Here is a 113,146-nt window from a genome sequence, read left to right as displayed (position 1 = left end):
CAGGAAAGCGCGGCCACCAACCGCTACCTGGCTGGCGATCTGCATATCACCGAATCCTTCCCCAAGGAGCAGTACGACAAGCTGAAGCAGCAGATCCCGAATGAGGTCTACACCCCGGATCAGCTCGGCACCTACTACTACGCCTTCAATACCAAGCAGGCGCCGCTCGACGATGTGCGGGTGCGCAAGGCGCTCTCCTACACCATCGATCGCGCCCTGATCGCCGACAAGGTGCTCGGCACTGGCGAGAAACCGGCTTATCACTTCACTCCGGATGTGACCGCCAGCTTTACCCCAACCGCCAACCTGCTCTCCACCAGCAGCCAGCCGGAGCTGGACAGCAAGGCCAAGGCCCTGCTCAAGGAAGCCGGTTACGGCCCGGACAAGCCGCTCAAGCTGACCCTGCTCTACAACACCGCGGAAATTCACAAGAAGATGGCACTGGCGATTGCCAGCATGTGGAAGCAGAAGCTGGGCGCCGAGGTCGAGCTGACCAATCAGGAGTGGAAAACCTATCTCGACAGCCGCCAGAGCGGTCAGTTCGAGGTGATCCGCTCATCCTGGGTCGCCGATTACAACGACCCTTCAGCGTTCCTCGGCCTGTGGGGCTCCCGTCACAGCGGCAATATGGCAGGCTTTGCCAATGCCCGTTATGACCAGCTGCTGGCAGAGGCTGCCAGCACTCAGGATGCCGCCAGCCGCAGCAAGCTGTTTGGCGAGGCGGAGGCGATCCTGCTGGATCAAGCCCCCATCGCCCCCATCTACCAGTACACCAATGCCCGCCTCATCAAGCCATGGCTCAAGGGCTACCCCATCAACAACCCGGAAGATGTGGCCTACAGCCGCCAACTCTACCTCGTCAAACACTGAGACCGGCCACAACGATGCGAGGCCCTGCGGGGCCTCGCTATTGATACTGTTCACATCCCGATTTCCAGCCTAAAATGCCGCCCCTTCTGTTCAATTAATCTTCAATACCCAGTCAGACATGCGTTATTTGATACTGCTCTCGTTGTTGTGGACCCTGCCTGCGCAGGCCAGTAGCGAATCCCAATGCCAGCAAGAGTTTGTCGGCTGGATGCTGCATCAGCAGCAACAGTTCAGCGATCGCAAGTCTGACAAGATGGAGCGGCGCCGGGCCGAACGGGCCATCGATCTTGCCCGGCAGGAGTACGACAAGCAGGCCAGCTTCTGCAAGACCATGCAGCTTGTTCGTGAATACAAAGATGGCGATCCACGTTTTACTCCGCGCCCCGGAGAGATACACGACTACAGTACGGCTTCTGACAACACATCAGGGTGACCCTGACCAGAAAAACCAAAAGCGCGTCGATTGACGCGCTTTTTGTGGTTCTTGCCCTGACAAAGCGGCTTATTCGGCCGTCTCGCTGCTGGCAAACTCCGGCACCTTGGCCATGGCATCCAGCACCACCTGAATACCGGCGCCCGGTTTGCAGGCGTTCTCGCTCAGGTGACGGCGCCAGGCGCGAGCCCCCTGCATGTTCTGGAACAGCCCCAGCATGTGGCGGGTCATATGGGAGAGGTAGTTGCCCTTGGCCAGCTCCTGCTCGATATAGGGCAGCATCATCCGCACCACCTCGTGGCGGCTCGGCACGGCGTTGTTCTGACCAAACACCAGATTGTCCACCTGCGCCAGAATGTAGGGGTTCTGATAGGCTTCACGCCCCATCATGACGCCATCGACGTGTTGCAGATGCGCGAGGGTCTGCTCCATGGAGGTGACGCCGCCGTTGAGGGCGATGGTGAGATCCGGGTAATCCTGCTTGACCCGATAGACGCGGGGATAATCGAGGGGCGGGATCTCGCGGTTCTCCTTGGGGCTCAGGCCACTCAGCCACGCCTTGCGGGCATGGACGATAAAGGTGTCGCAACCGGCATCGCGCACCTGTTCGATAAAGGTCTGCAGAAATTCGTAGGAGTCCTGATCGTCGATGCCGATACGGGTCTTCACCGTCACCGGAATATCGACCACATCGCGCATCGCCTTGACGCAGTCCGCCACCAGCGCTGGTTCGCCCATCAGGCAGGCGCCAAAGCGACCGTTTTGCACCCGATCGGAGGGGCAGCCGACGTTGATGTTCACCTCGTCATAGCCGCGCTCCTCGGCCAGCTTGGCACAGCGCGCCAGATCGGCCGGATTGCTGCCCCCCAGCTGCAGGGAGATGGGATGCTCCTGCTCGCTGTAACCCAGATAATCCCCCTTGCCGTGGATGATGGCACCGGTGGTCACCATTTCGGTATAGAGCAAGGTCTGGCGACTCATCAGTCGATGAAAGTAACGGCAATGCCGATCAGTCCAGTCCAGCATGGGGGCGATGGAAAAACGCTGCGCCTGCATAAAAATCATCCGGGTTGGCTAAAGAAAGGGGCGGATTTTATCACAACGTGAAGCAGCCCCAGAAAATGAATTTTGTCGCCGCGCCATGCGAGGCCCTGTGATAGTATCCGGCTAATAGAAAGGGTATCTGCGCGATCATGAATCAAGACCAACTTTTACAACGAGCCGAGCGACTCTGTATACAGCGAGGGATCCGCTTCACCCCGACCCGACGTCAGGTATTTCGCCTGCTGGCGGCACACGGCAACGCCATCAGCGCCTATGATTTGTTGGCCCAGCTGCAACAAACCGAAGCCAATGCCAAGCCGCCAACCGTCTATCGGGCACTCGATTTTTTGCTCGAACAGGGCTTTGCTCACAAAGTGGAATCGCTCAACGCGTTTATCTTCTGCTGCCACTTCGATCACGCTCACCCGATGCAGCTGCTGATCTGCGACGAGTGCGGGGATGTGGTCGAACTTCACGATAGTGCAATAGATAGCGCGTTTTCCGAGCAGGCCCACTTGCATGGCTTTACGATTACCAATAAGACAATAGAGGCACATGGCCAATGTGCTCGCTGTACGCCCACTGTAGGAAGTCATCATGAAGGCTGATTTTGTAAATCCGTTCCTGCTATCTCTGCTCAATGTGCTCTCGACCATGGCACAGCTGGAACTAAAACCGGGCAAACCGAAACGCAAGATGGATGAGCTGGCGCGCGGCGACGTCTCCGGTCTGATCGGCATGGTCGGCCCGCAGACCCGCGGCTCCCTCTCCATCAGCTTCGAGAAGGGGCTGGCGCTGGAGATCATGCGTCGCATGCTGGGGGAAGCTCCCGCCTCCATCAATGAAGAGGTGACCGACATGGTCGGTGAAATCACCAACATGGTGACCGGCGGTGCCAAACGGATGCTGGGCGAGAAGGGCTACGAGTTTGACATGGCGACCCCCATCATCGTCTCCGGCCCCAACCACACCATCACCCACAGGGCCGATGGCACCAAGATAATGATGCCATTCGAATCCGATTTCGGTCGCGCCACTATCGAAATTTGCTTCGAGTAATCCTATGTGGAAAGCATTGAAATGGATTTTCATCTGCTGGGCACTACTGTTGATCCTGTCGGACATTCAGATCAGCACCTCCCTCTACAAGTACGAAGATAACCGGGTTCTCATCAACTTCCCGCGCTGGGAAACCAAACAGCCCTGGGGCACCTTCGAGTGGCATGCCGGACGGGTAGAAACCCACTGGTATGGTCTGGATGGCAAACCCAAGCCGGCAGGCCCGCAAATCTGATCCGGTAACGGATCCGGCAGAAACAGAAGAGGCCAGCAGATGCTGGCCTCTTTGCTATCTCGTTGATCCTGAATCAAGCCGCTTCGGCAGCCAGCTTTCCGTTTGGTCGCATCAAGATGCCAACGATGCAGGCCAGCAGAGTTGGCAGCAGCCAGGCAAGTCCCTTGTCGAACAGCGGCAGGAAGGCAAAGCCGTCCATAGCCATACCAGCAGCGCCCAGTCCGTCCAGACAGCCAAACAGGAAGGCGACCAGCAGCACGCCACGAAACGCCAGCCGTGGCTGGGCAAACCACCCTTTGAGGAAGGTCACCAGCACCAGTGCAATGGCAACCGGGTAGATGGCTACCAGCACCGGGATGGAGAGACTGATAAGCTCACTCAGCCCCACATTGGCCACCAGCGCGCAGAGTGCCCCCAGCAGCATCACCCACTTGTGGTAAGCCCAGCCAGTCAAACCTTGGAAATAATCGGCTCCGGCACAGAGTAGGCCTACTGCACTGGTAAAACAGGCCAGAGTGATGATGGCCGCCAAAATAAGCTGCCCAGGCTGACCAAACAGGCTCAGGACGTAGGCATTGACGATGGCACCGCCGTTGCTGATGTCGCTCGCTACTCCGCCGGCACTGTTGCCAAGCTGGAAAAGAGAGAGATAGACCGCCGACAACCCGACCGCCGAGATCAGGCCCGCAATGGTGAGGTATTTGAACTGGCTGCGATAGTCCTCGATCCCCTTCTGGCGCAGCAACCCGATGATCAGTGCGCCAAACATCAGGGATGCCAGGGTATCCATGGTGTTATACCCCTCCAGCATCCCCTTGGTGAGCGGAGCGCTGATGTAGTCACCGCTGGCATCGGGCATGGTACCCTGTGGCGCGATAAAGACCCCGACCGCCAGAATGAGCAGCATCGCCATCAGGGCGGGAGTCAGGTACTTGCCAACCGCATCGAGCAGTTTGCCCCGATCGAGCGCCACCATGATCACCAGCGCAAAGAAACTCAGGGTGTAGATCAGCAGCCCCTCATGACCGGCATCGCCGAGCCAGGGCTTGAGCCCCATCTCGTAGGCGACCAGACCGGTGCGGGGAATGGCAAAGGCGGGCCCCATGATGATATAGATGGCGATGGCCAGCGCCGTCGCCGCCCCGGCGGGCAGATAGCGGGTCATTCCGGTCCAGCCACTCGCGCGGCCCCCCGAACTCCCCTTGGCAACCGCAATCAGGGTGATTAACGGCAGCCCCACCGCCGTCAGTAGAAAACCGCACATGGCGGCCAGCAGATGCTCACCAGCCATAAAACCCGCAAGCGGCGGAAAAATGATATTGCCAGCCCCCAGATAGAAGGCAAACGTCATAAACCCCAGTCCGAATACGTCGGACAACTTCAATGATTTCGTCAAACCCAACCTCATCTGCCTTATCAGCTTGTTATTGATTGCACCCACTGCCTGGCAGATAACCGGTAACAATGTCTCTTGCTTCTCTCTCGTACGGATACCGGACAAGAATTGCGCATTCAGCATAAAGAAAAGGAATCAAATCTCAATCTCAAATTAATATATTGAAACAATTTGAACAAACAGAATTAATCACCAAAAAATTTGCTCCTCTCAAAATGATGCAAAGAGGCGAGAACAGGCAGCAAAAGCGCGGAACAGGCAAGCGTCACCGGCAGTGACCATCACAACCCGGCAAAACACAATGCAGAGTGACGGAAAGCAAAAGAGCCTGCACGGGGCAGGCTCTTGGCAATATCACATCGGGCGTGATCAGGCAGCTTCGGCAGCCATCTGTGTCGGACGCACCATCACGCCAACTACGCAGGCCAGCAGGGTCGGCATCAGCCAGGCGAGGCCCTTGTCGAACAGCGGCAGGAAGGCAAACGCATCCATCTTCATGCCGGCAGCACCCAGACCATCCAGGCACCCGAACAGGAAGGCAACCATCAACACGCCACGGAACACCAGACGGGGACGGCCGAAGTAACCCTTCAGGAAGGTGACCAGCACCAGCGCCACGGCAACCGGATAGATGGCAACCAGCACCGGAATGGAGAGGCTGATCAGCTGGCTCAGGCCCACGTTGGCCACCACGGCACAGATAACGCCCAGCAACACCACCAGCTTCTTGTAAGCCATGCCGGTCAGATTGTGGAAGAAATCGGAACAGGCGGAGATCAGACCGACTGCAGTGGTAAAACACGCCAGAGTGATGATGGCCGCCAGAATGAACTGACCCGGCTGACCAAACAGGCTCAGTACGTAGGCGTTGACGATGGCGCCACCATTGCTGACATCCGTCGCCACACCGGCTGCCGTGTTACCCAGCTGGAACAGGGAGACGTACACCACGCTCAGACCAACGGCAGAGATGAGGCCGGCAATGGCCAGATACTTGAACTGGCTCTTGTAATCGTTGATGCCTTTCTGGCGCAGCAGATCGACGATCAGGGCGCCAAACATCAGGGACGCCAGGGTGTCCATGGTGTTGTAACCTTCCAGGATCCCTTTCACGAAGGGGCTGTTCTGATAGTCACCGGACGCGTCAGGCATGGCGCCTTGCGGCGCTACGAATACCCCGACCGCCAGAGTCAGCAGCAGCAGCATCAGTACCGGAGTCAGGTATTTGCCGATGGCGTCCATCAGCTTGCCCTGGTTCATGGAGACCAGAATGGCCACACCAAAGAAGATCACGGTATAGGCCGCCAGACCCGCTTGCCCCATATCACCGATGAACGGCTTGAGGCCCATTTCGTAGGCAACCAGACCGGTACGGGGCGCGGCAAAGGCCGGGCCTATGATGATATAGATGGCAACGGCCAGCGCAGTCGCAACACCGGCAGGCAGCAGTTTGGTCATGCCAGCCCAACCGTTACCGGCTTTCGCCACGGCCAGAATGGTTACCAGAGGCAGGCCCACGGCAGTGACCAGGAAGCCAAACATCGCCAGGGAGAGGTGCTCACCAGCCATGTAACCGGCCAACGGCGGGAAAATGATGTTACCGGCGCCCAAGTAGAAGGCGAAGGTCATAAACCCTAATCCGAGTACATCGGACAATGTGAGTGATTTCGTCAAGTTCAACCTCGTCTGTCTTGTAAATTATTGCTTGTTATAGTTTTTATCGGTCGCTGACCGGGTGTGTTCAGGGGGTATAAAAAAAGAGCCCCGCATGTTTTTTCATCGCAACCAGTGGTTTTAGCTGGTCTGGAGCGGGCGCTCGATCTGGAACCAGCATAATGGCGTGAAAAAATAGTTCAAGACGAAATTTACATCTTCAAATAGAAGGGGTTGGTCAGTTGGATATATCTGTCGGAATAGGCCCCATCAGCAGAATGGATCACAATTTCACCCCTCTCACACCTGTTTAATCCTCTGCCAAGTAGCAATAAAACACGATTTGCCTCTTTACCCTCTCTGGTGATAACAGCTGTATAACAAATGCCATGCAGATCATAATTCGCCGAAATGCATAAAATTTCATCGGCCATCGCCGTCGGCAGCACCAGCGCCACCTGCCCGTTCGGGCTCAACAAACGATTGCAGGCCGCCAGTAATGCGGGGCTGTCGAGGGCGCCGGTATGGCGGGCCAACGCCCGCGCCGGATCGCTAAATGACTGGCCTGCCACGAAATAGGGAGGGTTGGAGACGACAAGATCGTAAGGGGCGGCCTGATAATCCTGAATGGCACTCTCTATGATGGTCACCCGATCTGCCCAAGGAGAGGACGCCGCATTCTCCCGCGCCTGGCTGGCCGCATTAATATCCAGCTCGACCGCATCAAGACGGCAGTCAGATCTGCTGCGCTGGGCCAGCATCAGGGCGATCAGGCCGCTGCCGGTGCCGATATCGAGCACTCGACGCGCCTGTTCGACCGGCGCCCAGGCACCGAGCAAAATGCCATCGGTACCCACCTTCATGGCGCAGCGATCGTGATTGATATGGAACTGTTTGAAGGTAAATCCGCGACTACGTCCCATCTGGCCCCCGTCATCTGCAAAAATGGTGGGCGATTATAGCGGCTAAGACACACTCACCAATAGGAGCCGACGAGATAATCGCCTATAATCTGCCGTTTCCTTAATGACCGAGTATTGCCATGAGCCAGTCCTTTGATGATTTCGACCTGCACCCAGCCCTCAACCGGGCCTTGGCCGAGATGGGATTCACCCGCCCCACCACCATCCAGCAGATGGTGCTGGAGCCAGCCCTGGACGGCCGCGATATTCTGGCATCCGCTCCGACCGGTACCGGCAAGACAGCCTCCTTCCTGCTGCCGGCACTCCAGCACCTGCTGGACTTCCCGCGCCGCAAGCCGGGCCCCTGCCGCATGCTGATCCTGACCCCGACCCGCGAGCTGGCGCTGCAGGTGACCGCCCACGCCAAGGCGCTGGCGGCCCATACCAACCTCAGCATCGAAACCATCATCGGCGGCGTCAGCCATGAAGAGCAGCTGCCTGCCCTGACCAAGACCACCGACATAGTGGTGGCCACCCCGGGCCGTCTGCTCGAGTACATCGAGAAAGAGGAGTTCGAGAGCCACGACATCGAAGTGCTGGTGCTGGATGAAGCGGACCGCATGCTGGACATGGGCTTTATCAAGGATGTGAACCGCATCGTGGCCGAAGCGCGCTACCGCAAGCACACCATGCTCTTCTCCGCCACCCTGGAAGGGGCCGGCCTTGAGAAGTTCGCCAACGAGATCCTCAAGGATCCGGTGGAGCTGCACGCCGAGCCGCCCCGCAGCGAACGTCGCCCCATCACCCAGTGGATCCATCTGGCCGATGACGCCACCCACAAGCTGGCGCTGCTGACCCATATCCTGAAAGATCCGGAAACCCAGAAAGCCATCATCTTCGTCAAGACTCGCGAGCGTCTGGCGGAGCTCTCCGGCCAGCTGCAGGCTGCAGGTATCTCCTGCGCCTGGATCCGTGGCGAGATGGAGCAGAGCAAGCGTATCGAGTCGATCCGCAAGTTCCACGAAGGGGAAGTGCCCTTCCTGATCGCCACCGACGTCGCCGCCCGTGGCATCGACCTGCCGAACGTCAGCCATGTCATCAACTACGACATGCCCTACGGCGCCGACGTTTACGTTCACCGTATCGGCCGTACCGGCCGCGCCGGCAATCGTGGCTGCGCCATCAGCCTGGTGGAGGCCCACGACATGGCGATGGTCGCCAAGATCGAGCGCTACACCGAAGAGCGCCTCAAGCGCCGGGTGATCGACGAGCTGCGCCCGAAACATAAAGAGGCGCGGGTACCGGTGAAGAAGAAAAAGCCGGTCGACAAGAAGAAGTCCGCCAAGAAGAAAAAGAAGAAGTGATCGCCTGGCGATAAAGAGAAGGGCCATCCCGCGGGATAGCCCTTCTGCATTCTGCATCACTCTGACGAGTGGTTATGCCGCCACTCTGCGCATTCCCATATGGGGGATATCATCTTCGAGATAGCCTTCCCCTTCCGCCACAAAACCGTGCTGGCCATAGAAGCCCTGCAGATGGGCCTGCGCCCCCAGCCAGATGCTGTGGGTCGGCCAGCGTGCCTCACACGCCTTGACCGCCTCGCCGATCAGCTGGTGACCGAGACCACCGCCGCGCGCCTTGGGTGAAGTTACCACCCGACCGATGGCGGCGCCGCTCTCATCGCCGATACCGGGCGCCATGATCCGTGCATAGGCGGCCAGCAGATCGCCCTGATAGCCGAGCAGGTGCCAGACCCCTTCGCGGCGATCGAGCCCGTCCAGATCCTGAAAGGGGCAGGTCTGCTCCACCACGAACACCTCGGCCCGCAGCGCCAACAACTCATACAACTCGTCTGTGGTCAGTTCAGACCAGGGTTTCAGGATCCAGTTCATCGGCAACTCCTTATCAGTTCAGCCTGCCAGCATAATCGTGGCGCCAGCGCCCTGCATTAACCTTTGTTAAGTTCTTTCAGCCGTTTGCGAATGCGGCTCAGGCTGATGGGGGTAATGCCGAGATAGGCGGCGATCTGGTGGTCGGGCACTCTGGCATCGAGCGCGGGAAAACTGTCGAGAAAGTGCTGATAGCGCGCCTGCGGGCTGCCGGTGAGCAGCAACAGCTCCTTCTCCTCCTTGATGCGCAACTGCACCTCCAGCAAGTGCTGATACCAGCGCGGCCAGCCGGGCAGCTGGCGCAGGTCGGCCAGACTGAACAGCTGCAGACGGCAAGACTCCAGCGCCTCCACGCTGTAGCGGGCTGGCTCGCCACTAAGCAGGTGGTGGAAGTCGAGAAACTCGTCCCCCTCCCAGTAGAACTCCTTGATGTACTCGCGGCCATCCTCCAGCACCAGCTTGGCCCGCAGCAGCCCCTGCTCCACCCTGACCAGCAGATCCGGGCTGTCGCCGGCGTGCCAGAGGCAGCTTTTCGGGCGGAGGGTCAGCGGGCGGGCAAAAGAGAGGAGGCGCGCGGCCTCCTCTCTATCTGCGACCTGCGCCCAATCGAAGGGGGGTCTGTCAGTCAGCATGATTAACAGCGACGCTGACGCACGGCTTCAAACAGGCAAACGCCGGTTGCCACCGAGACGTTGAGGCTGGATACCGCCCCCGCCATCGGGATGCTCACCAGCTCGTCGCAATGTTCTCGGGTCAGACGACGCATGCCTTTACCTTCAGCACCCATCACCAGCGCCATCGGGCCGGTCAGTTTGGCCTGATAGAGGTCGTGATCTGCCTCGCCAGCGGTGCCGACGATCCAGACACCGCGCTCCTGCAGCTCGCGCAGGGTACGGGCCAGGTTGGTGACCTGAATCAGCGGCACCACTTCGGCCGCGCCACAGGCGACCTTGCGCACAATCGGGGTGAGACCCGTGGCCTTGTCGCGCGGCACGATCACCGCATGAGCCCCGGCGGCATCGGCGCTGCGCAGGCAGGCGCCGAGGTTGTGCGGATCGGTCACGCCATCCAGCACCAGCAGGAAGGGCTGGCTCTGTTGTGCCGCCAACTCGTCCAGCAGGCTGGCCAGATCGTGCTCGGCCAGCTTCGGCGCCTCTTTCACCCGGGCCATGATGCCCTGGTGATTGTTGCCTTCCGCTTTGTCATCAAGGGTCTTGCGGTTCACGCTCTGCACGCGCAAGCCGAGGGACTCCAGCTCAGCCAGCAGGGGTTGCAGCCGGTCGTCATCCCGCCCCTTGAGGGCCCACACTTCGATAAAGCGCTCGGGAGTGCGCTCCAGCAGCGCGGATACAGCGTGAATGCCGTAGATCAGTTCAGTACTCATTTAGTGCTCTTGGCCTTATCGTGAGCTTTTTTGCCCGGTCGTCTGTTGCTGGGTTTGGCACGGCCACCCTTGGCGGGTTTACCGTGGTCCTTGCCCCCTTTCTCCTTGCGCTTTTCGTGGCGCTCGGCACTCTTGGCCTTCTCTTTCTTGATCTCGGCCATCTTGCGAACAGCCTGCTTGGCGTTCTTGCCGGTGATCTTGAGGGGCTCTTCCACCATCACGAAGTCGATCTTGCGATCGTCCAGATTGACGCCCATCACCTTGACCCGCACCTTGTCGCCCAGACGGTAGCGGCGGCGGAAGTTCTCGCCGATCAGCTGCTGGTGCAGCGGGTCGAACTGGTAGTAGTCGTTGGTGAGGGTGCTGACGTGCACCAGACCGTCGATGTGGATCTCGGCCAGACGCACGAAGAAGCCAAAGCCGGTAACGCTGGCGATGACGCCGTCGAACTCGTCACCCACGTGATCCAGCATGTACTCGCACTTGAGCCAGTCGGCCACATCGCGAGTGGCATCGTCGGCACGGCGCTCGGTCATGGAGCAGTGCTCGCCCATCGGATCCACTTCTTCCAGCTGGTAGTGGTAACCACCGCTCGGAGTCCACTTGTGGCGCAGGTTGGCCTGCTGCTCCTTGGCAGTCTGATACTTGATCGCGCGGTGCAGGATGAGGTCGGGGTAACGACGGATCGGCGAGGTGAAGTGGGCGTAGGACTTCAGAGCCAGACCGAAGTGACCGATGTTGTCGGCCTGATAGATGGCCTGGCGCATGGAGCGCAGCAGCATGGTGGAGAGCAGCTCCGCATCGGGGCGCCCTTCAAACTTGGCAGCCAGCTCGGCGAAATCCTTCGGCTCGGGCTCGAGACCGCCCTTGAGCTCCAGACCCAGTTCGGCCAGGAAGTCGCGGAAACCGGTCAGACGCTCTTCGCCCGGACGGTCGTGTACCCGGAACAGGGCGGCAGCTTCGTTCTTCTCGATGTAGCGAGCAGCAGCCACGTTCGCCTGGATCATGCACTCTTCGATGATCTTGTGGGCGTCGTTGCGCACCAGCGGCACGATGCGGTCGATCTTGCGCTGGGCATTGAAGATGAAGCGGGTCTCCTCGCTCTCGAACTCCACCGCGCCGCGCTGGTGACGGGCATGCTTGAGCGCCTTGTAGAGGTTGTTGAGCTCCTCGATATGGCCGACCAGCGGATCGTACTGCTGGCGCAGCTTGGGATCACCGTCGAGGATCGCCGCCACCTTGGTGTAGGTGAGACGGGCGTGGGAGTTCATTACCGCTTCGTAGAACTTGTAGCCGGACATGCGGCCAGAGGCGGAGATGGTCATCTCGCACACCATGCAGAGGCGGTCAACCTGCGGGTTCAGGGAACAGAGACCGTTGGAGAGCACCTCCGGCAGCATGGGCACCACGAACTCGGGGAAGTAGACCGAGTTGCCACGCTGATAAGCTTCGGTGTCGAGGGCTGTGCCCGGCTTCACGTAGGCGGAAACGTCGGCAATGGCAACCCACAGGCGCCAGCCGCCACCACGCTTAGCTTCACAGAAGACGGCGTCATCGAAGTCGCGGGCATCTTCGCCGTCGATGGTGACCAGCGGCAGGGCACGCAGGTCGATACGGCCCTCTTTGGCCTTCTCCGGCACCTGCTCGCCGAGACCGGCAACCTCTTTGGTCACCTCTTCCGGCCAGGTGTGCGGGATACCGTGGGTACGCAGGGCGATTTCGATCTCCATGCCCGGCGCCATGTTCTCGCCCAGCACTTCCAGTACGGTGCCGACGGCATTGATACGGGAGGTGGCGCGCTGGTTGATGCGCACAACCACGACCTGGCTCTGACGAGCCCCTTTGTTTTCCCCTTCCGGGATGATGATGTCCTGGCCGATACGGCTGTCATCCGGCACCACGAAACCAACGCCATTCTCGACGAAGTAACGGCCGACAATGTCTGCCTCACGGGACTTGAGCAGGCGCACCAGACGCGCTTCCTGACGACCCTTGCGGTCGATCTCGGTCGGCTGCACCAGCACGTAATCGCCATGCATCAGGCGTTGCATCTCTCGGTTGTTCAGATACAGATCCGGACCACCACCTTCCGGACGCAGAAAACCGAAGCCATCCTTGTGGCCGATTACATAACCTTTGACCAGATTCAGGCGATCCGGCAGGGCATAACATTGGTTGCGAGTGAATACCAGTTGTCCATCACGCTCCATGGCGCGCAGACGACGACGCAAGGCTTCCAACGGCTCTTCATCTTTCAGCTTGAGGACCTTGGCCAACTCTTCACGGGACATGGGCTTTTCATGGCCCTTGATGAGTTCCAGGATCAACTCGCGACTGGCGATGGGGTTATCGTATTTTTCGGCCTCGCGTTCGAGGAAAGGATCTTTTTGAGACATAAGCAGGCCTTAGGGTAGGTGGTAACGGTGCCATTATATCGGAGGGGGGGGCGAATGGCATCCATCGGCTGCCTTTTGGCCAATCTCTCTGTCATACTATCTTCAGTTCGCTGGCATGATGAGACACAGAACTCATGAGTAAGGACACATTTGCCCAATCTGCCGCCTATCTCAAACAGGCGGTCCCTTTGATGATCAAGTACCAGATCCCCACGACGCCGGACAATTACCACCTGTGGTACAACTATGTCTCGGCCAGCATGCCCGAGCTCAACCAAGCGATCGATCAGGCAGTCAAAATGCAGGGAACCTGCTCGCTCACCACCTGCGAGCGGCTCTATCACCAGTATCTGGCCGCTCAGGACGAAAAGCAGATGGAGGCGATGAAACTGAGCCTCGCCGCCATGGCCAACGAGCTAGGCCACTCCATGCAGGACGCCATCTCCGATACCGGCATGTTTCAGGAGATGCTCGACAAGAGTTTTGACAAGCTCAGCCGCATTGATGACGAGGGCTTCAGCCTGGAAGACACCATGGGGATCCTGCGGGAGCTGGTGCGCGAATCGAGGGATGTGCGCATGTCCACCATGCACTTTCGCAACCAGCTCAGCAATGCGGAGAAAGAGATCAAGGAGCTGCGGGCCGCGCTCAACGAGACGCGCAAGCTGGCCAACGAGGATGCCCTCACCAACCTGCTCAACCGCCGCGCCTTCGATCTGGAGCTGGAGGGGTTGATCCGCAGCCAGCACCCCTTCTCGCTGATCCTTGCTGATATCGATCGCTTCAAGAACTTCAACGACGAATATGGGCACCTGCTCGGCGATCAGGTGCTGCGCGCCTTCAGCAAACGGCTGCGCGATGCCTGCAAGGAGGGGGTCACCGCCTATCGGCTGGGTGGGGAGGAGTTCGCCATGCTGGTCCCCCATCGCTCGCTGGCGCTGGCCAGACAGATGGCGGAGAGCATGCGCCGCGCCATCGAGCGGATGTCGATTCTGGATCGCAAATCGGGCCGCCGCATCGACCACATCACAGCCTCGTTTGGCGTGGGCGAGTTCAACGGTCAGGAGAGCGCTGACAGCCTGGTCGAACGTACCGACAAGCTGCTCTACAAGGCCAAGGAGCTGGGGCGCAACCGGGTGATGCCACTCCCTTCCTGATTTAGTCCCCTGCCCGACCGCAATGCCAATGTAAAAAGCCAGTCAGATCAACTGACTGGCTTTTTGGTCTCTCTTGCTCCGACAGGGGCTGTTCATTCCAGCCCCATTGGAAACCTGCTCAGTGTGAAGGATTACTCCTGCACCTCGCTGACACCTTCGACTTTCACATCAACACGGCGATCCGGAGCTAGGCAGACGATCAGCTCACGCTTGGACTTGCTGACGCAGCTGTCGCCGGTAACCGGTGAGGATTTACCACGCCCTTCCACATTGATCTTGGCGGCCGGGATCCCTTTACCAACCAGATAGTTGGCGACGGTCTGGGCACGCTGCTCGGAGAGTTTCTGGTTGTAGGCATCGGAACCGATACGGTCGGTGTGACCAATTACGGTTGCCACGCCATCTTTGGGTCGAGCCTCTTCAATCTGGCTGTAGAGGCTATCCAGAGCCTGACTGGCCTCTGGCTTGAGGGTCGCCTTGTTGAAGTCAAACAGCACATCGGAGCTCAGGGTGAACTGCTTCTCGACCATCACAGGCTCGGGAGCCGGGGCTGGTGCCGGAGCGGGTGCCACGGGGGCAACCTGACCAAAGCGATAAACCGCTGCCAGCGAGAGCAGGCCGTTATCCATTCTCAGGCCGGTATCATCACGGCTGCCATACGGGGTGGTGTACTGGTACTCCAGGCGAGCAGCCCAGTCGAGGTTAAACGCATACTCGGCACCCAGAGCACCGACCATGACAAAGCGGCTGTCATCCTTGTAGAGATCGCTCTTGGTATCAGCCCAGCCATAACCGCCACCGACACGGCCATACAGATCCAGATTATCGGTAACCGGGAAACCCAGTTTCAGGGTCAGTTGGGCCAGCTGTGCTTTCACTTCATCACTGAAAGCGCCTGCCGCCGTAGTCGCATCGTATTTGTAATTGCCCAGGTAGTCGTAACCCAGCTCCAGCCCCAGATTTTTGTTGATCTGATAGCCGCCGAACACACCCGCACCCAGGGCATCGTTGGTCTCATTGCCAAGCGTCAGGGCATTGCTTTCATCAATGCCGTAGAAGTTGGACCAACCCAGTTTGGCACCGCCATACCAGGTGTTGTCCTGACCGGCCGCCTGGGCATTGGCCGCCAGCAAGCCGGTAACCAGCAAGGTAATCAATGATTTTTTCATATCTGAGCCTCTGCAACTTTGTGTAGGAGGAGGTTGATTGATATCAACTCGTCTTCTAGGCGCAATCGCCCAAAAGCGATCACTGCAGATAAACGTTAGCCTATTTTCAAGTCCCTGATATCAATTAACAAAAAACACTGTAACGCAAACTTGTTACAAAAACAGCAACAAGCGTCTGTTATTTGAGCGGACAATGTCGCAAAACGAGCGTTCTACCCAGACTGACGGGTGAGAAAAGGGCCAGCCTCCGCCAGCCCTTGCATGTATCAGCGATGGATAAACTCGTAGTGCTGATCGATAAAATCAGCGACTCGCTGGCTCAATACCTTGTGCACCGTCTTGGTCGGATGCACCTGATCCCAGAACATATGCTCATCGCAGTTGAGAGTCGCTGCTCGCCCTTTTGCCTGCCCGCTCACCACCGCCTGCGCCAGGATCGGGTTACCGGCAATAGCCACTCTTTCGGAGACACTTAAAGCCGGGGTCGCAGCCACCTCGGCGGCGCTGCCGGAGAACGGCTTCCAGGTATAGCCGCCACCGTAGCAGGCGTGTTCTGTGTCACTCAGCCCGAACTGCTGAGGATCGCGCATCATCTCGTCCAACTGCTTGTCCACTTCGAACAGCTTCACGATGCCAAGGGGAGCCAGCTCGCGAGTGAGGTTCTGCAACTTCTGGTTGTGGTAGCTGGCCACATGGCGCACCTTCTCCACCACCTTCATGCTGCGGGCTGACGGGGTCTGCCCCAGATCAGGAATGTTGAACAGCAGGATCTGCTGCGCGCCGTTGAGCACCAACCGGTTGGATGCCAGCCGGATGGTATCGATCACCCGATCCGCATCCCGCTCGGTGTTCCAGCCATAGGCCAGATAGTCGTTGGCACCGACCCAGATCACCACCAGATCATCGGGGCGGAACTTGTCCTTTTTCAGGAACTGATCGATCTCGTAATCGAGATTATTGATCACCTGATATTTGGGATCCCAGGACCAGAAACCGAGCCAGCCGTTCAGAGCCCCCAGATGGTTATAGGCCACCGCCGTTGCACCGCCTTCCGCCTCGTTGGCCACGACCAGACCGGGGAAACGCTCGTCACCCAACTGCTCCAGCCACACCGGGCCGTTGCTGAAGCGCCCGTTGAAGTAGGGTGGGCTGGAGGGGAGATACCCCCGCATCTTTTTGTACATCTTGCCGGTGTCGGAGAGGCTGTCACCAAACATCACAACCCGGGAAAAAGGTTGGCGTCCCTCTGCCGCTTGCGCGGTCAATGCCATTAACCCCAATAAACAAACAAGCCATTTTTTCATATTGTTATGCTCTTCGATTAAGCAGGTGAGACCTGCGGACTTCTCCTCGAGTGGCGACAGGCATGGGAAGAGTCTGCTGCCACTGACTTCTGGTGAAGGCGACAGATTACAGTTCCAGATGAAATCACACATGTTCCGCCACCGATGAAATCGCTTGCGCTCACAAAACAGACAATCACACCAGCCTATTTCTTTCACGCTTGTTTCACGCCCCCCCCGGCACAATGCCCTCATACCAACGACAGGAGTATGAAATGAACAAGGCAAGCGCAAGCGTAATCGGACTGTTGACCCTGATGTCTGTCTCCTCTTTTGCCATGGCGGCCTATACCGGCCCGCAGGAGCAGAACAAGGTTTCCGTTGCTCAACTGAAAGATCTGGCCGATGACAGCTGGGCCACCCTGGAAGGGAAACTGGTCAAGCACCTGGGCGGCGAGAATTATCTGTTCCGTGATGCCAGCGGTGAGGTGGAGGTCGAAGTGGATCAGGATGTGTGGCGCGGCACCGAAGTGGGCCCGGATGATCAGATCCGTATCCGTGGTGAAGTGGACCACAGCTGGAACAAAACCGAAGTGGAAGTGAAAACCCTGGAGAAAGTGGGCGCGGCCCCGCAGACCAAGGGCGGCTTTATCGCCAAATAAGGCCACTTCAACGACGAACTGGCCAGACGTTAAAAGGGCGCTTGATATCAAGCGCCCTTTTGCATGGTTAACCCAGCGTCACAGCTTAACCGGCCCGACTAGCAAAGGCTCTCTTGAATCCCCTCTCGGCCTGATTGACCTTGTAGAGATAGCGGCGCGCCTCTGCCTTCGGATGCTGCTCGGTCAGTACCTGATAGACCGCCTCGGGGGAGAGCCGGTTGATCCGGCCCGGCGCCGCCTTGCGATCGCTGGAGAAGGTGTTGAGCACTCCGCCAGCACCGCCGTTATAGGCGGAGATCACCGCATAGCGGCGGGACTGGGGATCCTGGATATCTGCCAGATAGACGGTCTGCAACAGGTGCAGATAGGCGGTACCGACATCGATGTTGTAGGCCGGGTTGAACAGCTCCTCCCGGGTTGGCTGGCCGTTCTTGCCCTTGACCCGCACATAGACATCACGACCCGCGGTGGCCGGGATCACCTGCATCAGGCCATAAGCATTGGCATGGCTCACCGCATAGGGGTTGAAGCTGCTCTCGGTCTTGATCACCGCATAAATCAGGCTTTCAGAGACCCCGTATTTGCGGGAGGCTTCACGGATCAGGCTGGCATACTTGTAGCCCCGCCTGTCTTCGTGGTTGGCCACCATTGGAATATCGACGAAGAAGATGGTGCGAATCCCCAAGGTACGCTTCTTCATCGCCGTGTTGAGCAGATAGTCGGCGTAGCGCTCGGCACGCCAGGATGAACGAATAGGCTGGCGCTGATTGTCCAGCACCTGACCGTAGAGGAAAGGCTCGCCACCGGGCATGATTTCCCGATCGGAGTAAAGATCCACTTCGGCTGGATCGTCCGGCGTCAGCAGGGTCTCGATAATGGCGCGGCGCAGGTGAGCGCGCGGGTCGATGCCGGAGACAGTCTCGACCATGATATGGCCGCTGGAGAAGTCGATATGGGCCCGGCTCTTGTACTGATCCGTGTATTTGACGTAGTCAAACTTGCCCGCAAACAGCGCCTCTCGCCCCCATATTTCGTTCACGTTATGGGAAAGCGCACTGATCATGTGTTCAAAGCCGCGGATGTCCTTGCCGTTGACGAGATCGTCATCCTCATTCCCGCTGGGCTTGGGGGAGGATGAGCAGGCAGAGAGAAACAGCAGGGTGCAGAGCAGCCAGAAAATTCGGCCCATAGGATCCTCAAACCGGGCGGCACTGCCGCCCATCATTCATATGCCGCGAGTAAACAAGGGGAGGCTAGCCACCTTTGGCCCACTCCCCGCTCACAGGTACTACAGTTCAATCGTTTACTGGCTGGGAGGGGTGTAACCTTCGATCTGCACTTCACCTGCATCAAACAGGTAGCTGACCATCTCTTTTTCCAGCAGTTGGCGATGCTCAAGATTCATCATGTTGAGCTTTTTCTCGTTGATCAGCATCACCTGCTTCTTCTGCCACTCGGCCCAGGCTTCCTTGCTGATGTTGTCAAAAATCCGCTTGCCGAGCTCACCGGGATAGAGTTGGAAATCCAGACCCGGGCCCTCTTTTTTCAGGCGTTGGCAAAATACAGTACGGCTCATGTTGACCTCTATGGTTGTAACTCTGGATAGGCGAGCAGACGAGCCGTGGCGGCCGCCAGCCCCACCTCGGCAGGATGGCGTAAGTTATACCAGAGTCGGTTATCTGCTTCCATGAGCCGCAGCGGCTGCGCCTCATCAATGTCAATCAGCAACGGCTGAATATCGAGATGGAAGTGGCTGAAGGTATGGCGAAAACCGGCCAGTTCCCGATAACCGTGATGACTCAGGCCAAGGGACGCCAGCAGACCCTCCACCTCCGCCAGCGAGGCCACCTGCGGGAAGCAGTAGAGCCCGCCCCAGATCCCCTGTGGCGGCCGCTTCTCCAGCAGCAACTCATCGCCGTGACGGATCAGCAGCATGATGCCATCGCGGGCCGGAATGCTCTTCTTGGGCTTGCTGTTGGGATAAGCGGTAGGCTTGCCTTGCGACAGCCCCTGGCAATCGGCCCGCACCGGACAGCGATCACAGGCTGGCTTGCTGCGGGTGCAGATAGTGGCCCCGATATCCATCATTGCCTGATTGTATTGCGCCACCCCCAGTTTGGGAGTCAGCCGGATGGCGATCTCCCACAGCTCGTTCTCCACCTGTTTTTGGCCGGGCCAGCCCGGCAGCGCCAGCCAGCGGGTGAGCACCCGCTTCACGTTGCCATCAAGGATGGCGTGGGGCTGACCCAGAGAGAGCGACAGCACGGCCCCGGCGGTAGAACGACCAATCCCCGGCAGCGCCATCACCTCGTCAAAGCGCTCGGGAAAGAGGCCGTGGTGATGGTCGCGGATCTGCTGGGCCGCCTTGTGCAGGTTGCGGGCCCGGGCATAGTAGCCAAGCCCGGTCCAGTGGTGCAGCACCTCGTCGACGGGGGCATCGGCCAGCGCCGCCACATCGGGGAAGCGCGCCATAAAACGCTGGTAATAGGGGATGACTGTAGCGACCTGAGTCTGCTGCAGCATGATCTCCGAGACCCAGACTCGGTAAGGGGTCTTCTCCTGCTGCCAGGGCAGGGTTTTGCGGCCATGAAGCTCGTACCACTCCAGAACCCGGCTTGCGAAGGTTGATTGATTCACGTTGTTCTCATGTCGTTGATATAAGGGGAACTCTGCGGTTCCTTCGGCTCATCTGGCCTGCGCGGGCATAAAGTCATCCCGCAGCACAGCGCCAGCTGTCTGGTGCGGCAGCGTAAGGCCTCGTCACGGCCAAGTCAAAGCCGCGCTGACTGGCGCTGCGGGCAGGTGGTGGTCAGGCAGCAAAGCGGTAACAAAGACGATATACTCGGCCCCACGATTGATGACGGGAGAGACGGTTTGCAGACTTATCTGGTTGGGGGCGCAGTGCGGGATCGCCTGCTGGGATTGCCGCAGGGCGACAGGGATCATCTGGTGGTCGGTGCCACCGTGGAACAGATGCTGGCGCTGGGTTTTACCCAGGTCGGTCGCGACTTTCCGGTATTTCTTCACCCCAAAACCCAGCAGGAGTATGCGCTCGCCCGTACCGAACGCAAACAGGGTCAGGGCTACACCGGTTTTGTCTGCCACGCCGCCCCCGATGTGACGCTGGAACAGGATCTGCTGCGCCGTGATCTCACCATCAACGCCATCGCCGAAGATGATCAGGGCCAGCTCCACGATCCCTACGGTGGCATCGAGGATTTGGAAAAACGGCTACTGCGCCACGTTTCCCCTGCCTTTGCCGAAGATCCGCTGCGCATCTTGCGGGTCGCCCGCTTCGCCGCCCGCTTCCACTCTCAGGGCTTTACCATAGCGCCGGAGACCCTCGCCCTGATGAGCGAGATGACGGCCGCTGGTGAGCTGGCCCACCTCACGCCGGAGCGAGTCTGGAAGGAGCTGGAAAAAGTGCTGCTGGGGCCAACCCCGCAGATCTTTATCGAGGTGCTGCGCCAGTGCGGCGCCCTGAAGGCGCTGTTCCCAGAGATTGATGCGCTGTTCGGCGTCCCCGCCCCGGCCAAGTGGCACCCGGAGATCGACACCGGCATCCACACCCTGATGGTGCTGGAGCAGGCGTGCCGGATCTCCCCGGAATTGACCGTCCGCTTTGCCGCCCTCTGCCACGACCTTGGCAAGGGAGTAACCCCCAAGGAGTTCTGGCCAAGCCATCACGGTCATGGCCAGAAGGGGCTGCCGCTTATTAGCGCCCTGTGCGAACGGTTCCGGGTACCCAACGAGTGCCGGGATCTGGCGCTGCTGGTGAGCGATCTGCATACCCACATCCACATCGCCTTTGAGCTCAAGCCCGCTACCCTGCTCAAGGTGTTCGACAAGGCGGATGCCTGGCGCCGCCCCGAGCGCTTTGCCCAACTGCTGGATGCCTGCCGCGCCGACTTCCACGGCCGCACAGGTTTCGAGGAGCGGGTCTACGCCGAGCCGGACTATGTGGCCGAAGCGCTGGCTGCCGCCCAGGCGGTGCCGGTGAAAGAGATAGTGGCGGCCGGTTTCAAAGGGGAAGAGATCAAGGAGCAGCTCGCCAAAAAGCGGACTGATGCCATCAGCCGGGTCAAGGATGAGTGGACCTTTATCGAGGAGTAACCTCGGCCCCATAACAGACGGCCGCCCTGATGATGAGCTCCGCAAGGAGAGCATCGCCAGGGCGGCCGTTTTCCATCCAGATTGATATGTGAGGGGCGCTAACCCCTGCTGGTGCCGTTATGCCGGACCAATTCGCTCCATCAGGCTCATATGGGATGAGCCATCGTGGCGCTTGAGGTTCTGACGATACTCAAACTGGCGCTGGCTCTCTTGCTTGAGCCCCAGCATCAGCGAATAGCACATCGCCAACATGATCACCGAGAACGGCAGCGCCGCTATGATGCTGGCCGCCTGCAAGGCTGCCAGGCCGCCAGAGACCAGCAGGATGGCGGCAACCAGCCCCTGCCCCAGACCCCATACGGCGCGGTGCAGTACCGGCGGCTCCTGATCACCGATGGAGAGCAGGGTGGTGATGACCAGCGTGCCCGAGTCACTGGAGGTGATGAAGTAGGTGCAGATAAGCAGGGTCAGCACGGCCTTGGCGATCCAGCCGAAGGTCTCCCAGTGCAGCAGCTCGACCGTCTTGTAGAGCGCCAGCGTCACATCCTGATTGACCGCCGCGACCACACCGCCGCCGCCAAACAGTTCCAGATTCATCGCCGTACCGCCAAACACGGTGAGCCAGAACATGCCGAGCAGCGAAGGCACCAGCAGCACGCCGAGCACGAATTCACGGATGGTACGCCCCTTGGAGATGCGGGCGATAAACATGCCGACAAACGGCGCCCAGGCGATCCACCAGCCCCAGTAAAACGCCGTCCAGCTCGACTGCCAGGCCGAGGTGCCATTGGCTTCGGTGTTGGTCCAGAAGCTCAGTTTGACGATGTTCTGCAGGTAATCACCGATGTTCTGCACATAGGCGTTGAGGATATAGGTGGTCGGCCCCAACACCAGAAAGAGCGCGAGCACGAAGACGCTCAACCAGATATTGAGCTCGGAGAGGATCTTCACCCCGCGCCCGACCCCGGAGACCGCCGAGAGGGTGGCGATCAGGCTGATGCCACCGATAAGCCAGAGCTGGTTGGACTGCGACACCGCCATACCAAACATCTGGTTGAGGCCGGTATTCATCTGGGAGACCCCCAGTCCAAGGGAGGTCGCCACCCCGAACACGGTACCGAATACCGCCAGCACGTCGGCGGCGTGGCCCCAGAAGCCGTAGATGCGATCGCCGAGCAGCGGATAGAGCACGGAACGAATGGCCAGTGGCAGCTTGCGCCGGTAGCTGAAGAAGGCGAGCGACAAGCCGACGATCACATAGATTGCCCATGGATGGAGGCCCCAGTGGAAAAAGGTGAGGCGCATGGCGATCTGGGCCGCCTCCGGGGTCATCCCTTCGGTAATGAAAGGGTTGCCCTGCAGATGGTTCATCGGCTCGGCGATGCTCCAGAACACCAGCCCGATCCCCATGCCCGCGCTAAAGAGCATGGAGAACCAGGCGAAGTAGCCGAACTCCGGTACCTGGTCGTCGTCGCCCAGCCGGATGTTGCCGAAGCGACTGAACATCAGATAGACGGCGAAGAACAGGAACAGGGCGACCACCAGAATGTAGTACCACTTGAACCCGGCAATAATCTGATCCTTGGCCCCGACAAACCAGCTGGCGGCCGTCTCGGGGACAAAGACCCCGAACAGCAGAAACAGGGTGATGACGGTCAACGCCGTCATGGCCATGGTGGGGTTGAGGCCTTTAAATAGCCCTTTGCTTGCTCTCATCCAGCCTCCTTAGTCGTTGTTGAAAAACTCTTCGCCCACGTGATCACCGGCACCACCGATGGCGCGATAGACCAGCTTGCCAGCCGCCTGTTCGCGGTGATCTACCAGCGAAACCGAGGGCTGGCCGTTCACGGCGTGACGCTTGCCGAGAAAGATGGCCATGGGGACGCCCAGATTGGAGATACCGCTGGTGATCCAGAGGCGGTTGAAGTCGTAAGAGCCACCGATGAATTCCAGCTGGGCCAGGCCGGTATCGAGGCCGGTCAGATAGAAGTTCATGGCACTTTCGTCAGGAAAGAGGTGCACCAGCACATAGGCGTAGCGCAATTCGTTCACCAACTCCTTTAGGTTGAAAGTACCTGTCTCACTGCAAGAGAGGGGTAACTCACCATCATAGTGGTGTACTTTAAGGTTGTTGGGGTCTTCATCATAGGCAGGCTGATAGCGCACAAAAGCCGAGGTATCCGGCAGTTCATAGCGCACTCTGACCACACGTAACTCGGCCACCAGAGACTTGATATCCAGCTCGTCATTCATCATTTCGCTCCTCAAATGTCAGGGTGAATTCCGTGAAATGCCCGTCAACCTAACACAAAATTAGTTAGAGCAGAAATTATTACATCAAAAACCATATTGACCTTGTGACGAATTAGGCGGAAAATTTTGCTCCTCTCCATAGCCTTCCAATGACGCACACCCAATGGAAAAACATGATGAAGTGCTGGTCGCCCTGCGCCAGATTATTCGTGCCATCGACATGCACTCCAGGCGCTTGATCAAAGAAGCCGGGCTCACTTCCCCGCAACTATTGCTGCTAAAAGGGATCGACGAGCTGGGACAGATCTCCATGCGTCAGCTGGCCGATCACACCAACATGAGCCAGGCCACCGCCACTACCATCATGGACCGATTGGAGAGCCGTCAACTGGTGCAGCGCGTTCGCAGCAATACCGACAAGCGCAAGGTTCACGCGACACTGACTGACGCAGGCCGCGCCCTGCTGGCCCAGGCCCCGACCCCGCTGCAAGAGCGCTTCATCCAGCGTTTTCAGGCGCTGGAAGCGTGGGAACAGACCCTGCTGCTCTCCTCCCTGCAACGCATCTCCACCATGATGAATGCAGACGAAATCGACGCTGCCCCGGTGCTGAGCGTCAGACCCCTGACCGAAGAGCAAGCTTAAACAGCCACAGAATGACAGACATAAAAAAAGCTCCCGACCGGGAGCTTTTGTCTATCAGGCACCGGAGATAATTACTCTTCCAGGCTGATACCGATATTGGAGACGCCATCCTGAGAGGCGAATGCTCTGATGGCCAGGATACGATCGCTGTCGCGCTCATGGGCAACCCGCTTGAGCAACTCGACCTGAAACTCCAGCTCGGCCTCCATGTACTCGTGCTCGTAGAGCTCCTCTTCTGTCAGATCCCGCTCCTCCAGCAGCTCGATAAAACCGGCCACAGTGCCAACGGAGGCATGGCTGGCATCGTTGGCCTCTTCGCCAACCCGGCAGATCACCGAGTTGTAGGCGCAGCCCAGTGCCACACAGGCATCCAGCGCCGGATAGGCGCCGTAGGATTCAAACTTGCGGGGATCCGGGATATGGGCTTCTAACTCTTCGAGAATGGCTCCCAGATTGACACGTGAGCCCTTGACGGTCAGATAGTTCCACATCTGATCCAGCGCGTGCCGGAAGGCATCTGCATTGCCAAAACCGGAAGCCTGGCTGAACAGGGCATAGTTGGGGTACATGCGCTCTGCCAGCGCCAGGGTGTAGACGGTCTGTTGCCAAGGCTGTAGCTCGGCCAGTCGCTTATAAAACTTGTCACCAAACACTGGAGTCGGATCCTTTGCAAAATGTGGGGCAGATTGTAGCCCACGAGGGGCGTGGCGAAAACGAAAAAGCGCCCTGGTCGGCTATGTTGCGCTGGCAACTCGGGTAAGATGGGACGAGAGCGGCATCTTGTCGCGCCGCAAATTCTGATAAGGAACAAGAGTATGAGCCAACGTACCCTTCTTTTGCTCAGCCAGGATAATGCTCACTACGAACGTCTGCTCAAGGCGGCCAACCTCCCTCATCTGCGCATTCTGCGGGCCGACAACCCGAGCGATGCCGAACAACTTATCGGCGAGGCCCATATTCTGCTGGCAGAGCCAGCCCGCGCCAAGCCACTGCTGCCCAAAGCCAACAAGCTGAGCTGGTTCCAGTCCACCTATGCCGGGGTCGACGTGCTGCTCGATCCGGACAGTCGTCGCAACTATCAGCTCACCAACGTGCGCGGCATCTTCGGCCCGCTGATGAGCGAGTATGTCTTTGGTCATCTGCTCAGTCTGACACGCCAACTTCCTCTCTATCGGGAACAACAAAGACAACGACTCTGGCAGAGTCACCCCTATCAGGGGCTCAAAGGGAAAACCATGCTGATCCTGGGTACCGGCAGCATTGGCCAGCATATCGCCCACACCGGCAAACATTTTGGTATGAAGGTGCTGGGCATCAGCCGCAGTGGTCGGGAGCGTGCCGGGTTTGACCAGGTTTATCAGCTGCCTGCGCTCAACAAGATGCTGGCGCAGGCCGATGTCATCGTCAGCGTGCTGCCTGCCACCCGCGATACCCGTCATCTCTTCAATGCCGCCCGCTTCGAACACTGCAAACCGGGCGCCATCCTGTTCAACGTCGGTCGTGGCAGCGCCGTACACTCGGGCGATCTGCTCACCGCACTGCGTACCGGCAAGCTGGCAATGGCGGTGCTGGATGTATTCGAGCAGGAGCCGCTGCCCGCCGACAGCCCACTGTGGGGACAACCCAACCTCATCGTCACCCCCCACAACAGCGCCTACAGCTTTCCAGAGGATGTGGCCCAGATATTTGTACGCAACTACATTCGCTTTATCGATGGCCAGCCACTGGATGGCAAGATTGACTTCGACAAGGGTTACTGACCAACACTGCGCATGCAAAAAAGCCCCGCCAGTCTGGCGGGGCTTTTTCATTTCAGCTAGTGGCTACAGCGATTAACCGGCGGCCAGCTCCTTGCGGTAGCTCTTCACCTTGGCCAGGAACTGGCGACGCTCCTTGCCACTGAGCGGTTCAGCCATCGGCAGCTTGGCGGTCATGGCATTAACCGGACGGTTGTTGATCCGCAGCTCGTAATGCAAGTGAGCACCAGTCGAGCGACCGGTATTGCCGGAGAGGCCGATCTTGTCGCCCATCTTCACCCGCTGACCGGTTTTGACCAGCAACTTGCTCAGGTGCAGATAACGGGTAGAGAGGGTTCGACCGTGCTTGATGACGATATAGGTACCCGCCAGCGGGTGGCTGGTCGCCTTCTGGACCACACCGTCACCCGTGGCCAGTACCGGGGTACCCACCGGAACGGCAAAGTCGGTCCCCTCGTGGGGACGGATAGCACCAGTCACAGGATGCTTGCGCGCGGGGTTGAAGTTTGAGCTGATCCGGTAACGACTGTGGGTCGGATAACGGCGGAAACCACGCTCCAGGCTGTTGCCCTGACCATCGTAATAGTTGCCATCATCGGAGAGCCAGGCCGACACCGTCTTGCCCTGACTGATCATTTCCACACCCAGCAGCTGGCTGTTACCGGTGCTCTTGCCCTCGACTGTCTCCTGGCGTACCAACACCTTGAATTTATCGCCCTTTTTCAGATCCTGGGCAAAGTTCATCCGCCACTGGAACAGGTTGGCAATCTTCTGGATATGATTGGCCGGAATCCCCGCATTGCGGGCACTGACATAGAAGCTGCCGTTGATCACGCCGTTGTAACGCTGAGGTTGCCACTCGACCTTCTCATTGATCATGGAGGCGGTATAGGCATCATCGCTGCGTGCCATCACCAGAGTCTGCTTGATGTTCAGGCGGATTTTGAGTTGCTGCAGGATGTTGTCCTGATCGATCAGCAGCTCGATATTCTGGCCCGGCTTGAGGCGCGCCAGATAGTTCTTGTTGTCCGCGTCCAGCACCTTGTAGAGGGTGGTGGTGGAGAGACCGAGATTGTTAAAAATGGCGGTCAGGTTTTCGCCGTTGCGGACCCGGTAATCCTGCCACTGGGGGGTGGTGTCGACCGGGATGTCGTCATCCGGCGCACTCTGATCAACCAGTTCGTGATCGGGGATTTCGTTAAAGTCGGTGTTGTTTTCGTTGGTTGCCGTACCGGCGGTATCAATGGGCAACTCAAGACGCAGCGGCCGCTCGAGGATGTCACCCGGAGCTGGCAATAATGCCACTGCTGACAGGGTCATGGCCGTCAGCATCAGCATGGCGTAAAAGTGTTTGCGGGGAACCGGTGGTTCCCAATTGGCAGCCTGTACTACCAAGGGACGGAGACGTTTCATCCGCTATCCTGTATTTAGATCTAAAGAGTGTGAGTTGCGATGTCAGTTGTGACAAAACCGTATAAAACTGTTTGTTGGACACAAATAGTTACAAATAGTTCATCACAATCTGCATGAACCTCACATTTTATGCATAACACGCCCTGATGGGCAGAAATGATCGCCTTTTTTAACTATTTTTTCCTATTTTTAAGAGCCGGGTCGGACTCGATTCGGCATTAAAAATTCAAATGTTGCGATAATTTTTCCATGGAGTGGATATGTCGTTAGCAAAACTGTTAATCAGAATAATTGTCGTCCTGTTCCTGATCGGTGCAGCGCTGCTGTTTGCACTGGAAGTCACGACAGTCCGCCAGTCAATCCTTGATCAGATGTCGGCCAATCTGGAGACCGCCATCACAGCCCTTGGACTGGTACTGCAAGGCACCCTGCTCAATGATGATCAGGTGCTGGCCGAAACCATCGTCAATGCCATGTTCGATGGCGGTTTCGTCAGCTCGGTCATGCTGGTGGATCCGGATGGTCAGGTGCTGTTTCAGAAGGTATTCCACTCTACCCAGCAGAATGTTCCCGGCTGGCTTCCCTCGGTTATCGGCATGCCCCCTGTCAAGATTGAGCAAGAGTTGACCGATGGCTGGCGCATGCTGGGCACTCTGACCCTTGAGGGACATAGCGGCTACGCCTATCAGCATCTGTGGAATGCCATCAGTCGCACCGGTCTGGCTCTGCTGGCGGGCCTCGTCGTATTTACCCTGATCATCTCTCTGGTGTGCAAACGCCTGCTGCATCCCCTGGAGCAGATCAACCTGCAGCTGATCCGTATCCGCAAACACCAGTTCAACAGCACCCTGCCCACCCCCTGGTTGCAAGACCTCAAAGAAGTGGCACTTTCCATCAACCAATTGGTTTCCGAACGCAAACGGGATCTGCTGCAACAACGACTCAAAATCACCCAGCTGGGAAAACAGCTGCCACTGACGCCCCCACAGCCGCTGCAAGGAGTGAGTCCACTGCCGGAAGGCGGGCAACTGCAAAAATTTGTCTCCACACAAGGGGAAATCGCCCTCTATCAGCGTTTCTTGCCCAGTCAGCCCCTCGGAGCCGACAGCGATCTCGCGACCATCCATAGCACCCTGGAGTTATGGCAGCGCTCCCATATAGAGGGGATCTTGCTACCCCTCTCCCTGCTCAATCATCCGCAATGGTCAGAAATCGCCCCTCTGCTAAGCCAGGGCCGCGGCAAAACACTGGATTGGCGCTGGGATGTGGCCACATTCCCTGCCCATGGCCAAGTCACATTGGCTGCGTTGCAGGAAAAGGGGTGTGAGCTCGCCTTCAGCGCCATTCCCCTCAATGCGGATACCTTCAATCAACTTGACCCGCTCAATCCCATCTTTATCAGCTGTCAGCTGACCGATGAACCGCTCTACTGGAATCTGCTCTCCCAGACCATGCATGCCGCCGGTTATACCCTGCTGGCAGAATCGGGAGAGTGTCGCGACATCGACAAACTGCGGACCTGGGGTATCGATGGTTATGCCAAGGAGACGCAATCATGAAGAAGCTCGCCATGCTGTTGCCCCTGCTGTGGCAACCCTGCCTGATGGCTGAAACCGTCACTATAACCACCGGGGGTGAGCAGGGGATTTATCACCAGATAACCAAAGAATTTTGCCGTCTGGCTCATGAGGTCGACGAGCAACTTGCGTGCAAGCTGCAGAGCTCATCGGGTTCAATAGAAAACCTGAAGCGACTGAAGAGTGGCGAGTCCTCCTACGCCATGGTGCAGTCAGACTGGCTGTATCAGGCAAGCAAGGGCTTGGGCCCTTTTGCCACGCAGCCGCAACCTGAGCTGCGCGCACTATTTGCCACCCATGCAGAGCCCTTCACCATAGTGATACGTGCCGATGGAGATATCACGTCACTGGAACAGCTCAAGCTCGCCCCCATCGATATGGGGTTGAAGAACTCGGGTACCCGCCAGACGGCGCTGGCCCTGTTCAACATCTTGGGAGCGAAAGAACAGGATCTCGATCTGAAGAGCATGGCCAACCTGCCGGATGCGCTCTGCAGCAAGCAGATCGATGCATTTGCACTGGTGATGGGACACCCTAACCGGATTGTGCTCGACACCGCCAAACGTTGCGCGGTCACTTTCCTCCCCATCGATGGGGCCACCCGGGATCAGCTACTCAAGGGTGTCAAATATTACCAACGCAGTCAGGTGCCTGCCCGCATCTACCCCGGCAATCTGAAGGCGACGCCCACCTTTGCCATTGCCGCCACCCTGGTTACCAATGCCACCATGCCGGAAGAGTCTGTCTATCGCCTGACCAAGGCCATGCTGACCCAGCAAACCAAATTCAATGAGCAAACTTATGGCTACGCCAATATGTTTCACCGGGCACGCAATAAAACCGGCCCTGTGCTGAGCATTGAACAGCATCCGGGCGCGGCGAAATATTTCGATGAGTTGAAGGCGGCGGGCAAGCTATAGCTGACGACGAGGAGAGCGCAGTTGCTCGCTGGAGAAACGGGTCTTCATCGATGTCCACTGCGCCAGCCGATCGGCACTCCCCGCCAGCGTCCCTTCCCGCCGTGACTTCATGATCCAGATGCTTTTGGCATCGAAACTGTAAACGGGAATGAGATCGGTACGCTTGCTACCCGGCAGGATCCGGCTGTTGATGTTGTCGAGCACCAGTGGATCAGCCTTGGGTGTCGGGAAGTAGAGCGTCACCATGTGGAACTGGTTGTAACGCACCGCCTTGACGTAGGCCAACCGCAGCTTCTTCTCATCCACCCCCAGCTCCATCAGGGTGTAGTACTTGGAGATGCTGTAATCCTCGCAATCCCCACCCCGGGCACCGATGAACTCCAGCGGATTGGCCCAGTAATCCTCATCTCCCCACAGCTTGGGGTCTTCACTGTAGGTGAGATTGTTGAAGTAGTTGTTCACCAGCTCGATCTTCTGCTGGTCGGTTGTACCCGCTCTGGGGGTGAGCAAGCGAGAAAATGCCTCGGCCCGCTGGATGGCCCGGCCACCATACACTTCCTGCAGCTTGGCCCGCAGGTCCGGACTGGCAATATATTCGGAAAGACGCGAAGCCTGCACACTGGCGCAACATAGCGCCAACGTGCAGGCCGGGATCAGCAACCATTTCATACCGGACACTCCATGTCAGATGCTGGAGGTCAGTATAGTCCCTCCGGATGAGAGGCTCAGCTGCTAATCAGCGACACTGGGCGAATGCGTCTGCCAGTTGTTGCATGAATTGGGGATAACCATCTGGGCCGAGCGGTACCTGTTCACCCACCTCATCAAGCAACAGCACCTTGGCGCCGGTATTGCGTGCCACCGATTCGATCACAGCCGGTGAGAATTGCGGCTCGGCATAAATGCAGCTCGCCTGCTTATCTTCCAGTGCCTTGCGAATATCCACTAGCGTCTTGGCGCCCGGGCGACGCTCAGGGCTCACGGTAAAGTGACCCTTTGAACTCATGCCGTAGTGGCGCTCCCAGTAGCCATAAGCCTCGTGGAAGACAAAGTACCCCTTCTCATTCACTGCCTTCATCTGGCCAGCAATCACCTTGTCCTTGGCATCCACCTTGGCATCAAATGCCGCGAGGTTGGCGTCATAGCGAGCCTGATTGGCCGGATCCAGCTTGCCCAATTCACTTGCGATCGCCTTGGCAATCACTTTGGCCTGCGTCGGGCCAAGCCAGATATGGGGATCGACCCCTTCGTGATGATGTCCCTCATGCCCTTCATCATGATCATGGTTACCGTGCTCGTGGGCGGCATGATCGTGATCATCATGGTCATGGGAGTCATGACTATCCTGAGTCGCGTAGTTGAACAGCGGCATTCCCTCAACCTGAGTCAGGGCCAAAGCATGGGGATGATTGGCCAGCGGCTTGGCCATAAACCCTTCCAGCTCGGGGCCAACCCACACCACCAGCCCAGCACTGTTGATGCTGCGAATATCGGAAGGGCGCAGGGAAAAATCGTGGGGAGAGGCGCCGGTCGGCAGCAATACCTTGGACTCGCTCACCCCGTCAGTGATCGCCGCAGCGATGAAGCCAAGGGGCTTGATGGTGGTCAGTACCTCAATGGCACGAACAGGCAAACTCACCGCCAGCAGGGCAGTGAAAAGCGCAATAATTCTCATTGGTGAATCTCGTCAGGGGGTGAGTATGTGATAATATAACAGCCGCTTTTTGTTATATTATAACTCTCACTGGCTGTAAACCCCGGAGTTGTCATGAGCCAACTGGTAGAGCTGAAAGAGGTCTCTCTCTCGTTTGATGGACGCTCTGTGCTCGACAAGGTCTCCTTTACCCTCAATAAAGGCAAAATCACCACGCTAGTCGGCCCCAACGGGGCAGGCAAGAGCACCCTGAGCAAGCTGGTGCTGGGTCTGCTCACCCCGGATTCGGGCAAGATCTCCCGCAGCCGCGACCTGAGAGTCGGCTATGTACCGCAGCGCCTCTATCTGGATCCCACCTTGCCGCTGACGGTGCGTCGCTTCCTGCAACTGGGCAAAAATAGCCGCCTCTCCATCGAGGAAGCTCTGGCCCGGGTGGGCGCAGAGAGATTGCTGGAAAACCGGATGCAAAAACTCTCCGGCGGTGAGATGCAGCGGGTGCTGCTGGCCCGCGCCCTGCTGGTCAAGCCCGAGCTGCTGGTACTGGACGAGCCGGTGCAAGGGGTCGATATCACCGGCCAGATAGAGCTCTATGCCCTGATCGGCCAGCTCGCCGCCGAGTTCAATTGCGCCGTGCTGATGGTCTCCCACGACCTGCATCTGGTGATGGCCAGCACCCACGAGGTGATCTGCCTCAATCGCCACGTCTGCTGCCATGGCGAGCCGGAAAGCGTGGCCCGCCATCCCGAATTTGCCCGCCTGTTCGGGCGCCCGGAGCAGGAGGTGCTGGCGGTCTATACCCACCATCACCACTGCGACGGCGAACACCATCATCATGAACCGCAGGCCCCCGTCATCCGCCTGCCTTCTCGCAACAACGCTCACAGTAAATAGCGCAAGCAACAGGACATTCAAGTGGACAGCTTTCTGTTATACGCCCTCGCGGCCGGTCTCGGCATCGCCCTGCTGGCCGGCCCCCTTGGCAGCTTCGTGGTATGGCGCAAGATGGCCTATTTTGGCGACACCCTCTCCCATGCCTGTCTGTTCGGCATCGCGCTGGGCATTCTGCTGCAGGTCGATCTCACCCTGGCGGTAGTGGTCTGCTGCCTCGCCATGGCAATGCTATTGGTGATCATGAGTCGCAACCAGCAGGTGGCGACCGATACCCTGCTCGGCATTCTGGCCCACAGCGCCCTGTCTCTCGGTCTGGTTACCTTGAGTTTTATGGATAACGTGCGGGTGGATCTGATGGCCTACCTGTTCGGCGACCTGCTCTCGGTACAACCGATGGACCTGCTCTGGATCTACGGCGGTGGCGCGCTGGTGCTGCTCACCCTGTGGCGACTTTGGGATCCCCTGCTCTCCATGACCATCTCGGAAGAGCTGGCGCGGGTCGAGGGGATCCGGGTCGACGTGTTGCGCTGCGTGCTGATGCTGCTGATCGGGCTGGTGATCGCCGTAGCGATGAAGTTTGTCGGGGCGCTGATCATCACCTCCCTGCTGATCATCCCTGCCGCCACCGCCCGCCGCTTTAGCCAGACACCGGAGCAGATGGCCGGCTTTGCCGCGCTGATTGGCTGTCTCGCCGTGCTGGGTGGATTGACCCTCTCCTGGTATCAAGATACTCCGGCAGGCCCCTCTGTCGTCGTCTGCGCCACCAGCCTGTTTGTCCTAAGCCAGTTCAAGAAAGCTTGATGCCGCGCTAGAGCGGCATGCTCTGGCGTGTCTCCATCATCAGCCACTGGCGCAACCGGCTGATGGCGGGCTCATGGGCCCGCGAGCGCTTGCAGGTAAAGTAGAAGGCATCCCCCGTCTCCAGCTGGTGTACCGGCAAGGCCACCAGCTGGGGATCATCGGGCCGCAGCATGTAGTCATTCACAAATGCCACACCCTGATCCCAGGCCGCTGCCTCCATCGCCAGCAGCACATGGCTAAAGTGGTGCATCCGCGCCTCGTCCGGGATCACCAACCCGCCCGCCTTGGCCCAGCGCTGCCAATCCTCCCCCCGCGCCTTGTAAATGGACTGCACCGACAGCAGCGGCAGCTGCCAGATGGCCTCGGGCCACTCCCCGCTAATCTGCTGCAACAGGCGGCGACTGCAGACCGGAAAGAGCCGCTCCTGATAGATAAGATCGTGGCAGTAGCCCCGCCCGTTGGGTGAGACTGTGATAAAGCAGTCAGCCACCCGATCAGATAGCTCGGGATCCTCCGCCACCATCTCCAGACTCAAATCCAGCTCGGGATAGAGCTGGCGCAGTCCGGCCAACCGCGGGATCAACCACTTCACCGCAAACGAGCTGTAGACCGCGAGCCGGACTCGCATCTCGCCGCCCCCGCGCAGTTGCTCGCTGCTCTGGGCAATCTGGCTAAGCCCGGCAGCAATCCCTTCGAAGTAGCTCTCCCCCTGGGTTGTCAGCGAGAGCAACCGCCCCTGACGCAGCAGCAAGCGCTCACCCAGAAAATCCTCCAGCAGACGGATCTGGTGGCTGACCGCACTCTGGCTGACGTTCAGTTCCAGAGCGGCGCGGGAGAAGCTGAGCAGCCGGGCCACCACCTCGAAATATTGCACCGCACGCAGGGGAGGAAGCTTCATTATCTAAATATCTCATGAATGGTCATTTTTTATCATTTTACTGGATATCAACCGGCACGCTACCCTCCCCTCATCTGAAGTGGGAGGTGGTATGAATGCAGTAGGGATCGGCATCCTTTATCTGGTGCTAGGCAATATGGTGGCGGTTTTTTCCGATGCGCTGGTCAAGGTGCTGGAGCCGGATCAGCCCATCTTCCAGTTTGTCTTTTTCCGCCAGCTCTCGGCCGCCATTCTGCTGATGCCCTGGCTGCTCTGGTCATGGCGCCGCAACCCGCCGGTGGCCATCAAGTGGCACCTGCTGCGGGCCCATATCTGGGCGGTCGGCGTCTGCCTGATGGTGGTGGCCCTCACCCGCTTGCCGCTAGCTACCGCCAATGCCCTCTTCTATGCCGCCCCCCTGATGATGGTGCCGCTGGCGGTGTGGATGGCGGGGGAAGCGATCTCGCGCCAGAAGGTGCTGACTGCGGTTATCGGGTTTATCGGGGTATTGATAGTGCTGCGCCCGACCGAGGTGAACTGGGCCGCGCTGGCGGCGCTTGGGGTGGCGCTGTCGATGGCGCTCAACAACCTGCTGATCAAGCGGATCCCGCTCAAGCAGCCCATCGCCCAGACCCTGTTTTTCACCAACGTGCTGAGCATGCCCTTTATCCTGGCGCTGGCATTGTGGGAAGGGGGCGACTGGCAGTGGCAGATGTGGTGGCCCGCCTTCGGCTCCTCGGCGCTGATCATGGTCTATGCGGGATTGTGCGTGGTGGCCTATCGCAAGGCGGAGGCGAGCAAGATCGCCTCGGCGGAGTACACCGGTCTGCTGATGGCGGTGGCCATCGGGGTATGGTTGTTTGACGAGCAGCCCGGTCTGCCGCTGCTGCTGGGCTGTATCTGCATCGTCCTGCCGCTCATCGCCATGGCGCGCAGCAAGCCAAAACCGCTGGCCGAGCCAGCGCTCTAATACTCAGGGTCTCCCCAGAAGCGGGGCGACCCTTTGCTGCAGATGGGGGACGATCTCATCCTCGAACCAAGGATTCTTTTTGAGCCAGAGGGTATTGCGCGGGGAGGGATGCGGCAACGGCAGCCAGCCGGGGCCATAGTCGGCCCAGCTGCGCACCGTCTCGGTCAGCGATCCCCTGGCCGCCTTGCCCAGATAGCGATGCTGGGCATATTGACCGATTAGCAGGGTCAACTCGATATTGGGCAGCAGCATCAACACCTTATCATGCCAAGTGGGCGCACACTCGGGTCTGGGCGGCAGATCGCCCGACTTGCCCTTGCCGGGATAGCAGAGACCCATTGGCATGATGGCGATGCGGGATTCGTCGTAGAAGGTGGTTTTATCGACCCCGAGCCACTGACGCAGCCGGTCACCGGAGGGGTCATCCCACGGGATACCGCTGGCATGCACCCGGGTGCCGGGCGCCTGACCGATGATCAGCAGGCGGGCACTCTCGGCCCCGCGGATCACCGGACGAGGCCCCAGCGGCAGATGAGCCTCACACAGACGGCAGGCCCTGATTTGCTCAAACAACTTATCGATTCGCTGCATGACGTTGATAGTACCAGCATTTCCCTGTTTTCCCTCTTGTGGAAACAGGGCGCGCGCCCTACTATCGCCATGGGCGTTTAATTTAATAAACGGAAAATAATGAAAAACTGGCTAGGTACCGGCACCGCGACCCTCTCATTCATCCTGTGGGGGATGCTGCCGCTCTATTATCAATTCATGCCCGAGGTCAACATGTGGGAGCTCATCTCCCACCGCGTGCTCTGGTCTGTGGTGCTGCTGGGTGCCCTGTTTTTGCTGCTTGGCCACAAGGTGCCTTGGGCACAACTGCGCAGCGAACCGCGCCAGCTCGGCCTCATTCTGCTGGCGGGCCCCGTCATGTCCATCAGCTGGTGCATGTTCACCTGGTGCCTCACTACCGGGCAAGTGCTGACCACCAGCCTCGCCTTCTTTATGACCCCGCTGTTCAATATCGTATTCGCCGTCATCTTCCTCAAAGAGCGACTCACCCCGCAAAAGCATCTGGCTGTCGCCCTGGCGCTGGCGGGTCTCGCCTACATGCTGTTCTGCTACGGCCAGCTCCCCTGGTTCTCCCTCATCATGGGGGCCAACTTCGCCTGCTATGGCCTTATCAAGAAGAAGATCCACTACGACACCGGCACCTGCCTCTATCTGGAAGCCATGGTGCAACTGCCCGTCGCGCTGATCATCATCGGCACGCTGGCGTGGCACGGGGAAGGGGCATTCGTGAATGGGGATCTGGCCGACAAGCTGCTGCTGATGGGCAGTGCGCCCGCCACCCTGCTGCCGGTGGGGCTGTTCTGCTACGCAGTAGCGAGAACCCGGATGAGCACGGTGGGGCTGCTGCAATATATCGAGCCCAGCCTCGCCTTCCTGCTCGCCATCTACTGGTTTGGTGAGGCGCCTGACCCCATCAAGGCGGTCGGTTTCGCCTTTGTCTGGGCAGGTCTGCTGGTGAGCCTGTTGCCGCTGCACCGACTCAAGCGCCGCCCTCAGGGCTTACCGCGATAGGACTCCAGCACCTTGTGCCAGCGGGGATCCTTGTCCATCTGCTCGGCGATGTCGTTGAGGGTGGCATGCAGCTCTGGGCGAGATTTGGGCAGCAGGATATGGCGGGTATAGCTGGATTGGGGGAATGGCGAGATAAACAGCTTGCCCTGATAGTGGTTTGAGTCGATGAAAAAGCCCAGCGCGGAGCCAGGCACCATGGTCACATCGATGCGGCCGCGCACCAGCAGCTCAAGATTGGTCTTCACCTTCTTGGCATCGTGACGCTCCAGCTCTCCCCTTGCTGCCGCATCGTCGATCCCCTGATAGCGGTAGCCCTCCACCCCGCCGAACACCAATCCCTTGAGGGAGTCGGGTCCGCGATAGGTGATCGGCTTGTCGATGTTCGAGATTAGCTCGTTGGTGTCGCGCATCACCGGAAAGGTCCAGAGATAGCGTTCGCGATGGGGATCCCCTACCCAGGCGGGATTGACCCAGACCACCAGGCCATCAAAGTCGGGATCCGCCATCTCCAGCGCCAGCCGGGCGCGATTAACCAGCCAGAGCTCGATTCTGGGTTCCCCCCCCAACTTTTCATTGAGATACTTGACCAGCTCGCGGCTCAGTCCGGCATCCACTCCGGTATTGAAGGGCGGATGCTGATGGTAATCGTAGAGACGGATCGTCTCCCCCAGAGCCGGAACCGACAACAGTAACCACAACCAGAACCAGACTCTCATCGCACCTCCTTGCACTGCTTTTGAGTTTGGCACAGAGAAGTACAAATGATAAAACCTCCTGACGGGATATCCCCGCACGCCTCTCCCCCCTCTTCTCGCTGGTTTATCTATATGGTGCGCACCGCCACCGGCCTGCTCTATACCGGGGTCAGCACGGATCCTCAACGTCGTCTGCGTCAGCACCAGAGCGGCAAGGGGGCTCGCGCCCTGCGCGGCAAGGGCCCCTTGACGCTGGCTTGGCAGCAGGAGGTCGGCGAGAAGGGGGCAGCCCTGCGCCTCGAATATCGCCTCAAGCAGCAGCCAAAATCCTTCAAGGAGCAGCTGATCCACAGCCCGGCACTCTGGCAGAGCTGGAGCCCGCAGTGGTTACCCGAAACGACCCGACCTTAAGGGTTACAGCTAAAAAAAGGCCACTCGATGAGTGGCCGAAAAGGGGAAATCAGGGAGCATTTCATAACTTGTTGCACAACTACAGATAGGTATTGTTGCGCTGACGACGGTGGCTGATGAGCCAACAGACTGCCAGCGCGACCAGCAGCCAGGGGGCCAACTTGACGATCAGGGCAAGCATGCCGCTCAGCAGCCCCAGTAGTACAAACACGCCGCTGACCAGCAGCATGGCCACCAGGGTAAAGCCGGTCAGCGCCATGACCAGCAACACTCCCAGCAAGATGAAAAATTCCAGCATAACTTGCTCCTTACGGGCTCTCTGTGCCGCGGGGCTGCCTTGCGGTCAATCCAGCCAGCGTTTCAATTCATAACGGGGCGGCATCACCAGCACCGCCAGCAGATAGGCAGCCAGTGCCAGCGGTGGCACCAGGATCAGGGCGAGCAGGGCTACCACTCGCACCGTCACTCTGGAGATCCCCAGCCGTTGGGCAATGCCGGCGCAAACGCCAGTCAGCTTGCGATGGACAAGATCCTTGGGCCAGGGAGTCATGGTTATACCTCCACCTTCTGCCCCTTGAGACGGGCCAGCTCGCGCTCTATCTCGTCATTGAGCTCCAGCTCGCGGAACTGGGCCTCCAGCGAGGGATTCTGCCCCAAAATGGCCGCCTCCAGCTGGGCTTCCAGCTGATCGACCCGGCCTTGAAAACCGTCAAAGCGCGCCATCAGCTCATGCATGCGCTGGTTGTCCACCTGAGCGCGAGCACGAATGCGGCTGTGGGCCGTCTGCTCGCGCAGGGTCAGCAGTTTCTGCTTCTCCCGCGCCTCGGTCAGCTTGGCTGCCAGTCGCTCGCTGTCGGCGGTAAGCTGGGCCAGCACCTCGGCCACCCGGGCCTTGTCCTGTTCCAGCTGTTCACATTTCCTGGCCTCCGCCAGCTTCTCGGTGAGGGCGGCACGGGCCAGATCCTCACGGCCTTTCTGGATGGCGAGCTCGGCCTTGGCCGACCACTCCAGGATCTGCGCCTGCAACCCCTGCTGGTGACGCTCCAGCTGTTTCTGTTCAGCAATCACGCGGGTGGCCTGGGTACGCATCTCGACCTGCACCTGCTCCATCTCTTCGATCATCAGGCGCAGCATCTTCTCCGGCTCTTCACTCTTGTCGAGCAGGCTGTGCAGGTTGGCATTTATCACGTCGGTCAGGCGGCTGAATACGCTCATGGTCTGGCTCCTTGTTGATGGGATTGCTATCTCTTCCCATTGCATTACAAGAGCCGTGCCAAGAAAAATTATTGTTGTTTTACATATAGATGGGAATTTACCGAGGAAATTCAAGAAGGGTTTATTGGTGAAAATAGCCAACCAGGTGGTGATTTTTACCAATAAAAAAGGGAGCCTGAGGCTCCCTTGTCGATTCATCTGCGATATCTAGTCAAGCTGCGTGGCTGTGGCCCAGCTTGCTGTCCAATTCGGCCAGCTTGGCCTCCATCCTGGCACGGCACACTTCGGAGAGCTCGCGAATGCCAGCGGCACCGTGCTCCTTGCTGCAGACCGGTGCCATCACTTCCACCAGCACTTCGCCGTTGTCCCAACGATTGAGGTCGATCTGACCGAAGTAGCTGGAGCAGACGATGGGCACCACGGGCACTTCAGCCTGTACCGCAGTGTGGAAAGCGCCCGCCTTGAATGGCAGCAGGCCACGCCCCTTGGAGCGGGTCCCTTCCGGGAACATCCAGATGGAGGTGCCGCGATTCTTGATGCGATCCACCACCTGACCTATGGTGCCGATGGCACGGGAGCGGTTGGAGCGGTCGATCAGCACGTTGCCGGATAGCCAGAAGATAAGGCCGAAGAAGGGGAGCCACAGCAGGCTCTTCTTGCCCACCGCCACCACACCGGGCTGCACCGCACCGGTCACGGTGAAGATGTCGAAGTTGCTCTGGTGGTTGCAGACGTAGACCGCCGGGCCGACCGATTTCACCTCGTCGGCCACCGTCACCTTGACTCGCAACCCGATCAGCGGGCAGACCGCGTGATACATGCGAGCGAAGACATAGACGTTGTTGGGATGGCGCGGACGAACCAGACAGAGCAGCAGGCCGAACAGGAACCAGAAAATGAGCAGCAGACCAAGCAGCAGCACACGGGCAATTTTGAGCATCGAACACCTCGAGTTTTAACTCGGCGCAGTATACTGATCCCCCTTTTAGCGAACAAGCGTTCGCCAAACAGAACCGACCAGACTTACCTGCTCTGTCACCCAGGCGATCAGTCATAACGAGCGCGGTAACTTGCCCCTCCAGACATAGCTCGCTAGGATGGCCCCATCTTGATGGACGGGGCGAACATGATTTTGCAACAACGGATAGCGAAACATCTCCTGCTGCTGGTCTGCCTGCTGCTGCTCAATTGTGCGGCCCAGCCGCTGGCCCGGCTTGCCCTGCTCGATCAGGCGCTCAGCTGTCAGGCGCTACCCGTTCAGAACTCGACAACGGATCTGGGGGATGCCAAACCGGCCAGCCCGCAGCCAGGCAGTTGCCAGCTCAACGGCAAGTGGCTGAGCGCCGCCCCCCTGCTCTGCATCGAACAGCTCTTCTTTGCCGTGGCGGTGCTGATCGCCCTGCTGGCCCCCCTTTGGCGCTACACACCGCCACAACCCCCACCCAGAGTCATCTCGCCGCCCGAACGGCGTCTGCATCTCACCCTCTGCATCTGGCGGGAATGATTCCGGCTCTTTGCCATTGGTCATGACTCATGTTTGCGAGACCATCGCCGCCTTCTTGCACCAACGGGGCACGACTGCGGCGTACTGAAAACAGATTTACGGCATGGCGTTGTTGCAGGGGAATACCTTGCTGCCTCGGCGCAACCACGACGACTGCCGACTAGCTTGCACAAGGCTGGCCACTTCAGGCTGGCACTACCCGATTTTAAGGAGTATCCATGAAACCGACTCTGAGCGCCCTGCCCCTGCTGGCCTCTCTCTGCGCACCCCTGCTGGCTCCGACCCTACACGCGGCCCCCTTCACCCCTGAACAGGAAGCACGCATCAAGGAGCTGATCCGCGAGACTCTGATCGCCAACCCCAAGATCCTCGACGAGGCGGCCGAGTCCTGGGAGAAGCAGAATGCCGCAGCCCAGGAGGCCCAGCTTGGCAACTTCATCAAGGGCAACAAGGATGTGCTGTTCAACAGCGCTACCAGCCCGCGCCTGGGTGCCAAAAACCCCAAGCTGACGCTGGTGCTGTTTACCGACTACAACTGCCCCTACTGCAAGCAGTTCGATCCCCAGCTGACCAGGCTGCTCAAGGCCTATCCGAATGATCTGGGGCTGGTGATCAAGTTGCTGCCGTTCAAGGGGCAGAGCTCCGCCAAGGCAGCCCAGTACAGCCTGACCCTGTGGCAACAGGATCCCGCCCGCTTCTTCGCCCTGCACGACAAGCTGATGAGCAAGCAGGGGATGCTGACCGAGGCGGACATCAACAAGGCGCTGGCGGCCACCGGCAATGTGGCACTCAAACCGGAGGGTAAAGCCACCGAGGAGCTGCGCAACAGCCTGCGCATTGGCACCCTGCTGGGTGTACAGGGCACACCGGCGACCCTGATCGGCAACCAGCTGGTGTCGGGCGCCATCCCCTATGAGGAGCTGGAGCAGCTGGTGAAGGCAGAGCTGGCCAGGCAGAGCTAAGGTCGGGGTCGCCCGCAGGGGCAGGAAGCGCTCGCACTGCGGCAATGGTGAGCCCTCAGGTCACCCCGTCTCCATGCAAAGAGCCCGGTATCACTACCGGGCTCTTTTTTCAGGAAGGAAAGGTGACAAACCAGCTCTATTGGGCGGGCGCCATCATCCCCTGCCCGAGCCGCCCTCTGGCACTGGTACGCTCGGCTTCGTCAAGCACACCATCTCCGTTCTTGTCCATTTGGGTAAAGAGGGCCTCATGATGCGCCATGAACTGTTCCCTGGTCGTGTCCTGCATCGGCCTCATGTTGCCCATATTCCCCATCTTGCCAGGCATGGCCTTGCCTGACTGCTGCATTGCCTCGTGCATCTTGGCCATGGCTGCCTCTCTCTCGGCAATCGAGAGGGTGCCATCCTTGTCACTGTCCTGCCGGGTGAAACGCTGCTCGGCTCTTTCCGTAAACTGTGCCTTGGTAATGTCCCCCTTGATGAACATCAAGGGCTCATCGATGCTCTCATCGGCAGCGATGGCGAAACCGCCAAGCAGCACCATAGGCAGAAGATAAAATTTGAGCATGGCTGTCCATTCCTTAGTAAGGGTCTCGGTACGGCCGAGGCCAACTGACGATCGCCAAGATAATCCCCGGCGCCTCCTGTAGTGTAGTCCCTGGACTATTCCCGACAGGGAGACAGATCCCAAGGTGCCCCGTCAAGCTTTTCTGCCAGTGACCTTGCGTCCTATTCATGGCGATGGCGGGAGGTTTCCGTTAAAATGACGGGTTTTTGCCGTGCCTGATTTGCCAATCCCCACCATCAGGCACTCGCAGCGTGAATCCTATGATGCCAGTGATGCAGGATCTGCCATGAACAACTACTTTCGGGTGCTGGGCGTCAAGTCCAACGCCAGCGAAAACGACATCAAGAAAGCCTATCGTCGGCTGTCGAACCAGTACCACCCCGACAAGCTGCACGGGGCGAGCGAAGAAGAGAAAGAGCAGGCAGCCATCAAGCTGCACCAGGTAAAGCAGGCCTATGAAGTGCTGTCCGATCCGAAACAGCGGGCCGCCTTTATCAAGGATTTCAACAACGTCATCGTGACCGACCCCGCCTCCGCCATGCAGGAGATGTGGGATCAGTTCTACCCCTGAAACAGCAGGCAGAAAGAGCAACTATGCAAAAGAGATGGGACCAGGCGCGGCTCAAGTCGCTGCAAAGCGATGCCAGCGAAAACATCGAATCCTACCGGGATCAGGACGACCCCAAGGGGCTGGAACAGTTCACCGACCAGATGAAGAGCCTGCTGCTGGCCGATATGAGCATGCTGGAGTTTATGCCCGAGTATCTGCCGCTGGCCCTCTATGGCCGGGTGCAGTTCCCGGCCAAGGCCAAGTCGCAGTGGAACAAGTGGCTCACCAGCGGCGAGCAGCCGAGCTGGGACGAGTTCAAGGTGAGCGTCGGCTTCAACAACGCCGCCCTGCCGCTGGTCAAGGCGGTACGGGCCCAGAGCGAAGATCAGCTGATGGAAGCCTGCGCCGTGCTGTTCCTGCTCGACAACCCGCTGCCGCGCGGCAGCTGCCGCGGCGATGACGACTATGAGCTGCGCGACGAAGAAGATGAAGACGGGGAAGATGCCGATGCCGACTACCACGGCGGCAGTGACCGCTATGGTGATGACGACGGCGATCAGGATATGTACGACGAAGTCCGTTTCTAATTGGGGCAAGGCATGAGCAACAGTCTGATAGAAATTACCGCCATCGAGATCAAAGAGCTGGCCGTTATCGAGCCGAAGCAGGCCAGCGAGAAGTTCGAGCTGATCGCCAAGACCATGTCTGACGACCAGCTGGCAGAAGTGATTGAAAACATTGATATCGTTACCCTGACCCAGATTAACGGCCAGCACGATATCTCCTTCCCCTCCATCATCTCCGAGCTGATGACCCCGGAGCGGATCCGCGACATCGTCTGCCAGCAGCCGCTCTACTGGGAAGAGGCGATCAAGAACAACGCCGACGAGCTGCAACAGCACACCTTCGACTTCCTCAACTACCTGATCCGCACCCAGGATAGCGAAGCCAAGCAGCGCGAGATCCTCGAGTGCGTGGCCGAAGACCCGGCCGGTCTCTTCTACCTCGCCATCCCCTTTATCGAGTTCTATCGCGGCGATCGCTATGAAGAGGACGAAGGCTATCGCGACGTGCTGCACGCCGAAGAGGAAGATCTTGAAGAGTCCCAGCGTTACAGCGAACGCCAGCAGAGCGAGGATCTCCACGACTACGCGCTGGATGACCCGAGAAGCCTGTTGATGCTCATTCGCGAGCTGGCCCCCGAGGTGGAGAAAGCCATCAAGGCGCTGCTGCGCAACGAGCACTCCAGCTGGGACGGCATCATCAACAAGTTTGCCGCCGAGCTGGTGATGCAGGCCAAAGAGAAGAACAAGGTCGAGGAAGACGAGTACGGCGACGTCGACGACATGTTCAGCTTTCTGGATTAAGGAGCCCATTCATGCAGTTAGTCATTCGCGATGCCAACCAGGGCCCCTTTCTGACCCAGGTGCTGCGCTTTGGCCGCGACAATGAACGTTTGAGCGAGCAACAGCTGGCCGCCATCAAGGGCAAGGCGGTGCTGATGAGCCTAAAATTCGCCGACAAGTACTACAACAAGTACAAGATGCACCTGCTGGAGCAGGCCGCCCACGACGTCATCGGCGTGGTGAGCCTCGGCCTGCAGGAGCTCTCGGCGCGGGATCCGGCCAAGGCGCTGGCGCTGCTGCAGGCGCCGGAAGGCCCCATCAAGCCGTTCCAGAAGGGCTGGTCGATGCTCATTACCGTCAGCCCCAAGCAGGCTGGCAACAGCCTCTACGGTGACGTGGATGCGCGCCTCTTGGACAAGATCTCGAGCCCGCCCGATGTGGAGGAGTGGCAAGGGTGGCAGGAGTACGAGAAGGCGCTGACCGAGCACAACAAGAGCCGCCTGATGGAGCTCATCGACCAGCACTTCTTCGCCTGCGAGAGCGACCACCCCACCATGGAGGACAAGCTGGCCGAAGCGCTGCTCTACCGCATCCTCTGCGGCAAGGGCAGTGGCGCCGCCCCGCTCAAGGTGAAGCAGGATCTCAAGCGCAAACTGGCGCGGGAGATTGAGCTCGACGAGAGCTGGTACGACACCGACTACCTCGCCGCCCAGCTCGCCCTGATGCTGAGCGCGCTCCCCGCCGACATGGCCGCCGCCCTGCGCCAAGAGCTGAGCCCGGGCTTTGTGCCCAACCTGCTGCACACTCTCGGCTTTGTGCGCCAGTACCAGCTGCTGCAAAAAGAGAACGCCTCGCCGGAGAAGCTCGACAACGTCGAGATGCGCGCCGGTCTCAAGCACCCGCTGCTCGGCTGGCCGCTCTACCACGACTTCTAAGGCCGCTTTCGCCGCCCATCAGTCGCACCACAACGCCCGGCCCGCCGGGCGTTGTTTTATCCTCCCCTCACTCTCTCCCAAGCAGATAGGTAACACGCACAAGTCACCCTGGGGCAGCCCCTTCTCTTCCCGATATTTATTCACTCAATACCCAAGGATGAATAAACAACCTGCAATACAACAACTTGGCGCCAGCTGCGTTTCGGGGCAACAAAGCGGGATGCAGATCCCGCTACAGCGCCATAATCGGCACCAAATAGCCGACTGGATCACATCAACCGTGCCGCAATCACGTGGTAAGCCGAGCTACAACCACGGCTCAATCGCGCATAAAAAGGCGGAATAGATCAATAAAAAGCAATTAATCGCGCCGGATTAAATTTCAGGTATGGCTATTTGCACCGCTTGGCCGCTAAATGACAGACCGGCCTTCAGACCAGCATGGAAGCGCACAAGGCTAGCCGGCAGCAGACCGGTACGCTCTCAGGACGAGTTATGACTTTCTTCTCTCACAGGAGACAGACCGTGAGCGCTTCGAATCAACACCCCACCATTCCCCCCGGCTCCGGGGCGCTGTTCTTTATCCAGACCTTCTCGACCCTGGGGTTTGCCGTGCTCTACTCCACGCTGGTGCTCTACGCCACCAAGCGGCTCGGCTTCAGTGAATCCCAGGCCAACGCCATGATGGGGGTCTTCGGGGCCTTCAACTATGGCCTGCACCTGTTTGGCGGCTATCTCGGCGGGCGCTACCTCAGCAACCGCAACCTGTTCGTGATGGGAATGGTGCTGCAGGTGATCGGCTGCTACTTCATCGCCGAGATGGGGATCACCGGCCTCTACTGGGGGCTCGCCATGTTCCTTACCGGCAGCGGCCTCAACGTCACCTGCCTCAACATGATGCTGACCCAGCGCTTCGCCCCGGATGATCACCGCCGCGAGAGCGCCTTCCTGTGGAACTACGCCGGGATGAATCTGGGCTTCTTTATCGGCTTTACGGTGGCGGGCTACTTCCAGCTCACCGAGGATTACCGCACCCTGTTCCTGTTTGCAACGCTGGGCAACATCATTGCCATCATCGCCACCTTCGCCTGCTGGCCGATTCTGGCGGATATCAGCACCCCGCTGCGCCATGTCAAAGGGAGCAGCTTCTACCGCCGCATGCTGGCCGGGATCGCCATTCTGGCCATGCTGGTGCCGGCGCTGCGCCTGCTGCTGACCCATGCCAGCTTCAGCGGCAGCTTCGTGCTGATCCTGGGCGCCGTGGTGCTGGTGCTGCTCTGCGTGATGACCGCCCGCCATCCGGACGCCGCCGAGCGCAGCCGCATGGTGGCCTACCTGATCCTCGCCCTTGGCTCCCTTATCTTCTGGTCGCTCTACCAGCTGGCGCCCATGGGGCTGATGCTCTTCTCCGAGCACAACATCAACCTCAACGTGTTCGGGCTGCGGGTCGCGCCCCAGTGGATCCAGAACATCAACACCCTCGTCATCGTCATCGGTGGCCCCCTGATGGCGCTGCTGTTCAAGCGGCTGCGCGAGCAGGGGTGGAATATCGACATCCCCTCCCAATTTGCCGCCTCCCTGTTCTGCATGGGGCTCGGCATGCTGGTGCTGCCGCTCGGCATCCATCTGGCGGGGGCCGACGGGCTGGTCGCCTTCAAGTGGATCGCCATCAGCTATGTGCTGCAGAGTTTTGGCGAGCTGCTGATCTCCCCCATCGGCTACGCCATGATTGGCAAGCTGGCCCCCGCCAGCCTGCAAGGCTTGATGATGGGTTGCTGGATGATGGTGACTGGCATCGCCTCGGTGCTGGCGGGCTATGTCTCCAGCGCCATGCCGCAGAATATCGGCAGCTCTCCGGTGGCCACCAACCCGGGCTACAGCTCGGTGTTCAATATGCTCGGCTGGGGCTCGATGGCGGGCGGGATCGTCCTGCTGTTGCTGGTGCCCCGCCTGCGCCTGCTGATCGCCTCGAAAATCACCCCGCCACCGGCGGCGACAGCCATTCCTGTCTAATTGGATTCGGGCCAACCATTTCAGTAGCCCCTGCCAGCGCGAACGGTTGAATCGGCAATGCAGCTGATAATGCGAAGGGCCCCGCCATCATGGATGGCGGGGCCCTCTTTTTTGGCGGGATGGATGACCCTAATCTGGCTGGCGAGCCCCCGTTTAGGCTTCGTCAATCAAGCCTATGTCCCCACAGGTCTCGTTTCTCAAACATCCGATTTTGGGGTTCCCAAACGCAGCAGCTTGAGCAATCGATATAGAAAAAGTGGCTGAATAATCGTCAACACTATGGTTAGCCAAGCCAATAGAGTTATGTTGCCAAGGTGACCATCGACATTTGTTAAAATCATCGAAGAGACGACGGCAGCCGAGCCACTGAATATATGTTGAAAAACATTTTGCAATGACATGAATCCCGCCCTTTCCCAAGGCGCTGCCACTTGACTATTAACAGCAGCAACGGTGATCGTTCGGGTCGATGTAACCACCATGAATAACGTGAAAATCACTATGGTCGGCAACCAAGGCTCATGCAAAAAACCATCCCAAACAACCGCTATCGTCAATGCCCCTATCAAAATCGTCACTTTCATTGCGCCAAAACGGTCAATAAACAATCCGCCAAGCTGCATTGAAAACAGGCTAAATATACCACCCATGACATAGTAATAACTCATATCACCACGAGGGACATCAAGGTTAAATTGAAAATAAGCAGCTATGTTGGGAACAATAAGGAAGGTGCTGAAAATTGCCAACCCAATTGCCATAAACGCATTCAACACCACAGGTCGCTTCAACATTTCAATGGATGAAAAAGCCTTCTGACTCAATCCCAAGTGGGCCGTCATCCCGGGCAGCCTTGTATATACCGCCACGCAGACACATAATCCCAAGCCACCTAAAACATAGAAAGGTGCACTCCATCCTTTTGACATTGCCAGCTCCAATCCCAACGGCACACCGGCAATCGCTGACAACGAAAACGCCCCCATCACGATGGCCATCGCTCGGCCACGTTGCTGTACAGGCGTAGCATCCGCAACGATCGCCAGAGCAATGGATGTTGCAGGACCGGCAAACATACCGGCCAGCAAGCGGGTAAAGAATAAACTTTCCATATCCCATGCCAAAGCGCAGGCCCAAGTGGATAGCGAGATCCCCAACAATGTGATCAGTGCAACATGCTTTCTATCAAATAGGTCGAGATATCTGGCACATAACAACGATGATAGTGCGGCTGCCAGTGCATACCCGCCTCCTAAATATCCTATATAGGTTGGACTTATATTTAGTGCGCGAGATAAATCAGGCCCGAGAGGCATAATCATCATGAAATCAAGCGCACTGACCAATTGAATCAATGCCGCCAACCAGACAACGTTAAAATCCATAACCGAACAATTACTGTGAGTTTTTTCACCCACATTATTTTTATCTAGCATAATAATGTTTACTCTCAATCTTTAGAGATAGAAAGTATACCCACTATCACATTTTAATTTTATTCGTTAAAATGGCATGAATTGTTATCAGATTAGGGATAATCAATGCGTACCGGCATGGAATTGAATGCGCTGAAAATTTTCATTGCAGTGGTTGAAAATAGCAGTTTTGTCGGTGCATCTAAAGCCCTTCAAATCCCCACCTCAAATGTGAGTCGCAGTATTTCTCAATTGGAAGAAGCCTTGAATCTTCAACTGATTGAACGCTCAACCCGCCATATGAAGCTCACACAGTCAGGGCAACTGCTCTATACCCGAGTAAAACCACTGCTGGAATCACTGGAGCAAACCGAGGCTGAATTGACATCACAGCAGATTCAGCTGAAAGGGCCATTACGCATCTGTATCCCCAATGAGGCTGGGCCAAAACTGCTCGGTACTGCCATTGCCGACTTTGCCTGCCAACATCCTGAAATAACGATCAGCTGCATTACCAATCTCTCCGGACTTGAATCATTAAGAGAGGATTTGGACATGGCAATCATCATTCACAGAGGCAAGATGGATGATTGCGATTACATAGCCAGCCATTTGACCACCATTCCCTGTACTGTTGTTGGCTCCCCGTCATTGATTCAGAAGTGGGGGCTTCCCAACCACACATCACAACTCAAAACTCTCCCCTGCATAACAACGGTGAGCGCTCTGAAAGGGATGCCTTGGCAATTTACTCGCACGAGCAGTGAATTTTCCACCATTCAGGTGAATGAACACTACCGGGTCAATAGTGGCGAACTGGCGTTAAAAGCAGCAATAGCCGGTGTAGGTTTTGCCATTCTTGCCAAGGTATCTTGCCAGGAGTTTATTGATGATGGCAGCTTGGTTGAAATTGAACTTGAGCTACCCGCTGCCCCATTACAGTTGTTTGCTGTTTATGCAAACCGCCAATATCTTCCTGCTAAAACACGTGTATTTATTGAGTTCATTCGACAAAACATCATTAGTTATCAGTAGCTAAAGTCCAAAACTAAATGGCCTACGCTAGCGTTTATCGTTTGCGTAGGCCTGATTACGCTTCGTTAATCAGACCTACAGCCTTATAAAGGCCTGTGCAAAACTAACTCACTTTCAACACTTCTTTACCATAGTGAGTTTCACATTGTACATATTCTAATAGCGCATACAGTTTATCAGGTTCATTTCTTATAACCTTCAAACTATCCATTGTCGTTTCCCTTGGTGAAACCTTTGTTAAAAATAGCTCGCCATAAATCTCATTTTGCAAACATGATATGAGATCTCTGGTGAAACACGATATTTCTCTAGATACCCATTCTAACTTACTAAAAAAGTCATTTTTTTCAAGATATGGTTGTTCCCTAGAAAGCTCGTATAATTTTGCTTGAATCATGAAACGAGTTGTTCTAAATAACAAAGGATTTAAAATTTCGTGGCATTCCAATTCTTTGCAAAACAAATACGTGACATGCTCAAGCTGCATTGCGTAATCCATTCTTTTAGGGAGGTCAACCTCATGTCCATCCGCTTTATTAACACGCCATATCAACGCTTTTAAAGATAGTTCATCACAAGTAGATGTCAGTGCATTGGAAACAGAGAGCAATTGTTCAAATATTTTAATTTGATGTTCTTTTTTAAAGTTAGCTCTTCTTTCCCGTTGAGCTTGATAAATTGGGACAAACAATCCAAAAAAAGCTAAAAAGACAGGTGAAAAGTCCTTTATAAAATCGTACATGAAATCACCAAAAAAATTTTATAATAAAAAAGGCGCTTTCGCGCCCTTCTATATTAATTACCCTTCCTGATTTTCCCCGGCTACCGGTTCGGTTCCCGCGGCGGGTTCAATCTCAATACGATCCACCCGCTGCAAACCGCGGGGCAGCTTGGCGCCGCGGCGGCCGCGCTCGCCGCGGTAGTAGTCGAGATCCGAGGGTTTGAGGGTGAGCTTGCGCTTGCCGGCAAACAGGGTGACCGACTGGCCCTGCGGGATCACGGCGGCCATCACCACAAACTCCTCCCGCGCCTTGACCCGAGCCGACGGAATGCTGATCAGCTTGTTACCCTTGCCCTTGCCGAGTACCGGCAGGGTGTTGAGCGGGAACAGCAGCATGCGCCCCTCGTTGGAGATGGCCATGCAGAGATCGGTCTCTGGCGAGCCGATCTTCTGGGGTGCCATCACCTGACCCCCTTCCGGCACGGTGAGCAGCGCCTTGCCGTTCTTGTTCTTGCCGATCAGGTCGTCATAGGTGCAGACAAAACCGTAACCGGCGTCGCTGGCGATCAGGTAGGGCTCGCCTTCGTTGCCCATCACCAGATGACGCACCTCTTCCCCAGCCCCCAGCGCAAAGCGGCCGGTGAGCGGTTCGCCCTGACTGCGCGCGGATGGCAAGGTGTGAGATTCGAGAGCGTAAGTTCTTCCCAACGTGGAGAGGAACACTGCCTGCTGGTTGCTGCGGCCACAGGCGTGGGCCAGATAGCTGTCCCCCGCCTTGTAGGAGAGCCCCGCCACGTCCACGTCGTGGCCCTTGGCGGCGCGTACCCACCCCTTGTCGGAGAGGATGACGGTGACCGGTTCGCTGGGAATGAGCTCTTTCTCGGTCAGCGCCACGGCGGTGGCACGCTCCACCAGCGGGGTGCGGCGATCGTCGCCGTACTTCTCGGCATCGGCCAGCAGCTCTTTCTTGAGCAGGGTGTTGAGACGGCGCTCGGAGCCCAGGATCAGCTCCAGCTTGTCGCGCTCTTCGGCCAGTTCGTTCTGTTCGGCGCGCAGCTTGAACTCTTCGAGCTTGGCCAGATGGCGCAGTTTCAGCTCGAGGATTGCTTCGGCCTGGGTCTCGGTAATGTTGAAGCGCTCCACCATCACCTTGCCCGGCTCATCCTCGGTGCGGATGATCTCGATCACCTCGTCGATGTTGAGATAGGCGATCAGCAAGCCTTCGAGGATGTGCAGGCGAGCCAGCACCTTGTCGAGGCGGAATTGCAGACGGCGACGCACGGTCTCGCGGCGGAACCGAATCCACTCGCTGAGGATGGTCTTGAGGCACTTCACCTGCGGCCGGTTGTCGAGGCCGAGGATGTTGAGGTTGACCCGGTAGTTCTTCTCCAGATCCGTGGTGGCGAACAGGTGGGCCATCAGCCCCTCCACATCCACCCGGTTGGAGCGCGGCACGATCACCAGACGGGTCGGGTTCTCGTGGTCAGATTCATCGCGCAGGTCGGTGACCATCGGCAGCTTTTTCGCCACCATCTGGGCGGCGATCTGCTCCATGATCTTGGCGCCGGAGGCCTGATGGGGCAGCGCCGTGATGACGATATCGCCATCCTCCTCGCTCCAGACCGCCCGCTGCTTGATGGAGCCCTTGCCGGTCTCGTAGATTTTGCGGATATCGTCGCGCGGGGTGATGATCTCGGCATTGGTCGGGTAATCCGGCCCCTGAATGTGCTGCATCAACACATCGAGCCCCGCATTGGGGTTGTCGAGCAGCTCGGCACAGGCGTAAGCCACTTCCCGCGCGTTGTGGGGCGGAATGTCGGTCGCCATCCCCACCGCAATACCGGTCACCCCGTTGAGCAGGATGTGCGGCAGACGGGCAGGCAGCACCACCGGCTCCTTCATGGTGCCGTCGAAGTTCGGCGTCCACTCCACCGTGCCCTGACCCAGCTCGGAGAGCAGCAGCTCGGAGAAGCGCGACAGCCGCGCCTCGGTATAACGCATGGCGGCGAAGGATTTGGGATCATCCGGCGCACCCCAGTTGCCCTGACCGTCCACCAGCGGATAACGGTAGGAGAAGGGCTGGGCCATCAGCACCATGGCTTCATAACAGGCGCTGTCGCCGTGGGGGTGGTACTTACCCAGCACGTCACCCACGGTACGGGCAGACTTCTTGTGCTTGGAGAGCGCCGACAACCCCAGCTCGCTCATGGCGTAGATGATGCGCCGCTGCACCGGTTTGAGGCCGTCGCCGATATGCGGCAGGGCCCGATCCATGATGACGTACATGGAGTAGTTCAAGTAAGCCTGTTCGGTAAAGGTGCGCATTGGCTGGCGCTCTACCCCGTCCAGACTGAGCTCGATAGCATCACTCATGTGATTTTCTCTTTCGGTTCGGGAGCCACCACAAGGCGACTCCGGCTAAATGCTTGCCGGCCCCGACAGGGCCGGCCGACGGCTTAGATGATGGCGAGGTTGCCCTTCTCTTCGAGCCATTCGCGACGATCGCTCGCCCGCTTCTTGGCCAGCAGCATGTCCATCAGTTGCAGAGTCTCATCAGCCGCATCCCCTTCACTCTCCCCTGCCGGATCCATGGTGAGCTGCACCAGACGGCGGGTGTTGGGATCCATGGTGGTTTCCCGCAGCTGTTTCGGGTTCATCTCACCCAGGCCCTTGAATCGGGTCACCATCACCTTGCCCTTCTTCTTCTCGGCTTCGACCCGCTGCAGCACGCCGTTCTTCTCGTCTTCGTCGAGTGCGTAGTAGACCTCTTTACCGATATCGATCCGGTAGAGGGGCGGCATGGCGACATAGACGTGCCCCTTCTCCACCAGCGCGCGGAAGTGCTTCACGAACAGGGCGCAGAGCAGGGTGGCGATGTGCAGACCGTCCGAGTCCGCATCCGCGAGGATGCACACCTTGCCGTAGCGCAGACCGGAGAGGTCGTTGGAGTCGGGGTCGAGACCGATGGCCACCGAGATGTCGTGAACTTCTTGCGAGGCGAGCACCTGACCGGCCTCCACCTCCCAGGTGTTCAGGATCTTGCCGCGCAGCGGCATGATGGCCTGAAACTCGCGATCCCGCGCCTGCTTGGCACTGCCGCCCGCGGAGTCACCCTCCACCAGAAACAGCTCCCCCTGCATGGGGTCGGCGCAGTTACAGTCGGTCAACTTGCCGGGCAGGGCCGGGCCCTGGGTAATCTTCTTGCGCACCACCGTCTTGGCGGCGCGCATCCGGCGCTGGGCGCTGGAGATGCAGATCTCGGCGATCTGCTCCGCCAGCTCGGTGTTGCTGTTCAGATAGAGGCTGAAGGCATCCTTCACCACGCCGGAGACGAACGCCGAGCTCTGACGGGAGGAGAGGCGCTCCTTGGTCTGACCGGCGAACTGCGGATCCTGCATCTTGATGGAGAGGATGTAGGCGCAGCGATCCCAGATATCTTCCGGAGTCAGCTTGACCCCGCGCGGCAGCAGGTTGCGGAACTCGCAGAACTCGCGCATAGCGTCGAGCAGGCCCTGACGCAGGCCGTTGACGTGGGTGCCGCCCTGGGCGGTGGGAATGAGGTTCACATAGGATTCGGCGAGACATTCGCCCCCTTCCGGCAACCAGCAGAGCGCCCAGTCCACCGCCGACTGTTCGGAGCTAAAGGAGCCGATAAAGGGCTGCTCCGGCAGGCAGGTGAACTGCTTGACCGCATCGACCAGATAATCCTTGAGGCCATCTTCGTAGCACCACTCCAGCTTGATGCCGGTGTTCTTGTCGAGGAACTTGATGGTGAGGCCGGGGCAGAGCACGGCCTTGGCTTTGAGCAGGTGCTCCAGCTTGGTGACCGAGAACTTGGGCGAATCGAAGTAACTCGCCTGCGGCCAGAAACGCACCCGGGTGCCGGTGTTGCGACGGCCGCAGGTGCCGGTGATGGTCAGCTCCTGCACCTTCTCGCCACGCTCGAAGGCGATGTCGTAGACCTGACCGTCGCGACGTACCGTCACCTCGACCCGATCGGAGAGGGCGTTTACTACCGAAATACCCACCCCATGCAGACCGCCGGAGAACTGGTAGTTCTTGTTGGAGAACTTGCCACCCGCGTGCAGCTTGCAGAGGATCAGCTCCACCCCGCTGACCCCCTCTTCCGGGTGGATATCGACCGGCATGCCGCGGCCGTCGTCGATCACTTCGAGGGACTGGTCTTCATGCAGGATCACCTCCAGATTGCGGGCGTGACCTGCCAGCGCTTCATCGACGCTGTTGTCGATGACCTCCTGGCCGAGGTGGTTGGGCCGGGTGGTGTCGGTATACATGCCGGGGCGGCGACGCACCGGTTCAAGGCCATTGAGGACCTCAATGGCATCCGCATTGTATTGAGTAGACATGGAGGGCCTTGCGAATTGACGTTTGGGGAGAATCTTACTCGTTGGGAGGGTATTGGACAAACTTGGCTGCGGGAAAGGGTGATCCGGAGGGGATTGCGCCCCCCCCAAGGCTATTTCAGCGCCCCTCGGCAGGGCCAGGCAGCGCCTGTTGCAGCTGGGAGAGCGAACTTTGCAGCCGCCACACCATGCCTGCCAGCTCTCGCGCCGTGCCATCGCCATGGTTGGCCAGCCCCTGACTGATCCGCTGCAGCTCGGCCAGCGTGCGGTCGAGGGAAGCGTGCTGCACCCCCTGCTCGGTGAGGATCCCCTTCAGGCTACGGATACAGTTGTCACGCACCAGATAGAGAGGATGCTCGTCACCGCGCCACTGGCGCAGCTGCCAGACGATATGGCTGCAGTTGAGCAGCACCACGCCCCAGCGCAATACCCACATACGGGCGGTCTGCTCCTGACTCTGACCGAGCTGGCTGATGCAGTGGTAGATCAGCGACTCGAACTGGCTCTCGCTCTGGCGCGGGGCCGGCTCCAGCTGATCCATGAAGTGGCGGCGCAGGGAGCGGATAATGCGGCGGCTCTTGCGCCGATCCGAGCTGGGTCGCAACAGCTGAAACGCCAGCGCGGCGCTCATCACCCCCATCATCTGGGCGAGGCTGCTGTTGATGAACTGCTGATAGTCGTAGCTGGGCGGATTGGTGATGGCGAGAAACGAGCCGAGCAGCACGATCATCTGGCCCCAGAGGCCCGCCTGCCGCACCTGCTGCTGTTTGCAGAGCTGCATGGAGAGCAGCGCCGGAAAGAGCAAGAGGCAGAAGACCCAGAAATCGTCGATGCGGATCATCAGGCCAAACTTGACCGCAAAGCAGATGAGGCTGAGCAGCAGGATCGCCCTGAGCATGGTGTTGGCCCCCTGAGCCGGCGCCGGGGTCGCCGAGTAGAGCACGCAGCAGATGGAGAGCATGGTGAGCGCCGAGCTGCCCGCATCCCACTGACTGTTGATCCAGAAAGTGCAGCCGAGCAGCACGCAGAGGAAGGTGCGCCCGCCGTTGTAGGCGGCCTCCAGCGTGTCGGTATGGCTGGTGAGGGAGGTGTGACGGGGCGGCGCCGGCCACTCCTGATCGTCGTAGCGGGTCAACCGGTCGAGCCAGCGCTGACACTCCAGATAGCTCCAGCAGAAATGGCGCAGCCGCAGCAAAAAGGTGCGCAGCCGGTAATCATGCTCGCTGGTCGGCATCAGGGGAGCCAGCAACCTCGCAACCCGATACTTGTCGCACTCCGGCTTGCCAAGCTCGGCCAGCAGGGTGGCGAGCAGCGCCTGAATGCCTTCCGGTTGTTCCGGCCAGTTGTGCAGCATGCGGCGCTGGCTGGAGATAAGGCTGATGAGCCGCAGCTGGCGATGGAGCAGGAAGTTGAGCAGCCGGTTCTGGCGCCGCAACCGATGATGGCTCCAGACCGCCTGTATGCGCAGCACGTTCATGGTGAGGATCTGGCCGATCAGCCCTTCGTGGGAACTGCGCACCTCGGGCGTCATCTCCCCCAGCCAGAGCAGCTGGGCATGTTCCAGCAGGCGGGTCTGGCTCTTGCGCAGGGAGTCCAGCAGGGTTTCGCTATCCGAGGTGCTGGGCAGGATCATCATCATCAGACCGCCGCAGAGGATACCGATGATCACCTCGCTCACCCGCGCCTGGGCAATATCGAAGATATGGTGGGGATCCGCCACATTGACGCAGGAGAAGGCGATGATGGCGGCAGTGTAACCGCCGAGGGCGAAGGCGTAGGAGACGTTGTTCTGATAGTGGTTGGAGATGTAGGTGCACAAGCCCAGCCAGAGGGCGATGAGGAAGCTGAACAGCCAGGGATCGCTGATGCCAAGACCGGTGATCACCACCGCCGCCATCGCCCCCATCAGGCTGCCAACCACCCGCCCCAGACTCTTGCTGATCACCCCGCCCACAGTGGGAAAACTCACCACGGCGGCCGAACTCATCGCCCAGTAGGGGGAGTCGAGCTGCAGCACGAAGGCCAGCCAGAGCGACAGGCACATGGCCAGCGCGTTGTGCAGGGCATAACGCCACTGCCCCCCTGTCGCCTTCCCCCAGGGGGTACGCAGCCAGAATGACTCGCTCACCCTACTCGCCAATGGTGATGGTGCAGGTGGTGCCGGCGATCAGCGTCACGTCCGCCGGCACATCCAGCAGCTTGATCCGCACCGGCACCCGCTGGGCCAGCCGCACCCAGGGCACGTTGGGTTTGACGTCGATCAGCAGACCGTTGCCGCCATCGACGCTCTGATCGTGGATGGCGCGCCCTATGCTCTCCACCTCGCCGCGCAACCGCTGTTCCCCGCTGTAGAGCACCACTTCGGCCGGTTTGCCCGGCGCTATGTGGCCAAGCTTGGTCTCTTCAAAATAACCCTGCACATAGAAGGAGTGAGTATCCACCAGCGCCACCAGCGGCACGCCGGCACTGGCATAGTTGCCGACCCGGGTCTGCAGGTTGGTGATGTAGCCATCGCTCGCGGCATGCACCCGGGTCTTGGCCAGCGACCACTCCGCCTTCTCCAGATTGGCCTGTGCCACCTGATAGGCCGCCTGCATCGCCTGGGCATTGAGGCGCGCCTCATCCATCGTCTCGGCGGAGATGACGCTGCGCGACAGGCCGCTGCGGCGGTTCGCCTCGTGTTCCGCCTTGTCGAGATCCGATTTCGCCTTGGCCAGCGCCGCCCGGGCATTATCTAGGGCGATCCGGTAGGGCTCGGGGTCGAGCGTAAAGATCTCCTCCCCCGCCTTCACCAGCTGGTTGTCCTTCACCGCGATCTTGATGATCTTGCCCGACACCTCGGGGGTAATGCTGACCAGCTCGGCGCGCACCTTGCCATCCCGGGTCCAGGGCCCCTGCATGTAGTAGTTCCACAGCCACCAGCCCGCCGCCAGCGCCAGCGCGCAGACCAGCAGGGTAGAGAAGTATTTGAGGGTCGCGAGAGGTGATTTAGCCATGTAACAGCATCCATAAAGCGCCGCTGACGGCGAGGATAAAGAGAGAGAGATCCATCAACATGGGGTGCCAGACATCCCCGCCATAGAGCCAGTCACGCAGCAGATGGTGCACCGGCAGCCAGCAGAGCAGGCCGAGCAGCACCGCCTTGAACAGCGGCGGAAAGTAGAGAGAGGCGCCCAGTACCAGATCCGGCAGCGCAGAAGGAGTTGTCACAAACGTGCTCCCTGTTGGCAGTGAAGTTCAGAAGAGTTCGGCCATTCCCTGCCCCGGGCGAGGCAAAGTAAACAGGCCGCTAAAGATTAACACTGCCCCGCAGGGTGCAACAGGAACATATGAGCCCCTTTTGTTCAGACCTGTCGATCCGCTGGATGATGCACGCCATCGCGCGTCGGCACCGCCCCCAGCTCGAACGGGTTGACCCCTTCGAGACAAGCGAGGTTGTAGCCATACTCGGCCGGGTTGGAGCGGCGCTGATGGTGGGTATAGATGCCGCAGATACTGCAGAAGTAGTGTTTGGCGGTGCGGGTATTGAACTGGTAGCAGCGCAGCACCTCCTCCCCTTGCAGAATGCGGATGCCGGACAGCGGCACCGAGGCGACGATAGCGCCCCGACGTCGGCATAACGAGCAGTCACAGCGGCGCGGATCAACCACCCCATCCGGCAGGGTCAGCTCCAGCACCACGGCGCCGCAGTGGCAGCTGGCCTTGTGTTTCTCTTGAATCGGGGTATTGCCGATGCGCTTGATCATCCAGCCTCCTTGCAGACGGGTTCACTTCCTCAGATGTCAATCAAACAGGGTATCGCGCCGCCCCTGCTGCAAGTGCTCATGGAGGGTGCGCAACTGGGAGGCCACCACCCGATGGCGGGAGAGCGGGGGCAAGTCGTCGATGGGGAAGTAACCCGCCCCTTTGGTTTCATCGGTTTCGCCCAGCAGCTGGCCGCCGGCCACCTCGCACAGAAAGAAAGCCTTGTGGGCGTGAGGCAGCTGGGGCGGATGAGGATGTTTTAGCTTGTCGAACAGGGCCAGCAGTTGCACCGCACGGCACTCAAGGCCGGTCTCCTCCACCACTTCACGCACCACGGCATCCGCCGGCGAGTCACCGATATCGCACCAGCCACCGGGCAGAGTCCAGCAGTCGTCGCTGCGCTCCTGTACCAGCAGGATATGGCCCGCATCGTTCTGAATGAAGGCCCGCACATCGAGCTTGGGGGTGGGATAACCACTGTCGAGGGCAATCCAGTCGCTGATGGCTTCCGGCGCCAGCTCGCCCTGGCTGGCGATAAGGGCCACGGTGGCCGCTCGCAGCGCCTCGAAACGGCCGATATCGAAGGGGTCTTTGGAGTAGGTGAGGCCCGCTTGCGCCGTGACCAGTACCTGTTCCAGAAAGGCGGCCAACGGCGGTTGCATGATTAAAGCCCGAGGAAACGGATGATCTGGGCGGGGTAGCGCTCGAACGCCACGAAGGCGTGGTCGCCGCCGCACTCCAGCGAGAGGCGGGCAAAGCGGTATTCGTCCAGCGCCTTACGGTAGTCGAGCACCTCATCCCCCTGCTGTTGCAGCACCCAGAGTCGCTCCGGCGCCGTCACCGGTACCGCCAGTGCCCGCAGCTCGTCCATATGTTGAGGCAGCAGTTCGTACTGCTCACCCGTATAGGGATTGGTCTGGGGGCCAAGGTAGTCGCAAAGCAGCTCGTGCGGGCGCACCGCCGGATTGATCAGCGCCGCGCGGCAGCCGTACTGCTCGCTGACCCGGGTCGCCATAAAGCCGCCGAGGGAGCTACCCACGGCGCCGAGCTTGTAGTCACTACCATAACGACGCTGCAGATCAGCAATGGTCTGCTCGATAGCCGCCCAGGCCGTCGCTGGCGTATTGGGCTGGGCCGGAATGATCACCTCGATGTCGGGCCGGTTGGCGGCCACCCAGGCAGCCATCTGCTGCGCCTTGGCGGAGCCCGGTGAGGAGTTGAAACCGTGCAGATAAAGGAGAACCGACTTCATGCAATGCTCTCCTCAATAACCGGTGGCGTTGGGGTCGGGCACAAACTGTCCCACCGGCAGGCGCCACACCTCGCTGGCCACCCGCCCATCCGGATAGAGGGTGAGATAGCGCCAGCCCGGGCCGGATTCATCCAGCGCAAAGCCATCAGAGAGAGGTTTGAACTGGATGCAGGTCGATGGGCTGGCAATCAGCCGCACCCCGCGGTGCACCTCGTCAAACTCCTGATGGACGTGGCCAAACAGGATGGTCTTCTGCTGCGGATGACGGGCCAGTACAGCGAACAGGTCATCGGCATTCTTGAGATTGTGTTGATCCAGCCAGGCACAGCCCACCGGCACTGCCTGATGGTGCAGGGTGATAAGAGCGTGGCGATCAGGATATTGACACAGGGCACGGTCGAGGGCGGCCAGCTGGTGATCGCCAATCATGCCGTGGGGTTTGCCGCGCACCTGGGTGTCGAGCAGGATCACCTGCCAGTGGTCGCCCACCAGCTGTTTGGATTCACTGATCCCGGCGGCATGGAGATATTCGGTCATCAGCGGGCTGTCATCGTGATTACCCGGCAGCCAGTAGATGGGGCGGCCCAGGGGCGCCATCATGGAGGCGAAACGCTGATAGGATTCCGGGCTGTGATCCTGCGACAGATCGCCGGTCGCCAGAATCACCTCGTAGGGGTGTTCATTGGCCTGCACCTGTTCCAGCACGGCGGCCAGACTCTCTGCGGTGCGCACAGCCAACAGCCGCCCTTCGGCACTCGCGAAGAGGTGGGTGTCGGTAATTTGCAACAGGCGCACACTGCCGTCCTGCGCCTGGGGGAGCTCTGTTTCCAAAATCACGCTTCTTTTTATTTGTTCAACTGGAGATATTGATCGGGCTGGTACCATGTCTGAGACAAAATTTTAGCCATTCGGCCAGAAACAGATTTACCTGCTCCTTTTCGTCCCGCTGGTGCATCTTTTTATTGGGATAATCATAACGTGGTTGCAAACGGGAAATCTGTTGCGCTGCACACACTTCCGCCATCCGCACATCATGATACAAACGAATCTCTATCTGAGCTTGTAAATATTCGGGCAATTCGGGGTTGTGCTGGCTCAGGATCACCTGATTGGTGAAGCGACTCTCGCCAATGATGGTGAGCTGGAACTGCAGATCGTTGCCGACCCGATAGCGGCGCTCGGCGCCGACTTCCCCATCTGGCGGCAGCAGTTTCATCAACGCCATGTAATTGACCTCGCAGGTACGCTGCAAGGACATCAGATCAGGCACATAGCGCCTGCTCTGTTGCAGGGTCAGCGCCACCTCAGCGATCCGCCAGCCAGCGGGCGCGCAGCTCGCCGTGGTTGAGGGCCAGCCACTGCAGGGCAATGACCGAGGCCGCATTGTCGATGCGTCCCTCTTTGAGCCAGGCGTAGGCCTGTTCGCGGCTCACCACGTGCACCCGGATATCCTCGCCTTCATCAGCCAGACCGTGCAGCCCCTCGGCCTTGCTGGCATCCACCTCGCCCACAAAGACCTCGATCCGCTCGGTGCTGCCGCCCGGGCTCACCAGATAGCTGATGGCATGCTCGCAGCGGGCAACCTCGATCCCGGCCTCTTCTACCGCTTCGCGACGCACCACCGCCTCGGCGGTCTCCCCTTCGTCGATGATGCCGGCCACCAGCTCCAGCAGCCAGGGGGTCGGGCTGGTCTCCATGGCGCCGATACGGAACTGCTCCACCAGCACGATCTGGTCGCGTACCGGATCATAGGGCAGCAGCGCGGCAGCATGGCCCCGCTCGAACAGCTCGCGCACGATGGGCTGGTTCCAGCCGCCCGCAAATAACCGATGCTGCAGACGATAGACATTCACCTTGAAGAAGCCGTTATATCCAGCTGATTTTTCAATGATTTTCACATCATCGGCGGCGTAATGCCGATCTTGCGGCAAGGGTTGCTGCGACATCCGGGGCTCCCGTCAGCTTGACTTGTATCAGTTTGACCATAAAATCCGAGGAACATGAATGAACGTTCATTCACTCGGCGTGCCATGGTAATGAGGGGTGGATTTTAGCAGCCACAGACCATTTGGCTAGGCGCGCGGGGAGAAAACTGCGTCCGGTTCTTGACGTTCCCGTCACCGGACCTGAGACTCTTAGCATTAAATTTTGCTTATAGTAGAGTGATTAAGCTGCAATCAAGCTTGGTCGGTGACAATATTTGCCTCTCCAGCAACCAGTTTGGGTTACTACATAAGGTTAAAACGATCTATGAAAAGAACACTTTTGTCAGTCATGGTGTTGCTGGGCGTCAGTGCCGGTGCCCACGCCGAAAACCTGCTCGATATCTATCAACAAGCCCAGCTGAAAGACCCGCAGTTGCTGCAGTCCAAAGCCGTTCGCGACCAAGCCTTCGAGAAGATCAACGAATCCCGAGCCCCTCTGCTGCCCCAGATCGATCTGGGTGCCGGGCTCAATTATCTGCAAAACAAGAACGACACCCAGAGCAATACCAACGCCAAGGGTGAGGTGACGCTGTCGCAATCCCTCTATCGTCGCAGTAACTGGGTCAATCTGGATATCAGCGAGAAGCAGGCCACCCAGTCTGATGTCGCCTACAACCTCGAAATCCAGAACCTGATGGTGCGCACCGCCAAAGCCTACTTTGATGTGCTCAAGGCGATGGATACCCTGGAGTTCGTCCGTGCCAACAAGGTTGCGGTAGAGCGTCAGCTGGAGCAAACCCAGCAGCGTTTCGAAGTGGGCCTGACCGCCATCACCGACGTCCATGAAGCTGAAGCCTCCCGCGACCAGGCGCTGGCTGACGAGATCAATGCCGAAAACTCGCTGGACAACAGCTACGAGACCCTGCGCGAGCTGACCGGTATCGATCACCGCAATCTGGACGTGCTGAACACCGCTCGTTTCAGCCCGCAGAAGACCGCCTTCGGCTCCGACAAGTGGCTGGAGCTGGCGCTGGACAAGAACCTGCAACTGCACAGTGCCCGCATCAGCAAGGACATTGCCAAGGAGCAGATCGATCTGGCCAAAACCGGCCATGAGCCGACGCTGGATCTGGGGGCCGGACTGCAAACCAGCAATACCGATTACAAGCTGGATAGTATTCAGAGCGGCGGCAATGACAATCAGGCCAATATCGGTCTGACCTTCAAACTGCCCATCTACAGTGGTGGCGCCACCAGCTCCAAGGTAAAACAGGCTCAATACAACTACGTTGCGGCCAGTGAACTGCTGGAGAAGAACTTCCGCTCGGTGCAGAGCACAGTGCGCTCCTCCTACAACAACGTGAACGCCAGCATCGGCTCGGTACGTGCCTACAGCCAGTCTGTGGTCTCCGCCGACAGCGCCCTGAAGGCAACCGAAGCCGGTTACGAAGTGGGTACCCGTACCATCGTCGACGTGCTGGACTCTACTCGCAAGCTGTACGAGGCCAAGCAGAAGCTCTCCGAAGCCCGTTACAACTACATTCTCAATATCCTGAGCCTGAAACAGGCTGCCGGTATTCTGGAAGCGCAGGATCTGGTGGAAGTGAACCAGGGTCTGATGCCTGCCACGGCAAAAGCCAAAGGCTGATAGCCGCTATCGGACATGAAAAAGGCGACCGCAAGGTCGCCTTTTTGTTATCCGTATTTCTGCCGGTTTGCTACCACCGATAGTGAGCCCCGCCAGATTGCGGGGCTAGCAGAACGTTAGCCGCGCTCGCGGATCGTCTTGATGATGTCGGTGGTGGAGCAGCCATCCTCGAAGTTGAGGACGCGCACCTCGCCACCATTGGCGGTCACCTCGGCGTAACCGGCGATATCTTCCGGCTTGTAGTCACCGCCCTTGACCAGCAGATCCGGCAGGATCTCGGCGATCAGGCGCTGCGGGGTATCCTCGGAGAAGGGCACCACCCAGTCCACCGCGCCCAGCGCAGCCAGTACGGCCATGCGGCGCTCAGTCGGGTTGACCGGACGACCCGGCCCTTTCAGGCGACGAACCGACTCGTCGGTGTTGACCGCCACGATCAGGCGATCCCCCAGCTTGCAGGCGTTGGCCAGATAGGAGACATGGCCGGCGTGCAGGATGTCGAAGCAACCGTTGGTCATCACCACCTTCTCGCCGCGCAGACGGGCGGCACGAACCGCCACTTTCAGTTGGGCTTCGGACATGACGCCGAAGCCGGTCTCCTGCTCGGTGTAGAGGGCGTTGGCCAGCTCGACCGGACTGACGGTAGAGGTACCCAGCTTGCCGACCACGATACCGGCTGCGGTATTGGCCAGCGCACAGGCTTCGTCCAGGCTCTTGCCTGCCGCCAGCGAGGTGGCGAGGGTCGAGATGACGGTATCACCGGCACCGGTCACATCATAAACCTCGTGGGCCTGAGCTGGCAGATGCAGCTCTGGCTGACCTTCGCGGATCAGGGTCATGCCGTTCTCGGAACGGGTGACCAGCAGGGCATCCAGCTCGAAACGCTTGACCAGATCCAACCCCTTGGCGACCAGCTCCTCTTCGCTCTTCACCTTGCCTACCACAGCCTCGAACTCGGACATGTTGGGGGTCAGCAAGGTAGCGCCGCGGTACTTCTCGAAGTCGGTCCCCTTGGGGTCGACCAACACCGGAATACCGGCGGCACGGGCGCGCTGGATCATGCCGGGCACGTCGTTGAGAGCACCCTTGCCGTAGTCGGAAAGGATCATCACGTCACTATTCGGCAGCGCCTGCTCCACCTTGCTCATCAGCAGGGTGGCATCGACGGAGTGGAAGGGCTCTTCAAAGTCCAGACGCAGCAGCTGCTGGTTGCGGGACAGCACCCGCAGCTTGGTGATAGTCGGGAAGTCGGCCAGACGAACGAAATCACAGGCCACCTTGACGCCAGCCATCTGACCGGCCAGGGCATCGGCCGCTTCATCCTGACCGGTCAGGCCAAGCAGCACGGCGTGAGCGCCAAGGGCGGCGGAGTTGAGGGCCACGTTGGCCGCGCCACCGGGACGCTCCTCAATGTGTTCAACCTTGACCACGGGCACCGGCGCCTCGGGGGAGATCCGACCGGTAGGGCCATGCCAGTAACGGTCCAACATGACATCGCCAACGACCAGAACGCGGGCTTTTTCAAAATCGGGCAGGGTGATCTTCATCTGTATCGACTCTCAAAACCTGAAAAATCAGCGGGGGATTTTATCACACTCTTTTATCCGGTGTAGAAAAAGCCGACCGCAGTTGCCGCCGCTGTCACGCTAACCGGACGCAGGCTACCCCTCTGACCAGCACACAGCCATTCGCCCCCGCCCCCCCTTTTCGGCTAGAATCCCCCGATTGTGTTTGCGAACAAGAGATTAGCCATGGCCCACGACAACGCTCCCCGCCTCGAGCCCCGCCTGTTTCATCCCCGTTACTGGGCCAGCTGGTTCGGCCTCGGCCTGCTCTGGCTGCTGACCCTGCTGCCGTGGCGCAGCCAGATGTGGCTGGGCCGTCAGCTCGGTCGCCTCGCCGCCAGGATATTGAAGTCCCGGGTCAAGATTGCCCGTCGCAATCTGGAGCTGGCCATGCCCGAGCTAACCCGGGATGAGCGGGAGAAACTGCTTAAGGCAAACTTCGAGAGCGTGGGCTGCGCCGTGTTCGAGGTGGGGATCGCCTGGTTCTGGCCAGACTGGCGGATGCGCAACCTGATGAAAGTGGAAGGGGAAGAGCATGTCATCGCTGCCATGGAAAAAGGTCAGGGCATGCTGCTGCTCTCCTGCCACTTCCTAACGCTGGAACTCAACGCCCGCTGTTTCGGGCTGGTGCGCCCCGGGGTCGGCGTCTATCGCCCCAACACCAACCCGGTGCTGGAGTATGCCCAGTACCACGGTCGCTGCGCCTCCAACAAATATCTGGTGGACCGGATGGATGTGAAGGGGATGATCAAGGCGCTGCGCAACGGCGACGCCCTCTGGTATGCACCGGATCACGACTACGGCAGCCACGCCAGCGTGTTCGTGCCCTACTTCGCGGTAGAGCAGGCGGCCACCATCACCGGCACCGCCACCCTGGCTCGGGTTAAAAACACCGTAACCCTGCCCTGCTACAACATCCGTACCAGCGAGGGTTACACCCTGCATATCGGGGCGCCGCTCGCCGACTACCCGAGCGGAGATGACATGATTGATGCCGCCCGCGCCAACCGCGAGATTGAAGCTGCGGTGCGCAAGGCGCCGGAGCAGTACATGTGGCTCCATCGCCGCTTCAAGACCCGCCCCTCTCCCGAGAATGCCGGCTTCTACTGAGCCGCAGCCTCAACAGGGGCCAGATCGCAAAAACTGACAAACCGCCTGCTGGCGGTTTGTTTTTATCTGCAATCTGGCCTGCGCGGCAAACAAGCGCCCCGAACATCTGCCGCTCGATAGCATCCTGCATGTTGGCGCCCATTCCCATCAATCAGCCGCAAAAGAGCCCTCATCACCGACCGTAAAAACTGAAAGCGGGTTACAAATTTATTGATTCATTGGTAAGCAATGGAGTATTTCGATAGATCCATCGCCACTACCCACTGATGAGTAATTGAGTGATTTGTCCCATTCGAATACAAAAACTGAATTTGTGATGTGAATCACCTTTACACGAAGGAGCGGCAAAGCTGAAGTGGTGACCTAAATCACAAAAAATGGTCATTCAAAACAGAAAAGATCGAAATGTAGCCGAATTACAGCTCTCGAACGTGATCAGGATCACTGGTTTGGGAGGGGGTATCGCTGGGTATCTGAGAGCTAGCTCACAAGACACCCCGTTTTCAGCCTAATTTGATATCAAGCTGGTAGATTGAAGTTGCTTAGACGACCGGGATGGCGGTTCGGCAAAACCGGCCATCCCGACTACCACTTTTAATCAAACAGGCTTAAAACGGGGTCCCGACATGTTATCACCGGATACCAAAGTCAAGATACAGAATTTTGGACGCTTCCTGTCCAATATGGTCATGCCCAACATAGGCGCCTTTATCGCCTGGGGCTTTATCACCGCCCTCTTCATTCCCACCGGCTGGCTGCCCAATGAAACCTTGGCCAAGCTGGTCGGCCCCATGATCACCTACCTGCTGCCGCTGCTGATTGGCTACACCGGTGGCAAACTGATGGGCGGTGAGCGTGGCGGCGTGGTCGGTGCCATCACCACCATGGGCGTCATCGTGGGAACCGATATCCCCATGTTCATGGGCGCCATGATGGTCGGCCCGCTCGGTGGCTGGGCCATCAAGCGCTTCGACAAGGCGATGGACGGTCGCGTCAAGAGCGGCTTCGAGATGCTGGTCAACAACTTTTCCGCCGGCCTTATCGGCATGCTGCTGGCAATCCTCGCCTTCTTCGTGATTGGCCCCTTCGTCAAGGTGCTCTCCGGCCTGCTGGCCGGTGGCGTCGGCTTCCTGGTGGAAAACCACATGCTGCCGCTCACCTCCATCTTCGTCGAACCGGCCAAGATCCTGTTCCTCAACAACGCCATCAACCACGGCATCTTCTCGCCGCTGGGGATCCAGCAGGCGACCGAGCACGGCAGCTCCATCTTCTTCCTGATTGAAGCGAACCCGGGCCCGGGCATGGGTGTGCTGCTGGCCTACATGGTGTTCGGTCGTGGTGCGGCCAAGCAGTCCGCGGCTGGCGCCTCAATCATTCACTTCTTCGGCGGCATCCACGAGATCTACTTCCCGTATGTGCTGATGAACCCGCGCCTCATTCTGGCGGTGATCGCCGGTGGCATGACCGGGGTCTTTACCCTGACCCTGTTCAACGCAGGTCTGGTCTCCCCTGCCTCACCGGGTTCCATCTTCGCCGTGTTGTTGATGACGCCGAAAGCCTCCCTGATCGGGGTCGCCCTCTCCATCATCAGCGCCACTCTGGTCTCCTTCCTGGTCGCCGCCGTATTCGTTCGCGCCCAGCAGCCGGAAGCGGACGAGGCCGATGCCCTCGGTGAAGCCACTCGCAAGATGAAAGCCATGAAGGGCGGCAAGCCCGAAACCGCAGCGGCCAAGAAGCCGGGCGGCGAACTGATGGCGGTACGCAATATTGTGGTCGCCTGTGATGCGGGCATGGGCTCCAGCGCCATGGGCGCCGGCATGCTGCGCAAGCGGGTGCAGGCCGCAGGGCTCGATATCAGCGTCACCAACCGCGCCATCGATCAGCTCGACGATCAGGTGGACTGGGTCATCACTCACAAGGATCTGACCGAGCGGGCCCGTCGCCATGCGCCGAATGCTCATCATATTTCCCTCACCAACTTCCTCGACAACGGCCTCTATCAGGAGCTGGTACAGAGCCTGAGCCGCGCTGCCAACGATGACGTCGCCAACCCGCAGCTGCTGGTGGCGGCCAACGACGACAGCTACGAGCCACAGGCCGCCGAAGTCTTTACCCTGAGCCGTCATGACGTGCATCTGGGGCTGAAAGCGGACAACAAGGAGGCCGCCATCCTGACCGCTGGCCGACTGCTGGCCGAGCGGGGCTACGTGGCGCCCGACTACGTCAACGCCATGCTGGAGCGCGAACAGCTGGTCTCCACCTACCTCGGCGAATCCATCGCCGTGCCCCATGGCACCATCGCCGCCAAAGAGTTTGTGAAGCGTACCGGCATCGTCATCTGCCAGTACCCGGCCGGGGTCGCCTTTGGCGAGGCTGCCGATGAGGTAGCACGGCTGGTGATCGGCATCGCCGCCCGCAACGACGAACATATGCAGGTGATAACCCGCCTGACCAATGCACTGGATGAACCCGGTCTCATCGACCGGCTGGCCAGCACCACGGATCCCCAGGCCTTCCTGGATCTGCTGGGTGCCGAACAGGCTGCGTAATCATCTTTCATCGTCTTTGGTTCAAGAGGTTAATATCATGAAAACATTGCATTTTGGTGCTGGTAACATCGGTCGCGGCTTTATCGGTAAAGTGCTGGCGGATGCCAGCCATCAGGTCACCTTCGCCGACGTCAACGACACCCTGATCGACCAGCTCAACCACCGTCAGGAGTACAAGGTCCATGTGGTGGGTGCGGATCAGAAGCTGGATGTGGTGCGCAACGTGGCGGCGGTGAGCTCCGCCGGTCACGAGGTGATCGCCCGTATCATCACTGCCGATCTGGTCACCACGGCAGTGGGCCCCAACATTCTGGACAAGATTGCCAGCACCCTGGCCAAGGGGCTGCAGGCCCGTTTCGATGCCGGCAACCTGACACCGCTCAACGTCATCGCCTGCGAAAACATGGTGCGCGGCACCAGCCACCTCAAGCAGGAGGTACTCAAGTACCTGCCGGTCGCGTATCATGCCACGCTCGAATCCTGCATCGGCTTCGTCGACTCGGCGGTGGATCGCATCGTGCCGCCCGCCGCGGCAGCCAACGATGACCCGCTGGAAGTGACGGTCGAGAGCTTCAGCGAGTGGATCGTCGACCAGACCCAGTTCAAGGGGGAGTTACCACAGGTGGCGGGCATGGAACCCACCGACAACCTGATGGCCTTCGTCGAGCGCAAGCTGTTCACCCTCAACACCGGCCACATCGTCACCGCATACCTCGGCAAGCTGCGGGGCTATCGCACAGTGCGCGAGGCGATCGAAGATCCGGTGATCCGCAGCAAGGTGCGCCGCGCCATGGAGGAGAGCGGTGCCGTGCTGGTGAAACGCTACGGCTTCGACCCGCGTCTGCACGCCGCCTACATCGAGAAGATCCTGGCCCGCTTCGCCAACCCCTATCTGGTGGACGAGATTGACCGGGTCGGTCGTCAGCCACTGCGCAAGCTGGCGGCGGGGGATCGACTGGTGAAGCCGCTGCTGGGCACCCTGGAGTACGGCCTGCCGAGCGATCAGTTGCAGGAAGGGATCGCCGCGGCGCTCCACTATCGCAATGCCGATGACCCGCAGGCAGTGGAGTTGCAAGCCCTGCTGGCGGAGCTTGGCCCGGCCAAAGCGCTGGCCCGCGTTACCGGACTGGATGAAGAGAGCGAGGTGGTTCGCGCCATCGTCGCCCGTTACGAAACCCTGTAATGACCCTGCTTGCGGCGCATTCAGCCATCACTGATAGCGCGCCAAGCGCTTGAATGGCAAGGGAATGTGCCCCATATGATAAAAACCGGGAGAGAGGCTGACTCTCTCCCTGTCAGCTGGACCCAATGCACCTATGACCACACACCAGGAAGATGAAGTACTGGAACGACTGAACGAGCAGGATGGCCCCCGCGGCTTCTTTCTCGAAGCCGTGACCATCCTGGAAGAGGCGGTCGACTCCCTGATGCGACGCGCGTTCCGTCAGGAGGAGTATGCCGTCAAATACGCCATCGAACCCCTGCTCAACCAGAGCGGCCCCCTCGGCCAGCTGGAGGTGCGCCTCAAGCTCATCTTCGCCCTCGGCCTCATCTCACTCGAGCGCTATCAGGATATCGAAGCCTATATCAAGATCCGCGACTTTCTGGTGCGCGACCCCAAGGATTACCGCTTCAGCGACAAGCCGATCCGCGATCTGCTCGACCGCCTGCACGGGGTCAACCAGGGCGGCATGATGAAGCTGGATCCCCCCGCCAGCGAAGAGGATTGGGCCTTCTACCAGATGCAGCTCAACCGGCTCGATCAGATGGTGCGCTCCGCACTGGTACTGGCGCTGGCCGACTGTGTCGGCGAGCTCCACAAGGAGAGCCCCATCTAATCCGGCCCCGAAGCCACACCATCACCACGGTTGGCGTCTGGCTGGCGCCCTTCACACCACCGCCAGCCACCATGACGCCGACTGTCGCACATATCCCCATCCCGGCCATGACGCCCACACCTTCGGGTGTCAATCTGACCAACTTAGCCACTACACTAGCTCCATACTCACTGCCTGAATCGAGGTCTGCATGATTGCCCTCTCTCTGGCCGGGATCGCCCTGGTCTCCGTGCTGGCCCAATGGCTTGCCTGGTCGCTGCGGGTGCCCGCCATCCTGTTTCTGCTGCTCACCGGCCTGACTCTGGGCCCGGTCAGCGGCCTGCTCGACCCCGATGCCCTGCTCGGGGATCTGCTGTTTCCGCTGGTCTCCCTGTCGGTGGCCATCATCCTGTTCGAGGGGGCACTGACCCTCCATCTGGCCGAGCTCAAGGGGATCGGCAAGGTGGTGCGCAATCTCTGCTCCACCGGCATGCTGGTCAGTTTCGCCGTCATCGGCAGCGCCGGTTACTTCCTGCTGGGGCTGGACTGGCGGGTTGCCACCATGCTCGGCGCTGTGCTGGTGGTAACGGGCCCGACGGTGATCGCCCCCATGCTCAACGTGATCCGCCCCACCCGGGAGGTGGACCGTATCCTGCGCTGGGAGGGGATCGTCATCGACCCCATCGGCGCCCTGTTTGCGGTGCTGGTGTTCGAGGCGGTACGCCTCGGCAGTCAGGGGGACCTCATCAGCCATACCCTGCTGGCGCTGGGCAAGACAGTGCTGGTCGGTTCCCTGATCGGGGTGGCGGCAGGCTGGCTCACCACCCTGCTCATTCGCAAGGACTGGCTACCGGTCAGCCTGCACAAATTCGGCGTGCTGGCGCTGGTGCTGGTCACCTTCAGCTTCTCCAACTGGCTCAGCCACGAGTCCGGCCTGCTGGCGGTGACCGTGTTCGGCATCTGGCTCGCCAATCAGGAGGGGCTGGATCTGGAAGAGGTGCTGGCGTTCAAGGAAGATCTCGCGGTCATCCTTATATCCAGCCTGTTTATCCTGCTGGCGGCCCGCCTCGATCTGGCACAGCTCTGGCAGCTCGGCCCCATGGTGCTGGCGCTGCTCTGCGTGGTGCAGTTTGTGGCGCGCCCGCTCTGTATTCTGGTCTCGACCTGGGGCTCGGATCTCTCCTGGCGGGCTCGCGCCCTGCTGAGCTGGATCGCCCCGCGCGGTATCGTTGCGGCGGCGGTCAGCGCCTCGTTCGCCATCAGTCTGCATCAGGCAGAGATCCCCGATGCCGACAAGCTGGTGCCACTGGTATTTGCGGTGATCATCTCCACCGTGGTGCTGCAGAGTCTCACTTCGGCACCGCTGGCCAGCCTGCTCAAGATGCGCCAGAGCGCCCCCAACACCTGGCTCATCATAGGGGCCAACTCGGTGGCGCGGGCCATAGGCCGGGCACTGGCGGATCAGGGGGTGCCGGTACAGCTCTGCGATCCCGCCTGGGAGTTCTGCAAACAGGCGCGGATGAGCAACCTCCCCTGCTATTTCGGCAACCCCCAGTCGGAACATGCCGAGCTGCACCTGCCGCTCACCAGCATCAGTACCGTGCTGGCGCTCTCCCCCAACCGCCACAACAACGCCCTCGGGGTGCTGCACTTCGCCCACCTCTACGGCGAGGAGCAGGTCTACTCCCTGCGCTCCAGCGAGCAGCACGGCAAGGCCAACCGGGAAAGCGCCACCTTTCGCGCTCGCCAGAACCTGTTCGGCCCCGACATCAACTATGCCCGGCTGAGCAGCCTGCTGAGCCGGGGCGGCCAGATCAAGGCGACCCGCCTGAGCGAGGCGTTCGACTGGGCCCAGTATCAGACCGCCAATCCCGGCGCCATCCCGCTCTTCATCATGGATGGCAAGGGCAAGCCCCAGATCGTTACCGGCCCCGTCACTCCGCAGGCGGGTGAGCTGCTGATCGCCCTGCAGCCGCCCAGAGAGCAGGGCGCCGAATGAACGAAGCCAACCATAATCCGCTGATCGCCCCTCTGCTGGTGCTGCTGCAACAGGCGGCGGGCAGCTACAAGGTGCATGAACTGATGGCCGCCCTGCGCCAGCAGGGGGCGATCCCCCGGCTGGCCGACGACGAGCAGTTGCAGCTGTTTCGGGTCAACTTCCTGATCATGAACGCCCTCTACCAGTTGCAGGCCGAGCTCTGGCAAGAGGGATGGTGGCTAGTGATCAGCACCCTGGATATCCGGCTCGAACCGCTGGCCGGGAACCAGGAGGTCAACCACGGCTTTGCCCTTAGCGAAAATCTGCGCGGCTACTATCTCGACTGGCAGGTGTTCTGGCAGACCGATCGTGCCGAAGTAGAGGCCCTGCTCAACCGCTTCTGGCACGCTTATGACGGTGAGGGGCACAAAGCCGAGGCGCTGGCCCTGTTCGAGTTGAATGAAGGGGCGAGTCAGGAGGCGATCCGCCGCCGCTGGCGGGAGCTGGCATTGCAGCACCATCCGGATCGAGGTGGTAATGCCGAGACCTTTATCCGTATCCGCTGGGCCCGGGAGGTCCTGCGGGGATGATCCGGTTGCCGTCCGCACAAAGAGAGGCATAGACTGGAGCTGAATCCCCCTTCACAGGAGAGCATCATGACAGTCAGTGAACTTCGCAAGCTCTATCAACAACAGATCCTGCAAGAGGCCGAAATACTCCACGACGTGGCCATCCCCGGCTGGCTCATCGAATTCAGAGGCAATGATGGCGCTCTCTACGAGCTGACCGACACCCTCGGCTGCCCGGTCAGTTTCGATACGGTCGAGCAGGCCCGCGATCATGTGCATCTGGTAGCTGACTGCCCGATGCAGGTAGAACACCTCTATCGCTTCTTCGAACGTTAACTCAAACCGCCACATCTCACCCCTAGCCCCGGTGAGGCTTGTACCAGGCATATAGTCAGCACTTGCCTGCCACAGGCCTCCCCAGAAAAACTGCTTCGATTTGCTCGTGTTGCAGAGTGCAAGTTGCACGCTATCTGGCATAGACAGCTATAAGTCTGGCTATGGAGTGGCTATCTCTATGGTTACATGGACCAGCTCTTCATGTATCGCCAACCGCGCGCGGATCTCGCTGGCGGAGACAGGCGCCGCCATCAGCAGGGAGAGCACGCAGGCATACTGTTGCTGTCCCACCCGCCAGACGTGCAGATCGCGGATCTCGGCATCCGGCAGGTCGGCAATCACCTCACGGATCTCACCCACCAACGGGGTATCCATCTCGGCATCCAGCAGCACCCGACCGGAGTCACGCAACAGACCCCAGGCCCACACAGCCACCAGTACGGCCCCCACTATGCCCATCAGGGGATCCAGCCAGTCAGCCCCCCACAGCATGCCCCCCACCAGTGCCAGGATCGCCAGCACGGAAGTGGCCGCATCCGCCAGCACGTGGATATAGGCGGCGCGCAGGTTGAGATCCTGATGGCCGTGGTGAGCGTCATGGTCATGATGATCGTGGTCGTGATGCTCATGATGGTGGTCATGGCCGTGGTGATGATGGCTGTGATCATCCTTGAGCAACCAGGCACAGGCCAGGTTCACCAGCAGCCCCACCAGCGCGATGGCGATCGCCTGTTGATAGTGGATTGGGCTGGGATCCAGTAGCCGGAACACCGACTCGAACAGCATCAGCCCGGCCACCCCCACCAGCAGGAGAGCACTGGTGAAGCCACCCAGCACCTCGATCTTCCAGGTGCCGAAGCTGAATCTGTGGTCGCGGGCAAAGTGGCGGGCGGCGCGATAGGCCAGCACCGAGAGACCGAGCGCCAGCGCGTGGGAGCTCATATGCCAGCCGTCGGCCAGCAGCGCCATGGAGTTGTAGAACCAGCCGCCGCCGATCTCCGCCACCATCATGATGACGGTCAGCAGCACGGCCCAGCGAGTCTTCTGTTCGGCCAGCGGATTCCCTTCGTGGACGACGGGTTGGTGGCAGTGGGATGAGGCAAGGGATGACATGGATTTCTCCTGAGGACGACAATGCAATATACTATACCCCAGTATAGTTTTATTGATCGAGAGGATCCTGCATGTCACACACCATTCACGGTAAAAAGAAGCTGCTGGCACGGGTACGTCGCATCAAGGGACAGGCCGGTGCGCTGGAGCACGCGCTGGAGCAGGAGAGCGACTGCGCCGCCATTTTGCAGCAGATCGCGGCCATTCGCGGTGCCGTCAACGGCCTGATGCTGGAGGTGCTGGAAGGGCACATGCGTGAGCATCTGGGTGCCGAAGAGGCGACCCCGGCCGAGCGGCTGGAAGATCTGGATCAAGTAGTGCGGGTATTGCGATCCTATCTGAAGTAGGACCGGTGAATGAGGCTGCGGGCGACCCCGCATCATTCCGTTTACGGCTGTGTGGCGTCTGCCCGCCAGCCCCCGTCCCTTTCGGGCTTGAGCCACCGCCAGCTTTGCGCCATGATGTCCAGCCCGGCTGACCGCCGGTTTTACTGGACAGTCAATTTCAAGGATCCCCCATGTTTGAACACGTCGATGCCTATGCTGGCGACCCCATCCTGACGCTAGTCGAGACCTTCCACAAAGACACCCGCGAGCAGAAGGTGAACCTGGGGATCGGCCTCTATTACGACGAGCAGGGGCGCATTCCGCTGCTGCCGTCGGTGCAGCAGGCCGAAGCCCAGCGCGCGGCCGCCCCTGCCCCGCGCCCCTACCAGCCGATGGAAGGCGCCGCCAACTACCGCACCGCAGTGCAACACCTGCTGTTTGGTGCCGACCATGAAGCGGTCAAGGCGGGACGTATCGCCACCATCCAGACCATCGGCGGCTCCGGCGCTCTGAAGATCGGCGCCGATCTGCTCAAGCGCTACTTCCCGACCTCCGAGGTGTGGGTCAGCAATCCCACCTGGGATAACCACAAGGCGATGTTCGAAGGCGCCGGCATCAAGGTGCACGACTACCCCTACTACGATGCGGCCACTGGCGGCGTGCAGTTTGATGCGATGATCGACTGCCTGAGTACCCTGCCGGCCAAGAGCATCGTGCTGCTGCACCCCTGCTGCCACAACCCGACCGGGGTGGATCTCTCCCGTGCCCAGTGGGATCGGGTGATCGCGCTGGTGGTCGAGAAGAACCTGATCCCCTTTATGGATATCGCCTATCAGGGCTTCGGCGACGGGCTGGAAGAGGATGCCTACGCCATTCGCGCCATGGTGGCCGCAGGGGTCAGCTTCTTCGTCAGCAACTCGTTTTCCAAGAACCTCTCCTTCTACGGCGAGCGGTGCGGCGGCCTGTCGGTCATCTGCAAGGATGCCGAAGAAGCCAGCCGCGTACTGGGTCAGATGAAGGCCACCGTGCGTCGCAACTACTCCAGCCCGCCCACCCACGGTGGCCAGATCACCGCGGCTGTGATGAGCCAGCCCGAGCTGCACGCCATGTGGGTCGACGAAGTGACCGAGATGCGCACCCGCATCAAGGCCATGCGCCAGAAGCTGTTCGAGGTGCTGAGCGCCAAGGTGCCGGGCCGCGACTTCAGCTACTTCATCAACCAGCGCGGCATGTTCAGCTACACCGGCTTCACCCCGGAGCAGGTGGACAGGCTGCGCGAGGAGTTCGCCGTCTATCTGGTGCGATCCGGTCGCATGTGCGTGGCGGGCCTCAACAGTCGCAACGTCGACTACGTAGCCGACGCCATGGCCGCGGTGCTCAAGGGCTAATCCGCACCAGCCCCGCTTTGGCGGGGCTTTTTTGTCTTGTCTCTTCCCTTCGCTTGTGGAGTACTTATGGATCTGATCGCACTCTCTCGGCTGGGAGGTCGCCATCTGGTCACCCTGCATCTGCTGCTCGACAACCAGAGCGTCACCCGCACCGCCGAGCGGCTATGCACCACGCCTTCCACCGTTAGCAAGACCCTCAACCAGCTGCGGGGTCTGCTGGGGGATCAACTGCTCTACCGCCAGGGCAACCAGCTGCTGCTCACCCCCATGGCCGAGCGACTGGCTCCCACCCTGCACCGGTTGTTGGGGGAGCTGAACGGCCTCACTCGCCAGAATGCCTTCAACCCCCAGCAGTGGCAGGGCTGCTTGCGGCTGGGATTGCGCGAGAGCGTGATGACCTGGCCGGTGGGCCCCATTCTGGGTCAGCTGATGAAAGAAGTCCCGGGCATGGTGCCGGAGATCTGGAACAAGGATGAACAAGGGCTGGAGGCGCTGGCAGCGGGCAAACTCGACTTCGTGATCCTGCCCCATGACCAGAGCCAACCGTTACCGCGCCAGCCCGGGCTGGTGTGGGAGACCCTGCGGGAAGAGAAACTGGTCTGTCTGCTGCGCAAAGACCACCCGGCGCTGGCCAAGCCCTGGGATCTCGATGCCTACCTGAGCTGGCGCCATATCGCCATCCGGGATCAGGAGCTGGCCAACCCCTTCTTCGAGCAGAGCCTTGCCCAGCAACAGGCGCGTCGCCAGATTGGCGCCACCCTGCCCGATTTTGCCAGCGCAGCAGCCCTGCTGCCCCAGACTGATCTGATCCTCACCGCCATCGGTGGCTGGGCGGCATGCATCGCCAGCCAGCCGGATCTGGAGCTACGTCCGGCACCGTTCGATTACGGCAAAGTGAGTCACAGTCTGGTCTGGTATGGCCCGGCCGGTGATGGCTCGGCCCGCCACTGGTTCCGCCAGCGGATCCTGCAACTGGGTCGCGAGCTGGTCGAGCCCTGAGCCAGGTGACAGCGAGAAGAGATGGATGTTTCGCCACGGCGAAACATCCATGGCAATGAGGGGTCAGGGACGTTTGGTATAGATGGGACTGGGGAAAGAGGCGACATTGCTACCCAGATCCGTAATGCGAGCTGCCCCCTGCTTTTTCACCTGATCGATGCGCAACACCTGATGCATGGGGATAAGGGTGTGACGCACATCGGCAAATTCGCTCTTGAGCTTTTCATGGCTGGGATCGACGATAAGCGCCGTGTGGTTGTCCCAGACAAAATCGGCGATCTCGATAAAACCGAACAGTTGGCCCTGATTCACCTGGCGCACATAGACCTCGTAGCGCTCGTTGTGGCAAATAAACTGAACCCGATATAACGCCTTGCTTTCACTCATGATTTATCTGTGATGGAGGAGGGATGGATGGGCAATATCATAACGAGCCCCAAGGCCCCCTCCAATAGACAGAAGTCACAGTTGTGTGCTTTTACTACACAGCAAGGGAATCGATCAGACCTCTTCAGATCAGCGGTGGCAAGGTCACCGCCCCCACTCCCGCAGCACGCAACCGACTCGCCAGCCACTCCAGCTCGCTGCGGGTCGCCTCTGGCCATTGCGCAGCCTCCCCCTGTACCCCGTGGTGGCGAAAGCCATTGAGGCGAATGGGCACAGGCCCCAGCCGCTGCAAGAAGGCGGCGAGATCCGCGTCCAGCTCACCACTCGCATCCAGAAAATCGCTCTTGCCCGGCACGTGGAGCAGCCGCAGTTCGGTCAGCTTGCCGTGACTTGCCAGCAGTTGCAGCGATGCCAGCACCCGTTCGCGGCTGTAACCGGTCAGCGAGAGGTGTACCGAGTCACGCCACCCCTTGAGATCGAGCATGGCACCATCGAGCATCGGCAATAGCCGCTGCCAGCCGGTTTCGGCCAGCGAGCCGTTGCTGTCGAGAAGGCAAGTGAGATGGGCCAGATCCGGCGCGGCCTTGATGGCGGTAAAGAGCGCAACCACGAAGGGGAGCTGAGTAGTCGCCTCACCGCCTGAGACAGTAATCCCGCTCAGCAAGGGGCCGTAGCGGCGCAGCAGGGCCAGCACCTCGGCCACCGTCATGCTGGCGGTCTTGGGATTGGCACTGCGCGGGCAGGCCTCCAGACAGGCATCGCAATCGGTGCAGAGCGCCTCCTGCCAATTAACCTTACCTTCGCTCATGGAGAGGGCGCCACTCGGACAGACCGCAAGGCAGTCACCGCAATCGTCGCACAGCCCTATGGTGTGAGGGTTGTGGCAGCCGGGGCAGCGAAAGTTGCACCCTTGCAGAAACAGCACCAGCCGGTTGCCCGGCCCGTCGACACAGGAGAACGGCAGCACCCTGCTTACCAGGGCGCTGCGTGTTGGCAAGACATCAGCCATCGGTGCGAACTCAATACTCGCCGATAGTCGATTCGTGGGCGACCACTCGCGGAGCACGCTGACGAATGGCGGTCACTTCACTCGCCTCCGCACCAAGACAGGTGGTCTGCAAGCGCGACCCCTCCTCTGCGAAGCGGGCCACGTCGCTCTTGCGGATCATGTAGCCGGTCACCCGCACCAGATCGCTGTCGGCCACGTTAGCGGTGAACTCGCGCATACCGATGGCGAGCGCCCCCTTGCAGAGCTGCAGCAGCGCCTGCGGGTTCTGGCGGATGGTGGGATCCAGCGTCAGGATCTCGCTGATCCCCGAATGGTAATAAGTGTGGTGCGGTGCCAGCGCCAGCACATGACTGGCGGGATCCGGCTCCTGCCCGTAGGGAATGCGTACCCCGGGGGTGACTGCCACATCGATGCTGAGGCCACCTTGCGAGTGCAGCAGGGCGCGGCCACCCCAGGCATGGGTCTGCGAGGTCGTGGTCACATAGGCGGAAAGCTGGGCCGAGATGCGATAGCCAAGCTGGTTCGCCTCCTCGCCATGGCCGTAGCGATCCGGCAGATTCTCTTTATCCATCAGGATATTGACCGCTTCCGCCATGCCGTAGATGCCAAACATGGGAACGAAACGATCCTCATCCAGCAACCCCTCCTTGACCAGGAAGCTGTCGAAGAAGCCGGACTCCTTATGCAAGAAAGCAGCCCGCGCTTCGATCAGCTGAGAAGCCAGGCGGCAGTAGTGGGGCAGCAGGCAGCCGAGGAAGTCATCTATCCCCTGGCACTGCTCGGCAACCCGCTTGAGGGAGATGCGCACCAGGGTATTGGCGCCACCGGCCTGCGGCAGGGCGTTGTAGCAGCTGACGATACCAAAACCACGCTGGTCGAAGGTATCGCGGTGGATCGGGTAGTTGGCGATGTGCGGCTTGCTGCACTCGGCGATGTTCTTCACCGCCTGCAGCAGCAGGCTGTCTGGGGTCTGCTCCGGATCGTGGAAGAAGGTGAGGTTCGGCGCTACCTGCTTGAGCTCGTTGTCGATACGCAGGATCAGGCGGCAGATGCGGTTGTCATCCGGCCCGATGTTGACGTGCATGAAGGCGTCCGGCAGCACCCGATCCAGATAGACCCAGAACCCCTTCAGCTTGCGATAGAGGGTCTCGTCATCCAGTTCGCCGACAAACGGCAACAGCAGATGGTCGAGCCGCCCCAGCCAGACCGGCATGCCGGTGACGGAGGGGACATGGTGATAGAGGATGCGCAGGGCGTTGAGCGCCTCGTCGAAATCCTGCGGCGCCGCCAGCTCCAGCCAGGCAGAGCCCTGAGTCAGAAATTTTTCATAGTCCGGCAGCACATAACGCGGCTTGTAGGGGGCGTGCCCTTCGAACATGTCGCAGATAAATCCCTGCTCCATCGCCTCGGCGACTGCGGCAGGCAGGTCGGGGTAGGGCAACGCATTCTCGGCGGCCAGCGCCAGTGCGTGGCTCTTCTGGGCGGCGGAGAGATGGGGATCGCGCACGATGCGCTGACAGGTTTCGATCAAAGACATGGGACACTCCTTCACGGATAGAACCCATATCCTTACCATTTACAGGCTTTTTTTGAAGTGACATTCACAACAATGCGAATGTCTCAAAAAGACATCCGTTAAAGGGGATCACAACCAGAACAGAACGGGGGCCTTGTCTGCCGACAAGGCCCCCGTTCTGCGGCTCAGGGCTCGATGATGATGGGCGTACCCGGGTCAATGGCATTCCAGAGCTCATCCATCTCGTGGTTAAGTACCGCAATACAACCGTTGGTCCAGTTGGAGGGCTGTACCCGACGGTTACCCATCCGGTTAAGCTGACCATGGATCATGATCATGCCACCCGGGTTCACCCCCAACTCATTGGCGCGCTTGATATCGTCCAGATTCGGGTAGTTGATATGTATCGCTTTATAAAAACCGGAGTTGCTCTTCTTGTAATCCAGGGTGTAGCGCCCCTCCGGGGTACGTTGATCCCCTTCCCGCTGCTTGTGCCCCTTGGGAGCCGGGCCCAGTGCAACCCAGTAGCGCTTCAGTTCCTTGCCATCCTTCATCAGGGTGAGGCTGTAGGTAGACTTCTTGACCACCACCAAATCGGCTTTTTCGGTAAAGGCAAAACTCAGCGCGGGCCACAGCCCCAGCACACACAACAATACGGCTCTCATTCCATCCCTCGACAAGCCTCTGGCAGGGCTTTTTATGGTTGTCACATCATCTGAATAGGCTCGCCCGTTGGCGAGCGAGCGCCATGATATTGGATCGCCATCAATACTCAATAGACCCAATAAAACATATCTTGGCTGCGAACGGTGAATGGTCCATGAACGACCTGCGCAAACATGACTAATTGACAATAAAAACAAAAACATAGCTTACACTTTCTGGCTAGCCATGATGCCGCAGATCGGTAAATATGTAACAATTGAACCTGATTCAGGATGACATCATGCCTCTGCACTTCTTGCCGAACTCTTCGCTGACCCGCCTGCTGCTGGTCAGCGCACTGCTCTGGCTGCCCGCCAGTGTCGCCGCCGATGCACTCTGGCTGCGCGAGCCCGCCCTCTCCCCCGATGGCAAGCGGCTTGCTTTCACCTGGCAGGGGCGCATTTTTGTCGCCAGTGCCGAGGGTGGCCCCGCTACGGCGCTCACCGGCAGCGACTACCTGAGCCAGCGGCCAATCTGGTCACCGGATGGCAAACAGCTCGCCTTTGCCGCCAATCTCTACGGCAACGAGGATGTGTTCGTGGTGCCTGCCAGCGGCGGCGAGATGGTGCGCCTCACCCGCGATTCGCGCACCGATCTGCCGCAAGCCTTCAGCGCCGATGGCAAACGGCTGCTGCTGAGTAGCCAGCGCCTGGGGGCGCCCGATGCCGACCATTTTGTCGCGGAAGGCTACCAATGGGGTGAGCTCTACTGGACCCCGCTCAACGGCGGCACCTTGCAGGCCGATCTGCCGCTGCCTGCGACCCTCGCTCGCCCCCACGGGGAGCGGCTCGCCTATCAGATGCCCGCGGCGGATCAACCCTTTCGCAAGCATCAGCACTCGTTCGCGGTGCCCCGTCTCTGGCTGTTTGATGGCAAGCAGCACAAGCAGCTGACCGAAGATCGGGTGGCGGCCACCGATCCGGTCTGGAGCGACAAGGGGGACACCCTCTTTTACCTGAGCGAGCGCAGCGGTGATTTCAACGTCTGGCGCCGGGATCTTGCCAGCGGCAAGGAGCAACAGCTGACCCACTATCAGGGCCATCCGGTGCGGGGGCTCAGCGCCTCTCGCAATGGCGATCTGGTCTGGTCATGGCTGGGCGAGCTCTATCGCCTCGATGCCGGTAGCAGCGAGCCACGCAAGCTGACCCTCACACCGCAAGTGGCGAGCACGCCGGATGAGGCGAGCGAGGCCCTGACCCTGGCAGACGAAGCGCTGGTCAGCGAAGAGGCGGACGAGCTGATCCTGGTGAGCGAGGGCAACCTGTTTGCCGTCGACCCCGAGCGGGAGCGGGTGCGCCAGCTGACCCGCGATCCGAGCGAGCAATCCAGCCCCCTCTTCGCCGAGCAGGGCCGCGCCCTCATCTATCTGTCGGAGCAGCAGGGGCACGCCGCCCTCTATCGCCTGCGCAAGGGAGATCCGGATCTGCTGTTCAGCGATCCCGGCACTCTGACCGAGAGCCTGCTGCTGGCCATTCCCGACAAGGGGATCAGCCGTCCGGTGCTCTCCCCCGATGGCAAACAGCTCGCCTTCGTGGTGGATGGCCAGGCCATCCACCTGCTCGATCTGGCGAGCAACAAGCAGCGGGAGCTGGTGCCTGCCAGCTTCAACCCCTCGCGCCACGAGGTGCATCTCGCCTTTGCCCCCGCCTCCCGCCATCTGGCGCTCACCTTCCGCCCCGATGCGGCAGAGCAGGAGATCGCGGTGATCGACACGGCCAATCCCAAGGCCAAACCGGTCAATGTCAGCCTCAACGGCTATCAGGATGGGCAACCGGGCTGGAGTCAGGATGGCGCCATTCTCTATTGGCAATCGACCCGGTTTGGCGCACTGGGGCCCGATGGCGAGCCCCTCGTCACCAACCTGCTCGGCATTTACAGCAGCCGCGCCGCCAGAGCCGATGCGATTGCCGAACTGGAGCCGCCGAAAGGGGGATACGGCTTTGAGAGCGATCGTCTCAACCATCGCGAAGCGCTGCTGCTGCAACCCACCGGCACCCTGCTCGCCAGCCGCATCATCGGCGACCAGCTGATCTATCTGGTGGAAGAGATGGGGGGCAACAGCGAGAGCGAGATCAAGGGCTACAGCCAGGATCTGCGCAAGGGCAAAACCAGCGAACTGTTTGGTGAACAGCCCGGCCCAGCGCTGGCAAGCCTCAACCAGCAGGGCACCCTGGCGACCCTGGTGCGAGATGGGGAGATCACCCGGATCCACCTCGACTCCGGCGAAGCCACCAGCGCCCCCTTCGCCTTGCAACCCACCAGCCGCTGGCAGGAACACATGACCGCCGCCTTCGATCAGATCGCCCGGCTCACCCGGGACGAGTTCTATCTGGACGATATGAACGGGGTGAACTGGGATAGCTATGTCGCCGCTTATCGCCGCCTGCTGCCGGGCATCGGCAACCCGCGGGACTTTGGCAACCTGTTGGCGGAGCTGGCTGGCGAGCTCAATGTCTCCCACACCTGGGGCAGCGGCCCCGCCCCCTTCCCGCGCATGGCGGACGAGACCGCCAGCCTTGGCGGCTACTGGCAGGATGGCGAGCAAGGGGTGATGCTCACCGCCATGCTCTCTGGCGGCCCGCTGGATCAGGAGAGCGATATCGCCCCGGGCGCCCGCCTGCTCGCCATCAACGGCAGCCCGATTGCCAATCTGGCCGAGCTGGATCGGGCCCTCAACCATCAGGCCGGTGCCCGGCTCGCCCTCACCTTCCAGCAGGAGGGCAACAAGCAAACTGACGAGGTAGTGCTCACTGCCATCGACAAGCAGCAGGAGTACCAGCTGCAACAGGATCGCTGGATTGAGAAACGGCGGGAGCTGGTGGCCAGCCTGAGCGGAGGGCGGGTCGGCTACGTCTATCTGCCGGCAATGAATAGCGAGGTCTACGATGCGGTGGTGGCGGATGCCCTCGGCAGACAGCGCAATCGCGATGCGCTGATCGTCGATGTCCGCTTCAACAGCGGCGGCTATCTCGCCAATACCCTGGTGGAGTTTCTGACCGGCAGCGGCAGTACCAAGGGAATGGCCAGCAGTTGGCCCCGTCAGGGCAAGGGTGAAACCGACGCCGCCACTCGCCAGTGGACCAAGCCCTCGGTGGTGCTGGTGAACGCCGCCAGCTACTCGGAAGGCTCCGCCTTCCCCGAGTACTACCGCGCCCTCAAGGTCGGCCCCATCGTCGGCGATCCGGTGCCCGGCACCGGCACCATGGTCTACAGCCACGACTCCCGGCTGATCCCGGGACTCTCCTACGGCATTCCGACCCTGGGGCTGCGCAAACCGGACGGCACCTTCTACGAGAATCAGGAGCTGCTCCCGGATCTGCAGGTGCCCCTCACTCCGGCTGACATGGTGGCCGGGCGCGACCCGCAGCTGGAGGCGGCGGTACAAGCCGCCCTCAAGCAGTTGCCAGCCAGCGCCAAATAACGGCGCCCATCTAGCTCAACGAAAGCGAAACAGCTCGCGATGCAGATGCCCGTCCGGCAACAGCCGGGTCAGGGCATCTGCCATCCCCTCCGGCCCGCAAAACCACACTTGCTCGGGCGCATCCTGCGCGATGCGGGCCAGATCCAGCCGCCCGGCCGCCTTGTCCAGATGCAGCTGATAGCGCACGCCGGTGCGATGACAGAGCTCCACCAACCGCCGATGGTAAACGGCCCCCGCCAGATCCGGCGCGCACTGGATCAGGGTGATCCCCTCGCCGCGCTCGCCACGGGCAGCCAGCCCCTCCAGCCAGGCTACAAACGGCGTGATACCGATCCCGGCCCCCAGCCAGAGGGCTCGCCCTCCCCCTTGCGGGGCGACAAAAGCGCCATAGGGGCCGGTCACCACCACCCCATCCCCGACGCGCGCCTCTGCCACCAGCTGACGGGTATGATCCCCGAGTGCACGCACCGCGATCACCAGCTGGCGCCGATCCGCTGACACCCGCACCAGGGTAAAGGGGTGCGGCCCCTCCTTGGCATCAAATTCGAAGAAGGCAAACTGGCCCGGGCGGTAATGGGCGAGCGGCCGATCCAGCTGCATGGTCAGCTCGCAGGTCTGATCCGCCAGCGCCCGCACCGCAATGACCCGGCCGGGATGGCGATCCCGCGCCCCCACTTGTCCCAGCAGGGAGTAGAGGGCCCCTATAGCACCGATCCCGCCGATCAAGCAGATCGATACCCCAACAGGCGTCATGGCTCCCACCTGAGGCAACAGGCAGAGCCCGTGCCCCCACCCCGCCAGATAGATGAGCGGCGCCAGCCGGTGGATCAGCCGAAAACGGCCATAACTAACCAGCGCCAGCAAGCTCACTACCACCAACGCGATCAGTAGATAAAAACTCCACTCACCCAGGGTATTGCCAAGGGCATGGAGCGAAATGCCATTGCCTGCACCAGCTCCAGCTGCACTGGCCCCACGCCGGGCGGGACGACTCAGCCAACCCGCCGAGACTGCCCACTTGGGCACCTCCACCAGCAGCCAGTGAGCGGTCAGTGCCAATGCACCGCCGATGGCCGTCTGACGGTGCAATCGTAACATCCGGTCCAGACCGCCAAACCACGCCTCCAACTGCGGCAGGCGCAACGCCAGCAAAAGCGAAATGGCCATATAGGCCATCCCCAGCAGGCCCGTCAGCAGCAACATCTCATGGCGCCAGGGCCACACCCCGTTGGCATCCCCCGCATAACCGAGCCACCAGACCCCGACCGCCAGCAGCGGCAACAGCCACCACACCCGTTTACCCGTCATAACATGCTCCCTGGTTCCATCGCGGCAGGGCCTCACCCCTGCTCATGGCTCCATTACAACCCCGTCCGGTCACAAGACTTTGCCAGAGGGGGAAGCTTGTGTGGCAATGTGTGACAAACGGCAACAGCAGAGGGGACTATCGGCCCCTCTGGTCACCCTTGTTGGCTCGCCCCTCTTCACAGGAGATGGCGCACAATCCACCTCTGCCGTGATTGACGACCTGCCAGAAAAAGGGATCAAATGGGGACGGTATATATCTGCGGCGAACAACCTGCTGCCCACTCTTCCGGACAAGGAGTCCCCCTTGCTTTCATCCACCGAACAACGCGTCTGCCCGAGTTGTCAGTGCGAGACCAACCATGTCGTAGTGCTGGTCGACAAATCCTATGGAAAAGAGGTGAAACCAGAGCAAAAGCGCACTGCATTTATCAAAGACTTCATTACCGGCTGGGCCGCCGGCCCCTTTCTGGCCAACATGGATCGCTTTGAACGACATGCCATCTGCGAGCATTGCGGAAATAAAGTCATTGATGAATGAAAAAGGGAGAGGCAATCGCGGGCTTCCATACACCAGCCACCTTTTATGGCCGAAACCCAAAAGAAGGCGTTGCGATTCAGGATCACAACGCCATAGACGTCAATCAAACAACACGGTCACCGGCAACCCTTCCACTTGCAGGTTCGGGGGTAATTTTTCATCCAGCGAGAGTGCGACCTTGAGGGTTGCTTTCTCCCCTTCAAACGGAGCGGCTAACTGAGCCGGCAACTTGTCCGCCAGCTCGACCTGTCTGGCGACCCTGGCAGCCAGACGCTCCCCGCTGGGCAGCTTGACGACAGCCTTGTGTCCAGGAGCCATTGAAGAGAGATATTTGGGCTGCACATAGGCTATCACCAGCGGGTCTTCTCGCTTCGAGATAAGTGCCAGAGGAGCCCCCGAGAATACCCAGTCCCCCTCCTGTACCAGCACATCTGAAACCTTGCCAGTCGCCGGAGCTCTTGGCTGTTGATGGTACGCCATCGCTTCCATCTCGGTCAGCTCCTGATCGAGCAAGTGACGAGCACTGGCTAGCGGTCCGGTCAGTTGGTCCTCACTGATTTGCAGTTCCTGCGCTATCTTCTCTGCCCTTGCCTTCTGCAGAGCTATGCGTGACTGAGTCCAATTCAGCAGGGCCGTTGCGTACTCTGCACTGGATACCAGCTTCTCTTTTTTATAACCGGCATACTCCTGATAGATGACCTCCTGCTCCCGGCTCCCCCGTTCGGCAATACCAATCTGTTCGTCCAGATTGCGCAAGATAGCCTGTTCAGCCTCAGCCTTGCTCAATTCGATGGCCGCTCTGCGCGCTTTTCGTTCCGCCATGTTGGCCTTGAGGGTTGGAGATTCGAACTGCATCAGGGCATCGCCTTGTGACACCCCCTGGCCGGGAGCTGTGTAGATGTGTCGAATAAAGCCATCCCCATTGGCAACAACCAGTTGCGGCTCGGTGGTAATGATGGCTGGCGCCTGGGTCAGCCACCACTCGCGCCCCAGATACCACAGCAGAATAATAACGGGACTGAATGCCAGTAACAGGATGAGATACCAGCGAGCCTTGAAGGCGACACGCTTGGCGGGGGCATACAATACCCGGATCCCTTCATCCGACGTGGCATCCTGCTTCTTGGGGGGATTGAATGTGACTTTCATCAGAATTTATTTCCTCGTTTTAATACCCACCAGGGGGCCATGCTGCTCTCTTCATGACCGCGCCGGAACATCTCATTCAACAGTGCGATGGCGCACCACAAGCGCATCAGCAAGGTGTACACCGGGTAAAGACACAACCATGGCAGCAGACGTAGATCTGCCTTCGGGCGTTCAGATATAGCCAGCAAAAACACGGCGAAATTAACCAGGGTAAGAAACAGGTAAACCAGATAGAGACAGATCATCAACGCAGCGACAAACTGCCCCGGATAGCTAAGCACCAACCACCAGCTATAACCCATGACCAGCAGGGGCAGCACCACGTTTTGCGCCACCCCGTAGATCAAGGTAAAAAAAAAGGTCTTCCAGCCCAGAATACGCGGCGTCAGGGAGAGCTTGTGCTTGCGCAGATAGAGAAACAGCAGATCTCCATCCCAGCGTAAACGCTGCTTGGCAAGCGTGATCACGTCTGCGGGCGCATCGGTGTGACCGATGGCACGAGGGGCGAACCCTATCTTTAAAGCCGGATGGCGTTTGAGGTAATGCTTAATACGGACTGTCAGATCCAGATCTTCTGCGGTATGGGTATCCCACCCACCAATCTGGCGCAAAAAATCACGACGAAACGCACCGAAGGCTCCCGAGATATTGTTGATGAGGTTCCACTCGCTCAGTCCCGTCTTGCCCCCCTGCATGGAGATCATGTACTCAATGCTCTGCATCCGGGTCAGTACGCCATCGTTCAGATTTCGCACCCTTAATGCCCCTCCCACAGCAGGCACATCAGGATCATCGAAACAAGCCACGATCTCATCGATCATGTTGTTGTCAAAGGAGGTATCTCCGTCCGCGTTCATCACTATCTCGCCAGTCGCAGCGGAGAGACCGGCATTGAGAGTGGAGACCCGGCCTCCCCTCTGCCATTTCGGTAGCAGGACCAAACTTCTGTTCTCGCACCCCTCGAATTCACGAACACAATTGAGCGCAGCCTGATAGGTATGCGCGTTGGCCTTGGCGCCATCAATCACAGCAATGATTTCCATTTGACCGCGATAAAGCTGTTCCTTGAGCGTCAATATGGTGGAGCGGATCGCCTCCCCTTCCCCATAACAGGTGATGATGCAAGACACTTTGGGACAGCGCCGAGCGCGCGGCAGTTCAGATGCCCTGGGAACCTGGCGCGCATACCATTTCAGGATCCCGGTCAACGTCAGCGCCATCAGTGGCACCTCCATCAACAGCAACATGGGCAACAGCAACAGAATCATCCGGGGAGAAAACTGGAGGCTACCCAGTATCTCTATCAGGATGTAGTGCACCGTATTCATCCACTCATGCATCCGGGCTATCTCCATCCAGCCACTGGCCGAGCCATACCGCTGTATCGTCGCCCAACAGGGCGGGCAAAGGTTGTACTTTCACCGCCAGCGTCAGAGCATCCAGTCCCTCGATGAGATTCAATGCCTGAATGCGCTCCTGCAGAATGCGCCAGTCGTCGGCATCCGTATGCGGCAACAGCAATAACAATCGGTCATCGGCATACTGGCAAACGACATCGGTATCACGGAATAGAGCTTGCAAACGGTTGAGCAGAGCGGCCAGTCGCTGCTGAGTCTTTAGCATGCCCAACTCGGCCCGCAACTCAGCCAGATGCTCAACCCGAATAGCCAGCAAGGTATGGCAGCCACCATGGCGTTGCAGCAAGCTGTTGTTCCATTGCAGCAACCAGGGGAAGTGCTCCATGGCCATAGGGGTACCCCAGGTCAACGGCAGATGCAGTTGTTGAGTTCCTTCCCGTGCGATGTGGCGGGCCAGCTTGCCGATGCGATATTCATAGATGGGCGCAACCACCAGATCATCGGGTTTGTGCGCCTGGCCACATTCATGGCAACGCGCCTGGACGGCAGCCTCCATAAAACGGGCATGGCATGACAAACAACGGAATTTCTCAAGGGGCCTGTCATAGTCAACACCGATGTGACGCAGAGTCGTGACGCACTTGGGACAACGCAGCACACCCTGTCGCATGAATGCATCCTGATCATCCACGTGCCCGCAGGTGAAGCAGTGCACAGCTGGCTTGGCCTGGATGGCGATATGAGCGCATTCGGGACACACATCGACAAAATTGAGATGTGCCGAGTTGCAACTGTGACAAAGACGTACCCGGTCCACCAGCTGCTCACTCTGCAATAAACGCTCTGCAACCAGCTGCGGGAGGGCATCCCCTGCTTCGCTGCCCAGCAGGCAATCCAGCAGGGGATAGCTGTACCCCTGACGGCAACCAGCCTGCCAACGTGGCAACAAGCGAAAATGGGAGCGAGGCCAGCTGTACCAAGCCAGCTTTTCCATGTCATCCGGATGCTCTCGAGGGGTCAACAACGCCAACCGTTCAAGCATGTCAGAGGCCCGTTCATCCAGCTGTGTCAGGAGACCGTCGGCCAACATGGGAGAGAGCGGGCTCTTTACAACACAAAATACCGGCTGCAAATAGCGTATCGGGTCACGCCGCACAGCCTGCAATACCCTGTCCTGCTCATCTGCAGGCAGGTTGAGCAGTAATACCGGCTGCTGCAATGGATCCCAGCAGGACAGATCGAGAAGTGGCAAGGCAACACGATCCACCGAGCCTCCCAGCAGCGCAATCTGACCGGGGTGTTCACTCGTGCTCATCATGGGGAAATAACCTCTTTCCATTCACTGACAAATAGATACCAAGCCAATAAAACGGACCCGCCTGTTGTCATGCATCGGCAGACTCAGGCAATGTCGCGAGATGCGCATTGCCCTGCACGGACAGCACAACAGCAGTGTCAACGTTATCGACGGATAGCATGAAGCAGGCGAACGCGCAGAAAGAGTTGAGAGCTGACGCCATTTTCATGTGCGGCTCAGCCATCTCGGGGGGAAGAGATCTGAAGCTTTCCGAGCCCGACTCACATCGGGGGTGGCAAGGTGGGCGATTTTGCAGTTGTGGACAATTTAGTCAACCCGGAAAGATGAGAATAACTAGCAGATAGTTGAATGGATCAATCTTTATGCACAAAGATGACTACAAAAAGCACTATTAACAGAAAAGACAAAAGAGCGTAACTCAGTGAATCTACTATCTTGCAGCCTGCAATTCCTATTCATGTTCATATGAATACATATCTGATGGCAAAATGCGGACCCAATCGGCAAGGCGACAAACTATGTCGCGCACCTGCCAATAATATGGCAGCGTCTGCCACGGTTACGACAACGAATAACCATGAAAAGCACAGCTCCCGGCCTGATCACCGGGAGCTGTGCGGATTATTCGGCTGAAACCGGTTGGTAATGGTTGACGATCCACGCCTCGAAGTCGGCCAGCATGCGGGTTTCCGACTCGTTGTTGTCGGCGATAAGCTCGGCGCCGTGGACCACCCGGATATGGGCATCGAGCGGGCTTCCCTCGCCAGCCGCGGGGCGCTGCTGGGCTGCGGCCATGCAGGCTTGCGCCTGTTGCCACGCCTCAGCGGCGCTCAGGTTGCACGCCTCGGCCAGAGGCACGGCACTGAAGCCTTCACCAGTCAGGCTGCGCAGGGTCTCATCATGAGTCATGCCGTTGCCCGGCCCCCAGTAGTGGGCGGCCAGATCCGGCCCGATGCGCGGGTTGTCGGTGAGGTAGCCATCGCGCTTGAGGAAGTAAGCGCGGGTCTGCTCCACCGCCATCAGCGCCAGCAGGTAGCCGTGATAGGCGCAGGCCGACTCCTGATTAAGGAGGTGCGGAATGGCCAGCAGCGGGCGCGGGCTCTCGACACCGAGGATCTTGCGCTCCCACTTGCGGGCCAGCGCCAGCACAGCCTCGGGAGTACGTTCAGCCTCATCCATGGCGTAGAGATCCCGCTCGAAGTAGGCCACCAGCGCGATCTGACGTTCGTTAAAAGCGCGAAACGGCTGACGGGCGGCGATCATCTCCTTGATAAGCGCATCGGGGATCGCCTCTCCTGCCGCATTTCTGGCGTAGCGTTTGAGCCAGTCGGCATCGTCCAGCAGGCTGTCGCAGAACATCGACTGGGTCTCGGCATAAGCCATAGAGGTGGGCGGAAACTCCTGTGAGAAGCAGGGGGCATTGCCGGTGACATTGGCAAAATGCGCGGCGTGGCCCCCCTCGTGGAACAGGGTGTTGAGCCCGCTCCAGCCGCTGCCCACCTGCGCCGGATCGGCCAGGCTGGTGAAATTGACCACCGCAGGTATCCACTCCCCCTGCTGGAAGAAGCTCGGCACCGGGCCGTGGCAGAAGCCGTTCTCGTATTTCCCCTCCCGGGTCAGCAAGTCCAGGGTGAGGGTCGCCCCGCGATACTGGATGCCGAGACGACGGAAGCTCTCGACCCAATCCTTCAGCGCCCGCGAGAAGGGCACATAAGGATCGAGCTGGCGGGTTACATCACCACTGATGGCGTAGCGCAGGTTATGGGGCATCAGGGCCGCCTCCCCCTTGGCCGCTTTCAGCTCGGCAAGGCTTTGCTGCAGCCGGGCGTCGGTGCGGGAAATGAAGTCGTCGAGAATGGAGAACAACTGCTCCGGGCTCATCTGCTCGTTCTTGCGCACCTTGTAATCGAAGTAGTCGCGATAGCCCATGGCTCTGGCAAAGCGGTTGCGCAGCGCCACCACCTCGAGAAAACCATTGCCGACCACCCACTGCTCCAGGGTGTGGAACATGGCGAGCGCGCTCTGGCGCACCGCCTCGCTCGGGCTGGCTGCAAGGGAGGTACTGGCGGCGGGTAGGCTACCAGCCACCTGCTGGCCATGCTCATCCAGCAGGGTCAGTTTCAGCTCCTTGCGGCGGGCGAACAGCGCCGCCTCGGCAGCCACCAGCTCATCCATCAGGGCGGCAGCGGCGGGATCTTCAATCACATTGCACTCGAAGAAGGCGATCCAGCCTTGCAGACCGCGCTTGATATCATCCTCGTCGGCCTGCGCCAGCATCTCCCGCAATTCGGGCAGACGGGCCGGATTGGCGCAAAAAGCCTTGTAGGCCTGCTCGGCCGCGGTAAAACCGGCCTGATCGTCGCTGGTGCCCATATAGGTGGACCAGAAGAGATCCTCCTTGCGCCTGTGTACCTGCAGATAGTCGGCGTTGAGCTGGTTGAAGTAATTCCTGGCAATGGAACTCATAAATTCCCTCTTGTTATGGGGTCACCCGCAGCGGGGCCCACTCCTTTTTTAGTGAAATGCCAAATGATTCACACTCTTTGGCAAAAATTGCGCAGGGATGCGCCTGAACACGCTACCAAAAAATGGGGAGTGCTGTCTGCTGGCTATACTGTTGTCAAAACGCTCATTTAAGGGCGCGCGACCACTGGTTAATAGTAAATAAGTTGTTACATCAAGCAATTGGCTGCCGCAGTAACGAGCCATAGAAAATCAACAGGGAATGAGGGTTTCGTCATGTTCAAGCTCGGTGATATCACCGTGAGCCGCAAATTGTTTTTGCTGCTCACGTTGGCGTTTGTCGGTTTTGTCTCGCTGCTGTTCATCTCGGCCAACACGCTCCAGCGCAATCTGATGAGTGAGCGAGAGGCGCGGCTCAATGCGGTATTAAGCCAGGCCATGAGCCAGATCCAGTTTCTGGCCAGCACCCTGCCTATGGAGCAGGCGCAGCAAGAGGCACGCAAGCTGCTGACCAATATGCGCTTTGACGACAACAACTATCTGTTCGTGATCAATGAGAACCGCCAGATGCTGGTGCACCCCATCCGGCCGGAGCTGGTCGGCCAGACCATGGGGGAAGGAACAGGTGCCACCGCCGGGCAGTTCTGGCTGCAGATGGTCGATATTGCCAAGGGAGGCAAACAGGGCACCCTGCAATATGTCTGGAGCGGCCCATCGGGCGAAACTGCTGACAAGCTCTCCATGGTGTCAGGCTATCAACCCTGGGGCTGGATCCTCGGTTCCGGCATGCTGCTGCAGGATATCCAGCAGACCATCTGGGCCCAGTACATGAAGATGGGTAGCGCCACCGCCATTGTGACCCTGCTGATGGGGCTGCTGGGCTGGCGCATCACCCGCTCCATCGTCTCCCCCCTCAACCAGATCAACAACGCCATGCAACGGGTCGCCCAGGGGGATCTGGTGGTGAGCATCCCGGTACATGGCAAGGATGAGCTGGGCATGGTCGCCCGCTGTACCAATCAGAGTCTCGATGCCATTCGTCACGCCCTGCTGGAGGCCAGTCTGGGTGCCCGCAACGTGGCCGATGCAGCCCTGCGCATCGCCGCCTCCGCCGAGCAAACCAATCAGGCGGTGAGCAGCCAGCGGGATCAGCTGGCCCAGCTCGCCACAGCCATGAATGAGATGAGCGCCACCATCTCCGATGTGGCCGGGCATGCCGAAAATACCGCGCGGGATACCCAGGAAGCGACCGGAGAAGCTGGCCTCGGCAACCGTGACGTTCACGCCAGTGTGCACGGCATCAAGGCGCTGGCTACCGAGGTGGAGCAGGCCACCCTGCAGGTCAACCAGCTCAAAGAGGGGGTCATGCAGATCGGTGAAGTGACCGCCGTCATCAGCTCCATCTCGGATCAGACCAATCTGCTGGCTCTCAACGCCGCCATAGAGGCCGCCCGTGCTGGCGAGCAGGGGCGTGGCTTTGCCGTAGTCGCCGATGAAGTGCGCCAGCTGGCCAGTCGTACCCGCCAGTCCACCGAAGAGATCCAGAGCACCATCGCCCAGTTGCAGCAACGGGCCGTCACTGCTGCCAATGCCATGGATGCCAGCCGAAAACTGGCCGAAAGCAGCGTCAACCAGTCACAACAAGCGGGTCAGGATCTCACTCTGATCGTCAACCATATCCAGCATGTGAGCGACATGGCGACCCAGATCGCTACCGCCGCCGAACAGCAGAGCATGGTGGCCGAGGATATGAATCGCAACGTCAGCGGCATCAACGACTCGGCGCTCGAGATGTCCCAGTCCGCCTCGCAACTGGCGCAGGAGAGCGAACTGCTGGCCGGTCTCTCCCGCAGCCTGGATGAGCGGCTTGCGGTGTTCAAACTGGGCAAGGAGTCCAGCAAGACTCCTATGATGCCAACTCTACATCACTCCAATAGCGAGCAGCGCGCCCGCCATTGATGGCGTCAATCCGTGTCGCCTTGTCACTCGACCTGCCAGCTCGGCTGGCAGGTTTTTTTAAGCCGAAAAACGCGCAGCAAGCATGCATCTTATCGGCATATTCAACGGCATTCGACGCCATTCATAAACAAGAGAACAATTTAAAAACAGCCAGTTAGAACGTTTTTTGTGCCACCGGATTATGCATTTAAACATTCAACTTCAAATAATTAATCAATGCGGTGCACAATGCTGATGGCCGAACATTTGGCCCATCACTAACCATCTAGTCATTTGGCAAACTGACCGAAAGGTCGGGACGCAAAGCCTCCGGTCTACAGACGTTTTGTCCAGGATAGCGGGGTTGCCACACGCAAGTGTGCATCGGGGAACTCCCTGGCCAACTGACTGCCCACATCTATCGAACAGAGGAATGTATGGCAGCAAAAATCCAACTCAATCACATCGCGGCGGTGCTGGCCCTGCTGGCCAGCGGCAGCGCCCTGGCTCATGGCTACATCAGCCAGCCCGAGAGCCGCAACTACCTGTGCAAAACCGGCGGCAACAGCCAGTGTGGAGGCGTACAGTGGGAACCCCAGAGCGTGGAGGGGCCATCAGGCTTCCCGCAAACCGGCCCGCAGGATGGTCAAATCGCCTCGGCGGGCAGCCCGCGCTGGAGCGAGCTGAACATCCAGACCAGCGACCGCTGGACCAAGCGTGAAATACAGCCCGGCCCCTTCGCCATCAGCTGGACCTTCACCGCCAACCACGTCACCCGCAACTGGCGCTACTACCTCACCAAGCAGGACTGGAACCCCAATCAACCGCTCACTCGCGACTCGTTCGACCTGACCCCCTTCTGCGTCATCGACGGCAACATGGTGCAGCCGCCCAAGCAGGTGACCCATAACTGTGTCCTGCCGGAGCGCACCGGTTATCAGGTGATCCTCGGCGTGTGGGAAGTGGGCGACACCAGCAACAGCTTCTACAACATCATCGATGCCAAGTTCAAAGATGGTAGCCAGCCGCCGCTGGAGTGGAGCCAGGCCGGCACCATCTACCCCTCCATCGACCTCGCGGTGGGTGACAAGGCGATGACCCGGGTATTCGATGCCAACGGCGAGCGCCCCGATCTGCAGACCGTGCTGACCATCACCAATGCCGAGCAGGGCCAGAAGAACAACTGGGCCCATGCCCTCGCCGGCAAGCTCAACGCCGAGCAGAGCCTGATCCGCGCCGGTCAGCAAGGAGCCGATGGCCAGTTCAATCCGATCTACGGCATGAACCCCGTCTATCTGCATCGAGACAGCAAACTGGATCGAGTCGAGATTGATCTGCAACAGCTGCAGCCGCCGGTAGTGGACAGCATCAGCGTCAGCGGTCTGGCCAGCGACTATGTGCTGGACAACGGCAAGGCAACCCTCGATTTCACCGTCACCGCACAGGGCGATCTGGCCGTCACCAACACCCTCTATGACCACGGCGGCGTCGCCAAGGGTGAAAGCAGCGCTGACATCAAGGACAGCAGCCACACCTTCACCATGGCGCTGGAAGGGCTCAAGGCCGGTCACCACCAGCTGGTGATCAAGGCCACCCCGAAAACGGGCGGCGAGACCATTCAGCAGACCATGGATCTGATGTTCAAGGAGCAGAGCAGCGGCGAATACGACTTCGTCTTCCCGAACTCGCTCAAATCCTATGCCGCCGGCACCAAGGTGCAGCAGCCGAAAAATGGCAAGGTCTATCAGTGCAAGCCCTTCCCCTACAGCGGCTACTGCCAGCAGTGGACCACCACAGCCACCCAGTACGAGCCGGGCATCGGCTCCCACTGGCAGATGGCGTGGGATGAAGTGAAGTAACTCGCCACCGGATAGTAGAAGGGGAGCCATTGGCTCCCCTTCTGTCGTCTCTTCCGATTCAAATCTGGAAGTCGAGGGCGGGTTCGCTGCCCATGGCGCGGGCCTGAATATCCGCCAGCGCCAGCTCGGGGTTGCAGAGCTGGATAAACTGCCAGGCAAAGTTGTGCTGGAACTGCCCCTGCTTGAGGCCAATCCAGGCAGTGTGGGGGGCAAACAGATGGCTGCCGTCGAGCTGTACCAGCCCCTGATCACGCTGGCCGTCGAACGCCATGTCAGCCAGTATGCCGACCCCCATCTCCAGCTCGACATAGGTCTTGATGACATCGGAGTCCTGCGCCGTCAACAGGATCTGCGGCTCGATACCAGCCGCAGCAAAGGCTTCATCCACCCGTACCCGCCCGGTCAACCCGGCTTGATAGGTGACGATAGGCCAGTTGGCCAGCGCCGCCAGCGTCAGATCCCGCTCACCCGCCAGCGGATGTTGCCCGGGCACCACGATATTGTGGTGCCAGCGGTAGTAGGGGAATGCCACCACCCCTTCGCTCTTGTCGAGCTGCTCGCTGCTGATGCCGATATCCACCTCGCCGGTCTGCACCAGCCGCACTATCTCCTCCGGGCTGCCCTGACGCAGCTCCAACTGTACCAGCGGGAACTGCTCGCGAAACGCCTTCACCACCCGCGGCAGGGCATAGCGGGCCTGGGTATGGGTGGTCGCCACCAGCAAGCGGCCCGAGTCGCGGTTGGCGAAGGTGCTGGCCAGTTTGCGGATGTTGTTGGCGTCATTGAGAATGCGCTCGGCAATCACCAGCAACTCCTTGCCAGGCTCGGTCATACCGAGCAGCCGCTTGCCGTAGCGGATAAATAGTTCGATACCGAGCTCCTCTTCCAGCTCGCGGATATGGCGACTCACCCCGGATTGCGAGGTAAAAAGGGCGTTGGCCACCTCGGTCAGGTTGTAATCCCGCCGCGCTGCCTCCCGGATAATGCGTAACTGCTGAAAATTCACCTTGTCGCCTCCTGCGAAGAGTGGGCGACACAATCTGCCCGCCCCTCTCATTTTTGTTATTTGGCCGGGATCATGCCCGGCTAACAGCCTGAAACGGGCGACCACACCGCCCGCAACACAGCATCAAATCTGATAATCGGGATAGAACTGCGCCTGTCTGGCCACCAGCCTCACCCCCTGTCCCGGAGCAAACAGCTTGGCCGCCTCCTTGCTCAGCTCCGCCTCATAGTGGGCCCCTTTGGTTTCGCCATCGCCACGCAGTTCCACCCGAATGCGTGGCCCCATGGGCAGCAGACGGGTGATGGTGGCGCGGATCCCGCCCGGCGCATCGGCTGGCAGAATCTCCAGTTCATGGGGACGGACATAGGCGATGGCGGCACTGCCGTGGGCCAGATGAGAAGCCGACGGCCCGCCGAGCAGCTGCTCGCCGACACCGAATCCCTGCTCCGCCACCCGACCGCGGAACTGGTTCACGCTGCCAAGGAAGCTGTGGACGAAGGAGCTGGCGGGCTGGTCGTAGACCTCGGCCGGGGTGCCAATCTGCTCGACCCGTCCGGCGTTCATCAGCACCACCCGATCTGCTACCTCCAAGGCTTCTTCCTGATCGTGGGTGACGAACAGGCTGGTGACGTGCAGCTCGTCGTGCAGCTCGCGCAGCCAGCGGCGCAGCTCCTTGCGCACCTGCGCATCGAGGGCGCCGAAGGGCTCGTCCAAGAGCAGTACCTTGGGCTGCACCGCCAGCGCGCGGGCCAGCGCGACCCGCTGACGCTGACCGCCGGAGAGCTGGGTCGGATAGCGCTCGGCCACGTGGCTGAGCTGCACCAGATCCAGCAGCTCTTTGACCCGGGCACGAATGGCCGCCTCGGCCGGGCGTTCACTGCGCGGTTTGACCCTAAGGCCAAACGCCACGTTCTCGAACACCGTCATGTGGCGAAACAGGGCGTAGTGCTGGAACACGAAGCCGACGTTACGCTCGCGCACATGGAGATCCGAGGCATCCTCACCGCGGATGATGACGCTGCCACTGTCGGCTTGCTCCAGCCCGGCGATGATCCGCAGCAGCGTGGTCTTGCCGCAACCGGAGGGGCCGAGCAGCGCCACCAGCTCACCGTCGTGAAAGTCGAGGTTGATGTCTGCCAGCGCCGCGTACTGATTGAAATGCTTGTTGAGTTGTTGAACCTGAATGCTCATGGCTGCCTCTTTAAAACGGTGATTCAGTGAGATTTGGTGGGCTGGGCACGCAGCCGGGCCAACAGGGTTTCACCCAGCAGGGTGAAGATCCCGAACAGAGCCAAGAGGCTTGCCACTGCAAAGGCGGCGCCGGTCTGGTACTCGTTGTAGAGGATCTCGATATGCAGCGGCAGGGTATTGGTCTGGCCGCGAATATGACCGGAAACCACCGACACCGCGCCAAACTCCCCGACCGCACGGGCGGTACAGAGCAGCAGGCCGTACATCAGGCTCCAGCGAATGCCGGGCAGGGTGACGCGCCAGAACATCTGCAGGCCGCTCGCCCCCAGCATGATGGCCGCCTCTTCCTCTTCCGGGCCGCGCGCCTCCATCTGGGGCAGCAGCTCGCGCACCACGAAGGGCACGGTGATGAAGGTGGTAGCCAGGATGATCCCCGGGGTGGCGAAAATGATCTTGATGTCGTGCTCGCTCAGCCAGTCACCAAACCAGCCGCGGCTACCGAACATCAACACCAGCATCAGACCGGCGATCACCGGCGACACCGAGAAGGGCAGATCGATGATGGTGATGAGCAGTTGCCGACCGGGAAAGCGGAAACGGGCGATGGCCCAGGCTGCCGCGATCCCGAACAGCAGATTGAGGGGAACGGCGCAGAGGGTCACCAGTGCGGTGAGACCGAGGGCGCTCAGGGCATCCGGCTCGCTGATGGCGTGCCAGAAAAAAGCTAGCCCCGGGCTCAGCGCCTGAATAAAGACGGTGGCCAGCGGCAGCAACAGCAGAGCGGCAAACCAGCCCAACCCGACCGTGATCAGCAGCCACTTGACCCACTGGGGTTCACGGATCACGACCGGTGCCTTGCGAGCAGGAGTCGCCTCCACAGAGGCCGCCTCAATGGCGATAGCAGATGAACTCATATCCGGCTCCCTCCGATGCGAGACCAGCTCCAGGCCTGCAACTTGTTGATTAGCAGTAACAAAATGAACGAAATCAGCAGCATCACCACTGCGATGGCGGAGGCACCGGCGTAGTCATACTCCTCCAGGTGGCTCATGATCATCAGCGGCGCGATTTCCGAGACCATCGGCAGGTTGCCGGCGATGAAGATGACGGAGCCGTACTCCCCCACCCCGCGGGCAAACGCCAGCGCAAAACCGGTGAGCAGGGCAGGCACCAGGGTCGGCCAGAGCACCCGCAGAAAGGTCTGCCAGCGATCGGCGCCGAGGCTGGCGGCCGCCTCCTCTTGCTCAGTTTCAGCCTCCCGCAGCACCGGCTGCAGGGTGCGCACCACAAACGGCAATCCGATAAAGGTGAGTGCGATGACCACCCCGATAGGGTTGTAGGCGAACTGGATGCCGAGCGGCGCCAGCAACTGGCCGATCCAGCCGTTGGGAGCGAAGATGGCGCACAGGGCGATGCCGGAAACGGCGGTCGGCATGGCAAACGGCAGGTCGATCAGCGCATCCACCAGACGACGACCGGGGAAGGTGTAGCGCACCAGGATCCAGGCCAGGATCAGGCCAAACAGGCTGTTGAGCAGCGCCGCGACAAAGGCCGCACCGAAGCTCAGGCGAAAGGAGGCGAGCACCCGGGGTGAACCGATCACCTGCCAGAACTCGGCGGCGGTCAGGTTGTTGACCGCAAACAGCACCAGGGCCGAGAGCGGCAACAGCACCAGCAGGCCCAGATAGAGCAGGCTGAACCCTAGGGTGGGGCCAAAACCGGGCAGGACAGAATAAGAACCAAATCGCATAACACATCCATCTGTTATGAAGAATTTTCGATATGGTGATTCTGCGCACTCCCCTCATCGGCAACAAACATCAATTGCGACTTTGCTAATCACTTTTTTGTCTAACCGCAGAGTCACAAGGCTCTTGGCGCACTCCAAATAAAAAAAGGTCTTTTATATAAATAAAAGACCTAAGAAATGGAGCAATACGGAGCGGAGCATTCAAAGAACGGGGGCATGGAGTAGCCAGCGAACAGCGCGCTCGCCAACCCTCCAACCACTTCACAGATACCTAGCGAAAGCCCAATACGACCGGCTGGGGCGATGCGATCTTGACCGGTGCCACTACCAGCTCACCACGGCGGTAGAGTGCCCCCAGCAAATGCAACCCCTGATGCCAGTCCCCATGACCTGACTGGGCATTGATATGGCCCGCCTCACCGGCATCGAACAGCGGCACCTGCCACTGACGGCTCCAGTATTCGGCCCGTTCAAAGCTCATCCAGGGATCATTGCGGCTGGCCACCAGCTGGGCCGACACCTGCAGCGGCCCGGCCAAGGCCTCATCCGCAATGCCAAAACGGGCGGGATCGGCGGGCGCCACCAGAAAGATCGAGGCCACCTTCTCCGGCTGCAAGCGGGCCGCCGCGATGGCGGTCAGGGCGCCGAAAGAGTGGGCCACCAGATGGACCCGGCTGCGGCGACGTTTCAACTTGCTCGCCAGCTTGGCACTCCAGACCCTGAGGTCCGGCTTGTCCCACGGCAGCCCGGTCATCCGCTGCCATTGGGGAAAATGATCGTGCCAACGGCTCTGCCAGTGATCCGGCCCACTGTTGTGCAGACCGGGAACCAGGAGGATCTTGTTCATCTTGGTGCTCCTATCGGCTGGCACAGGGGCCAGTTCAGTGATGGATAACGAAGCTATCAACGACCCGGCTGATAGATCTGGTCAAACAAACCACCCTGGGCGAAGTGTTTCTTCTGGGCTTTCTCCCAATCCCCTTCCAGATCCTTGACGGTAAAGAAGGCAAGCTGCGGGAACTGGGCTGCCGTCTCCTTCAGGATCGCCGGGTTGCTGGGGCGATAGTGATGTTTGGCGACGATATGCTGCCCCTCGTCAGAGTAGAGATAATCGAGATAGGCCTTGGCCACCGCGTCGGTACCGTGCTTCTTGGCCACCTTGTCCACCACCGCGACCGGCGGCTCCGCCAGAATGGAGACCGAAGGCACCACCAGCTCGAACTTGTCGCTGGCACCCGCCTGACCAAGCACCAGCAGGGCTTCGTTCTCCCACGCCAGCAGCACGTCACCGAGACCGCGCTCGGTAAAGCTGGTGGTGGCACCGCGGGCGCCTGAGTCCAGCACCTTCACGTTCTTGAATAGATCGCCAACAAACTGCTTGGCCCCCTCTTCACTGCCGCTCTTCTTCAGGGCATAGCCCCAGGCGGCCAGATAGTTCCAGCGTGCCCCGCCGGAGGTCTTGGGGTTGGGAGTCACGATGGCGACATCCTTGCGCACCAGATCATCCCAATCCTTGATCTGCTTGGGATTGCCCTTGCGCACCAGGAAGACAATGGTGGAGGTATAGGGCGAGGCGTTGTTGCCGAGGCGACTCTGCCAGTCGGCAGCGGTCAGCCCCTCCTTGGCGATGGCGTTGACATCGTAGGCCAGCGCCAGCGATACCACGTCGGCCTCCAGTCCATCCACCACAGCGCGGGCCTGCTTGCCGGAGCCACCGTGAGACTGGCTCACCACCACGTCGTCGCCGGTTTTGGCCTTCCACTCCTTGGCAAAGGCGGCGTTGTACTCCTGAAACAGCTCGCGGGTCGGATCGTAAGAGACATTGAGCAGGCGGATCTCGGCGGCATTGGCCTGACCAAATGCCAGCAGAGAGAGCAGGGTCAGGGCGGTCATTCGCAGTTTCATGGTGATTCTCCATATCTTGTTGGGTTGAGAACAGCATGCCGTGGAGTTGTTATGCCCAGAAGAAAGAAATAACTCTTTGCTTATCTCTTTTGCTCATATCAACTCAGCCACCCGCACCAGGAGCCAGACGCAGACTCTGTGAGCCATGCCCCTCTGTGACCTCAAGCGCTGTGCCATCATGGGAACAAGGCAGGCAGATGACGAAAAGGAAGTCGTTATGTGGATCAATGCAGAACCCGTCAACGGTGCCCTGGTCTCGCTGGCCATCGGCCTCATCATCGGACTGGAGCGGGGCTGGCAGGTGCGCCAGCTGGGGGATAACCAGCGCATCGCCGGGATGCGTACCTACGGCCTCATCGGCCTGCTCGGCGGGGTATGCGGTTTGCTGCTGCCCACCCTGGGCTCCTGGCTGCCGCTGCTCGGCCTGCTGGCGGTGGTGATCGGCTGCGGCCTCTCGGTCTGGCTGGCCCAGCGCTGGCAGGGGGAGTTCGGCCTCACCAGCTCGGTAGCCATGCTGCTCACCTATCTGCTGGGACTGATGTCGGTGCTGCTCAGCCCGAGCGAAGCGGTGGCCTGCGCCGTGCTGGCCGCCCTGTTGATGGGTTTGAAGGGACAGATCCAGCAGGGGATGCTGTTTCTCAGCGAGACCGAATTCCACGCTACCCTGCGCTTTCTGCTTATCTCGCTGGTGCTGCTGCCGGTGCTGCCCAACGAGGAGATGGGCCCCCTCGACGCCTTCAACCCCTTCAAGATCTGGCTGATGGTGGTGGTGATCGCCGGCATCTCGTTTTGTGGCCACTTCGCGGTACGCCTGCTCGGCACCCGCGCCGGACTGGTGCTCACCAGCATACTGGCGGGATTGGCCTCCTCCACCGCCCTTACCCTGCAGTTCGCCCGTCTCAACAAGGAGCAGGGCGGGCTGGAGCGACTGCTGGCCACCGGCATCCTGCTGGCAGGGGCCACCATGTGGCTGCGGCTGCTGGTGCTGGTGCTGCTCATTCACAGCGAACTGGCGATGCGCCTCATCGCCCCCCTGTTGCTGCTGGCCACCACAGTCTACGGCTTTGCCTTCTGGTTCTGGCGCCAGCGCGAGGAGCTAACTGACGGCCCGGTACAGCCGGAAACCAGCAACCCGCTCGATCTGTCCACCGCCATCAAGTTCGGCCTGCTGCTGGCGCTGATCGGCTTTATGGCAACGCTGCTGCAAGACAAGGTGGGCAACTCCGGGGTCTATCTGCTGTCGCTGGTGTCGGGGATCACCGATGTGGACGCCATCACGCTGTCGCTCTCCCAGCTTTCCCACAAGGAGCTGGCGCTGGAGGTGGCGGCCCGCGGCATCCTGCTGGCCGGTCTGGTCAACTCGCTGGTGAAGGGGCTGCTGGCCCTCGGCATCGGCGGGCGCAGTCTCGGGCTGCGGGTATTGCTCCCCTACTTCGTCTCGGCCCTGCTGATCCTGCCCCTCGTCTGGCCCACAGGTTGACGGGGATCACCTGCAACAAGTGACAGACTGACGGCGCCCCTGACAGTCACGTATACTGCCTGCTCTTGCAGCATGAGGAGGTAGCAATGGCGAGCGACTGGGACAAGGTACTGGCAGGCGGGGCGCTGGATGACCAGAGCGAGGAGATAGCGAACGACCGGATCCGCGGTCAGGCGCTGCTGGCCAAACTCAACAGTTCATCGGCGGGCGATGCCCCTCTGCGCCAGCAGATCTGCCGCGAGCTGTTCGGCCACTGCCCCGACTCCTGCTGGATCAGCACGCCATTTACCTGCGAGTTTGGCCGCAACATCCATATCGGCGAGAAGACCTTCTTCAACTTCAACGTCACCATTCTCGACGTGGGCGAAGTGCACATCGGCAGCCATGTGCTGCTGGCCCCCAACGTGCAGATCTACACCGCCACCCACACCATGAACTATCTGGAACGACGCAACTGGACTGCCTACAACAAGCCAGTGCGGATCGGTGACGACTGCTGGATTGGCGGCGGCGCCATCATCTGCCCCGGCGTCACCATAGGGCCGCGCTCCATCATTGGCGCCGGCGCCGTGGTCACCCGCGACATCCCGGCCGACTCGGTGGCGGTGGGCAATCCGGCCAGGGTGATCCGCACCCTCAAGCAGGACGAGGAGCGCTGCTGGGAGCTGGCCCAGTGATGGCGCTGGCACTGCTGCCACTGGGCGCAGCCCTCTGGCTCGGCCTCGGCGAGCAGCAGTGGTGGCCGCTGGCCGTGTTGCTCACCATGAGCCTGCTCACGGTGGCCGCCTACGCCTGGGACAAGCGGCAGGCAGTGCGCGGCGAGTGGCGCATTCCCGAATCGAGGCTCCATCTGCTGGAGCTGTGCGGCGGCTGGCCGGGCGCACTGGTGGCCCGCCAGTGGTTGCGTCACAAGACCCAGAAGCGCAGCTACCGGCTGGTCTTCTGGTTTATCGTGCTGCTGCACCTCACCCTGTGGGCCCTCTGGCTTGGCCGCCCCCTCTGGCAGCAATAGCCACCCGGGTAAGCAAGGTGGTGGCTTGGCCGCCCTCTCTGGCAGCAATAGCCAACTGCATCACAAAGGCGAAACGGGGCCCATTGCGGCCAATTGGCGGCTATGAGAAAACAGAACGGATCCATCAGCGTTTTCGCCGTTTATAGACGACAAGGAGTCGTGACATGACCATGTGGACAGGCATAGTCCTGATCGTATTTATCAGCATATTGTTCGGATATCTCGGCAAACGGGCTCGCTACCAGATGGGGGATGCCCGCATCACCGATCGCCTCGGCAAGCAGGATATGATCATAAGAGAGCTACAGGAGCGGATCGCCAATCTGGAGGCGATCGTCATCGAGGAAGAGAAACGGCGCCCGTTTCGGGAGCTGTGATTTTTCGCCATCAGGCGTCAGATAACCAAAATTCAAATCAAAGAAAGAGGGCTGCATGATGCAGCCCTCTCTCGTTTCAGCAAATTCAGATTGCCAGCGGCAGCAACTCCGCATAATCGCGGATCGCCGGAAAAGCGGTGATGTTCTGCTCCGGCTTGCAGCTGTCCGGATTCTGGATCGCCAGCTGATAGCCGATGCCATAGTCGGCGGCGGCCCGCAGGATCCGCTCGCTGTCATCCACAAACAGGGTGCGGGCCGGATCGAACACCAGCCGCTGTGCCAGCGCCTGCCAGCAATGCTGGCTCTCCTTCGACCAGCCCAGCTCATGGGTACTCACCATCAGATCCAGATGCTCGCTCAGCCCCAACTGCGCATCCTTCACCGACAGACTGGCGGGGTGGGCGTTGGTGAAAAGCACCAGCTGCTTGCCCGCGGCACGCAACTCGGCCAGAAAGGGGATGGCATGGGGTCGCCACTGGATCTTCGCCAGCAGCTCCTGCTTGAGGGCGCGAATATCGAGCCCCAGGGTCTCGCTCCAGTAATCCACGCAGTACCAGTTGAGGGTGCCGTTGACCGCCTGATAGTGGACGTCGATCTGCGCTTTGGCTTCATCCAGCGGCAGACCGAGCCGCTCGGCGTAACGCTCCGGCACCAGCTGCTGCCAGAGGTGGTTGTCAAAATGCAGATCGATCAGGGTGCCATCCATATCGAGCAAGACGGTATCTATCTGGTGCCAGGGCAAGGTGGTAGCGCGGGAGTGTGGCATCGGGTCTCTTGATCTCGGTGTCGCGAAAGAAATGGAGCGGCAGTATAGCGGATTTTTCCTCCCCCTTTGCCATCCCTGGCCCGTGGTGTTCGGTGTGAGAGTCGTTTACTCTTGAAGCACGATTTTTTAACGAGCTGCCAGCGTCCGATGAGCGACCCCCACAAGAGCAAACCCGAGCACATCTCTGCCGACCAACTGGATCATCCCAAGAGCAAACCGGAGATCCTCAAGGCCGATATCGTGGCCGAGAGTCGGCTGTTCAGAGTAGAGTCCCTCCACCTCAAGTTCTCCAACGGCGAAGAGCGGGTCTACGAGCGGATGCGCGGCGGCAATCGTGGCGCCGTCATGGTGGTGCCGCTGTTCGATGCCCACACCCTGCTGCTGGTGCGCGAGTATGCCGCGGGCACCCACTCCTACGAGCTGGGCTTTCCCAAAGGGCTGATCGACCCAGGCGAAGATGCCTTCGAGGCGGGAAACCGGGAATTGATGGAAGAGGCGGGCTTTGGCGCCAACAGCCTGACCCTGCTCAAACAGGTGTCGCTGGCGCCCGGTTACTTCTCCAGCAGGATGGACATCCTGCTGGCCCGGGATCTCTTCCCCGAGCAGCGGATCGGCGACGAACCCGAACCGCTGGAGGTAATCCCCTGGCCGCTAAACCGGATCGACGAATTGCTGGCACGGCCCGACTTCACCGAGTCGCGCAGCATCAGTGCCCTGCTCTTGGCCCAGAAGTGGCTGGCGGAGCAGGCAGAGTAGCCCGCAGACGGGCAGTTAACAGACAGAGGATAACGAGATGCAGGAGTTGTTGGCCTGGGTGCCGGGGGTCAAGGAGATTGCCCGCGAAGCCGGAAGGATCCTTCACGACATCTATCATGGCGGTCAGTTCGAGCGTCAGCTGAAGGAGGATGCGACCCCGGTCACCAGTGCCGATCTTGCTGCCGATGCCTACCTCAAGCAGGCGCTCTCGGCGCTCACTCCCCACGTTCCCGTGCTGACTGAAGAGGCGGCCGACATCCCCTTCAGCCAGCGATCCAACTGGCGGCAGTACTGGCTGGTGGATCCCCTCGACGGCACCGGCGAATTTATCGCGGGCAGCGGCGACTTCGCCACCCTGATCGCCTTGGTGCGGGACAATGTGCCGGTGCTCGGGGTCATCTATGCTCCCGAGTCCAACGTGCTCTACTGGGCGGTGCGCGGCTACGGCGCCTTCAAGGAGGTGAATGGCGAGGTACTGCCCATCAGCGCCATGCACCACGAGCATGACCAGCCCGACTCGCTGGTAGTTGCCATCAGCCGCCGCCAGAAGCTGGAGAACCTCACCCGCCGCCTCAACCCGGCCATCAACTACGAGCTGATCCCGCTTGGTTCCAGCTCCCTCAAATCCTGTCTGGTGGCGGAAGGGGCGGCCGATTGCTACGTGCGGCTCGGCCCCACCGGCGAGTGGGACACCGCCGCCGCCCAGTGCATCGTCGAGGCAGCCGGTGGCCGCATCCTCAGCCTGGCGTTGCAGCCACTCAGCTACAACGAAACCGAGTCGCTGGAGAACCCTGACTTTATCGTGATGGGGGATCCGGATCTCGCCTGGGGCAACATTCTTGCCCACTAGACGAGTAGCGATATCATCACTCCAGACATGCAGGCGGCCCGATGGCCGCCTGCTTTTTCAGAGTCGTTGTCCGGGGTGATGGCCGGTGTGATCCGCTGGTCAAGGCGCGCTTGCACAGCGTGATACTCTGGCAAAGAAGCGAAATGATAGTGAAACATCACAATTGGTCGGCGAGAAACGGTGCGATTTTTCACGTAATTCTGAAAACACCTTATTAGCCAAAATAAAAAAATGATCGCAGATAAAACTTTGGTTTTATATTTCACAAAAATCACCATTGTCAGTTTTGTTGCATTCTGTGACCCAGATTCCATTCCCAATCTCGCTGGCTAAACCCCGCAATGGCAGTGATATGTTTCAGTCTCGCTTTTTGAGAATTAAATCCCGATAAACCACAATAAACTCAGATTAAAACACTAACAAAAAGTGAATTAGTAATGAGTTTATCTGTAGAGGCTACCAAGGAGCTATCCGGTTCCTGCTCCACCACTGCCAGCATCACCCGCTGGCGCCGTCACGACACCCACTGGGTCATCAGCCTGTTTGGCACCGCGGTTGGCGCTGGCATCCTGTTCCTGCCCATCAATCTGGGTCTGGGCGGGATCTGGCCTCTCGTCATCGTCGCGGTACTGGCAGGCCCCATGACCTTCCTCGCCCACCGCGGGCTGGCGCGCTTCGTGCTCTCATCGTCACGCCCCCACGCCGACTTCACTGAAGTGGCGGAGGAGCACTTCGGCAAGATGGCCGGTCGCCTCATCTCGGCGCTCTACTTCCTCTCCATCTTCCCGATCCTGCTCATCTACGGGGTCGGACTGACCAACACGGTGGAGAGCTTTATGGTCAACCAGCTCGGCATGGCGACCCCGGATCGGGTGATGCTCTCCGGCGTGCTGGTGTTCGCCATGATCGCCGTGATGCTGGCGGGTGAGAAGGCGATGCTGCGTGCCTTCGCCTTTATGGTCTATCCGCTGGCGGCCATTCTGGCGGCCCTCTCCTGCTACCTCATTCCCCAGTGGCAATGGCCGGAAGTGACGGCGTTTGGAGGGGTCAGCTTCCTCAACACCGTCTGGCTGGCACTGCCGGTCACCGTGTTCGCCTTCAGCCACGCCGCCGCCATCTCCGGCTTTGCCAACGTGCAGCGCCGGGAATATGGCGAACAGGCGGAAGCCAAGAGCGGCCTGATCCTGCGCAACACCACAGTGATGCTGGTGGGCTTCGTGCTGTTCTTCGTCTTCTCCTGCGTGCTGAGCCTCTCGCCAGCCCAGCTGGCTGAAGCCAAGGCCCAGAACGTCTCTGTGCTCTCCTATCTCGCCAACATCACCGATAACCCGGTGATCGTGACTCTGGGGCCGCTCATCGCCTTTATCGCCATCAGCTCCTCCTTCCTCGGTCACTTCCTCGGTGCCCGCGAAAGCCTGAAAAGCCTGATCGCCAAGCCCACCGGCCTGCCGCTGGCCAAGGCGGACAAAGTCGGCATCGCCCTGATGTTCTTCTCTATCTGGGGTGCTGCAGTCATCAACCCGGGCATTCTGGGGCTGATGGAAACCCTCTCCGGCCCGGTCATCGCCATGATCCTGTTCATCATGCCGGTGATTGCCATCTACAAGGTGGAGGCGCTGGCCCGCTTCCGTCACGGCTGGACCAACGGCTTTATCCTGCTGACCGGTTCGCTGGCGGTATCGGCGCTGATCTTCAGCCTGCTGAAATAACAACAGCCCCGTAAACGGGGCGGCTGAAACGACAAGAGGCGACCCACGGGTCGCCTCTTGTTCATTGCAAATCGCTTACTCTTTGTCGAAATCTTCGATCTCTTTGCCCAGCGCTTCCATGATGGCGCGCGCTTCGGCCGGGACACTGTCCGGTTGATCCTTGCGCAAGTCTTCGTCGCAAGGGAGCGGCTGGCCGGTGAAAGCGTGCAGGAAGGCTTCACAGAGCAGCTCGCTGTTGGTCGCATGACGCAGGTTGTTCACCTGACGGCGGGTGCGCTCATCGGTCAACACTTTCAACACCTTGAGCGGGATCGAGACGGTAATCTTCTTGACCTGTTCGCTCTTCTTACCGTGTTCCGCGTAGGGGCTGACGTAGTCGCCGTTCCACTCTGTTCCCATGACTCACCTGTTCTCATTTAGCCGTGAGCGCGGATTTTAACCCTTAAGGAAATTAATGGCAATCCAACAGCAAAGCCATTTAGACGTCTAGAAGTGTTGACGGCTTTTTTAAGCTGGCGTAGTGTGGTTGTCCATGAGCCCGCAATGGCGGGATGGCGCGTGGCAGCAAGATGCCGGCGTGTAAAGAGACATCAAGGAGAGTGATATGACCCACAAGGCTACCCTGGCGGTTCGCACCGGGATTGAGACAGACCAGCAACACGGTGCCGTGGTGCCCCCCATCTACCTCTCCAGCAACTACACCTTTGCCGACTTTGGCGAGCCCCGTCAATACGATTATGCCCGCTCCGGCAATCCGACCCGCACCAATCTGGCGGACGCGCTGGCGGCGTTGGAAGGGGGCGCTGGCGCCGTGGTTACCGGCACCGGCATGGGCGCCGTCCATCTGGTCACCACAGCACTGCTCAAGGCGGGGGATCTGCTGCTCGCCCCCCACGACTGCTACGGCGGCACCTGGCGCCTGTTCGAGTATCTGGCGGCCAAGGGCCACTACCGGGTGCAGTTTGTCGATCAGGGGGATGAGGCCGCACTGGCCGCCGCGCTGGCCCTGAAGCCTGCGCTGGTATGGGTCGAGACCCCCTCCAACCCGCTGCTGCGGGTGGTGGATATCAGCGCCATTGCCAGCGCCGCCCACGAGGTGGGTGCGCAGGTGGTGGTGGACAACACCTTCCTCTCCCCCCTGCTGCAACAACCCCTGGCCCTCGGTGCCGACGTGGTGGTGCACTCCACCACCAAGTACATCAACGGTCACTCCGACGTGGTGGGCGGAGTGGCGATCGCCAAGGAGGCCGCACTGGCGGAGTCGCTGGTGTGGTGGGCCAACTGTCTGGGGCTCACCTCCGGGGCGTTCGACTCCTACCTCACCCTGCGCGGCCTACGCACTCTGGCCCCCAGATTGCGCACCCATCAGGAGAACACCGATCGCATCCTCGCCTTCCTGCAACAGCAGCCGCTGGTGAAACGCATCTATCACCCCAGCTTGCCGAGCCATCCGGGCCATGATATTGCGCGCCGTCAACAGTCCGGCTTCGGCGCCATGCTAAGTTTTGAACTCGATTGCAGCGAGGCGGGTATTCGCGCCTTCCTCGCGGCCCTCACCCTCTTCTCGGTAGCCGAGTCCCTCGGCGGGGTGGAGAGTCTGGTGGCCCATCCGGCCAGCATGACCCACAGGGCCATGACCCCGGTCGCGCAGCAGGCAGCAGGTATCAGCGCCCAGCTGCTGCGGTTGTCGGTCGGTATTGAACACGGTGAAGACCTGGTGGCCGATCTGGCTCAGGCTTTTGAACAGGCGCAGCAGGCAGAACAGGTAGCGAAGTAATGGAACAGCAGCAACAAGGAGAGATCGCGGTGGCAGCAGAAGCAGGATTGAAGCGACGTCACGTCCACAAATTTGGTGGCAGCAGTCTGGCGGATCCGGTCTGCTATCGCCGGGTCGCCAGCATCGTTGAACAACAGGTGGGTGGCGACGAGCTGATCGTAGTCTCCGCCGCCGGCAAGACCACCAACCGGCTGATCCAGCTGGTGGAGCTGGCCGAAGCCGGGGATGAAGCCGCCGGCGAGGCCATCTCGGCCCTGCAGGCCTATCAACAGAGCCTGATCGACGGCCTGCTGGAAGGGGAACTCCACCTCGAACTGAGCCAGCAGCTGGCCGACGACATGCAGCTGATCGCCAAGACCCTGGAGGGGCAGTTTGACCGCTTCGAGCGCAACGGTCTGCTCGCCTTTGGCGAGGTGTGGTCGGCGCGCCTGTTGGCGGCCCTGCTCACCAGTCGCGGCGACAAGGCCATCTGGCTCGATGCCCGCAGCTTCCTGCGCGCCGAGGATGGCGCCCTGGTCAAGGTGGATACCGCGCTCTCCAGCGAACTGCTCAAGGCGCGGCTGGCGGAACACGCCGGCCGCATCGTGGTGACCGGCTTTATCGCCGCCGACATGGAGGGTCGCTCCCTGCTGCTCGGTCGCAACGGCTCCGACTACAGCGCCAGCCTGTTGGCCCTGTTGGCAGACGGCGAATCCACCACCATCTGGAGCGACGTGGCCGGTGTCTACAGCGCCGACCCGCGTCGGGTGAAAGAAGCTCGCCTGCTGGAGCGCCTGAGCCTCGCCGAAGCCAACGAGCTGGCCCGCCTCGGCTCCTCGGTGCTGCACTCGCGCACCCTGCAGCCAGTGGCCGACAGCCGCCAGCGGCTCACTTTGCGCTGCAGCTACAACCCGGATGAGGGCTGCACCCATATCCTGCGCCGTGCCCCCCGCTCCGGCGGCGCCCGCATCGTCTCCTCGGTGGATCAGATCGCTCTCATCGAGCTCAAGGTGCTGCCGCAGACCCATTATGAGCAGACGGTGGCGGCCATCGAGGCCCATCTGGCCCGCCATCGCCTCAACCCGCTCACCCTGCAGCGCCAGCCGGATCGCCGGGTCCTGCGCCTCGCCTACACCCTCGAGGTGGCACAAGGCGCCTTCGAGCTGCTGCGCGACTTCCAGCTGCAAGGGAGCTTCACCGGCCTCATCCAGAAAGAGGGGTACAGTCTGGTGGCGCTGGTCGGCGCCGGTGTCACCGACAACGCGGAGCAGTGTCACCGCTTCTATCAGCTGCTGGCAGATCAACCGCTGGAGTTCGTACAGGTGGCCCGAGATGGCCTGAGTCTGGTGGCCGTGCTGCGTCAGGTAGTGCTGGAGCCGCTGCTCATCGCCCTGCACAGCGCCCTGTTCAGCCGCCCGACCCGGGTCGGACTGGTGGTGTTCGGCAAGGGCAATATCGGCGGCCACTGGCTCAGCCTCTACGCCCGCGAAAAGGCACGGCTGGAACATGAACTCAATCTGGCGCTCACCCTCTACGGGGTGTTCAGCTCGGAGGGGGGTCTGCTCGATGAAGAGGGGCTCAACCCCCTCAAGGTACAGGACAACTTCAATCCCAAGCCGCTGATCTGGCCGGAGTTGCTCTCCCAGCTTGAGCAGCACGGCTTCGATGCGCTGGTTGCGCTGGACATGACCGCCAGCGAAACGGTGAGCCGCTACTATCCGGATTTTGCCCAGCTCGGCATTCATATCATCGCCGCCAACAAGTTTGCCGGTGCCGCCGACAGCGAGTTCTACCAGCGCATCAAGCAGACCTGCCGCGACCATCAGGTGCAGTGGCGCTACAACGCCACCGTGGGCGCCGGGCTGCCAATCCAGTCCAGCATCCAGATGCTGCGCCAGAGCGGCGACCGCATTCAGGGGGTCTCCGGCATCTTCTCAGGCACCCTCTCCTGGCTGTTCCAGCAGTATGATGGCACCCGCCCCTTCTCCGAGCTGGTGGACGAGGCGTGGCAGCACGGCCTGACCGAGCCGGATCCCCGCGAGGATCTCTCCGGTCAGGATGTGCGTCGCAAGCTGCTTATTCTGGCGCGGGAGGCGGGCTTCGAGCTCGACTCCGCCGATATCGAGCTGGAGAATCTGGTGCCCGTTACGCTGCGCAAGGTGACCGCCGATCAGTTTATGGACAGACTGAAAGAGCTGGATGGCCCGATCCAGACCGCCTTCGAAGGGGCCAAGCGCCTCGGCAAGGTGCTGCGCTACGTGGCCCGCTTCGAGCATGACGGCAAGGCGCGGGTCGGACTGGAGGCGCTGGAGCCCCATCACCCGTTTGCGAACCTCTTGCCGTGCGACAACATCTTCGCCATCGAGAGCGACAGCTACCGCACCAACCCGCTGGTGATACAGGGACCGGGGGCGGGTCGGGAAGTGACCGCCGCCGCTATCCAGTACGATCTGTGGCAGATCTGCGCCAGCCTCTAAGGCAGATTGCAAAGGGAGCAGCACCTCTCTCCCGCGCTGTCTAGTCCTGAAATAGGTTTACACATTTTCAACTAGCATTTCTCTACTCAGAACCCCCTATGTACCGCATCGGG

The 113,146-nt window shown here is 59.9% G+C and carries 110 protein-coding genes and 1 riboswitch (1 of these 111 cut by a window edge); of the genes, 50 read left to right on the top strand and 60 right to left on the bottom strand.

Annotated elements, in window-relative coordinates; translation table 11 throughout:
• Both G5195_RS10610 and G5195_RS10605 read left to right on the top strand, forming a co-directional pair.
• Nucleotides 1–870 carry the 3' portion of a peptide ABC transporter substrate-binding protein gene (locus G5195_RS10610; protein ID WP_421209356.1) on the top strand. The gene continues 735 nt to the left of window position 1, outside the view, so the window shows 870 of its 1,605 coding nt (coding positions 736–1,605); its start codon lies beyond the left edge, outside the window; its stop codon occupies nt 868–870.
• A gap of 118 nt (nt 871–988) precedes the next feature.
• Nucleotides 989–1,303 carry a hypothetical protein gene (locus G5195_RS10605; RefSeq protein WP_421206183.1) on the top strand — a complete coding sequence of 105 codons (315 nt, stop codon included), beginning with the start codon at nt 989–991 and terminating at the stop codon, nt 1,301–1,303.
• Nucleotides 1,304–1,372: 69 nt separating this feature from the next.
• On the opposite strand, the gene dusA is transcribed toward G5195_RS10605, so the two are convergent.
• Nucleotides 1,373–2,359, bottom strand: a complete 987-nt coding sequence (gene dusA / locus G5195_RS10600) for a tRNA dihydrouridine(20/20a) synthase DusA (protein WP_421222039.1) — start codon at nt 2,357–2,359, stop codon at nt 1,373–1,375.
• 137 nt (nt 2,360–2,496) lie between these two features.
• Between dusA and zur the strand changes: the two genes are divergently transcribed.
• From zur to G5195_RS10585, 3 genes are read left to right on the top strand one after another with little or no spacing between them, the layout of a single operon-like run.
• On the top strand, nt 2,497–2,955 hold the full coding sequence (gene zur, locus G5195_RS10595) for a zinc uptake transcriptional repressor Zur (protein ID WP_160882369.1): 459 nt from the start codon (nt 2,497–2,499) through the stop codon (nt 2,953–2,955).
• Nucleotides 2,945–3,406, top strand: a complete 462-nt coding sequence (locus G5195_RS10590; protein ID WP_005343179.1) for a chemotaxis protein CheX — start codon at nt 2,945–2,947, stop codon at nt 3,404–3,406. Before zur ends, G5195_RS10590 begins: the two co-directional genes overlap by 11 nt.
• A gap of 4 nt (nt 3,407–3,410) precedes the next feature.
• Nucleotides 3,411–3,641, top strand: coding sequence for a hypothetical protein (locus G5195_RS10585; protein ID WP_160882368.1), 231 nt, complete (start codon nt 3,411–3,413; stop codon nt 3,639–3,641).
• A gap of 73 nt (nt 3,642–3,714) precedes the next feature.
• On the opposite strand, the gene brnQ (G5195_RS10580) is transcribed toward G5195_RS10585, so the two are convergent.
• The 3 genes from brnQ (G5195_RS10580) to G5195_RS10570 form a co-directional block, all read right to left on the bottom strand.
• On the bottom strand, nt 3,715–4,992 hold the full coding sequence (gene brnQ, locus G5195_RS10580; RefSeq protein WP_421236121.1) for a branched-chain amino acid transport system II carrier protein: 1,278 nt from the start codon (nt 4,990–4,992) through the stop codon (nt 3,715–3,717).
• A gap of 414 nt (nt 4,993–5,406) precedes the next feature.
• On the bottom strand, nt 5,407–6,711 hold the full coding sequence (gene brnQ, locus G5195_RS10575; protein ID WP_266135400.1) for a branched-chain amino acid transport system II carrier protein: 1,305 nt from the start codon (nt 6,709–6,711) through the stop codon (nt 5,407–5,409).
• Between the two features lie 191 nt (nt 6,712–6,902).
• A complete protein-coding gene (locus G5195_RS10570) occupies nt 6,903–7,613 on the bottom strand; it encodes a tRNA1(Val) (adenine(37)-N6)-methyltransferase (protein WP_266135399.1) in 711 nt (236 codons plus the stop codon).
• Between the two features lie 119 nt (nt 7,614–7,732).
• On the opposite strand from G5195_RS10570, the gene srmB reads away from it, so the two are divergent.
• Nucleotides 7,733–8,956 (top strand): ATP-dependent RNA helicase SrmB, encoded by a 1,224-nt coding sequence (gene srmB / locus G5195_RS10565; protein WP_058059701.1) that lies wholly within the window; start codon nt 7,733–7,735, stop codon nt 8,954–8,956.
• A 72-nt stretch (nt 8,957–9,028) separates the two neighbouring features.
• Here srmB and G5195_RS10560 read toward each other — a convergent pair whose 3' ends face one another.
• Genes G5195_RS10560 through rnr form a run of 4 tightly spaced genes read right to left on the bottom strand, consistent with a single transcriptional unit; the run spans nt 9,029 to nt 13,261 of the window.
• Nucleotides 9,029–9,484, bottom strand: a complete 456-nt coding sequence (locus tag G5195_RS10560; RefSeq protein WP_266135398.1) for a GNAT family N-acetyltransferase — start codon at nt 9,482–9,484, stop codon at nt 9,029–9,031.
• Between the two features lie 56 nt (nt 9,485–9,540).
• Entirely contained in the window at nt 9,541–10,113 is a 573-nt protein-coding gene (locus tag G5195_RS10555; RefSeq protein WP_266135397.1) for a Crp/Fnr family transcriptional regulator, read from the bottom strand.
• Between the two features lie 2 nt (nt 10,114–10,115).
• Nucleotides 10,116–10,865 (bottom strand): 23S rRNA (guanosine(2251)-2'-O)-methyltransferase RlmB, encoded by a 750-nt coding sequence (gene rlmB, locus G5195_RS10550; protein WP_421209354.1) that lies wholly within the window; start codon nt 10,863–10,865, stop codon nt 10,116–10,118.
• Nucleotides 10,862–13,261, bottom strand: coding sequence for a ribonuclease R (gene rnr / locus G5195_RS10545; RefSeq protein WP_421236117.1), 2,400 nt, complete (start codon nt 13,259–13,261; stop codon nt 10,862–10,864). Before rnr ends, rlmB begins: the two co-directional genes overlap by 4 nt.
• Before the next feature lie 134 nt (nt 13,262–13,395).
• Between rnr and G5195_RS10540 the strand changes: the two genes are divergently transcribed.
• Nucleotides 13,396–14,418, top strand: a complete 1,023-nt coding sequence (locus G5195_RS10540) for a GGDEF domain-containing protein (RefSeq protein WP_069526898.1) — start codon at nt 13,396–13,398, stop codon at nt 14,416–14,418.
• 131 nt (nt 14,419–14,549) lie between these two features.
• Here G5195_RS10540 and ompA read toward each other — a convergent pair whose 3' ends face one another.
• Nucleotides 14,550–15,587 (bottom strand): porin OmpA, encoded by a 1,038-nt coding sequence (gene ompA, locus G5195_RS10535; protein ID WP_227341426.1) that lies wholly within the window; start codon nt 15,585–15,587, stop codon nt 14,550–14,552.
• Between the two features lie 266 nt (nt 15,588–15,853).
• On the bottom strand, nt 15,854–16,891 hold the full coding sequence (locus G5195_RS10530; RefSeq protein ID WP_421236116.1) for an SGNH/GDSL hydrolase family protein: 1,038 nt from the start codon (nt 16,889–16,891) through the stop codon (nt 15,854–15,856).
• Between the two features lie 254 nt (nt 16,892–17,145).
• Here G5195_RS10530 and G5195_RS10525 point away from each other — a divergent pair, with 254 nt between their 5' ends.
• Entirely contained in the window at nt 17,146–17,532 is a 387-nt protein-coding gene (locus tag G5195_RS10525) for a YgiW/YdeI family stress tolerance OB fold protein (protein WP_005335826.1), read from the top strand.
• A gap of 85 nt (nt 17,533–17,617) precedes the next feature.
• On the opposite strand, the gene mltC is transcribed toward G5195_RS10525, so the two are convergent.
• The 3 genes from mltC to mutY all read right to left on the bottom strand — a co-directional run bounded on the left by mltC (nt 17,618) and on the right by mutY (nt 20,169).
• Nucleotides 17,618–18,721 carry a membrane-bound lytic murein transglycosylase MltC gene (gene mltC / locus G5195_RS10520; RefSeq protein WP_421236115.1) on the bottom strand — a complete coding sequence of 368 codons (1,104 nt, stop codon included), beginning with the start codon at nt 18,719–18,721 and terminating at the stop codon, nt 17,618–17,620.
• 114 nt (nt 18,722–18,835) lie between these two features.
• Entirely contained in the window at nt 18,836–19,108 is a 273-nt protein-coding gene (locus G5195_RS10515) for an oxidative damage protection protein (protein WP_005343152.1), read from the bottom strand.
• A gap of 8 nt (nt 19,109–19,116) precedes the next feature.
• Nucleotides 19,117–20,169, bottom strand: coding sequence for an A/G-specific adenine glycosylase (gene mutY / locus G5195_RS10510; RefSeq protein ID WP_421236114.1), 1,053 nt, complete (start codon nt 20,167–20,169; stop codon nt 19,117–19,119).
• A 237-nt stretch (nt 20,170–20,406) separates the two neighbouring features.
• Here mutY and G5195_RS10505 point away from each other — a divergent pair, with 237 nt between their 5' ends.
• Nucleotides 20,407–21,645: a multifunctional CCA addition/repair protein gene (locus tag G5195_RS10505; protein WP_421236113.1), complete on the top strand. Its 1,239-nt coding sequence runs from the start codon at nt 20,407–20,409 to the stop codon at nt 21,643–21,645.
• Nucleotides 21,646–21,762: 117 nt separating this feature from the next.
• Here G5195_RS10505 and G5195_RS10500 read toward each other — a convergent pair whose 3' ends face one another.
• Together G5195_RS10500 and G5195_RS10495 are read right to left on the bottom strand one after the other, a co-directional pair.
• Complete coding sequence (locus G5195_RS10500) at nt 21,763–23,361, bottom strand: BCCT family transporter (RefSeq protein WP_421236112.1); 1,599 nt, start codon at nt 23,359–23,361, stop codon at nt 21,763–21,765.
• A 9-nt stretch (nt 23,362–23,370) separates the two neighbouring features.
• Entirely contained in the window at nt 23,371–23,898 is a 528-nt protein-coding gene (locus G5195_RS10495; protein WP_139747150.1) for a hypothetical protein, read from the bottom strand.
• 163 nt (nt 23,899–24,061) lie between these two features.
• Between G5195_RS10495 and G5195_RS10490 the strand changes: the two genes are divergently transcribed.
• Nucleotides 24,062–24,541, top strand: coding sequence for a MarR family winged helix-turn-helix transcriptional regulator (locus tag G5195_RS10490; RefSeq protein WP_216952087.1), 480 nt, complete (start codon nt 24,062–24,064; stop codon nt 24,539–24,541).
• Between the two features lie 71 nt (nt 24,542–24,612).
• Here the strand turns inward: G5195_RS10490 and G5195_RS10485 are convergent, their stop codons facing one another.
• Nucleotides 24,613–25,194 (bottom strand): YjaG family protein, encoded by a 582-nt coding sequence (locus G5195_RS10485; protein WP_216952088.1) that lies wholly within the window; start codon nt 25,192–25,194, stop codon nt 24,613–24,615.
• A 162-nt stretch (nt 25,195–25,356) separates the two neighbouring features.
• On the opposite strand from G5195_RS10485, the gene G5195_RS10480 reads away from it, so the two are divergent.
• Entirely contained in the window at nt 25,357–26,301 is a 945-nt protein-coding gene (locus G5195_RS10480; protein ID WP_266135387.1) for a D-2-hydroxyacid dehydrogenase, read from the top strand.
• A 72-nt stretch (nt 26,302–26,373) separates the two neighbouring features.
• Here the strand turns inward: G5195_RS10480 and mepM are convergent, their stop codons facing one another.
• Nucleotides 26,374–27,711: a murein DD-endopeptidase MepM gene (mepM, locus tag G5195_RS10475; RefSeq protein WP_421206173.1), complete on the bottom strand. Its 1,338-nt coding sequence runs from the start codon at nt 27,709–27,711 to the stop codon at nt 26,374–26,376.
• Between the two features lie 260 nt (nt 27,712–27,971).
• Here mepM and G5195_RS10470 point away from each other — a divergent pair, with 260 nt between their 5' ends.
• Both G5195_RS10470 and G5195_RS10465 read left to right on the top strand, forming a co-directional pair.
• Complete coding sequence (locus G5195_RS10470) at nt 27,972–29,270, top strand: LapD/MoxY N-terminal periplasmic domain-containing protein (RefSeq protein WP_421236111.1); 1,299 nt, start codon at nt 27,972–27,974, stop codon at nt 29,268–29,270.
• On the top strand, nt 29,267–30,208 hold the full coding sequence (locus G5195_RS10465; RefSeq protein ID WP_421206171.1) for a TAXI family TRAP transporter solute-binding subunit: 942 nt from the start codon (nt 29,267–29,269) through the stop codon (nt 30,206–30,208). Before G5195_RS10470 ends, G5195_RS10465 begins: the two co-directional genes overlap by 4 nt.
• On the opposite strand, the gene G5195_RS10460 is transcribed toward G5195_RS10465, so the two are convergent.
• Together G5195_RS10460 and znuA are read right to left on the bottom strand one after the other, a co-directional pair.
• A complete protein-coding gene (locus G5195_RS10460) occupies nt 30,203–30,877 on the bottom strand; it encodes a transglutaminase-like cysteine peptidase (protein WP_042052461.1) in 675 nt (224 codons plus the stop codon). The genes G5195_RS10465 and G5195_RS10460 overlap by 6 nt on opposite strands.
• Before the next feature lie 67 nt (nt 30,878–30,944).
• On the bottom strand, nt 30,945–31,883 hold the full coding sequence (gene znuA / locus G5195_RS10455; RefSeq protein ID WP_421222057.1) for a zinc ABC transporter substrate-binding protein ZnuA: 939 nt from the start codon (nt 31,881–31,883) through the stop codon (nt 30,945–30,947).
• A gap of 93 nt (nt 31,884–31,976) precedes the next feature.
• On the opposite strand from znuA, the gene znuC reads away from it, so the two are divergent.
• Both znuC and znuB read left to right on the top strand, forming a co-directional pair.
• Nucleotides 31,977–32,753, top strand: a complete 777-nt coding sequence (znuC, locus tag G5195_RS10450) for a zinc ABC transporter ATP-binding protein ZnuC (protein ID WP_421222058.1) — start codon at nt 31,977–31,979, stop codon at nt 32,751–32,753.
• A gap of 21 nt (nt 32,754–32,774) precedes the next feature.
• Nucleotides 32,775–33,554, top strand: a complete 780-nt coding sequence (gene znuB / locus G5195_RS10445; RefSeq protein WP_033115078.1) for a zinc ABC transporter permease subunit ZnuB — start codon at nt 32,775–32,777, stop codon at nt 33,552–33,554.
• Between the two features lie 7 nt (nt 33,555–33,561).
• Here the strand turns inward: znuB and G5195_RS10440 are convergent, their stop codons facing one another.
• Nucleotides 33,562–34,452, bottom strand: a complete 891-nt coding sequence (locus G5195_RS10440) for a LysR substrate-binding domain-containing protein (protein ID WP_021231712.1) — start codon at nt 34,450–34,452, stop codon at nt 33,562–33,564.
• Nucleotides 34,453–34,543: 91 nt separating this feature from the next.
• Between G5195_RS10440 and G5195_RS10435 the strand changes: the two genes are divergently transcribed.
• Nucleotides 34,544–35,401, top strand: a complete 858-nt coding sequence (locus tag G5195_RS10435) for a DMT family transporter (protein ID WP_005335858.1) — start codon at nt 34,544–34,546, stop codon at nt 35,399–35,401.
• A 3-nt stretch (nt 35,402–35,404) separates the two neighbouring features.
• On the opposite strand, the gene G5195_RS10430 is transcribed toward G5195_RS10435, so the two are convergent.
• Complete coding sequence (locus G5195_RS10430; protein WP_224969422.1) at nt 35,405–35,992, bottom strand: uracil-DNA glycosylase family protein; 588 nt, start codon at nt 35,990–35,992, stop codon at nt 35,405–35,407.
• Nucleotides 35,993–36,091: 99 nt separating this feature from the next.
• Here G5195_RS10430 and rarD point away from each other — a divergent pair, with 99 nt between their 5' ends.
• Entirely contained in the window at nt 36,092–36,982 is an 891-nt protein-coding gene (rarD, locus tag G5195_RS10425) for an EamA family transporter RarD (protein ID WP_421236110.1), read from the top strand.
• Here rarD and G5195_RS10420 read toward each other — a convergent pair.
• Nucleotides 36,964–37,698, bottom strand: a complete 735-nt coding sequence (locus G5195_RS10420) for a substrate-binding periplasmic protein (protein ID WP_216952096.1) — start codon at nt 37,696–37,698, stop codon at nt 36,964–36,966. The two genes, rarD and G5195_RS10420, sit on opposite strands and share 19 nt — an antisense overlap.
• 45 nt (nt 37,699–37,743) lie before the next feature.
• On the opposite strand from G5195_RS10420, the gene G5195_RS10415 reads away from it, so the two are divergent.
• Nucleotides 37,744–38,088, top strand: coding sequence for a GIY-YIG nuclease family protein (locus G5195_RS10415; RefSeq protein ID WP_216952097.1), 345 nt, complete (start codon nt 37,744–37,746; stop codon nt 38,086–38,088).
• 79 nt (nt 38,089–38,167) lie between these two features.
• On the opposite strand, the gene pspG is transcribed toward G5195_RS10415, so the two are convergent.
• From pspG to G5195_RS10395, 4 genes are all read right to left on the bottom strand, one after another.
• Complete coding sequence (gene pspG, locus G5195_RS10410; RefSeq protein WP_216952098.1) at nt 38,168–38,386, bottom strand: envelope stress response protein PspG; 219 nt, start codon at nt 38,384–38,386, stop codon at nt 38,168–38,170.
• A 45-nt stretch (nt 38,387–38,431) separates the two neighbouring features.
• Nucleotides 38,432–38,638, bottom strand: coding sequence for a PspC domain-containing protein (locus tag G5195_RS10405; protein ID WP_124241612.1), 207 nt, complete (start codon nt 38,636–38,638; stop codon nt 38,432–38,434).
• Nucleotides 38,639–38,640: 2 nt separating this feature from the next.
• The gene (pspA, locus tag G5195_RS10400) at nt 38,641–39,303 is read right to left on the bottom strand and encodes a phage shock protein PspA (RefSeq protein ID WP_421236109.1); all 663 of its coding nucleotides are present in this window, start codon (nt 39,301–39,303) and stop codon (nt 38,641–38,643) included.
• Nucleotides 39,304–39,514: 211 nt separating this feature from the next.
• Nucleotides 39,515–40,243 (bottom strand): 1-acylglycerol-3-phosphate O-acyltransferase, encoded by a 729-nt coding sequence (locus tag G5195_RS10395; protein ID WP_421172394.1) that lies wholly within the window; start codon nt 40,241–40,243, stop codon nt 39,515–39,517.
• 186 nt (nt 40,244–40,429) lie between these two features.
• Here G5195_RS10395 and G5195_RS10390 point away from each other — a divergent pair, with 186 nt between their 5' ends.
• Both G5195_RS10390 and G5195_RS10385 read left to right on the top strand, forming a co-directional pair.
• Nucleotides 40,430–40,807, top strand: coding sequence for a hypothetical protein (locus G5195_RS10390; RefSeq protein ID WP_421172395.1), 378 nt, complete (start codon nt 40,430–40,432; stop codon nt 40,805–40,807).
• A 218-nt stretch (nt 40,808–41,025) separates the two neighbouring features.
• Nucleotides 41,026–41,769 (top strand): DsbA family protein, encoded by a 744-nt coding sequence (locus G5195_RS10385; RefSeq protein WP_421172396.1) that lies wholly within the window; start codon nt 41,026–41,028, stop codon nt 41,767–41,769.
• Between the two features lie 136 nt (nt 41,770–41,905).
• Here G5195_RS10385 and G5195_RS10380 read toward each other — a convergent pair whose 3' ends face one another.
• On the bottom strand, nt 41,906–42,334 hold the full coding sequence (locus G5195_RS10380) for an EF-hand domain-containing protein (protein WP_421172397.1): 429 nt from the start codon (nt 42,332–42,334) through the stop codon (nt 41,906–41,908).
• Between the two features lie 286 nt (nt 42,335–42,620).
• Here G5195_RS10380 and G5195_RS10375 point away from each other — a divergent pair, with 286 nt between their 5' ends.
• The 5 genes from G5195_RS10375 to G5195_RS10355 all read left to right on the top strand — a co-directional run bounded on the left by G5195_RS10375 (nt 42,621) and on the right by G5195_RS10355 (nt 47,178).
• Nucleotides 42,621–42,905: a DnaJ domain-containing protein gene (locus tag G5195_RS10375; protein WP_005343121.1), complete on the top strand. Its 285-nt coding sequence runs from the start codon at nt 42,621–42,623 to the stop codon at nt 42,903–42,905.
• Between the two features lie 23 nt (nt 42,906–42,928).
• Nucleotides 42,929–43,471, top strand: a complete 543-nt coding sequence (atcA, locus tag G5195_RS10370; protein ID WP_421172398.1) for a cold adaptation protein AtcA — start codon at nt 42,929–42,931, stop codon at nt 43,469–43,471.
• Between the two features lie 12 nt (nt 43,472–43,483).
• A complete protein-coding gene (gene atcB, locus G5195_RS10365) occupies nt 43,484–44,251 on the top strand; it encodes a cold adaptation protein AtcB (RefSeq protein ID WP_201937896.1) in 768 nt (255 codons plus the stop codon).
• A gap of 11 nt (nt 44,252–44,262) precedes the next feature.
• The gene (atcC, locus tag G5195_RS10360; protein ID WP_421236108.1) at nt 44,263–45,165 is read left to right on the top strand and encodes a cold adaptation protein AtcC; all 903 of its coding nucleotides are present in this window, start codon (nt 44,263–44,265) and stop codon (nt 45,163–45,165) included.
• Between the two features lie 525 nt (nt 45,166–45,690).
• On the top strand, nt 45,691–47,178 hold the full coding sequence (locus G5195_RS10355; protein ID WP_421236107.1) for a peptide MFS transporter: 1,488 nt from the start codon (nt 45,691–45,693) through the stop codon (nt 47,176–47,178).
• A gap of 197 nt (nt 47,179–47,375) precedes the next feature.
• Here the strand turns inward: G5195_RS10355 and G5195_RS10350 are convergent, their stop codons facing one another.
• Complete coding sequence (locus tag G5195_RS10350) at nt 47,376–48,614, bottom strand: MFS transporter (protein ID WP_421236106.1); 1,239 nt, start codon at nt 48,612–48,614, stop codon at nt 47,376–47,378.
• A gap of 105 nt (nt 48,615–48,719) precedes the next feature.
• Between G5195_RS10350 and G5195_RS10345 the strand changes: the two genes are divergently transcribed.
• The gene (locus G5195_RS10345; RefSeq protein ID WP_219265046.1) at nt 48,720–49,628 is read left to right on the top strand and encodes a LysR family transcriptional regulator; all 909 of its coding nucleotides are present in this window, start codon (nt 48,720–48,722) and stop codon (nt 49,626–49,628) included.
• Nucleotides 49,629–49,731: 103 nt separating this feature from the next.
• Here G5195_RS10345 and G5195_RS10340 read toward each other — a convergent pair whose 3' ends face one another.
• The 12 genes from G5195_RS10340 to nudF form a co-directional block, all read right to left on the bottom strand.
• Nucleotides 49,732–50,370: a hypothetical protein gene (locus G5195_RS10340; protein WP_219265047.1), complete on the bottom strand. Its 639-nt coding sequence runs from the start codon at nt 50,368–50,370 to the stop codon at nt 49,732–49,734.
• A gap of 57 nt (nt 50,371–50,427) precedes the next feature.
• Entirely contained in the window at nt 50,428–52,722 is a 2,295-nt protein-coding gene (gene parC, locus G5195_RS10335) for a DNA topoisomerase IV subunit A (RefSeq protein ID WP_421236105.1), read from the bottom strand.
• An 83-nt stretch (nt 52,723–52,805) separates the two neighbouring features.
• Nucleotides 52,806–54,716 (bottom strand): DNA topoisomerase IV subunit B, encoded by a 1,911-nt coding sequence (gene parE, locus G5195_RS10330; RefSeq protein WP_213387748.1) that lies wholly within the window; start codon nt 54,714–54,716, stop codon nt 52,806–52,808.
• A gap of 115 nt (nt 54,717–54,831) precedes the next feature.
• Nucleotides 54,832–56,841 carry an FUSC family protein gene (locus G5195_RS10325; protein ID WP_421236104.1) on the bottom strand — a complete coding sequence of 670 codons (2,010 nt, stop codon included), beginning with the start codon at nt 56,839–56,841 and terminating at the stop codon, nt 54,832–54,834.
• Nucleotide 56,842: 1 nt separating this feature from the next.
• Nucleotides 56,843–57,709 (bottom strand): HlyD family secretion protein, encoded by an 867-nt coding sequence (locus tag G5195_RS10320; RefSeq protein ID WP_005343109.1) that lies wholly within the window; start codon nt 57,707–57,709, stop codon nt 56,843–56,845.
• The gene (locus G5195_RS10315) at nt 57,702–57,944 is read right to left on the bottom strand and encodes a DUF1656 domain-containing protein (protein ID WP_421236120.1); all 243 of its coding nucleotides are present in this window, start codon (nt 57,942–57,944) and stop codon (nt 57,702–57,704) included. Before G5195_RS10315 ends, G5195_RS10320 begins: the two co-directional genes overlap by 8 nt.
• A gap of 113 nt (nt 57,945–58,057) precedes the next feature.
• A complete protein-coding gene (locus G5195_RS10310; RefSeq protein WP_421209320.1) occupies nt 58,058–58,459 on the bottom strand; it encodes a GFA family protein in 402 nt (133 codons plus the stop codon).
• A 36-nt stretch (nt 58,460–58,495) separates the two neighbouring features.
• Nucleotides 58,496–59,119 carry an NUDIX hydrolase gene (locus tag G5195_RS10305; RefSeq protein ID WP_421209318.1) on the bottom strand — a complete coding sequence of 208 codons (624 nt, stop codon included), beginning with the start codon at nt 59,117–59,119 and terminating at the stop codon, nt 58,496–58,498.
• Between the two features lie 2 nt (nt 59,120–59,121).
• Complete coding sequence (locus G5195_RS10300; RefSeq protein ID WP_421236103.1) at nt 59,122–59,709, bottom strand: YqiA/YcfP family alpha/beta fold hydrolase; 588 nt, start codon at nt 59,707–59,709, stop codon at nt 59,122–59,124.
• Between the two features lie 12 nt (nt 59,710–59,721).
• Nucleotides 59,722–60,540: a 3',5'-cyclic-AMP phosphodiesterase gene (cpdA, locus tag G5195_RS10295; protein ID WP_421236102.1), complete on the bottom strand. Its 819-nt coding sequence runs from the start codon at nt 60,538–60,540 to the stop codon at nt 59,722–59,724.
• Between the two features lie 22 nt (nt 60,541–60,562).
• The gene (locus tag G5195_RS10290; protein ID WP_202411252.1) at nt 60,563–60,967 is read right to left on the bottom strand and encodes a DUF1249 domain-containing protein; all 405 of its coding nucleotides are present in this window, start codon (nt 60,965–60,967) and stop codon (nt 60,563–60,565) included.
• Nucleotides 60,968–61,013: 46 nt separating this feature from the next.
• Nucleotides 61,014–61,655, bottom strand: a complete 642-nt coding sequence (nudF, locus tag G5195_RS10285) for an ADP-ribose diphosphatase (RefSeq protein ID WP_005335901.1) — start codon at nt 61,653–61,655, stop codon at nt 61,014–61,016.
• A 304-nt stretch (nt 61,656–61,959) separates the two neighbouring features.
• Here nudF and tolC point away from each other — a divergent pair, with 304 nt between their 5' ends.
• Nucleotides 61,960–63,282 carry an outer membrane channel protein TolC gene (gene tolC / locus G5195_RS10280; RefSeq protein WP_268011671.1) on the top strand — a complete coding sequence of 441 codons (1,323 nt, stop codon included), beginning with the start codon at nt 61,960–61,962 and terminating at the stop codon, nt 63,280–63,282.
• Between the two features lie 116 nt (nt 63,283–63,398).
• Here tolC and hldE read toward each other — a convergent pair whose 3' ends face one another.
• Nucleotides 63,399–64,826: a bifunctional D-glycero-beta-D-manno-heptose-7-phosphate kinase/D-glycero-beta-D-manno-heptose 1-phosphate adenylyltransferase HldE gene (hldE, locus tag G5195_RS10275; protein ID WP_421236101.1), complete on the bottom strand. Its 1,428-nt coding sequence runs from the start codon at nt 64,824–64,826 to the stop codon at nt 63,399–63,401.
• A gap of 204 nt (nt 64,827–65,030) precedes the next feature.
• Between hldE and lpxL the strand changes: the two genes are divergently transcribed.
• From lpxL to G5195_RS10240, 7 genes are all read left to right on the top strand, one after another.
• A complete protein-coding gene (gene lpxL, locus G5195_RS10270) occupies nt 65,031–65,954 on the top strand; it encodes an LpxL/LpxP family Kdo(2)-lipid IV(A) lauroyl/palmitoleoyl acyltransferase (protein ID WP_216979539.1) in 924 nt (307 codons plus the stop codon).
• A 626-nt stretch (nt 65,955–66,580) separates the two neighbouring features.
• Nucleotides 66,581–68,503 carry a PTS mannitol transporter subunit IICBA gene (locus G5195_RS10265; protein ID WP_021231686.1) on the top strand — a complete coding sequence of 641 codons (1,923 nt, stop codon included), beginning with the start codon at nt 66,581–66,583 and terminating at the stop codon, nt 68,501–68,503.
• A gap of 37 nt (nt 68,504–68,540) precedes the next feature.
• Nucleotides 68,541–69,686 (top strand): mannitol-1-phosphate 5-dehydrogenase, encoded by a 1,146-nt coding sequence (locus G5195_RS10260; protein ID WP_201298792.1) that lies wholly within the window; start codon nt 68,541–68,543, stop codon nt 69,684–69,686.
• 133 nt (nt 69,687–69,819) lie between these two features.
• Nucleotides 69,820–70,341 (top strand): MltR family transcriptional regulator, encoded by a 522-nt coding sequence (locus G5195_RS10255; protein WP_421236100.1) that lies wholly within the window; start codon nt 69,820–69,822, stop codon nt 70,339–70,341.
• A 190-nt stretch (nt 70,342–70,531) separates the two neighbouring features.
• On the top strand, nt 70,532–72,319 hold the full coding sequence (locus tag G5195_RS10250; RefSeq protein WP_421236099.1) for a cation:proton antiporter: 1,788 nt from the start codon (nt 70,532–70,534) through the stop codon (nt 72,317–72,319).
• A complete protein-coding gene (locus tag G5195_RS10245; protein WP_421212970.1) occupies nt 72,316–72,888 on the top strand; it encodes a DNA-J related domain-containing protein in 573 nt (190 codons plus the stop codon). The genes G5195_RS10250 and G5195_RS10245 overlap by 4 nt, the downstream gene beginning before the upstream one ends.
• Before the next feature lie 66 nt (nt 72,889–72,954).
• The gene (locus tag G5195_RS10240; RefSeq protein ID WP_266135317.1) at nt 72,955–73,203 is read left to right on the top strand and encodes a hypothetical protein; all 249 of its coding nucleotides are present in this window, start codon (nt 72,955–72,957) and stop codon (nt 73,201–73,203) included.
• A 159-nt stretch (nt 73,204–73,362) separates the two neighbouring features.
• On the opposite strand, the gene dmeF is transcribed toward G5195_RS10240, so the two are convergent.
• The gene (dmeF, locus tag G5195_RS10235; RefSeq protein WP_421236098.1) at nt 73,363–74,316 is read right to left on the bottom strand and encodes a CDF family Co(II)/Ni(II) efflux transporter DmeF; all 954 of its coding nucleotides are present in this window, start codon (nt 74,314–74,316) and stop codon (nt 73,363–73,365) included.
• A gap of 71 nt (nt 74,317–74,387) precedes the next feature.
• On the opposite strand from dmeF, the gene G5195_RS10230 reads away from it, so the two are divergent.
• The 3 genes from G5195_RS10230 (at nt 74,388) to G5195_RS10220 (ending at nt 77,029) form a co-directional block, all read left to right on the top strand.
• Nucleotides 74,388–74,663: a metal/formaldehyde-sensitive transcriptional repressor gene (locus tag G5195_RS10230; RefSeq protein ID WP_005343089.1), complete on the top strand. Its 276-nt coding sequence runs from the start codon at nt 74,388–74,390 to the stop codon at nt 74,661–74,663.
• A 170-nt stretch (nt 74,664–74,833) separates the two neighbouring features.
• Entirely contained in the window at nt 74,834–76,030 is a 1,197-nt protein-coding gene (locus tag G5195_RS10225; protein ID WP_033114017.1) for an aromatic amino acid transaminase, read from the top strand.
• Between the two features lie 66 nt (nt 76,031–76,096).
• Nucleotides 76,097–77,029 (top strand): LysR family transcriptional regulator, encoded by a 933-nt coding sequence (locus G5195_RS10220; protein WP_421236097.1) that lies wholly within the window; start codon nt 76,097–76,099, stop codon nt 77,027–77,029.
• 63 nt (nt 77,030–77,092) lie between these two features.
• Here G5195_RS10220 and G5195_RS10215 read toward each other — a convergent pair whose 3' ends face one another.
• From G5195_RS10215 to G5195_RS10200, 4 genes are all read right to left on the bottom strand, one after another.
• Entirely contained in the window at nt 77,093–77,416 is a 324-nt protein-coding gene (locus G5195_RS10215) for a DUF1820 family protein (RefSeq protein ID WP_216952118.1), read from the bottom strand.
• A gap of 124 nt (nt 77,417–77,540) precedes the next feature.
• On the bottom strand, nt 77,541–78,425 hold the full coding sequence (locus G5195_RS10210; protein ID WP_266135314.1) for a YjjW family glycine radical enzyme activase: 885 nt from the start codon (nt 78,423–78,425) through the stop codon (nt 77,541–77,543).
• Nucleotides 78,426–78,435: 10 nt separating this feature from the next.
• On the bottom strand, nt 78,436–79,962 hold the full coding sequence (locus G5195_RS10205; protein WP_227341453.1) for a YjjI family glycine radical enzyme: 1,527 nt from the start codon (nt 79,960–79,962) through the stop codon (nt 78,436–78,438).
• A gap of 164 nt (nt 79,963–80,126) precedes the next feature.
• Nucleotides 80,127–80,606, bottom strand: coding sequence for a L,D-transpeptidase family protein (locus tag G5195_RS10200; RefSeq protein WP_227341454.1), 480 nt, complete (start codon nt 80,604–80,606; stop codon nt 80,127–80,129).
• Between the two features lie 281 nt (nt 80,607–80,887).
• Between G5195_RS10200 and G5195_RS10195 the strand changes: the two genes are divergently transcribed.
• Nucleotides 80,888–84,067: a S41 family peptidase gene (locus tag G5195_RS10195; protein ID WP_421236096.1), complete on the top strand. Its 3,180-nt coding sequence runs from the start codon at nt 80,888–80,890 to the stop codon at nt 84,065–84,067.
• Between the two features lie 15 nt (nt 84,068–84,082).
• On the opposite strand, the gene G5195_RS10190 is transcribed toward G5195_RS10195, so the two are convergent.
• Complete coding sequence (locus G5195_RS10190; protein ID WP_421236095.1) at nt 84,083–85,375, bottom strand: ferric reductase-like transmembrane domain-containing protein; 1,293 nt, start codon at nt 85,373–85,375, stop codon at nt 84,083–84,085.
• A 100-nt stretch (nt 85,376–85,475) separates the two neighbouring features.
• Here G5195_RS10190 and G5195_RS10185 point away from each other — a divergent pair, with 100 nt between their 5' ends.
• Nucleotides 85,476–85,913, top strand: a complete 438-nt coding sequence (locus G5195_RS10185) for a hypothetical protein (protein WP_421236094.1) — start codon at nt 85,476–85,478, stop codon at nt 85,911–85,913.
• 99 nt (nt 85,914–86,012) lie between these two features.
• On the opposite strand, the gene G5195_RS10180 is transcribed toward G5195_RS10185, so the two are convergent.
• The 4 genes from G5195_RS10180 to G5195_RS10165 form a co-directional block, all read right to left on the bottom strand.
• A complete protein-coding gene (locus G5195_RS10180) occupies nt 86,013–87,062 on the bottom strand; it encodes an HlyD family secretion protein (RefSeq protein ID WP_216952122.1) in 1,050 nt (349 codons plus the stop codon).
• Nucleotides 87,062–88,402 carry a glycosyltransferase family 2 protein gene (locus G5195_RS10175; protein ID WP_421236093.1) on the bottom strand — a complete coding sequence of 447 codons (1,341 nt, stop codon included), beginning with the start codon at nt 88,400–88,402 and terminating at the stop codon, nt 87,062–87,064. The genes G5195_RS10180 and G5195_RS10175 overlap by 1 nt, the downstream gene beginning before the upstream one ends.
• Nucleotides 88,395–89,738: a diguanylate cyclase domain-containing protein gene (locus tag G5195_RS10170; protein ID WP_216952124.1), complete on the bottom strand. Its 1,344-nt coding sequence runs from the start codon at nt 89,736–89,738 to the stop codon at nt 88,395–88,397. The genes G5195_RS10175 and G5195_RS10170 overlap by 8 nt, the downstream gene beginning before the upstream one ends.
• Nucleotides 89,739–90,359: 621 nt before the next feature.
• Nucleotides 90,360–92,204, bottom strand: a complete 1,845-nt coding sequence (locus G5195_RS10165; protein WP_421222081.1) for a M3 family metallopeptidase — start codon at nt 92,202–92,204, stop codon at nt 90,360–90,362.
• A 273-nt stretch (nt 92,205–92,477) separates the two neighbouring features.
• Between G5195_RS10165 and G5195_RS10160 the strand changes: the two genes are divergently transcribed.
• Together G5195_RS10160 and gbpA are read left to right on the top strand one after the other, a co-directional pair.
• Nucleotides 92,478–94,160 carry a methyl-accepting chemotaxis protein gene (locus G5195_RS10160; RefSeq protein ID WP_421222083.1) on the top strand — a complete coding sequence of 561 codons (1,683 nt, stop codon included), beginning with the start codon at nt 92,478–92,480 and terminating at the stop codon, nt 94,158–94,160.
• A gap of 265 nt (nt 94,161–94,425) precedes the next feature.
• Nucleotides 94,426–94,511, top strand: a riboswitch (cyclic di-GMP riboswitch).
• Nucleotides 94,512–94,576: 65 nt separating this feature from the next.
• Nucleotides 94,577–95,998 (top strand): N-acetylglucosamine-binding protein GbpA, encoded by a 1,422-nt coding sequence (gbpA, locus tag G5195_RS10155; RefSeq protein WP_421236092.1) that lies wholly within the window; start codon nt 94,577–94,579, stop codon nt 95,996–95,998.
• 58 nt (nt 95,999–96,056) lie between these two features.
• Here gbpA and cbl read toward each other — a convergent pair whose 3' ends face one another.
• From cbl to G5195_RS10125, 6 genes are all read right to left on the bottom strand, one after another.
• The gene (cbl, locus tag G5195_RS10150; protein WP_106843855.1) at nt 96,057–97,004 is read right to left on the bottom strand and encodes an HTH-type transcriptional regulator Cbl; all 948 of its coding nucleotides are present in this window, start codon (nt 97,002–97,004) and stop codon (nt 96,057–96,059) included.
• Between the two features lie 123 nt (nt 97,005–97,127).
• Complete coding sequence (locus tag G5195_RS10145) at nt 97,128–98,195, bottom strand: sulfate/molybdate ABC transporter ATP-binding protein (RefSeq protein ID WP_106843854.1); 1,068 nt, start codon at nt 98,193–98,195, stop codon at nt 97,128–97,130.
• A gap of 23 nt (nt 98,196–98,218) precedes the next feature.
• Complete coding sequence (gene cysW / locus G5195_RS10140; protein ID WP_064337393.1) at nt 98,219–99,109, bottom strand: sulfate ABC transporter permease subunit CysW; 891 nt, start codon at nt 99,107–99,109, stop codon at nt 98,219–98,221.
• Nucleotides 99,106–99,945 carry a sulfate ABC transporter permease subunit CysT gene (cysT, locus tag G5195_RS10135; RefSeq protein ID WP_421236091.1) on the bottom strand — a complete coding sequence of 280 codons (840 nt, stop codon included), beginning with the start codon at nt 99,943–99,945 and terminating at the stop codon, nt 99,106–99,108. The genes cysW and cysT overlap by 4 nt, the downstream gene beginning before the upstream one ends.
• A 271-nt stretch (nt 99,946–100,216) precedes the next feature.
• A complete protein-coding gene (locus G5195_RS10130; RefSeq protein WP_058056497.1) occupies nt 100,217–100,792 on the bottom strand; it encodes an RBBP9/YdeN family alpha/beta hydrolase in 576 nt (191 codons plus the stop codon).
• Between the two features lie 56 nt (nt 100,793–100,848).
• Nucleotides 100,849–101,850, bottom strand: coding sequence for a sulfate ABC transporter substrate-binding protein (locus G5195_RS10125; RefSeq protein WP_167558228.1), 1,002 nt, complete (start codon nt 101,848–101,850; stop codon nt 100,849–100,851).
• Between the two features lie 217 nt (nt 101,851–102,067).
• Here G5195_RS10125 and G5195_RS10120 point away from each other — a divergent pair, with 217 nt between their 5' ends.
• The 4 genes from G5195_RS10120 to G5195_RS10105 all read left to right on the top strand — a co-directional run bounded on the left by G5195_RS10120 (nt 102,068) and on the right by G5195_RS10105 (nt 104,719).
• A complete protein-coding gene (locus tag G5195_RS10120; protein ID WP_421236090.1) occupies nt 102,068–103,330 on the top strand; it encodes an MgtC/SapB family protein in 1,263 nt (420 codons plus the stop codon).
• Between the two features lie 86 nt (nt 103,331–103,416).
• Entirely contained in the window at nt 103,417–104,007 is a 591-nt protein-coding gene (locus tag G5195_RS10115) for a sugar O-acetyltransferase (RefSeq protein ID WP_245148108.1), read from the top strand.
• A complete protein-coding gene (locus G5195_RS10110) occupies nt 104,004–104,342 on the top strand; it encodes a DUF1294 domain-containing protein (protein ID WP_139442953.1) in 339 nt (112 codons plus the stop codon). Before G5195_RS10115 ends, G5195_RS10110 begins: the two co-directional genes overlap by 4 nt.
• Before the next feature lie 164 nt (nt 104,343–104,506).
• Entirely contained in the window at nt 104,507–104,719 is a 213-nt protein-coding gene (locus G5195_RS10105) for a hypothetical protein (protein ID WP_245148109.1), read from the top strand.
• Between the two features lie 85 nt (nt 104,720–104,804).
• Here G5195_RS10105 and yrfG read toward each other — a convergent pair whose 3' ends face one another.
• A complete protein-coding gene (gene yrfG / locus G5195_RS10100) occupies nt 104,805–105,485 on the bottom strand; it encodes a GMP/IMP nucleotidase (RefSeq protein ID WP_266135302.1) in 681 nt (226 codons plus the stop codon).
• Nucleotides 105,486–105,632: 147 nt separating this feature from the next.
• Here yrfG and nudE point away from each other — a divergent pair, with 147 nt between their 5' ends.
• Together nudE and cysQ are read left to right on the top strand one after the other, a co-directional pair.
• On the top strand, nt 105,633–106,241 hold the full coding sequence (nudE, locus tag G5195_RS10095; RefSeq protein ID WP_168769989.1) for an ADP compounds hydrolase NudE: 609 nt from the start codon (nt 105,633–105,635) through the stop codon (nt 106,239–106,241).
• A gap of 37 nt (nt 106,242–106,278) precedes the next feature.
• Complete coding sequence (gene cysQ, locus G5195_RS10090) at nt 106,279–107,091, top strand: 3'(2'),5'-bisphosphate nucleotidase CysQ (protein ID WP_005357849.1); 813 nt, start codon at nt 106,279–106,281, stop codon at nt 107,089–107,091.
• Here the strand turns inward: cysQ and G5195_RS10085 are convergent.
• Nucleotides 107,088–107,357 carry a hypothetical protein gene (locus G5195_RS10085; protein ID WP_421222092.1) on the bottom strand — a complete coding sequence of 90 codons (270 nt, stop codon included), beginning with the start codon at nt 107,355–107,357 and terminating at the stop codon, nt 107,088–107,090. The two genes, cysQ and G5195_RS10085, sit on opposite strands and share 4 nt — an antisense overlap.
• Before the next feature lie 171 nt (nt 107,358–107,528).
• Between G5195_RS10085 and G5195_RS10080 the strand changes: the two genes are divergently transcribed.
• On the top strand, nt 107,529–108,800 hold the full coding sequence (locus G5195_RS10080) for an aromatic amino acid transport family protein (protein ID WP_421236089.1): 1,272 nt from the start codon (nt 107,529–107,531) through the stop codon (nt 108,798–108,800).
• Between the two features lie 75 nt (nt 108,801–108,875).
• Here G5195_RS10080 and metJ read toward each other — a convergent pair whose 3' ends face one another.
• Complete coding sequence (gene metJ, locus G5195_RS10075) at nt 108,876–109,199, bottom strand: met regulon transcriptional regulator MetJ (RefSeq protein WP_005340251.1); 324 nt, start codon at nt 109,197–109,199, stop codon at nt 108,876–108,878.
• Between the two features lie 205 nt (nt 109,200–109,404).
• Here metJ and metB point away from each other — a divergent pair, with 205 nt between their 5' ends.
• Complete coding sequence (metB, locus tag G5195_RS10070) at nt 109,405–110,577, top strand: cystathionine gamma-synthase (RefSeq protein ID WP_421236088.1); 1,173 nt, start codon at nt 109,405–109,407, stop codon at nt 110,575–110,577.
• Nucleotides 110,577–113,033 carry a bifunctional aspartate kinase/homoserine dehydrogenase II gene (locus tag G5195_RS10065; protein ID WP_421236087.1) on the top strand — a complete coding sequence of 819 codons (2,457 nt, stop codon included), beginning with the start codon at nt 110,577–110,579 and terminating at the stop codon, nt 113,031–113,033. The genes metB and G5195_RS10065 overlap by 1 nt, the downstream gene beginning before the upstream one ends.
• Nucleotides 113,034–113,146 lie beyond the last annotated feature (113 nt).

This window comes from Aeromonas sp. 601039, assembly GCF_049174415.1.
Lineage (GTDB): Bacteria > Pseudomonadota > Gammaproteobacteria > Enterobacterales > Aeromonadaceae > Aeromonas > Aeromonas veronii_A.
This window is presented reverse-complemented; position numbering and strand designations above follow the sequence as displayed.

Excerpts from the sequence above, each read along its gene's own strand:
- G5195_RS10605 (WP_421206183.1), top strand. The coding sequence starts at position 989 with ATGCGTTATTTGATACTGCTCTCGTTGTTGTGGACCCTGCCTGCGCAG.
- dusA (WP_421222039.1), bottom strand. The coding sequence starts at position 2,359 with ATGCAGGCGCAGCGTTTTTCCATCGCCCCCATGCTGGACTGGACTGAT.
- zur (WP_160882369.1), top strand. The coding sequence starts at position 2,497 with ATGAATCAAGACCAACTTTTACAACGAGCCGAGCGACTCTGTATACAG.
- G5195_RS10590 (WP_005343179.1), top strand. The coding sequence starts at position 2,945 with ATGAAGGCTGATTTTGTAAATCCGTTCCTGCTATCTCTGCTCAATGTG.
- G5195_RS10585 (WP_160882368.1), top strand. The coding sequence starts at position 3,411 with ATGTGGAAAGCATTGAAATGGATTTTCATCTGCTGGGCACTACTGTTG.
- brnQ (WP_421236121.1), bottom strand. The coding sequence starts at position 4,992 with ATGACGTTTGCCTTCTATCTGGGGGCTGGCAATATCATTTTTCCGCCG.
- G5195_RS10570 (WP_266135399.1), bottom strand. The coding sequence starts at position 7,613 with ATGGGACGTAGTCGCGGATTTACCTTCAAACAGTTCCATATCAATCAC.
- srmB (WP_058059701.1), top strand. The coding sequence starts at position 7,733 with ATGAGCCAGTCCTTTGATGATTTCGACCTGCACCCAGCCCTCAACCGG.
- G5195_RS10560 (WP_266135398.1), bottom strand. The coding sequence starts at position 9,484 with ATGAACTGGATCCTGAAACCCTGGTCTGAACTGACCACAGACGAGTTG.
- G5195_RS10555 (WP_266135397.1), bottom strand. The coding sequence starts at position 10,113 with ATGCTGACTGACAGACCCCCCTTCGATTGGGCGCAGGTCGCAGATAGA.
- rlmB (WP_421209354.1), bottom strand. The coding sequence starts at position 10,865 with ATGAGTACTGAACTGATCTACGGCATTCACGCTGTATCCGCGCTGCTG.
- rnr (WP_421236117.1), bottom strand. The coding sequence starts at position 13,261 with ATGTCTCAAAAAGATCCTTTCCTCGAACGCGAGGCCGAAAAATACGAT.
- G5195_RS10540 (WP_069526898.1), top strand. The coding sequence starts at position 13,396 with ATGAGTAAGGACACATTTGCCCAATCTGCCGCCTATCTCAAACAGGCG.
- ompA (WP_227341426.1), bottom strand. The coding sequence starts at position 15,587 with ATGAAAAAATCATTGATTACCTTGCTGGTTACCGGCTTGCTGGCGGCC.
- G5195_RS10530 (WP_421236116.1), bottom strand. The coding sequence starts at position 16,891 with ATGAAAAAATGGCTTGTTTGTTTATTGGGGTTAATGGCATTGACCGCG.
- G5195_RS10525 (WP_005335826.1), top strand. The coding sequence starts at position 17,146 with ATGAACAAGGCAAGCGCAAGCGTAATCGGACTGTTGACCCTGATGTCT.
- mltC (WP_421236115.1), bottom strand. The coding sequence starts at position 18,721 with ATGGGCCGAATTTTCTGGCTGCTCTGCACCCTGCTGTTTCTCTCTGCC.
- G5195_RS10515 (WP_005343152.1), bottom strand. The coding sequence starts at position 19,108 with ATGAGCCGTACTGTATTTTGCCAACGCCTGAAAAAAGAGGGCCCGGGT.
- G5195_RS10500 (WP_421236112.1), bottom strand. The coding sequence starts at position 23,361 with ATGAGAGCAAGCAAAGGGCTATTTAAAGGCCTCAACCCCACCATGGCC.
- G5195_RS10495 (WP_139747150.1), bottom strand. The coding sequence starts at position 23,898 with ATGAATGACGAGCTGGATATCAAGTCTCTGGTGGCCGAGTTACGTGTG.
- G5195_RS10490 (WP_216952087.1), top strand. The coding sequence starts at position 24,062 with ATGGAAAAACATGATGAAGTGCTGGTCGCCCTGCGCCAGATTATTCGT.
- G5195_RS10480 (WP_266135387.1), top strand. The coding sequence starts at position 25,357 with ATGAGCCAACGTACCCTTCTTTTGCTCAGCCAGGATAATGCTCACTAC.
- mepM (WP_421206173.1), bottom strand. The coding sequence starts at position 27,711 with ATGAAACGTCTCCGTCCCTTGGTAGTACAGGCTGCCAATTGGGAACCA.
- G5195_RS10470 (WP_421236111.1), top strand. The coding sequence starts at position 27,972 with ATGTCGTTAGCAAAACTGTTAATCAGAATAATTGTCGTCCTGTTCCTG.
- G5195_RS10465 (WP_421206171.1), top strand. The coding sequence starts at position 29,267 with ATGAAGAAGCTCGCCATGCTGTTGCCCCTGCTGTGGCAACCCTGCCTG.
- G5195_RS10460 (WP_042052461.1), bottom strand. The coding sequence starts at position 30,877 with ATGAAATGGTTGCTGATCCCGGCCTGCACGTTGGCGCTATGTTGCGCC.
- znuA (WP_421222057.1), bottom strand. The coding sequence starts at position 31,883 with ATGAGAATTATTGCGCTTTTCACTGCCCTGCTGGCGGTGAGTTTGCCT.
- znuC (WP_421222058.1), top strand. The coding sequence starts at position 31,977 with ATGAGCCAACTGGTAGAGCTGAAAGAGGTCTCTCTCTCGTTTGATGGA.
- G5195_RS10440 (WP_021231712.1), bottom strand. The coding sequence starts at position 34,452 with ATGAAGCTTCCTCCCCTGCGTGCGGTGCAATATTTCGAGGTGGTGGCC.
- G5195_RS10435 (WP_005335858.1), top strand. The coding sequence starts at position 34,544 with ATGAATGCAGTAGGGATCGGCATCCTTTATCTGGTGCTAGGCAATATG.
- G5195_RS10430 (WP_224969422.1), bottom strand. The coding sequence starts at position 35,992 with ATGCAGCGAATCGATAAGTTGTTTGAGCAAATCAGGGCCTGCCGTCTG.
- rarD (WP_421236110.1), top strand. The coding sequence starts at position 36,092 with ATGAAAAACTGGCTAGGTACCGGCACCGCGACCCTCTCATTCATCCTG.
- G5195_RS10420 (WP_216952096.1), bottom strand. The coding sequence starts at position 37,698 with ATGAGAGTCTGGTTCTGGTTGTGGTTACTGTTGTCGGTTCCGGCTCTG.
- G5195_RS10415 (WP_216952097.1), top strand. The coding sequence starts at position 37,744 with ATGATAAAACCTCCTGACGGGATATCCCCGCACGCCTCTCCCCCCTCT.
- pspG (WP_216952098.1), bottom strand. The coding sequence starts at position 38,386 with ATGCTGGAATTTTTCATCTTGCTGGGAGTGTTGCTGGTCATGGCGCTG.
- G5195_RS10405 (WP_124241612.1), bottom strand. The coding sequence starts at position 38,638 with ATGACTCCCTGGCCCAAGGATCTTGTCCATCGCAAGCTGACTGGCGTT.
- pspA (WP_421236109.1), bottom strand. The coding sequence starts at position 39,303 with ATGAGCGTATTCAGCCGCCTGACCGACGTGATAAATGCCAACCTGCAC.
- G5195_RS10395 (WP_421172394.1), bottom strand. The coding sequence starts at position 40,243 with ATGCTCAAAATTGCCCGTGTGCTGCTGCTTGGTCTGCTGCTCATTTTC.
- G5195_RS10390 (WP_421172395.1), top strand. The coding sequence starts at position 40,430 with ATGATTTTGCAACAACGGATAGCGAAACATCTCCTGCTGCTGGTCTGC.
- G5195_RS10385 (WP_421172396.1), top strand. The coding sequence starts at position 41,026 with ATGAAACCGACTCTGAGCGCCCTGCCCCTGCTGGCCTCTCTCTGCGCA.
- G5195_RS10380 (WP_421172397.1), bottom strand. The coding sequence starts at position 42,334 with ATGCTCAAATTTTATCTTCTGCCTATGGTGCTGCTTGGCGGTTTCGCC.
- G5195_RS10375 (WP_005343121.1), top strand. The coding sequence starts at position 42,621 with ATGAACAACTACTTTCGGGTGCTGGGCGTCAAGTCCAACGCCAGCGAA.
- atcA (WP_421172398.1), top strand. The coding sequence starts at position 42,929 with ATGCAAAAGAGATGGGACCAGGCGCGGCTCAAGTCGCTGCAAAGCGAT.
- atcB (WP_201937896.1), top strand. The coding sequence starts at position 43,484 with ATGAGCAACAGTCTGATAGAAATTACCGCCATCGAGATCAAAGAGCTG.
- atcC (WP_421236108.1), top strand. The coding sequence starts at position 44,263 with ATGCAGTTAGTCATTCGCGATGCCAACCAGGGCCCCTTTCTGACCCAG.
- G5195_RS10350 (WP_421236106.1), bottom strand. The coding sequence starts at position 48,614 with ATGCTAGATAAAAATAATGTGGGTGAAAAAACTCACAGTAATTGTTCG.
- G5195_RS10345 (WP_219265046.1), top strand. The coding sequence starts at position 48,720 with ATGCGTACCGGCATGGAATTGAATGCGCTGAAAATTTTCATTGCAGTG.
- G5195_RS10340 (WP_219265047.1), bottom strand. The coding sequence starts at position 50,370 with ATGTACGATTTTATAAAGGACTTTTCACCTGTCTTTTTAGCTTTTTTT.
- parC (WP_421236105.1), bottom strand. The coding sequence starts at position 52,722 with ATGAGTGATGCTATCGAGCTCAGTCTGGACGGGGTAGAGCGCCAGCCA.
- parE (WP_213387748.1), bottom strand. The coding sequence starts at position 54,716 with ATGTCTACTCAATACAATGCGGATGCCATTGAGGTCCTCAATGGCCTT.
- G5195_RS10320 (WP_005343109.1), bottom strand. The coding sequence starts at position 57,709 with ATGGCTAAATCACCTCTCGCGACCCTCAAATACTTCTCTACCCTGCTG.
- G5195_RS10310 (WP_421209320.1), bottom strand. The coding sequence starts at position 58,459 with ATGATCAAGCGCATCGGCAATACCCCGATTCAAGAGAAACACAAGGCC.
- G5195_RS10305 (WP_421209318.1), bottom strand. The coding sequence starts at position 59,119 with ATGCAACCGCCGTTGGCCGCCTTTCTGGAACAGGTACTGGTCACGGCG.
- G5195_RS10300 (WP_421236103.1), bottom strand. The coding sequence starts at position 59,709 with ATGAAGTCGGTTCTCCTTTATCTGCACGGTTTCAACTCCTCACCGGGC.
- G5195_RS10290 (WP_202411252.1), bottom strand. The coding sequence starts at position 60,967 with ATGTCCTTGCAGCGTACCTGCGAGGTCAATTACATGGCGTTGATGAAA.
- nudF (WP_005335901.1), bottom strand. The coding sequence starts at position 61,655 with ATGTCGCAGCAACCCTTGCCGCAAGATCGGCATTACGCCGCCGATGAT.
- tolC (WP_268011671.1), top strand. The coding sequence starts at position 61,960 with ATGAAAAGAACACTTTTGTCAGTCATGGTGTTGCTGGGCGTCAGTGCC.
- hldE (WP_421236101.1), bottom strand. The coding sequence starts at position 64,826 with ATGAAGATCACCCTGCCCGATTTTGAAAAAGCCCGCGTTCTGGTCGTT.
- lpxL (WP_216979539.1), top strand. The coding sequence starts at position 65,031 with ATGGCCCACGACAACGCTCCCCGCCTCGAGCCCCGCCTGTTTCATCCC.
- G5195_RS10265 (WP_021231686.1), top strand. The coding sequence starts at position 66,581 with ATGTTATCACCGGATACCAAAGTCAAGATACAGAATTTTGGACGCTTC.
- G5195_RS10260 (WP_201298792.1), top strand. The coding sequence starts at position 68,541 with ATGAAAACATTGCATTTTGGTGCTGGTAACATCGGTCGCGGCTTTATC.
- G5195_RS10255 (WP_421236100.1), top strand. The coding sequence starts at position 69,820 with ATGACCACACACCAGGAAGATGAAGTACTGGAACGACTGAACGAGCAG.
- G5195_RS10250 (WP_421236099.1), top strand. The coding sequence starts at position 70,532 with ATGATTGCCCTCTCTCTGGCCGGGATCGCCCTGGTCTCCGTGCTGGCC.
- G5195_RS10245 (WP_421212970.1), top strand. The coding sequence starts at position 72,316 with ATGAACGAAGCCAACCATAATCCGCTGATCGCCCCTCTGCTGGTGCTG.
- G5195_RS10240 (WP_266135317.1), top strand. The coding sequence starts at position 72,955 with ATGACAGTCAGTGAACTTCGCAAGCTCTATCAACAACAGATCCTGCAA.
- dmeF (WP_421236098.1), bottom strand. The coding sequence starts at position 74,316 with ATGTCATCCCTTGCCTCATCCCACTGCCACCAACCCGTCGTCCACGAA.
- G5195_RS10230 (WP_005343089.1), top strand. The coding sequence starts at position 74,388 with ATGTCACACACCATTCACGGTAAAAAGAAGCTGCTGGCACGGGTACGT.
- G5195_RS10225 (WP_033114017.1), top strand. The coding sequence starts at position 74,834 with ATGTTTGAACACGTCGATGCCTATGCTGGCGACCCCATCCTGACGCTA.
- G5195_RS10220 (WP_421236097.1), top strand. The coding sequence starts at position 76,097 with ATGGATCTGATCGCACTCTCTCGGCTGGGAGGTCGCCATCTGGTCACC.
- G5195_RS10215 (WP_216952118.1), bottom strand. The coding sequence starts at position 77,416 with ATGAGTGAAAGCAAGGCGTTATATCGGGTTCAGTTTATTTGCCACAAC.
- G5195_RS10210 (WP_266135314.1), bottom strand. The coding sequence starts at position 78,425 with ATGGCTGATGTCTTGCCAACACGCAGCGCCCTGGTAAGCAGGGTGCTG.
- G5195_RS10205 (WP_227341453.1), bottom strand. The coding sequence starts at position 79,962 with ATGTCTTTGATCGAAACCTGTCAGCGCATCGTGCGCGATCCCCATCTC.
- G5195_RS10200 (WP_227341454.1), bottom strand. The coding sequence starts at position 80,606 with ATGAGAGCCGTATTGTTGTGTGTGCTGGGGCTGTGGCCCGCGCTGAGT.
- G5195_RS10195 (WP_421236096.1), top strand. The coding sequence starts at position 80,888 with ATGCCTCTGCACTTCTTGCCGAACTCTTCGCTGACCCGCCTGCTGCTG.
- G5195_RS10190 (WP_421236095.1), bottom strand. The coding sequence starts at position 85,375 with ATGACGGGTAAACGGGTGTGGTGGCTGTTGCCGCTGCTGGCGGTCGGG.
- G5195_RS10180 (WP_216952122.1), bottom strand. The coding sequence starts at position 87,062 with ATGAAAGTCACATTCAATCCCCCCAAGAAGCAGGATGCCACGTCGGAT.
- G5195_RS10175 (WP_421236093.1), bottom strand. The coding sequence starts at position 88,402 with ATGCATGAGTGGATGAATACGGTGCACTACATCCTGATAGAGATACTG.
- G5195_RS10170 (WP_216952124.1), bottom strand. The coding sequence starts at position 89,738 with ATGATGAGCACGAGTGAACACCCCGGTCAGATTGCGCTGCTGGGAGGC.
- G5195_RS10165 (WP_421222081.1), bottom strand. The coding sequence starts at position 92,204 with ATGAGTTCCATTGCCAGGAATTACTTCAACCAGCTCAACGCCGACTAT.
- G5195_RS10160 (WP_421222083.1), top strand. The coding sequence starts at position 92,478 with ATGTTCAAGCTCGGTGATATCACCGTGAGCCGCAAATTGTTTTTGCTG.
- gbpA (WP_421236092.1), top strand. The coding sequence starts at position 94,577 with ATGGCAGCAAAAATCCAACTCAATCACATCGCGGCGGTGCTGGCCCTG.
- G5195_RS10145 (WP_106843854.1), bottom strand. The coding sequence starts at position 98,195 with ATGAGCATTCAGGTTCAACAACTCAACAAGCATTTCAATCAGTACGCG.
- cysW (WP_064337393.1), bottom strand. The coding sequence starts at position 99,109 with ATGAGTTCATCTGCTATCGCCATTGAGGCGGCCTCTGTGGAGGCGACT.
- cysT (WP_421236091.1), bottom strand. The coding sequence starts at position 99,945 with ATGCGATTTGGTTCTTATTCTGTCCTGCCCGGTTTTGGCCCCACCCTA.
- G5195_RS10130 (WP_058056497.1), bottom strand. The coding sequence starts at position 100,792 with ATGAACAAGATCCTCCTGGTTCCCGGTCTGCACAACAGTGGGCCGGAT.
- G5195_RS10125 (WP_167558228.1), bottom strand. The coding sequence starts at position 101,850 with ATGAAACTGCGAATGACCGCCCTGACCCTGCTCTCTCTGCTGGCATTT.
- G5195_RS10120 (WP_421236090.1), top strand. The coding sequence starts at position 102,068 with ATGTGGATCAATGCAGAACCCGTCAACGGTGCCCTGGTCTCGCTGGCC.
- G5195_RS10115 (WP_245148108.1), top strand. The coding sequence starts at position 103,417 with ATGGCGAGCGACTGGGACAAGGTACTGGCAGGCGGGGCGCTGGATGAC.
- G5195_RS10105 (WP_245148109.1), top strand. The coding sequence starts at position 104,507 with ATGACCATGTGGACAGGCATAGTCCTGATCGTATTTATCAGCATATTG.
- yrfG (WP_266135302.1), bottom strand. The coding sequence starts at position 105,485 with ATGCCACACTCCCGCGCTACCACCTTGCCCTGGCACCAGATAGATACC.
- nudE (WP_168769989.1), top strand. The coding sequence starts at position 105,633 with ATGAGCGACCCCCACAAGAGCAAACCCGAGCACATCTCTGCCGACCAA.
- cysQ (WP_005357849.1), top strand. The coding sequence starts at position 106,279 with ATGCAGGAGTTGTTGGCCTGGGTGCCGGGGGTCAAGGAGATTGCCCGC.
- G5195_RS10080 (WP_421236089.1), top strand. The coding sequence starts at position 107,529 with ATGAGTTTATCTGTAGAGGCTACCAAGGAGCTATCCGGTTCCTGCTCC.
- metJ (WP_005340251.1), bottom strand. The coding sequence starts at position 109,199 with ATGGGAACAGAGTGGAACGGCGACTACGTCAGCCCCTACGCGGAACAC.
- metB (WP_421236088.1), top strand. The coding sequence starts at position 109,405 with ATGACCCACAAGGCTACCCTGGCGGTTCGCACCGGGATTGAGACAGAC.
- G5195_RS10065 (WP_421236087.1), top strand. The coding sequence starts at position 110,577 with ATGGAACAGCAGCAACAAGGAGAGATCGCGGTGGCAGCAGAAGCAGGA.